The organism is Bacillus cereus group sp. MYBK222-1, from assembly GCF_051916425.1.
GTDB lineage: Bacteria > Bacillota > Bacilli > Bacillales > Bacillaceae_G > Bacillus_A > Bacillus_A paranthracis.
In genome coordinates this window covers 1-115,343 of sequence record NZ_JBQAGP010000001.1, presented here as the reverse complement: position 1 = coordinate 115,343, position 115,343 = coordinate 1, and the positions used below count along the sequence as shown (strand labels likewise).

Genomic DNA, 115,343 nt, shown 5'->3' with positions numbered 1-115,343 from the left:
AAAATCGCTAATAAAAACCATGCAATTTTCTCATTTTTAGTACGATTACTATAAAAAATTATTACATTATTTTTATACTTCGCAACTAGTGCTCCTAGTAAAAATAGCACCGTGTAATGTGGTGTTAACATATAGCTTGTTAATGTTAAACTCGAGCGAAATAAAAATAATATCGCAACAGAGCATATACTAAAACTAAACAATGTCAATAACGAATCCCTCAACGTTTTTCTTAAACAAACCATCAAAACTAACGGGAAAATGATTGATATTCGCATTTCATGAACAAGTGACCAAATTACGCCGTTATATGCATCTGTATTATATTTCCCAACCAATAATATATGCTGCACGATTAGGCTTAAAGAACTTTCAATCGTCCATGAGCGATTAAACCATTCACTTAAATGAGAAATTCCATATTCACTCATTGTAGTTTGGCATAAAATAGCTATAAGTATCGCTACGATATATGGAATATAAATTCTGCATATACGCTTTACAAGGAATGACCTATAGCTATCATAATTTTTTTGAATAGATTCATACAAAACAAATCCACTCAAAACAAAAAAGATAATAACAGATTCGTTACCACTACTAAAAACAAGACGAGCAGGTGTTTCTTTTAATAGATACATAACAAATGGTTTATTATCTTCATAACTGTAATTTTGAAATACTGAAAAAATCATTAAATGATGGCCAATCATTACTACTAATGAAGAAATCCCTCTAATTGAATCCAGTTCTTCATACCTATCCATCGCTTTATATCAACTCCTAATGAAATGATAATAATCATTTCAAAGCGACACCATTATTCATATTCCTCTCCTTTCTTTTCATTCCAATTTTTCATATTAAAATGATTTATAGCGTAATTTTTAATGTATTGTAACATTTTTTGTAATATTATGAATAGTTAATCCCTTTAATTGGTATATATCAATTTCAACCTCGAAAAATGAAAAAGATTGCTAGAAAAGCACTATAAAAATATCTTGTATATTTACAAGATTAAAGATAGGAATAGCATTTTTTCCAATATAAAATAAAAAAGATAGCCTTTATAGGCTATCTTTTTTATTTTATTTAATTACTAGCACCACTATATGCTACATGTCGTTTCTCAATTCGTTCCTCAATTTCTTTCATATTTTCTTTATTATTTAATAGTGATTGTTTATTTTCAATTAATAATTGTTTAAAAGATTTTCTCACTTTTTTTCTCATTTTCATTGTCCTCCTTGGGGGATGATTTATATAAAAGATAAAGAATTATCTGGTTGTTCTTATAATAATTGATTGTTGTGAATTCCATTTGAACTTCATATGAAAATTCCGTTTATTTTCTGACAACTTTGTGAACACTCAAAAAAGAGTCTCCTAAAACAATTTTATAGTCGTTTCATTCAATTACATAAATCGCCATTTGCATCATCTTATATCAATTTACCTTGTCGAAATATTTATATATTTTAAGCTGCATTCCATATACTTTCATCTACTAAAATTCTTTTTTTCAAAATAAAAAAGAAGGTGTCACCTAGTCTAAGTTCGACTTATGCAACATCCTTCTTTCCAAACTATTTACAGCATATTGATTAACATTTCAGGTCTTCCCCAATTCATTTCTTCACAAACGAATCGTAATTTTTCTTCATCTATTGTGTGTAATCCTTCTTCTAGTGAACAGGAAATAGGAACTTCACAATGAATTTGCGCTAATTGTAATGAAATATTTAAATTCTCTAAATCACTTTCGATCTTCGTACGTTGCGCTTTCGTTAATGATGCCACATTTTCTAGTACAGTTGCTACTGTACCATGTTCTTGAATAAGCTTATACGCTGTTTTTTCACCGATACCTTTTACACCTGGGTAATTATCGCTCGTATCTCCCATGAAAGCTTTCGCATGCACGATTTGCCACGGTTCTACACCTTTTTCTTCCATAATTTTCTCTGGTGTGTAATACTCGTAATTTCCAATTCCTTTGCGCAGAAGCATAACTGTAACGTTCTTATCAACAAGTTGAAGTAAATCTGTATCACCTGTTAAAATATAAACTTCCGCTTCATTGCAGTATTGTTTTGCTAGTGTACCGATACAATCATCCGCTTCATACCCTTTCATGCCGATAACTGGAACAGATAATTTCGCAGTCATTTCTTGCACTAGATCAAATTGCGGAATTAATTCTTCAGGTGGCGCTGCACGATTCGCTTTATAATTTGAGAACGACTCTGTTCTAAATGTCGTACTTCCCATATCCCAGCATGTTACGATGTGTGTCGGTTCAATTGCTTGCATTGCCGTTAATAAATGTTTCATATAACCATGAATCCCGTTTGTAGGGGTACCATCTTGTCGTTTCATAAATTGTCCGTAGACACTTGTTGCATAAAAAGCACGAAATAATAGTGCCATACCATCAACTAATAATACTTTTTTCATAATTCCTCTCCTACCAAAAAAAATAATAACCCCACGTCATCACGTAAGGTTATATAAATAGATTACCATTCTACGTTTTTCAACTTTGTCTATTATACATTGTTTTTGTATATTTAGCATCATTTACACATTAAGACGTTTTACTACAACAAGTATGAAGAATCCCTGTATACGTATTTTTCCCAGTTGAAACTACTACAGCTTTTGCATTTCCACTAACAATATACGTCCCTTTGAAACATACATTTTCAAGTTCAAGTGGATTATAGTCTTTCATTCTTTTCAAAGGAATAAATCGTTTACGTTCAAGATGATAGCAACTTTCAAATTTCTCAATACTCGCATCGTTTCCTGTTAGCACAGATTCATTTACTAATAGATCATTTGCATAAATGATACGTACATCTGCTGGTACTGTATCACCTTCTGAAAGGAAAATCATATCTCCTGGAACAAGCTCTTGTACTGGCAAATCCATCATTTTTAATTCACCGTTTAAACCTGTTACACTAGAACATTCTACTCGAGACACAGTAATCTTCTCACATTGTAATCCATCTCTCACATGTTGTTTTGAAAAACCTGGGATCATTCCACCTAGCTTCATCATCACTTCTGCAATACGAGCTCTTTTTGAAGTTAATTCATTTCGGCCGTATACTTGAATACGTTTTTGTGCCTCTTTCATAGATAATCCATCTCTTGTTGTTTTAAAATACGCAAATACAGATTTTACATCTCTCGTTGCGATTTCAATTAATAAATCTTTATTTTTTTGAAGCATCGTTTGTTCTTTCATTGATTTTTTGCTTAATTTATATGACGTGTTACCCACAGTTTTGTTTGCATATAACATATTATCGTCTCCTCCTTTACAACGTAGGAAGAAACGCTTTGTTTCTCAATTTATCCACTTTACGGTGAAAGTGTCTAGCGCCTAAACATACATATAAACGCTACATGATGATAAATATAGAGGGAGGAACAAGTCGTTTCCTGCCTACATCATATATTTTTGATTTGAAGTATATGGGTAACGGAACCGAGTCAGAATTTGACATGCTCCTCACCTCCTCGTTTTATTTTATAGTTTATACTATGAAATTACTCATAGCTTTGTAACAAAAAGACCCTTACTCCGAAAAGAGTAAAGGCCATGACATACACAAATAAACGATTCCTAATACAATTAGAAATCTACGGACCTCTCCCTCGCCGAGTTTTAGCACTGTATAGCATAGGTACATTACCAGCTACATTAAGAAAAACCTTAATTCGATCATTCCTGTTGACCCATTGGCGTCTCTCGACATTTTTGGGCAGTAGCATTTCTCTATACAGGAGCCTCACCTAACAGAGACTTATTTTTATTACATAGAAAATGTTACTCTTATTTAAAATAGATGTCAACACCTTGAATGGAATCTTTTCCTTATTACAACAACTCCCTCTCATATACATACTATTTCTCTTTCTACGTATCAAATGAATGAAGCACATATTTTAAAATTAGTAAAAATAAAAACCTTACGTTTAAACGTAAAGTTTTTAATAAGTTATACAACCAGCAATTACAATCCCAATTGAAAGCGATAAAAACATAAGAAAAAGACCGACCGCTTGATTATCTTCTTCAAGACTTTTATTTATATTAAAGCGTGGTGTAAGCCACTCAGCTAAATAAAAGACGATAATTTGAGCCAAAATCCCAACCGCTCCCCACGAAACCATATCAAGAAGTGAAATGGAATTAGCTGCTGTTGAATATAAAACAATAGCTAACCCAAGTAATCGCCCTCCAAGTACATAGCTTACTGCCTTATTCCCTTGGGCCATTAACTTAAATTCTTTTACTTTCGTTGTCACTTCCATCAGGAAAAGACCTATGCATAAAAGACCAAGTGTTACTGCTAAATATAATAAAAAATTAATCATATACTTCCTCCTTTTTTATACCTACTGGTAAATAGTACGATTCATTCCCCGTAATTTTTTCACCAGCACGAATACCGATACTACTTGCTTTTCCTGCAATTAAAAACGAACCAAACACATACGACAGTTTCTCCATCCCTTTCTCTGTTTCCAAAGATACGACTGGAAGTTCTGTATACTTTTGAAATATCGGCAGTGACGCTTTATACGTTTGGTGTGCATTTTGAATCATAATATTTTCGTCCTTATCACGAATGGTAATCGTGTCTCCCTCTCTACCAAATGAAGGTTTTTGAACGAAAGAACCTTTTCCTAAAAATAAATCTGGTTCTAAATATGTAGGTAACATATATTCTTTAATCCACTGTCGTTCCTCATTTGTATAAAAGACCTCTTCTTCTGCTAATCCCCAAATAAGACACTGAACTGATTTAGGCTGAAGTAAAAATGCTGACAAAGGATTTATAATAAACAGCTTTCCGGCTTTTACGAGTTGCAACAACTCCACACCTACCAAATCCCCTGTTTCAGGATCTTGATCCTCAATTAAATCTTCTATCGGATATGTTTGACGATATAAAACATCAATTTGCACTCCATCCCTATCCACTAAAGAATCTTTTGTAATTCTAAGTTCTGACATTGGCACGACTTTATTTTCAACACGGCATAACTGACTTAAATACATAGTCGTATTCCAATCCTCAATATGCTCATGATGCGCTGTAAAAACAACATTTGGGTTGTCTATTCCCTTTGTCGCTTCCATTACAGCTTTTGTAACACCAGAGGATAGCAATCGCTCTTGGCCTAAGTTTGGATCATCATAACCTAGCTTTTTACAAACTTCCCCATTCATTTGAAAGCATTCCATAATAAAGGTAGGTGTATCACTATTAAACTCAAGCATTTTCATTTGGTTATCGCCTGTTAAAACGAAATCAAATCGTGAAATAACAGATTCAGGATATAATCCTTTCATTCTAATGAACGATAAGCTTGCGGGGGGAAATCCAAGTTCAAGAAGCTGTTCGTCACTTAAATTACGCAAAAGTCTAGCAGTCTTAAAAAATATTTTCCCCATTCGTTCAGTTGCAACTTGTAATTGTTTCATAGTCTCATTTGTTATAGGAAAAACATGAAACAAACTATACTCACATTCATATAAATCCGACCAGAAATCCTGATATTTTGAATAAAACTCTTTTCGATCCCTTATGTATTGCGACATATGTTAGCCCCCAAATCCTCCCTTTGAACCGCTTCCAATTCCACCTTTAAATTCCGCAGACGATTGATACGATTTAAATGCCGATGAATTTTTAAAAGTGGATTTATTTTGATAGTATCTCCCGCCATAGAAATAATGTCCACGATAACCTGAACTACTATCATCACACTGCCATACCCCAAGTTCATCATCCCAATCCCAATCTGAACAACTTTTATCATTCGGTTTTGGGGGTAAATCTTGTGCGCAGCCAAATAAGGTGCCAGTCATTAAAGACGTTACGACACCACCTACTAGCCATTTCGTTTTTGTCACCTTCGCACTCCCCTTTATAAAATATATTTCTATTATATAAGAAGCCATGATAAAGTAGAAGAAAAAGGAAGAAGAGGGATGAAATGCGCTTAGAATATCGACTTAATGATGAAACAAAAGGGTATCCTGCTTTATGGAATTACACAAATATTTCTAATTCTGAAATTATCGCACGCATGACTTGTGAATATTTTATAAAAGATAAAAATACATATGTTGTTACTGCAACTTCAGTAGATCCAGATGGAACAGTAGTTATATATATTCAACAAGAAACTTTTTCTAACGACCCTTCAGATCCTACTTACTTCCACATCGGTTTTGAAATTAGAGAGCTAAAGGATACGAGTTCCAACTTGATTGAAAGTAAAGATGTATGGAACTATGAAGAAATTTTACCATCTCTTCATTCAGATATTATATATATTCAGCAGGACGGCATGCATATGGAGTTTACTTTAGATTCAAGAGAGATTGATGAAGACAGAAAGTGCTACATTTATTATGGAAACTTCACAGGTGAATCGAGATAACATGGATATATGTATACAACAAAAAAACCTTACGTATAAAACGTAAGGTTTTTATATAGCCCCACATATGCCGTTATCTCTAGATGTCCATAAACCTGCTCTCACAGGTGGATGCTCTCACAAATGTTTGTAACTTCCTTCTTAAAAAGATGGCATGTTAGCTACATTTAAATATTGAACTTCCATATTAAACTTATTGGTTTAAGACATGCATAAGCTACGTACACCGTAGGAATTTTATATAATGTTAGTTGAAATAAGACCCCCGCACGTGCCGCTCCTCGTAAATGTCCAAAAACCCGCTACTCGCAGGTGGATGCCCTCACAGTTACCGTACATCTTCCTCCACAAGGAAGGCTTGATGATGGTCACTAAATATTGAGCTTCCGTATAACTAACATCGGTTTTAGACATAAATAAGTTACGTACACCGCAGGATGTATTATTTACTTGTCGTTATATTATCACATTGTTTCCAATGTGTAAAATACAAAGTTTTTCGAGCAATCTCTTGCTTGTGACCTTATTTTAATACAAATTATTTTTGCATGCAAGTGATTAATCTTCTTCTTTTGCAATTTGATTTTCTGGATAAGAAATCCAATCACTCCAGCTACCTGCATACAATTTAACATTTTGGAATCCAGCTAATTTCAATGCAACGATATTTGGACATGCTGTAACACCAGAACCACAATATACAATTGTTTCCTTATCTTTCGAAAGATTTTGGAATCGTTCTTGTTGCTGAGCTTCATTCTTAAATTGTCCTGATTGCAGCATTCCATCCTTCCAAAAATAATTTACTGCTGTTGGAATGTGTCCTGCTTTCGGATCAACAAGTTCCTCTACACCAGCATAACGTTTTGGCTCTCTAGAATCAATTAACGTAACATCTGCACCTGCATAGATATTCTCTCTCACCGTTTCCATCGTTACAAGCATATGATTTTGTATATTTTCTTTGAATGCTTTTCGTTTAGCAACAGAAATTTCTGTTGTTACCGGTAGTCCATTCTCTTTCCATGCTGGAAATCCACCATCTAATATATATACTTTCTCATGTCCTACATAGTTTAATAACCACCAAAGACGAGAAGCATTTGCACCCGCTTCACTGTCATATGCAATCACTGTCGTATGTTCATCAATACCAGCTCGCGACAGCTTGTCTGCAAACTCCTCAATATTTGGTAACGGGTGGCGACCACCATGTTCTGCTATAGGACTTGATAAATCTACATTCAAATCAAAATATAATGCATGAGGAATATGTTCCTCCTCATACTTTTCTCTACCCCAATTAGGATTCGCTAAATCAAAACGACAATCGATTATACGGACGTTCTCATCTTCTATATGCTCACGTAACCATTCGACTGTAACTAACATCTTTAACGACCTTCTTTCTCTTTCAAACGACTTACATACTCCATAACCATTTCTTTTGTAACATATTTACGCTCTAGTGTAACACCATTTTTTGCAAGAGCATTAATTTGCTTCGTTACAACATTAATGACATCAACCGAAAATTCTTTCCCATTTGACGCAAGAGATACGGCTGCTTCAATAGCTGCTTCACGCTGCGCATCTAATTGTAAACATGCTTTTACACTTTCATTTTGTTTACGAGAATGTGCTGTAATTGCTTTATGTACTTCCATCTTCTCTTCCCCCTAAATAAGTTATACGTTCTGATTTAATTCCATTGCAAGCCGAAACATATCACGGCATACAATCCCATTTTCAATAATCTCTTCTTCATAATGCTTCGAAAAGTAATCAAAATCAATAGAAAAAATACGAAATCCACATTTTTGATAGAAAGCAAGTTGTGAAACACTAGAATTGCCTGTACCAACTTCAAGTTTTGACATACCATATCCTTTAGCAGTTTCTATAGCATGACTTATTAGCTTCTTTCCAATCCCTTTTCCTTGCAAATGCTCTACAACCGCAATATTCATAATTTCCATCGTCTTCGGCCTTGTTTCCAAAATTACATATACACCGATTACATTATCCTCTTGCTTAGCTACGTATGTTAATCCTCTTTGTACATATGCACCAATTTGCTGTTCACTTGGATCAGCAAGTAGTAATAAAGACTTCGGTATAGCTTCTTTTGAAATACGTTCTATTACAACAGTCATAAAAAATTCCCCCTTCTCTATTGTTCTAAACCCTCCTTGTCTACCATAAGTAATAGAAAGGAGGGATTCACCATGGACAACAATGAGAAAAAATGCAACGTCATCTCTATTGATGGAAAGAAGAAGAAGAGCGACACGTATTCCTATCCAAAATTAGTAGTAGAAAATAAAACATATGAATTTTCTTCGTTCGTCTTATGCGGTGAAACACCAGACGGCAGACGACTCGTTCTTACTCATATGATTTCTACCGATGAATTTGCTGGATTTGTCAAATCTTTAGATACGGTACTACAAAAGAAAATCGAACGAATCTTTTTCTCATAACGACTACATCACATACATTTCTTTTTCAATCTCTACTAATTGCTTTTGCAATTGTTCTTTACTTTGTTCATATAGTGATACATCAATCGTTTCAGCCAATGCAAATAATACACTTTCATAATAATTCATCACATCTTGCTGCATCACTTTTTGGAATAAGTTCCATTTCAAATCCCACTCTTGCTTATAATGATGAACAAATAAATCTTTTTCATCAGCTACATAGTTTGATACGAGAGGTTCTAATACAGATTTAGCGTCTTCTTGCATAAAGGCTTTGTCATTCTTTTCAAAAAAGCTTTTCTCGTTTTTAAAGTGTGCCAATGCTTTTTTGAAATCTTTTATTTCAACTGAAGGAAACGGTTCTTTATGTGTAATATCTTTATATTCATATTCCACTGTTCCATTCATAGAAATTGATTCATTTTCTACTTTACAGTTCACCACAATTTCATTCTTTGCACGCTTCATCGCTTCATCTATCCATCTTTCAAGGCGTAATGATGTCGCACGCATTTCTTGTAATAAATCATGCTGAATAAATGCTACTAATTCCATAACACACTGCTGCAACTGCACTTTCACATTTCCATCCGTTCGAAGCGATGCTGGATTAATAAATTCAGTAAACACATCGTTATAACGTAGGAATAGACGTTGTTGCACGTAATAAAGCAATTCTTTCACTTCATTTTGCATCGCCTGTTCTTCAGCAAGCACACTATATGATGAAATAATATGAAGTAGTTGATCACGCTCTGCTTCATATTTTTTCGTTTGCTTCTCTTTCTCTTCATTCCCCTGCTTTGCACCATTTATCATATTTACTAACAGCTGATCTGCCCCTTGCAATGCACCATATAAAGCATGAACAGATACGAGCATTAAATCTCTCATCATAAAGGATGTAAATGATTCCTCGAACTTAGCAATCCCAGAGTTTTGTAAAATACCGTACTTCTCTTTCTCAATATTTTTTCCTTGTTTCTCTTCAAGCGCACATAAACTTGAAATTGCAAATAAACGTGGATTTCTAATACCGTATTGTAGTAGCTGGTCTGCGATATAACCTTTTACCATTTCAAGTTCTTCTTCAGACTCTGCTAAATCGGCCGCATTAATTAAGAAGAACATTTTATCAAGAGCAAAAGTATCCTTTACACGACCAAGCTGAATTAAAAATTCACGGTCAGCACGAGAGAACACGTGATTATAATACGTGACAAACAAAATAGCATCTGCGTTTTTAATATACTGGAACGCAACGTCTGTATGGCGGGCGTTAATAGAATCCGCTCCAGGTGTATCTACAAGCGCTACTCCTTGCCTTGTTAATGCACAATCATAATAAAGCTCCATGTACTCAACAAAACAAGATTTTTCTTCATTCGCTACATAATCAGAAAACTCTTCTAATGTAACTTGTACTTTCTCGCCTAAATGTGCAGAAACTGTATCATACCCTTTTTGTACTGCTCGTAAAAAGCTAAATGTCGTTTTTTGCTTCCCAGTTGGTGAAGGGTATTTCATAACTTTATCAATCTGTGCTAACGCTTCATCTAACGTAGTAATCTCATAATGAAACAGCTTATAAACAGCTTTCATATCTTCTAATAAGGCTTGCTTTGATTTAAATTGAATCCTTACTGTTCCGTGTGGTTTTTCCTCTGTAACTGGCAAAATTTGATTAATCGTTGCCGTCGTCGGATTTGGTGACACTGGAAGTACTTTCTCACCAAGCAATGCATTGGCAAATGATGATTTCCCAGCACTAAAAGCTCCAAATAATGCTACTGTAAATTGTTTCGTTTCCACACGGCGCCTTTTTTCTATTACCTCTTGCTGTACATGTTTTAGCGCTGGCAATGGCTCTAATATCGTTTCAGCTTTCTTCACTTCCTCTAATATACGCTGAATATTTAAAGCTGCCGTTCCTTTTATCTCTTCCTCACGAGCCGCTACGTTATCATTTACAATTTCCTGCTCTTGTAGTGTGAATTTCTCACTAACAATTTGTTTTTTACTTTGCAATATCTCTTCTATTTGCAACCCTTCTGGTGTAGCAACACGATCATGCCAAACATTTTGTAAATAGCCTTCATATGCCTCCAAATTGTTACTGTATTGCAATTTCGTTTCTTTCGCCGTTTGCAACATCGTATATGTTTCAATCTCTTCTTCAATACGATCAACTGCTTCTTTTACCTTTTGCTTTAAAACGACTGCACTTTTATCAAAAATTTGCTGTGCTTTTGTAAAATAACGTTTCTTTAATTCATTCGCTACATCCGCTGTATAAAGAAGTAAGTAATCACCTGTGAAACCTGCACCTTGTTTAATTACTTCTGCTAACATTTCTGGTCCAAAAGCAATTTCTAAATCATATATGTCTTTCCCAATCTCTTCTGTAAACAACCCTTCTTCTTTTAAGAAGGCAACAATAAATTCTTTCACATGAAAATCAAGTTGCGTTTCGACAGTCTTTTGCAAAGCAGCATAAAAAGCATCTAAACGTCTCTGTTTTTCTTGCTCAGTCTTTCCTTTCGCAAATAGCAAACCAACTTTAAATTTTGTTAATTTCGTTTCTAAGTACGCATTTGCCAATTCTCTCATTTCAAATGGCATTAAATACGCGTTATCTAATATAGCTTGTAAGCCTTTTATAAATTCATTTCTCATTTGAGACTCTTTATTAGCCTCGCGATGTTTCATTTCCGTTAGCTCTTCTTTCTTTTCAACTATTTCTGAAATGGAAAGCGGTGATGCTAACTCTTCCTCATATTTCAAAAGAGCTTTTTCATTTTCAGAAAGAATAAACGAGAAATGTTCCCCCATTAAATATTCTGTTTCTCGCACCATTCCATCTCTTACATACTGCTCTTTTTCTTTCATAATAGAAGTAATTAACGTTTCTAGGTTTTCAATTTCATTATGTGGATGGTTCATCATTCGTAATGATGTATAATAAACTCCATCTACTTCAATATCCCAGTTAGAGAATGATTGTTTTACACTATCGCTATAATCTGCAAACGATAATTCATTTTCTTTATGTTTATCTATTTGATTTACAACTAGATACACCGTTTTATTACGTTGTTTCAATTCTTTAACAAATTGTAAATTCACTTCCGATTGGACGTGATTATAATCCATCATATAAAAAATTACGTCTGCTAGATGCAGCGTTGATTCTGTCGCTAGTTGATGGGCATCATCTGTTGAATCAATCCCTGGTGTATCAACTAACATAACACCTTCAGGAATTGGTGCATCATTCCGATAAATATGAACACCAATTACCTCATCGCCATCTTTACAAATTTGTTTTAATTCTTCTGCTGAATATGCACCGTCATATTCGTACTGCTCTCCAGATTTAATCGTTACAACAACACGATCAAATCCCTTTTCAATTTTAACGACGTTAGCGCTTGTCGGAATTGGACTTGTCGGTAACAACTGCGCTTTATATAGATGATTCATCATCGTTGATTTCCCTGCTGAGAAGTGACCGCAGAATGCTATCATAAGCTGCTCTCGTTTATATTTTTGAATTACTTCAAACAACTTTAAACTATTCTCTGCATCGCCGTGTTTTTGCCACTCTTCATAAAAACAAACAAGCTTTTTCATACCGTTTGTCTGTACTATGTTTGTCATCCCCTTGTTCCCCTTTATCCAAGATGTATATGCTATTTGCAAGCTAATAACCAATGAGAAATGCACCTACTCATTGATTACCTTTTCACTTTACTATCATACTAAATTTTCAGCATATTCTCATTAAAAATAAAAAATCCCTTTCATTCTTTTTACAAATGAAAGGGATTTTATGTAATATCACTCATTTTGCTGTTCCTACTCCATTTAAAACATACTTTGCAATAACTGCATATACAGCGACTGTACCTGCTACTAATGCATATACCATACTCATGCACCAACCTTTTTTTGATAATGATTATCACTTTTGAATACATTTTATCATTAAAGAGAATCATTATCAACACTTTTTCATAAAGAAAGCCCCTTATAAGAAGGAGCTTCACTGCCTGTTTTGAAGAAGATTAAAACTTGTTGTGCACTCTTATTATATCTCATCTTACATAACTTAATAGTTAAAAAAAATGGAAATCCACCCTATACCCTCCATCTTACATTTTGTATAATAAAAGGGAATTACTTAACAAGGAGGAAAATAATGACACAAAACATTTCACAAGGCGAGAGGATACACTCCATCGATATTATTAGAGGAATAGCTGTACTTGGTATTTTTCTTGTGAACTGGCCTGTTATCGCCGGGATTGACTCACGTGATATTACAGGAGTTTACGAGGGGCTAGATAGCTATATCCGTCTATTTTACGATATGTTTATTCAAACAAAGTTTTATACTATCTTTTCGTTTTTATTCGGCCTAGGATTTTACATTTTTATGACTCGTGCTGAAGCGAAAACAGATCGACCAAAAACTTTATTTGTTCGTCGCTTACTTATTTTATTATTATTTGGTTTCTTACATTACGTTCTTTTATGGGACGGAGACATTTTACATACTTATGCAATTACCGGGTTTTTCTTATTTTTATTTTACAAAAGAAAGCCACGTACTATTTTAATATGGTCAATTGTACTATTAAGTTTCATGCAATTGTTCACATTATTAGGTTCTCTTGTCATGTTAATCGTGCCAGTAGAGGAGTTAGGCCTTTCCACAGCAATTATGCCGTTAGAAAACTGGGGCTTACAAATCACAGACCGATTCTATTCTTTCTACTCTGAAGCAATAAGTAACAGTCTTATTATGCTTCCTGAAACACTAGGATTGTTTTTACTCGGATTATATGCCGGTAAAAAAGATATTTTCCGCCGTGCGAAAGAATTAGATCCAAAACTAAAGAAATGGCAAATTATTATGTTTGTTTTAACATTACCGATGTGGTTTATTATGGTTTACTTCTTTATGAACAATCAACCATACACACCATTTTCACTTATGGGTATTACGATGATAAGCGGAAAGACATTATTCATATTCTACATTTTCACGCTCATGCGTTTATTACAAAAAGAAAAATGGCAAAAGATATTACGTCCGTTCCAGTACGTTGGTCGAATGGCATTAACAAATTATATCTCGCATACAATTGTTACGTTGCTTGTATTCGGAATATTGTTCAAAAATGATTATCTTGCTCCATTATGGGTAGGACCACTATTTTGCATCGGTTTCTACACGCTGCAAATCTTTATTAGCCGCTGGTGGCTGTCACGTTACCAATACGGGCCACTTGAGTATATATGGCGCCTTGGTACGTACGGAAAGATGATGCCACTTAAAAAGAAAAGCAAGGTCTCGTAAACAACACAAAAATAAAAGGTTCAAATCGCATGCGATTTGAACCTTTTATCAATTTTACGCTTCTCTTACCGCACTTTGCATAGACACCGGCTCTTCTTTTACTTTCACTTTACGCTGTGGCACCATATTAAATACGATATTTAAAAGGACTGCTGACGCACTTCCTAGTACGATTCCGTTATCTGTTAAAATACGAATGCTTTCTGGAAGTTGTGAGAATAATGTAGGAACGACAGTAACTCCTAGTCCGATCCCAACAGAACATGCAACGATTAATAAGTTTTCTTGTCTTCCAAAATCAACGCTACTTAACATTTTAATACCATATGCCATTACCATACCGAACATCGCTAACATCGCACCGCCAAGTACTGATTTCGGAATGATTGTTGTAATAGCTGCGATTTTTGGAATGAATCCAAGAACGATTAACATACCACCACACGTGTAAATAATCACGCGATTTCTTACTCCAGTTAATTGAACAAGCCCTACGTTTTGTGAGTATGTTGTATACGGAAAGGCGTTGAAAATACCACCTAACACCATCGCTAATCCTTCTGCACGATACCCTTTTGTTAATTCTTTTTCACCAATCTTTTTATTGCAAATATCAGATAATGCAAAATAAACACCTGTCGCTTCTACAATCCCTACGCAAGCAACGAGAATCATCGTAATAATTGGCGTTAATTCAAACGTTGGTGTACCGAAATAAAATGGCTGGATACCATGGAACCAATCCGCTTCTCCAACCGCTTGCAAGCTTACTTTCCCCATAAATGCTGCAACGATTGTACCGAACAATAGACCTAGTAAAATAGAGATTGAACGAATAAATCCGTCAAAGAAACGATACATAATGATAATAAATAGTAACACACCAAATGCTAATGCTAAATTTTCAAGACTACCGAAATCCTTACTTCCTACTCCTCCAGCCATATCATTAATTGCTGCTGGAACAAGTGTAACTCCAATTACGGTAACGACAGATCCTGTTACAACAGGTGGAAACAGCTTTACAAGCTTTCCAAATAATTTCGCAAAAATAACAACGAATAACCCCGCAGCAATAATTGCTCCATAAATAGAGGATACGCCGTATTGTTTTCCGATTGCAATCATCGGCCCAACGGCTGTAAATGTACAACCTAGTACAACTGGGAGTCCAATACCGAAAAAGCGATTTGATAATGCTTGTAAAATTGTCGCAACGCCGCACATTAATAAATCAATTGAGACTAAATATGTTAACTCTTTTTGATTTAAACCAAGTCCGCCGCCCACAATAAGCGGAACGATAATTGCGCCAGCATACATAGCAAGCATATGCTGCATACCAAGCGATGCGATTTTAAATGGATGTTGCTTCATCGTTTATTTCACCTCCGCAGTTTCTTGCTGTACAAATGTAACTGCGTTATTATCAAGTGATGCAATTTCTGCTAGTGACTCAACACGAATTCCTTGTTCACGAAGCTTCTTTCCTCCATCTTGAAATGCTTTTTCAATAACAATACCAAGTCCTGCAATACTTGCTCCAGCTTGCTCTACTAGGCTCATTAAACCTAAAGCAGCCTGACCGTTTGCTAAAAAGTCATCAATAATTAAAACGCGATCACTTTCATCAATATGATTTCGAGATAACGAAATTTCATTCGTTTCTTGTTTTGTAAATGAATATACGTTTGCAACATACATATTATCTTGTAACGTTAACGATTTACGCTTTCTAGCAAAGATTACTTTTACACCAAGCTCTAATGCAGCCATAACTGCTGGTGCAATACCTGAAGATTCAATCGTCACGATTTTTGTAATGTTCTCTTCTTTAAAACGTTTAGCAAATTCTTTTCCGATTTCTTGCATAAGTACTGGATCAATTTGATGATTTAAAAATGCATCTACCTTTAATACATCACCAGATAAAACCTTTCCTTCGTTCAAAATCTTTTCTTGTAATACTTTCATGTTTGTTCCCCCTCTTATGCAATAAAAAAACTCCAAAAGCCGCCACCACTCGTTACAAGTGAGAGACGCGCTTTTGGAGTTTCGCAAAAAAGAATGCTAAACAAGCAAATATATTCGTCCTCACTCATAGTCAAAGTATTTACGGTACTTCGGTAGAAACTTGCAGGCCATATCCCCGCGATTATATGAGTGTAGCTAACTATTTATTTTATAGAAGGATTATAACGCACTTTTTATACTTTGAAAAGCTTTTATTCATAAAACACGTACAAATTTTATAAAAACATCATTTTCGTTCGAGTTTTGTAAACTCTTTCATTCCCAATTATAACTTCGTTAAAATGATTGGTCCATCTTCTGTAATCGCAATTGTATGCTCATATTGAGCTGATAATTTCCCGTCCATCGTTCTCGCAGTCCATCCATTTAAATCTACTTTCGAATATCGCATACCTACATTGACAATTGGCTCAATTGTAATTACCATTCCTTCTTGTAACTCAGGCCCTTGTCCTTGCTTCCCAAAATGAAAAATTGCTGGTTCTTCATGAATTTTTTTACCGATTCCATGTCCCGTAAAGTCTCTTGCGACAGAAAAACCTTCAGCAGCTACATAACTTTCAATCGCATAACCAATATCTCCTACATGATTACCGATTATCGCCTGCTCAATGCCTTTATACAAAGCATTCTCAGCTACTAGTAATAACTTTTCTGCTTCATCAGAAACTTTTCCAATTCTATACGTCCAAGCAGAATCTGAAAGACCACCATTTAAGTTTACTACCATGTCAATTGTTACAATATCACCCTCAGTCAAAGGAACATCGGCCGGAAATGCATGACACATTTCATCGTTTACAGATGCACATATCGCATATGGATATCCGTTGTACCCTTTCTGCTCAGACGTTGCACCATGTTTTTCTAAATACGCTTCCACAAACGTATTAATTTCTTTTGTTGTAATACCTGGTTTCATTATCTTCGCAATTTCTCTATGACATGAAGCAAGTAACTTTCCAGATTCATGCATTAAATCTATTTCATTTTTCGTTTTAATTGTAATCATGCTGTCTCTCCTTACTAAACTTGCTATTTACCATTAAACTTCAATCATACACATCCTCTTCCAAAATTACAAAACTTCCAATTACAAATAGTAAGATTTATTTCTGCATAAAAAAACAGAAGGAGATTCTTCTGTTTTTTTAATCATTTTTACATATATAATTCATTTTCAAAAACTCAAAATAACTACCATTCGTCTTCTGTATAAACGTCCCAACTGCTTCAAACCCTGCCCTTTTATACACTTTAATCGCTCTTTTATTAAATGTAGCTACTGATAGTGTTATATACTTGCATCCATATTTTTCTTTACTAAAAGCTAGTATAGCATTTATGAACTGTAAACCAAATCCATTCCCAGTTATATTAGGTCTCATTCCAAGACCTATATCAACCGTTCCATCATTTATTTTACAAACAGTAAAATAACCAATGAGAGTGCCATTTTCCTTCACAGAAAATGTATGATTCCCTCTACTCTTATCTTGTAAAAATTCGGCTAAATCTTCTTCATCTGCCTCTATATCGTAAAAGGAATATTTCCCTTCATAATGCCAGTTGTATGCAATTTCTTCTGCTTCTTCTTGCGTCATCACTGTATAAGTATACTCCATTTTTCTATCCCCTTAAAAAAAGAGCTGCAAGTAAGCAGCCCTTTTTTATAACTCGTAAATCTCTCTATACTTCGCTTCTAAATAATCTGCTAAGTAATTTGCATTCAATCCTTCACCTGTTACATCTGCTAAAATTTCAAGTGGCTTTTTCGTTTTACCGTATTGGTGAATGTTTTCTGTTAACCATTCACGAATTGGTGTTACGTTTCCTTCTTCTAATAATGCATCAAAGTTCGGAATGTCTTTTACCATTCTTTGCTTAAATTGCGCTGCATACATATAGCCAAGCGCATAAGATGGGAAGTATCCAAATGAACCACCAGCCCAGTGAACATCTTGTAATACGCCTTGTGCATCGTTAGCCGGACGAATTCCTAAATATGCTTCCATCTTATCATTCCAAGCCGCTGGTAAATCCTTCACTTGTAATGTGCCATCAAATAACTCTTTCTCAAGTTCATAACGAACCATGACGTGAAGGGGATATGTAAGCTCATCTGCTTCTATACGAATAAACGACGGCTTTGATTCGTTAATCGCATCATAAAACTCATCTACTGATATATCATTGAATTGACCATCGCTATACTCTTTTAATAAATCATAATTGTTCTTCCAGAATGATTTATTACGACCGATAAAGTTCTCAAAGAATAATGATTGTGACTCATGAATACCCATAGATGTTCCACTACATAGCGGTGTACCTTCAAATTTCTCTGCAATATTTTGTTCATATACGGCATGACCACATTCATGAATTGTTCCAAACACAGCCATACGGAAATCTTTTTCGTCATAGCGTGTTGTAATACGAACATCCCCTCTATTTAATGTAATCTCGAATGGATGTACCGTTTCATCAAGACGACCTGCTTCAAAGTCATAATTTAATTGCTTTAATAGCTCTAATGTAAAGCTTTTTTGTTTTTCTTTTGAAAAATGTTCTGATAAAGCACTTGTCTTTAATCTTTTTTGCGACTCTGATATTTCTTTTACGAGCGGAACGATACGCTCACGAAGTTGGCCAAATACGTGATCTAACACTTCTACCGTAATACCTGGCTCATACATATCTAATAATGTATTATATTTATATGTTTCGTAACCCCAATATGTAATAAATTTCTTTTTAAATTCAACGATTTGTTCTAAATACGGACGGAACATTTCGAAATCAGATTTTTCGCGAGCTTCTTCCCACACACTTTCTGCTTTCGCTTCTAATTTCACATACGCTTCATATTCCGCTTGTGGAATTTTCTTATTTCTATCATATTCTTTACGACACTCTTCCACCATTTTCTTCGTCGTTTCAGAAAGCTTGTCTTCACGTATTAAATCTTCAAGCTCTGTTAAATAATTTCCCATTTCATCTGAAGTCGACATAGCAAACACTTCTGATGAAAGCATGCCAATTACTTCTGAACGCTGGTCTACACCTTTTTTAGGCGCACCTGTTCTTAAGTCCCAAAACATTAAGCTTAACGCTTCTCCGTAATTTTGTATCTTCTTCACATATGTTAAAAATTGTTTTTCTACTTCATATGTAGCTACTGTCATTATATAAAAACCTCCTTTTTCTACCTCAAACTTAATTCGACATGAAAATCTAAATTCCTTTTATAATAGAAAAAAAGCTTGGCAAGCGCCAAGCTTTCTCCTTATAATTCTTTACCTTCTACTGGTAGTACGTTTTTCACTGCTTCTACCACTTTCTCATCTTCTGTATCAGATAAGAAGATTGATATAGCACCTTTATCTTCGCTCGTACGAATTAAACGGCCAATCCCTTGACGAAGACGTAAAATCATATATGGTACATCTACATCCCAGAATGGATCATTTACGTGCTTACGCTTCGCTTCAAACACAGGATCGTTTGGAGGGAATGGTAATGACCAAATAATAACATGTGATAATGATGAACCAGGAATATCTAAACCTTCCCATAAATGAACGGCACAAAGTACAGTCTCTTCTTCATTTTGGAAACGAGAAACAAGCTGACTAATTTCTTGGTCCCCTTCATATAGGAACGGAACTGACATTTGTTCTTTACTTACATATTCTTTAAACGCTGCAAGTTCTTGCGTTGTACGGAATAATACAAGTGTACGTCCATTTGTTTTTTGTATATTTTCAAGTGTATATTGACACTTTCTTTCCCATTCATTTTCTTTCGTATGAGATAGTAAGTTTACTGCCATTTGCTCTTCGTAATCAAACGGGGAGGCAACTGAGAATGATAAGTAATCTTTTACCCCTAAGCTATTTGCTGTAAATGCGAATGAATCGTTGTTAGATAATGTAGCAGAAGAGAAAATATACGGGATTTTCTTCGAGAATACTTTCTCTTGTAATACTTCTTCAACTGCACGCGGCATAATTACTAACGTGAAAGCTCCATCACCTTCTTCACCCCATGTAATTACATTTTTCTCGTGCATAAACAGACGAAGTGAATGCTCTAATACATCTAAATGTTCATCAACGATATTTAAATCATACGTGTTTACTGTATGCATTTCACTTTCAAATACTAATGCATCACCGACTTCACCAATTTTCGCATAAAGTCGCTTCGCTTCAGCCGTTACTTTTTCTGTCACAGTAATTTCTAAACGATCAGAACCAGCAATTTCTTTTTTATTCTCTTGTAACACATCAAAGAATCGCTCTGTTTGCCAAATTGTTTCTTCTACTAAATGCGCAAACTCCTCGCGAATATCATTTTGTAATAATCTCGTTAAAAGTTGCTCCATCATCGTTTGCTTTAAACGATATGTTAAAGCTTTTTGAGCTGCATATTCTACAAGATGTCCTTCATCAAATACAACACAACTACTTTCTGGTAATAACGGAATTTGTCCTTCACGCTTACGAGCATCATACGTCCAAATATGATCCATATAGAAATCTTGAGAGCAAATAATTAAATCTGCTGCTTTACGATAATGTTCACGTGATAGAGTCTGCCCGCAACGATGACGAGAATCACAAGTGAAGCAATCTTGGAAATAATCCCAATTTACTTTTGACCATTCCTCGTCATTTAAAAGCGGAAATTCTTTTCGGTCACCGTAGTGAGTAAAGTTTTGCATCGTACCATGATCGAATACAAACTGCGGTAATTCGTAGTATACATCTTCAATTACTTCTGGAGCTCGTCCACTCATAACATCTTCAAGTTTACGTAAACATAAATAATTATCCATTGATTTCGCAAGTCTTACATCTACCGATAAGCCTAATGCCTCAGATAATTTAGCAATGTCCCCTTCTTCTTTCACAAGCTGCTCAATTAACGTTTCATCTGCACAAGCGATAATCGCTGGCTTTCCAGTATAACGTGCATAACAAATTGCATATAGAAGATATACAATTGTTTTCCCGGTTCCTACACCAGCTTCTGCGAACATAACTTTCTTTTCTTGAAAAGCACGCTCTAATTGAAACGCCATAAAAATTTGTTCATCACGCTCTTCAAAGCCTTTTTCCGGAAGGATGTCGTAAAACACATCTCCAATCCACTCATTCAACTTATCATAAAAATTGTCTTGTTTCCCTACTTCAAATGGTAATCTCTTCTCAGTAAACATCCTTAGCCTCCAACCAAAAAGTTTTTCTATAAAAGATATAGCAACTGCTACTCATATGTGCGCAGCCACTTTCCCCTGTTGTAAAACATAGAAATACACGAAAAAAAATTTTCCTTTCGAAAAAGGAAAATTTTCTTCTATATTAATGACTTTAAATACCGTTTATCAATCGCTGTTTCATGTGAAAGAGCTGACAAATATTCTTCTTGTGCTTTTTGTATTTCATCTACAATCGCACCTTGGCTATCCACTTCTTTTCCGAGCTCATCATACGTACGGTGAATAGCTTTTTGAATCATTGATAATTGGAAACTATCCATATCAGTTCCTCCTTTACGCATTACATAATAGCCAGTATATGCGCGCTGGAGGAGTTTTATACTATGAATTACGAGGTGGACGTTTTCCGAAGTATTGGTAGTAATCTGTACGGATAAATCCGTTAAACAGTTTACGTTTCTTCGATGCATCTTTTCCGTAGCACTTCTCAAACGCTTCGTAACTTGTTAATACATACGCCGACCATGTGTCTAATGGACGGAATACTTGTCCCATTTCTTTATACAGTTGTTCAACAAGTGCTTTTTCACTTAAACGTTCTCCGTATGGAGGATTCGTTACAACATAGCCATAATCCTCTTTTGTTGTGAAATCTTTTACTTGCATTTGTTTAAATGTAATTAAATCGCCTAAACCTACTTCTTCTGCATTATCTTGAGCAACTCGAATCATACGATGATCGATATCTGATCCAATGATTTGCAATGGTTGATCATAGTTCGCTAAATCTTCAGCTTCTTGACGAGCTTCACGCCAGTTTTGTTTACCAACCCAGCCCCATTCATCCGATGCAAAACCACGGTTAAATCCTGGTGCAATATTTTGCCCAATTAATGCTGCTTCAATCGGAATTGTACCTGATCCGCAGAAAGGATCCACGAATGGACGATCTGGCTTCCAGTTTGTTAATTTAATTAAAGACGCAGCTAATGTTTCTTTTAAAGGAGCTTCCCCTTGATCCACACGATATCCACGTTTATGAAGTCCAACACCGCTCGCATCGATTGTTAATGTTGCGATATCTTTTAACATTGCAATCTCAATACGGAATAACGGTCCATCTTCTTCAAACCAAGTTGTACGTTTATATGTTGTTTTTAATTTTTCAACGACAGCCTTTTTAACGATACGTTGGCAATCCGAAACACTGAATAACTCAGATTTTAAAGATTTACCGATAACAGGGAACTCACCGTTTTCTGGAATATAATCTCCCCAGTTTAATGCTTTCGTTTTCTCAAACAGCTCATCAAATGTTGTCGCTTTAAATTCGCCAACTTTAATTTTCACACGGTCCGCAGTACGTAACCATAAATTCGTGCGACAAATCGCCTTTTCATCTGCTTCAAATGTTACTTTGCTGTTTTCTACTTGGCATTCATAACCAAGATCACGAACTTCTCGGGCAACTAAAGCTTCAATACCCATTGCCGCTGTTGCGATTAAAGTAACTTTTCCCATTTGCATTCACCTCTTATGTATATTCAAACAATAATTAATAGCCATTTATCCTATTAATTATTACATTTTACGAAGAATTTTCTCATTAACCATTTTAACTCATAATTTATAACTTCATACAAATAAAAAGCCCTCCTCTAACAAAGGAGAGCTGAGTTATTTCATAGTTGGTTCATAACGTTCTGTAAGCCATGTTCTGTTCCTTTGTACTGCAAACGGCCCACGCCTCGTACTCCGGTGGCAATCATCTATCTACAGGTTATACAACCTGTCCTTTCCCATCGTTCATTTCCTTGGAAAAGATTCCCCTACCATTATTTGGGTTTCTCGCTCGTGGGGTTTACCTCGTTCCACTCCTATCATTTCTTCAAGGACTTCGTCACTGTGGCACTTTAAAGGTAGTCAAACCATATCCGAAAGGACTTAGGTTTTTTCCCTGCCGTTAAACCAGCCTTACAGCCAGAATACCCTAGCTTATGAATTGGCTAGGCACGAACACTACAGCCATCTCAGGCCGTGCGAGCATGGACTTTCCTCTACAACGTTGGCGTTGCAGCGATTACCCAAACGTTATGACATCCATTAGTATAGTGGAAACAAAAAGATTTTGCAATGTTTTTTTCTATGTAAAATGCTGTAACCTTTTTATCACCAGAAATTATTCGTATAACTTACTTCCAAATACAGCTTTTTCTAAATTCGATAGACGTTTTAAAATGTCCGTATTCGTGTTGTTATATACTGGTTGTGCAACTGGTGTTTGTACAACTGGTTGTTGTGGAACTTGCGTTGCTGCTAGCTTTTGTTCTTCTAGTTCACGCTTTAAACGAGCATTTTGTTGCTTTAATTGCTCAAATTCCTTGTGAAAAGCTTCGTAATCTTTAATGATCATATCAAGAAACTTGTCTACTTCTTCTTGTTGATAACCTCTCATACCTGTTTTAAATTCTTTTTCTAAAATATCTTTTGCCGTTAATTTAATTTTATCCGAAATCATTTTCTTCACCTCAAATTTTTGCCAAAACTTTCATTAACTAAATTTTTTCAGAAACAATGCTTTTTGTCAATCATATATACGAGTACTATATTACATATTACTCAGCATTATTCCACTGTTCCTCTTCTATTATATCTTGTAAATCGGAAAAAAGAATGAAATAACTGTGATAATTTTCTATTTCTCCTTTTTTCTTTGCCGCTTCTACAATATATTTAGGACTCCCTGGTTTTTCTTCATCATATACAGCTAAAAGTGCATCACTTTTTTCAATAAAAAATTGATTTTTTAATTTAAATTGCTCTGGGCTTTCGTACTTTCGTTTTGTGATACTATCAACATGGTCTGCTTGAGAGAGAATAAATTCGTAATATTCACGGTTATCTTCCTTCCAACCTTCTTCTTGTTCTAAAAATGGAGTAAATACCGCTAATTTTAAATCTGGATATTCTACTTGTATTTCAAAAACAACTTCAGCAGCCCATAATTCTACACCTAACTGGCCACTTATTATAACCCACTCTAAACCATCTTCTACAAAAGCAATTAATTTACGACGCAACGCCTTTTTTATACATTCTACTCCTGGATGATCATTTTTAAATATTCCAAGTTCAAAGGGCTTATAGCCTGTTACTGCAATAACTTTCATATCAACACTCCAATTACAAAAAAAGAACTAGCATTTCGCTAGTTCTAACATATCATTTACTTTTTAAATATTCCACCAACGTTTGGTCCAATATTCGGACCTACTGGTGATACATTGTTTGGTAAAAATGGTGATACATTTGGTCCTGGTCCAAACGGCGATACATTCGGTCCTGGTCCGAATGGGGATATTTGATGACCGTGGTGGTGGTGATGATGACCATGGCCACATGGTCCACATCCGCCGAATCCTGGATCGATTGGGTCCACAACATTTACATTTGAATTTGTTTGCGGGAAGAAGTTTTGGTTTTTAATTTGTTGATGATGTACATGTGTTGTATGCGTCGGGAAAATGTGTGGCACCACCGTTGTTGAAAAAGAATGTGTTACGCATTGTTTCGTCGGATGAATGACAGGAGCAGTTGTACAAATAGGTCCTGTAGGCTTATGCCCTCCAAAGCAAGGATGACAATGATGCATAGTTTTTCTCTCCTCTCTCATAAAAAAAATCTGATTACACTTTACAGTATGAGAAAAGAGGGTAAGCCGCTTGTTATATATACCCATTTATTCTAAGGAAATTTGTCTAGTCTTTGATTTTCTATCCAATGCTTTTTATAGACAAACCTTCGACATTACTTACCAAAAAAGCCTCCCACTTGCTTTACAATACCTGTCACTTGATTCATCGCATTCATCATTTGTCCAGCTGTATTCATCATTTTATTTACATCATAGTTACCATCTGAATTTTTAAATTGGGAAACAAAACTAGAAAATTGACTTGGTTGCTGCTGTTGCTTTTGTTTATTTTGTGTCGGATACGGTTGTTTTGGTGGATAAAACATCGCTTGTTGATTGCCATAGGGAGATGGTGGTGGCATATAGTATTGTGAATTTATATAAGGTTGCGGTTGTTGATTCATATACGGTTGCTGCGGTTGATTCATAAACGATACTTCAAATGGCTGGTAATAATTTTGATTTCCATAATGAGGCTCGAAAGGATACATATTATAACGTAAATATGTATCCGTATTATATTGGTACATATTTTGCTGTGCATATGGATTAGATTGCTGATATACGTTAGATTGTTGAAACATGCATTCTCTCCTCCTTCACATAAGTTTCTACATATATAATATGTACTTGTAAAATAATTTGTGTGACGGAGTATCTGTCTATTTTTGTCGGAAGTTTAAATTTTTAAAAAATTATAAAAGAAAACCCTTCCATGCTATGATAAAAAAGAAGAAGATTCTCATGGGGGAGGAATCAACATGGTATTAGGGGATTTAAAACAAGCGTTTTCTCAAAAAAAGGGGTATTACACAGAGAATGTAAATGAATTGTTAGACTTTGCGAGACATTGGTATCTCGAAGGGAAAATATGTATTTCAGATTACCGAACAGTAATAAAAGAACTAGAAATAAACGGGGCAACAAAACCTACAACAGTGACAGAAGCATAAAAAACAAGAGGGTTTTCCCTCTTGTTACTTACATTGCTCAATTATATTTTGCAAAGTATACGAAATGGCTTGATGCGTTTCAAAGAATCGCTTACCTTTACCTTTATTTACAAAGCATTGCAACACATTTGTTTGTAAATTATCGTACACTTGATCAATTTGCTGTACATGTATATACTTCGGTTTTTCTTCCTTAATCCATTCATAAGCTAATTCTTTCCACACTTTTAATTCCTCATCTACCATATCTACAAACGGTTTCATATCCTTGTAAAAATCGTATTCAATCATTTCTCTTTTTTTCACATTCGCTTCATTATTATGTTGCATAAGTTTTTCCGAAGACTGTATTAATGCTTCATACTTCATTTTATTCCCACCTTATTATGCACTCACTACGACGTTTTGAAATGCCTTCACCCAATTCCCTTTTTCTTCGTGATGCACTAATTTATTTTCCATATGCTCAATATGCATTTCTGTTATTTCTATCTTGTTGCGTATTTTTTCACTCTTATCCTTTAATGCATGATTCATTCTAATCCCTATATTCATTTCCAGCAAATCGAGAGAACTTAACATTTGATCCATTGTTTTCATTACATCTTCCTTCTGAACCATCGCCATATACAAAACGCCTCCTTCTTTGCTTTTCCTTTGTCATGTAATTTCGCCGAATGATTCTTCACTCCTGCCCACATGACAAAACTAGTTGTTATTCGTCAAAGAAATCATTTTGTATGTCATTTATAGAAATGGTAACAATACAAAAAGGAGGTGCATGAAAATGGCAAAGAACAAAAACGAAAAAAAGAAAAAACAAAATAAACAAAATAAACCCGAAACTGGAAATCCAAAATTAGATGGTCCAAACTTCCCTGCTACATAAAGTGAAACTTCTTTAATCTCTTATATTCATTACGTTTTGAGATTAAATGTTTACCACGCATAGTAGGGTTACTTCACATTAAGAAGTCCCGTCTTCATTTATGAAGACGGGACTTCTTTTTTATTATATCACGAACTCATCCATCCTTTTAACAAAACGATTTACGGTGGAAGCAATATAGATTTGCTCCCTCTTTCTTTTATACCATTCTGTTATATCAACTTCACCCGTATACTCTTCTCGTAAAAATAGTTCATTTATTTCCGTATCTCTACAAAACCAATCTCTCATACTTATTTCATCATGTGCAACAGCAGGATAAACTTCTCTAAGAGCTGGTGTACAAGATTTTCTAGCTTCACTTACATAACATTCATAATCTGTTCTTGATCCTGTGTGTATCGTTTGCGATGCAAATCTATGGAATAAACTTTTGTAATTCGGATGGAACAGTAACGCTGCTAATTTCTTTCCTAGTTCTATACGCTTCTGTAACGTTTCAAATTGATAAACTGAAAAACCATACACCTTCCCTTCAACGGTTGGGAATATAACGGCACTAATATGAAGCATTTCTTGTAATTTAAAAAGGGCTGTATGGAATACATGTTTTTTAAAGTATGCATTCTCAATAACTGGTTTTTGAATTTTATTTTGTTCATTTATAATAAGCGCTGTCATAAGTCTATTTATATCTTTTTTCTCCCAAAAATATATCCATTCTTTTTCCATAAAAATGGATACGTTAAAATATTGTAACAAATGGAATAGTGGGATCTGCCTCCTCTTACTTTCTTCGTATAACAACAGCTGAGGAAATGCATCTAAAAAAATAATCCAATTTGCTTCTTCGTAAGTTAAAAACAAATGTTTTTTTACTGTTTGAGGTAAAACAGTAGCATAATATCTCCCTTCTAAATCAGTCATATTCCATCCTGCATTTCTTGAGACCATACTTGCTAAAAAAGCCCACCTAATCTCACTATTTCTTACATAATATTCTTGATAACACTCTGTTCGAGAAATGTTGTCCATATTAGCTATTTCTATTTCCCTCTTAATGTTGTAAACGATTGTTTTTTCCTCTTCTGTACAGACCATCATCTTTTTACGATATTGCTTGATTTTTTCATAATCATTCCATGTAAACATAAAGAAGTCCTCATACCTTTCTTGAAAAAGGTCACATCTTTTTTCATTTTTTGTTATAATCACCTTTGTAAGTAATTCTTAGCAAGTTGGGAGTGGACACACTATGACCATTCGTTACCCAAATGGAAAACGGTACAATCAAGCTTCACAACCTCATAAAACACCAATTAAAAAACATACTTACAGTAATAGAGGTATGTCCCTTGAAGAGGAATTGAATGAAACGAATGAATATTACTTAACCCATAATATTGCATGCGTACATAAAAAACCTACACCTCTTCAAATTGTAAAAGTGGATTACCCCGCTCGAAGTGCTGCAGTGGTAAAAGAAGCGTATTTTAAACAACCTTCTACAACAGATTACAACGGTGTATATAAAGGGAAATACATCGATTTTGAAGCGAAAGAAACAAAAAATAAAACCAGCTTTCCACTTCAAAACTTCCACCTTCATCAAATTGAACATATGAAGCAAGTAATCGCTCATAATGGAATTGCATTTGTTATTATTAAATTTACACTTTTTGATGAACTTTATTTATTAGATGCAAAACATATTATTGCATTTTGGAATCGTCAAAATACAGGTGGAAGAAAATCGATTACGAAAGAAGAAATAGAAGAGCATGGATCCTTATTATCATGCGGTTATCACCCTCGGATTGATTATATCCGTGTACTAGACACGGTTTATTTTTCGTGATAGAGTCATCACTAAGGCTCTTTTTTCGACTTTTGGGGAGAGAATGAAAGGTAGGAGAAAGTATAATGTCAGATAATTATCGTTCTCGTACAGAACGAAATCATGTAAAAAATCAAAAGCAAGAAACAAATACAGAGAAAAAACCAAAGAAAAAAGGCTCCTTTTTTAAAAAATTCCTTATAGGTTGTCTACTTCTTGGTATCGTTGGTCTTGTAGCTGGCGTGTCCGCTTTCTTTGTTATGGTGAAGGATGCTCCAAAATTAGACAAATCAAAACTTGTCAACCCTTTATCAACAAAGTTTCTTGATAAGAACGGGAACTTTTTCTATGAATACGGTGCTGAAAAACGAACCCACGTTACGTATGATCAAATTCCAAAAGTAGTTGAAAATGCATTCCTTGCAACTGAGGATTCACGTTTCTATGATCATAATGGAATTGATTTTAAACGAACTACAAAAGCAGTTATGGAAAATGTCACTGGGGGATTCGGATCTCAAGGTGGTAGTACGATTACACAACAAGTAGTCAAAAACTATTTTCTAACGATGGACAAAACTGCAAAGAGAAAAGTGCAAGAATGGTACCTATCTTACAAATTAGAGCAACAATACTCTAAACATGAAATTTTAGAAATGTATTTAAATAAGATTAACTTAGGTAACCGTTCGTACGGTATTGCAACAGCAGCAAAAAAATATTATGACAAAGATTTAAAAGACTTACAGTTACATGAAGCTGCAATGCTTGCAGGTTTACCCCAAGGTCCTAATATTTATGATCCTACAAAAAAAGACAACGTTGAAAGAGCTACACAACGTCGAAACGTCGTATTATCATTAATGAATCGACATGGTTATATAACAAAAGCTGAGATGGATAATGCAACGAAAATCCCTGTAACTGAAGGTCTTCAACCATCTTCAGAAGTAACGGAGATGAAGTATCAAGCATTTTTAGATGCTGTTGTAAAAGAAGTTGAAAAAGAATATCCCGATGTAAATATCGGTTCAGATGGTTTAACGATTCATACAACACTTGATCAAGATGCGCAAGATTATGCTGATAAAATTATGGATGGCAATCTTATTAAGTATCCGAACGATCAATTCCAAGGATCATTCGTATTTATGGATACACAATCTGGAGAAGTTCGAGCAATTGGAGCTGGGCGTAAAGAAAGTAAGTCTACTTTCAAAGGTCATAATATGGCCACTGATTTAAAACGCCAAGTTGGTTCAACAATGAAACCAATTTTCGACTACGGTCCAGCAATTGAGAATTTACAATGGTCTACATACCATCAATTAAATGACTCAGAATATACGTATTCCGATGGTAAAAAAATACGAAATGCAACAAATAGTTACAAAGGTGACGTTTCACTACGTGAAGCTTTAAAAAAATCATTAAACATTCCCGCTTTAAAGACAGCTCAAGCGGTTGGTCTTCCTAAGTCACAAGCGTTTGCTGAAGGTTTAGGTATGACATTTAAAGACGGCAAAACATATGAATCAACAGCAATTGGTAGTAACGATAGTTCTCCATTACAATTAGCGGGGGCATATGCAGCCTTTGGTAACGGTGGGAACTACAATAAACCGCACTTCGTAAAAGAAGTTATCTTCCCAGATGGGAAAAAGAAAAGTTTTAAACCGAAAGAACAACGTGCGATGCAAGACTACACAGCTTACATGGTGACTGACGTTCTTCGTGACGTAGTAAAACCTGGTTCTGGTGGTACGGGTCCAACAGCATACGTTCCAGGTATAGATGTAGCAGGTAAAACAGGAACTCAAAACTTTGATGCAGACGTGATTAAAAAATATGGTATTCCAGCTGATGCAAACAGAGATAGCTGGTTCGCTGGATATTCACCGCAATATACAATGGCTGTTTGGACTGGTTACGAAAAAGATGGTCCAGAAAATTACATTGGCGATCGCTCTACTAGAATTGCGCAACAAATGTTCCAAGTAATGATGAGTAAATTCGCTACAGATAAAACTCGTTTCGAACGCCCTTCTTCTGTACAAGAATTAAATGGTGAATTGTATGTAAAAGGAGCTAAAAAGGATGCAGTGAAACAAATTAAAGTAGATGCACCTAGTGGTCTTAATGTCACTTTCGATGGCGCTAGCACAGTTACACTAAACTGGTCTGGACCAGCAGAAGTTGATGCGTATGCCGCAAGCTATAAAGCGACTGACGGTTCAAGCGGTAGTTTATCAATAAAAGGTACGACAGCTACTCTTGGTGGTATTAAACCAGGTGTTACTTATAGCTTCTCTGTAGTAGCGAAAAAAGGTACTGGAACAAGCCCGGCCGTTGGTGCATCCTTCACTGCGCCTGGAGGAACTCCAGACGCGAAGAAAGCTGAAGATGAGGCTGCTAAGAAGAAGGCTGAAGAAGAAGCTAAGAAAAAAGCCGATGAGGAAGCTCAGAAAAAGGCTAATGAAGATAAACTAAAACAAGAAGAAGCTAAGAAAAAAGCTGAAGAAGAAACTAAGAAACAACAAGAGCAGCAGCTTAAACAGCAAGAAGAAGCTCAAAAGAAAGCTGAAGAGGAAGCTAGAAAAAAAGCTGAAGAAGAAGCTAAAAAACAACAAGAACAACAACGTAAACAGCAAGAAGAGGCTCAAAAGAAAGCTGAAGAGGAAGCTAGAAAAAAAGCTGAAGAAGAAGCTAAGAAACAACAAGAGCAACAACAACAACAAAATACCGGCGAAGATACACCTCACGCAGACGGAAATGTTGTTACAACAGAGTCTTAATACAAAAAAGAAGTCCTTTCTCTTAACGAGAATAGGACTTCTTTTTTGTTATCATTTTCTTTACATATAGTTTTTCTATTTCAATATACAACTGCGCTAACTGAATATAAGAATGATAATTATTCGGTTTCTTTATAATGAACGAATATCGCTCTATAAAATTAACTGGTTGCACTTCCAATTCACTCGTAAAATCTTCTATTTTATTCAAACTATGAACAGGTTGCTCATTTAGCCAATATACAATTGATAATAAATGTGCTGCAAAAAGAATCATCGGACCTTCAGCTTCTTGTTTCTTTCTGTTTCGAAATAAAGTAGCAATGTCCTCATGCTTATTTTTCCATACATTCAACATTACCGGAATACTGTTTTCAATTTCATTCCACGGCTCATATTGTCTTTCCATATCATATATAAAATAAGTCTTTTGTATTGTTTCTTCAAATGACTGTTCTGTATAATACGCAATCGAATTTATACTTTCTTTAAAAAATGGTAAGCACCGAAATTCTCTCGGTATTTCTATCACTCGCTCCATCCTTTATTTCCCCTTCATTCGCTTCTTTCCTTCTCGGCATACTTCTAGTAAAGGGCACTCTTCACATTGTGGTCGCTGCGCTTTACAGTGATAACGTCCAAAGAAAATCATACGGTGATGTGTAACGCTCCATTCATCCATCGGAATTTTCTTCATTAATGTCTTTTCTACTTCTAACACCGAATCTTTCCATCTACAAATCGCTAACCGTTTACTCACTCTCTCTACATGCGTATCAACAGCAATTGCCGGAATACCAAACGCTACCGAAACAACTACGTTTGCTGTTTTCCGACCTACACCTGGTAACTTCGTAAGCTCATCTCGATCTTTCGGCACTTCCCCATTGTAATCATCTAATAACATTCTGCACAATTTTTGAATGTTTTTTGCTTTATTTCTATACAAACCAATAGAACGTATATCTTGTTGTAATTCTTCTAGCGAAACACTTAAATAATCTTCTGGTGTTTTATATTTTTGAAATAAATTTTTCGTCACTTTATTTACAAGTGCATCTGTACATTGTGCAGATAATGCTACCGCGATTACTAGTTCAAATGGATTATCATGAATTAATTCACAATGTGCTTCTGGGTACATATCCGCCATTGTGTCTAAACAATAGCGAATTTGCGTTTTATTTAACATATACTTCCTCCTACATTACTGCTCCAACCAATTATAAAAAGGCACTTTTCCAGTAAATTTCGTCTCTTGTTTTGTCGTTTGCTGCGTTCGTTGTTGATTTGCTCTAAATTTCCGTCCTTGGTTTTGGGCTTGATCTACTGTTTTAATACCATTCTTTTTCCATTCAAATAAAATACGATCAATATATCGGAAATTAAGCTTACCACTCATTACAGCTTCCCTGAGGGCCGCTTGAATTAAATTCGGATGATGTTGATCTTGATCTTCCCACATTCCCAACGTTTCACATTCAAATGGAGAAAGTGGTCTTCCAAATTCTTTTTCAAATACTGTATATAAATTTACTTGCAATTGCTTTATTTCTTTTTGTTCTTCCTCTATTGATTCATTCATTAAGAAATGCAATATTTTTTCCCATAGCGGTTGTAAAGAATAACTTTCACACATCATCGCTTCTGATTTTTGTCCACCTTCTAGTGATAAAAAACCTTTTTGAATCAATGCCTGAATTACTTCCATACATTTCATTTCGGTAATCGTCATCCGTTCTGAAATCTCTGACGGAGTCGGAAATGAATTGCCCGATTCTAAAAATGTATGTACATGAAGTACAACCATAAATTCTGTTTCATTTAACCCTAATTTTTTATAATGCATCATAAGTAATTTTGGAATTGCAATGCTTCCCTGCTCAAACCACTGTAACATCATTTTCTTTTTCATCACCAAACACCTCGCTCTCTAGTATAACACACCTTTCGCTATTTCTTTTTGCCACAATTCGTCAAAAAAACCTCCCTATTATGTAGGAAGGTTTTTGTATTACATTAATAAAATATACAATTAAGCTTGCACTTTACTTTTCATAAACGTGTGAATACGTTCTAATGCTTTCTCCACTTGTTCAAGAGATGTCGCATATGATAAACGAACGTTATTTGGAGCACCAAATCCTGTACCTGGTACAAGAGCTACTTTTTCCTCTTCTAATAGAGCTTTTGCCCAATCATCAACAGTTTCGTATCCTGATAAAGCTACTGCTTCTTTTACATTAGGGAATAAGTAAAATGCACCTTGTGGTTTAATGCAAGTAAAGCCAGGGATTTGAATTAATTTATCATAAATAATGTTTAATCTCTCTTCAAATGCTTGACGCATTGTTTCTACAGGTTCTTGTGAGCCTGCATATGCCGCGATTGCGCCGTATTGAGCGATTGAAGTAGGGTTTGACGTACTATGACTCGCTAAGTTCGTCATCGCTTTAATAAGCTGCTTATTTCCTGCTGCATATCCAATACGCCATCCTGTCATAGAATGAGATTTAGATACACCATTAATAATAAGTGTTTGTTCTTTTAATGCATTAGAAAGCTGGGCAACCGAAGTATATTCTGCTCCACCATAAATTAATTTCTCATAAATTTCATCTGAAACGATTAAAATATTGTGTTCTAAACATACTTCTCCAAGCTGTTGTAATTCTTCTTTGCTGTAAATCATTCCTGTTGGATTGCTCGGTGAATTAATAATAACTGCTTTCGTTTTCTCTGTAATTGCCTCACGCAGCTGCTTCGCTGTAATTTTGTATTCATTATCTTCAAGGCCTTCTACATAAACTGGCTTACCACCAGCAAGCTTTACTTGTTCCGGATAACTTACCCAGTATGGCGTAGGGATGATAACTTCATCACCTTCATCAAGTAGTACTTGGAATAATGTATATAATGCATGCTTTGCGCCGTTACATACAATAATTTCAGACGGATCATACGCAATTCCTTGATCACGAGTAAACTTCTTCACAATTTCTTGTTTTAACGCTTGTAACCCACCTGTTGGTGTATATTTCGTATGTCCTTCTAACATCGCTTTATGTGCAGCATCCATAATATGTTCTGGCGTATTAAAGTCAGGTTCTCCTGCCCCTAATCCAATTACATCATGACCTTCTGCTTTTAATGCTTGTGCCTTTGCTGTAATTTCTAAAGTTGCAGATGGTGTTAAAGCAGCTACTCGCTTTGCTAATTTCATTTGTAGTTCCCCCTACATCTATTTTTCAATGCTGTATCGTCGTAAAAACTGCCCATCTTTAAATGCAAGATAGTAATAACTATAACGATTTTCATCATCAATATATGTAACTTCCCATAATGGTATATTGTTTTCAAAGCCTAATTTTATTTTTAAAATTTCTTTAGGCTTACTTTTGTGCTCTTTACTGTCATCTCCGACTTGTTCAATCGTTCTTTGTAAAGCCTCTTTTTCAGAAATACCTTCACTCTTTTTCCTTACTATAGTTTCCCCTTTTTTCTCAGGCACCCAAACGATAAGTTGTTCTCCTTTTTCATCTGTACCTTGTACGACAGTATATGAAGATTCTCCGTTATAATAATCCACAGATTTTACTTTTACAAGCTTTGCTTTTTCTTTTGCAATTTCTACAGATTTTGCCTCTTTAGGGATTTTCTTTTCCATTGCTTTATTATAAACATACGCCCCATATATTCCGCTAGCAACGATTACGATAACGATTGCAAAGATCCACTTTTTCATTGTATCACTACGTTCTGTAAATCGTAAATACAGCTGTTTCTTTATCTTTTTCGTCTAATGCTAATCCGAACATGAGGTCCTGCTCTTTTAACGTACGATTCAAACTATCAACGATTTTATACAAGTCAGACGAATATTTAATACGCGTCGTTGATAGGACTTCGATTTTCTTATCCATGAAAAAACTCCTCCGTTACACAAAAATTTCTAATTATAGAAGAACGCAATGCGGTTACAATAAGAGTACATTCTTTACAACCCCTGCTTCATCACCCATCTATTATAGCAGGACATGTACAGCAAAAAAAGGTTTCAAGTCGAAAACCGATACATTTTGTATACAAGAAGTAAGAAAAATAAAATTCCTCCTACCCACATTTTTTACGCCTGAAGTTTACATGCACTTCAGGCGTATTTTTCCTTCCAATTTTATTCAATTGGCCGTTCCTTTAATTGTTCTAACAATTCTTCTAGAGGGCCTTCATAAAGCGGAACAGTTGGAATTGATTGTAAAAAACGTTTTCCATAGGAAGCGCTTGTCAAACGACGATCTAGTACAAACACCGTTCCGGTATCTGTACTTGTTCTAATAAGACGACCAAATCCTTGTTTGAAACGCAGTATTGCTTGCGGGAGTGCTAACTTAGCGAATACGTCCTCTCCTTGATTTTTTAACCACTCTCCTTTTGCTTCCATCATCGGTTGATGAGGAGGCGTAAAGGGAAGACGGACAATAACAAGACAACTAAGGGCATCTCCAGGTATATCTATCCCTTCCCAAAAACTACTTGTTCCTAATAAAATTGATTTATCGAACTCTTGAAACTTACGAATGAGACGACTTCTGCTCTTATTATTCACACTTTGCGTTAATAATAAATAGCCTTCTAATTCCTCATCATTTTTCAAATTCGTATATGCTTCTTTCAACATTTCATACGAAGTGAACAAAACAAGCATTCTACCTTCTGTAGCTTTCGCTATTTTTGCAATATGAGCCGACACAGATTCAATATATTCTTCATTACTTGCTTGCTTAATAAAGGGCACATCCGTTGAAACCATTAATTTCATCTGTTCTTCAAAATGGAATGGTGATGGGACCTGTAATGTATTTGGAGCAAAATCATGTAAGCCTAGCTCTTCTTTTATATAGTCAAATGAATCGTTTACTGTTAGCGTTGCTGATGTGAAAATAACACTCTTTTTCTCTGTTAAAAATTCATCAGCAAATCTTTCACCAATATGAACAGGTTGCCCATATAAAACAGTTGAATGAATGGTTCCCTTCGTTTCAGTTTCCATCCATGTCACATATGAATTTTTTTCTAAAATGAGTACTTGTAAAGATTGCGCCATCTTTCTCAACAACTCAATTAAATGCATAAATTCACCTGTAACAACATGCATTTCCCATTCTAATTTACTTTGCAATATATCAACTTGCTTCTCAAGTGTAGAGAGTAATTTTCTTACATCATATACAAAGCGATTTGTTAACTCGGTAATACTATCCCATAACTTACCTTTCTCTACTTCCGTGTTATATCGATAAATGAGTGGCATATTGCTGATCCCTTGTTCCTGCTTTGTTTGTTTAAAGATGAATGCACGTAACATTTGGAATAGCTCATCCGCATCAAATTTCAATTCCTTCAAACTATGACTTACCATGCGAAAAGTAGAACGGGAGGCTTGCTCTGATTTTTTCATCATTTTATATACTTTAGAAAGTACATCATCTGTTTCTAGCGTACCAAGACGAGATAAAACTAGCTGGAAATACATACAGGAGAACTGTTCACCTAATGTTCTACTCGCTGCTTCCTCGATATGATGAGCCTCATCAAAAATAATATGCTCACATGAAGCAAACAGTGGTTCTTCACTTGAAAAATCTTGAAATAATAACGCATGATTTGTAATAACGATATCTGCAAATAATGCTCTATTCTTTGCTCGTTGATAAAAACAACGACTAAACCAGTTGCTTTGCATCCCACCCGGACTATGTACATCACTACAAATCCGGTTCCAAAGTAACTTTCCGCCCTCAGGAATATTTAATTCATCACGATCGCCCGTTTCCGTTTGCAATAACCACACTAAAATTTTTGCCTTCGTGAGCGCCATATCATAATTCTTCTCTTCTTCTTGCAAAGCATATTCAAATTTATGTAGACAAAGATAATGCTTTCTTCCTTTCAGAAGAGCTACTTCAAATGAAAATGGCATTATTTTCTGTAATAATGGAATTTCTTTTTCTAGTATTTGTTGCTGCAGTTGTACAGTTTGGGTACTTATGATGACAGGTTCTTCTTTTTTCTTTGCAAAATAAATACTTGGAAGCAAATATGCAAGAGTCTTTCCTGTTCCTGTTCCTGCTTCAATTAGTGAAAACCTAGAATCTCTTAGCGCTGTATATATTTCCTTCATCATACTCTGTTGGCTTTCTCTTTTTTCAAACTTTGGCATATTCGACTCAAGTTTATCAATTGTCTTATGCAAGAAAGCATCAAATTTAAATGCACATGTTTCACTTAAGTTTAAAGAATAATTCCGTTTTCGAAGGGCAATATTTCGATACACTTCATATCCCTCTGCTCCTTTTTTACCATGCATCATTTTCTTTAAAATATTTTCAGAAAGCACATCCGCTATATCACTTTGAAACACATCACTCAATTCATAAAGCGATTGCAAGGTGACAAGGGGTAACTTCTCAATTTCATTTAAAAATTGTAAAAACAATTCCGCTGTTGCAAGAGCATCACTATCCGCACGATGCGGTTGATCATGCTCTAATTCGTGTTGTTTAGCTAAATCACGTAATTTATAACTATCAGCCGTTGGCAAAAGAATTTGCGCCAACTCAACTGTATCAACTTTTGGACAATGTATTTCTGTATATCCAGCCTGCCTTAATTCTTCCGTTAAAAAATTCCAATCAAAGTGAACGTTATGTGCAACGAAAGCTGCACCTTGTAATAGCTCAACAACCATTGGGGCTACATCTTCAAATAACGGGGCTTGCTTAACCATACTCTCATCAATCCCTGTTAACTCTGTAATAAATGGTGGAATCTCTCTCTTCGGATTAATAAAAGATGAAAAAATCTCTAATATCTCTCCATCTTCCACTACAACAGCTGCAATTTGGGTAATTTTATCTTTCCCATCCTTCCAGGAGTTCCCTGTCGTCTCTAAATCCACAACGACATAACGCTTACTCATATATGTAACACCTCAATTTCTTACCTATCAAACAGAAAATTATATAATGTTACTATACCACGTTTTATCTCATCTTAATGAAAAGATGCACAAAAAAGGCTATCTCCATAATAGAGATAGCCTTCTTACTTATAATATCGTACCCGCTTTTTCAGCACCTAACATTTCAATAATTTGATTATCATCGTCTAATACTGCAATTTTCGGCTCTTGTTTATGAATATTTTCTTCTGCCACTAAACCGTAGCAAATAATAATAACTTTATCTCCTGGCTGTACAAGCCTTGCAGCTGCACCATTCAAACAAACAACACCGCTACCACGTTCTCCTTTAATAACATATGTCTCTAAGCGAGCACCATTATTATTATTTACAATTTGGACTTTTTCGTTTTCTACAATATTTACTGCATCCATTAAATCTTCATCAATTGTAATACTACCTACATAATTTAAATTTGCTTCTGTTACTGTTGCGCGATGTAGCTTCGCTCTCATCATTGTGCGAAACATAGATACTCCCCCTTATTTAACCGTTAATGTTATATTGTCAATTAATCGTACATTGTCAAATTTAACTGCAATTGCTAAAATGATTCGCCCTTCAATTTTATCCACTACTTGTAGTGAAGGATACGCATATAAATCAGCATAATCTACAGTGCCTTTCGTATATGTCTCAATATACTCCTTCACAAGAGTTGTAATGATTTCTGCATTACGTTCTCCTGTCTCAATTCTTTCTTTCGCTATACATAGACTGCGGTATAAATGAGGAGCCTCTTCACGCTCTTCTGGTGATAAATACACGTTACGAGAACTTTTGGCTAATCCATCTTCTTCCCTTACAATATCCACCGGTACGATTGTAACCGGAATATTAAAATCAGCGACAAATCCTTCAATGACAGCAACTTGCTGTGCATCTTTCATACCGAAATAAGCACGTGTTGGCAATGTAATATTAAATAGTTTCATTAGTACAATCGCAACACCAGCGAAATGACCAGGTCTTTGTTTTCCGCATAACACATCGGTACGCTTCACAACTTCTACTGTTGTCGTTTGTTCTGCTGGATACATTTCTTCTACGCTCGGATAAAATAAATAATCTACACCGTTTTCTTTTGCTACATTTTCATCTCTATCAATATCACGAGGGTATCGATCTAAATCTTCATTTGGTCCAAACTGTAGCGGATTAACAAACACGCTTAAAACTACAATTTCATTTTCTTCTCTTGCCTTACGTAATAAAGTCGCATGACCTTCATGTAAATAACCCATCGTTGGGACAAAACCAATACTTTTTCCACTTGCACGTAGTTCGTTTGTAATTTGCTGCATCTCTTGCACTGTATTTATGATTTTCATTATTGTTTTCCTCCGTATAACGCTAAACATTCTTCCTCTTTCATTGTGAATGAATGTTTTTCTTCCGGAAATTGACCTGTCTTTACTTCAGTTACGTATTGTGAAATCCCTCGCACAATCTCCTCTTGAACAGACGTATATTGCTTCACAAATTTCGGAACACGATTTACGCCATATGAGATAAGATCATGATAAACGAGTACTTGCCCATCCACTTTTTGTCCTGCTCCAATTCCAATCGTTGGAATTGTTAGTTGCTTCGAAATAAATTCTGCTAGCTGCATTGGCACACATTCTAATACAAGTGCTATCGCACCAGCTTCCTCACATCTCTTCGCATCTTCTATTAATTTTTTTGCACTTTCAGCATCTTTTCCTTGTACTTTATAGCCACCTAACACTCCTACAGATTGAGGAGTTAAGCCTAAGTGTGCCACGACAGGAATTCCCGCACTCGTCAAGTAATGAATAGTTGATATCACTTCTCCCGCACCTTCTACCTTCAGTGCATGAGCACCACTCTCTTGAACGATGCGGCGTGCATTCACCATCGTATCTTGAGGCGACACATGATACGACATAAATGGCATATCAGTTACAATAAACGTCTCTTTCGCTCCTCGGCGTACAGCTTTCGTATGATGAATCATATCCTCTACTGTTACAGGTACTGTTGAATCATAGCCGAGCACAACCATCCCAAGGGAATCTCCAACTAAAATCATATCAACTTCCGCTTCTTCTGCTAACTTAGCAGATGGATAATCATACGCCGTTAGCATTGTAATCGGCTCACCTTGCTCTTTCATTTTCAAAAAATCTGTTTTTGTTTTCAAAAACTACTCCTCCTTTATACAGGAGAGAGGAGATGGCCGAAATCATATAAAAAACCCCTCTGGCCATAAAAGGGCAGAAGGGTTGTGTGTTAGTCGGCATTATTCATCCCTCTGTCCCAGTCCGTTATTGGATCAAGGCAGAATCCAAGTTATTATTTTTCGTATTGCTTCGAATCATAGTGCAGTTCGCTCTGATACTGCCCACATTCGAACTAATTATAGCAAACTCCAAAAAGGAATTACTACATTTTTTTGAAAAAATAATTTTTATTCTTATTACGGTATGTGAAATTTATAAGTGAACGATTCAATCATAGAAAGATAAACTTTTTAAATACATGGTATAACTCATAAAATAATGATGCAGGTTAATTGAGGAGATATACTTACAAAAGGAGAATTGCGAATGTCTATAAACAAATGGTTATTTCGATTCATCGGTTTTCTTGTGATGCTTGTGGTAATAACAACTTTAAATTCCCTCAATGTATTTGCCTCAGTTAACAACTTGGCACAACCTATTGCGTCAGCGAAAGTGATTGAAGTTGAGCTAAACGATGATTACTTTAATCCAAACGTCATCACGATTCCAATTAACGAATCAACAACATTACTGTTGAAAAATAAAGGTAAGAGTGAGCATACCTTTACAATCAAAAAACTCGGTATTGATGTCGTCGTCGAGTCAGGAAAAGAAAAAAACATTACCGTGAAACCTAACAGTGCCGGTACATATGAATTAATATGTCGATACCATCTCCTCAAAGGAATGGAAGGTAAAGTAATCGTCAAATAAGAAGCAAACTCAACTGGACGATCTTTTAAAATAAAACTTAAATATTAAAAGATTTTATTAATATGGAAATAAAAAAGAAGTTCCAAAAGAGGAACTTCTTTTACTTAATTTCGATATCCGCAGAATGAATATGATGTACTTTTCCTTCATGGTCTTCTAGGAGCAATACACCATCCTCTGTAATTCCTTTTGCTATCCCTGTAATTGTCTCTCTCATCGTTCGAGCGTTAATTTCTTTCCCGATGCTTACAGCGTAACTTTCCCAAAGAATTTTAATGACAGAGAAACCATTTTGTAAATACTCTTCATATAGTTTTTCTAGTTGTAAAAAGATTTGTTGCATAAGCTCCGCACGAACAATTGGCTTACCAGATTCAATCGCTAAAGAAGTAGCAATATGCTGAATTTCCTCATCAAAATGTTCTTGCTTTTGATTCGCATTAATACCAATACCCATAATGACAGCATTAATTTTATCAGGATCGGCTTGCATTTCTGTTAATATTCCTACAGCCTTTTTCCCTTGAATTAAAATATCATTCGGCCATTTTATTCCTACGTTTACACCTGTGCACTTTTCAATTGCTTGCGCAACGCTAACAGCGGCTAACAAAGTAAGTTGTGGTGCATGTTGAACCGGGATTGATGGACGTAAAATAATACTCATCCAAATTCCTGTTCCTTTTGGTGAATGCCATTTTCTGCTTAAACGACCTCTACCCGCTGTTTGTTCTTCTGCCACAACAATTGTTCCTTCTTCTGCACCTTCATAAGCAAGCTTTGCTGCAATATGTTGCGTCGATTCAACGGACTCTTCAAAATACACTGTTCTACCAATATGTTTCGTTTGTAACCCTAACTGTATTTCATTCGCAGTCACTTTGTCTGGCTTACTTGCAATTCGATAACCTAATCGACGCACAGCTTCAAGTTCATATCCCTCATTCCGAAGGTCCTCCATATGTTTCCACACAGCAGTTCTTGAGCAACCAAGTTTATCACTAATCGTTTGACCAGATACAAACTCGCCATCCGCTTCCGAAAAAACTTGCAATAACTGCTTTCTTATAGTAGATTGCATTCTTGCAGCCACTCCCTTATACACTCTTTCTCATTTACTACGTTTCCTTGTACAATTGCTTCTTCAATTTTTTGAATCATTTCAGCAACCCACGGACCTGGCTTTTTATTTGCCCAGTTTAACAAATCATTCCCAGTCACATTCATCTCTTGTCGACTCTTAATTGGCAATGCTTGAAACAACGTTTGTACCCGGTTAACAGCTGTATGATCATAGCTTTCAATCATCGCTTCATATACTCTTTCTGCCATTTCAGCTATATGAATTCCCGTTTTATAAAGAAGAATTGTATCCCAATCCTTCTCCTTTCTCTTACGGATTGTTAATAAAACTGCGACGATATCTTTTATTTTTTTATTCGAAAACTTCCATTGACGTAAAAAGACAGCTGGATGTTCTTCTCCAATACAATATAAGAAAAACGCCCACGCCTCAATGTCTGCTTCAAAAGAATCCCATTTATACTGCGTAGCTTTTAACAATTTCTCTTCTGACATCTGTAAATATGGTAGATGAGAAAATAGTTTCGTTTCTACTAATTCTTTGAGAGCCTTCACACAATATGTGCCAGTTAACAGTTTTTCAAACTCCACTGTAATTCTCTCAATTGCTATATGTTCCAGCAAATGTCCATATGTTTCAATTGCTTGCTTCGTTTTCGTCTCTAAAGAAAAACCTAACGTACTTACGAACCGAATACCACGCATCATTCGCAGGGCATCTTCTTGAAACCGATCCGCAGCATTTCCCACTGTCACAATTTCTCTCTTTTGAATCGCTTCCTGTCCAGCAAATAAATCAACCATTTTTCCTTCTTCTGTCATTGCAATTGCATTCATTGTGAAATCACGACGTTTTAAATCCTCTTCTAATGAACGAACAAATTGAACACTACTAGGTCTTCGAAAGTCTTCATATTCACTCTCTGTTCGAAAAGTGGTTACCTCATAAGGCTCACCATTTTCTACGACAATTACAGTTCCATGTTCAAGACCAACAGGAACATGTCTTGGAAATATAGCCATCACTTCTTCTGGTAAAGCAGATGTCGCAATATCAATATCTCCAATCGGCCTATCGATAATAAGGTCTCTTACGCTTCCACCGACAAAGTAAGCCTCATGCCCTTGTTGCTTTAAAGTCTCAATAATAGAACTAGCTTTTTTAAATCTTTCCATTTTTGTCATCCCTTAGTACATCATAGTAAATCGTTTCATATTGTGAGACGATTTTTTCAGAGCGAAACTGCTCGTAAACACTTTCTCTTGCTCGCTCTCCCATATTACGGTGAAGTTCTTCATCCTTTAATAGCTGAATGGCTTGATCTGCCACTCCTGTTGTATCGCCAACTTCACATAAATATCCTGTATCACCATGTTGAATGACTTCTGGAATACCTCCAACCCTTGTTCCGATACAAGGTACACCACACGCCATCGCTTCTAATAAAACAAGACCAAAACTCTCCTTCTCTGATAAAAGCAACATTAAATCACTCATCGCAAGTAGTTCTGCAACATTATCTTGCTTCCCTAAGAATAAGACGCGATCTTCAATATGTAAATTTTTCACCAACTGTAAAATCGTGCAAAATTCTGGTCCATCTCCAACAAGAAGCAACTTCGCATCTACTTCTGTAACAATTTTAGCAAATGCCTGCACAACATCTTGCACACGTTTCACTTTACGGAAGTTTGAAATGTGAATGAGTATCTTTTCACTCTCACTTATACCGTATTCTTTCTTTAATTGGGTCATATCACGTTTGAAATATACACGTTCGTCTATAAAGTTATATACCGTTTGAATGTCTTTATTTGGTTTTACAAGCTCATGCGTTTCGTTAATTAATGAATGCGAGACAGCCGTCACAACATCAGATTGCTCAATACCAAAACGAATTAAATTATTTAGCGAAGGGTCGGATCCTAACACAGTAATATCTGTTCCATGCAAGGTTGTAACAATTTTAATACGCTCTCCAATCATTTGTTTTGCTAAATAAGCACAAATGGCATGTGGTATTGCGTAATGCACATGTAAAATGTCTAGGTTTTCTCTTTGTGCAACCTCTGCCATTTTACTCGCTAACGCTAAATCGTATGGTGGATATTGAAATACAGAGTATTGATTTACCGTCACTTCATGAAAATAAATGTTTGGATACACTTTATTTAACCGGAATGGTAAACCCGATGTAATAAAATGAATTTCATGCCCGCGTTCCGCTAATTGCTTTCCTAATTCTGTTCCAACAACTCCAGAACCACCTACAGAAGGATAACATGTAATACCTATTTTTAATTTCATTTACATCCCCCTATTAAATCAGCATGTAATAAAACCGGTTTCTTACTCATAAACCCTTCGGCATATAAAACTCCAACTTCTTTTCCAAACATTTTCTCACGAGCGACTACAGTTTCAACGTAACCTTCTGTTAACGGCGTTTTCACACCATCACTCCCTGTTGAAAACTGACTTTCATACGCTTCTAATGCTTCCACCTTTTGCGATACGTATTCACTAATATCTATACAAAAATTCGGTTTATGAAAACCATTAATCATATAATGATAAAAAGACTCCACACGATGTGGTGGGATTTCTGGCATATATTTACGAATTCCCGCTGAAAAAATAGCTTCTTCCACCAGTTTTGCACAATTTGCATGATCTGGATGACGATCTTCATAATACGGCGCAAAAACTAGTTTTGGTTTATATGTACGAATTACCTTTACAATTTCACGTATATACTCTTCTTTCATATACAAACCACGGTCTGGCATCGCTAAATTTAGTCTCGTTTTTACTCCCATTATACGAGCTGCCGCCTTCGCTTCTTCTTTTCTTAACTCTATCGTTCCGTTAGAAGAAAGATCAGCTTCTGTTAAATCACAAATACCTACTTCATACCCTTGCTTCGTATATTTAGCAATGGTACCCGCCATGCCGATTTCAACATCATCGGCATGGGCACCAAACGCTAATATATGTAATCCACTCATAATTGTTCCCCTCATTTTCTTAACTTGCGGTAATCTAAATCTCCTCGCTCTAATGCGTGCATTAACATTTCAGCACTTGCCATATTCGTCGCAAGTGGAATTGCATATACATCACATAAACGAAGCAATGCATTCACATCCGGTTCATGCGGTTGTGCTGTTAATGGATCGCGGAAGAAAATTACCATGTCTAAATCATTTTTTGCAATCATTGCACCAATTTCTTGATCGCCGCCAAGAGGACCAGATTGATATCTTGTTACAACTAAGCCGGTCGCTTCCATAATACGAAGTCCTGTCGTTCCTGTTGCAAATAATTCATGTTGTTCAAAAATTGGTTTATATGCGTATGCAAACGAAACCATGTCGTCTTTCTTTTTGTCATGTGCGATTAAGGCAATTTTCATCCGTTGTCTCCCCTTTAGTCGATAATATTTTCTAAACCGTACACAAGATGATCTAGATTCATTACTGTCTCAATTGATAGTTTTACACCAGACATAAATGATGCACGATTGAATGAATCATGACGAACTGTTAACATTTGTCCGTCTCCACCAAACATTACTTCTTGGTGTGCAATAAGTCCTGGTAAACGTACACTATGAATATGAATGCCGTCTACATTTGCACCACGAGCCCCTTCTAGTTGCTCTACTTCATTTGGATGACCTTGCTGCTTTGATTCACGATTTTGACGGATTAATTCTACTGTTTTTACCGCTGTACCAGATGGTGCATCTAGTTTTTGATCATGATGCAATTCAATTACTTCAACATCTTGGAAGTATTTCGCTGCCATTTGTGAGAATTTCATCATAAGAACTGCACCAATTGCAAAGTTTGGAGCGATAATTGTTCCTACTGCTTTTTCTTTCGCAGTCTCGGTTAATTGTTTTAGCTCTTCTTCTGTAAATCCAGTTGTACCAATAACAGAACGAAGTCCACGCTCAACTGCTAGTGTAACGTGTTGTTTCCCAACTTCTGGCGTTGTTAAATCTAACAACACATCTGCTTCTACTTCCTCTAAACAAGTATGTAAATCTGCGTAAATAGGTGCATCTAGCGCTGGCATTCCCGGTAAATCAGAGATTTTCTCTCCACCATGCTTATAATCCACTGCTGCTACTAAATTAAAATGTTCCGTTCTTTCCATAAGAAGAACTGCTTCATGTCCCATACGTCCTCTTGGTCCAGCGATAATTACTTTAATTTCTTTCATTATTCTTTCTCTCCCTCATCAATACGTGTCCAGCGATCTTTATCGCGAGTATTAAATTTATTCATTACAATGTTATGTGCTGTTTCTAAATCAATATTTAAACTATTTGCCATACAAATCATAACAAATAATACATCTCCAAGCTCTTCTTCAATACTACGTTCTTTTTCAGTTGTTTTCTTCGGTTTCTCACCATAATAATGATTCACCTCTCTTGCAAGCTCCCCCATTTCTTCCGTTAAACGAGCCATCATTGCAAGTGGACTGAAATAACCTTCTTTAAACTGACCAATATATGCATCAACTTCTTTCTGCATATCCTTCATCGTTTTCGCTTCCATACAATTCACCTCTAATCCTTCCTCTTTCATGTTAGCCAATTCATCGCGATTTGACAAATATTATTCCCCGCTAAACACCTATTTGCGACCCTTTTTGGGAAAGATTATAATAAAGTGAAACTTCTTTTGCGTTTTTGGCAAAAAATCAACCAGAACCAATCGATTTTTATAGCCTTCACTATTTTCACTAGCAACTAGAAATTACTTATCATTATGTTTTATCGTTTCAGCGGAGCAATGCCATTTACATAATTAGGGGGATTTCTATATGACATCAAATTTGAAGATTCGAAATATCATTTTTATTTTAATCGGTTCCGCTATTTTTTCTTTCGGTATTGTGAATATCAATATTGAAAATCACCTTGCAGAAGGTGGATTTACCGGTATTACACTATTATTGTATTTTCTATTTAAGTTTGACCCTTCTTATTCAAACTTAATTTTAAATATCCCTATATTTTTTATTGGTTGGAAGTTACTTGGAAGAGCGACATTTATATATACACTAATCGGCACCTTTAGCGTATCTTTATTTCTATGGATTTTTCAGCGTTACGAAGTTCTCAACTTACATGTAAACTTACAAAATGATATGACACTCGCAGCTTTATTTGCTGGGGCATTTATTGGTATCGGTCTTGGGATCATATTTAAATACGGCGGAACTACTGGCGGTGTAGATATTATTGCGAGACTCGCTCATAAATATGTTGGCTGGAGTATGGGGAAAACGATGTTTATGTTTGATGCTATCGTCATTATCGTCTCTATCCTTACCTATTTATCATATCGCGAGGGTATGTATACGTTAGTTGCTGTTTTTATCGGGGCGAAAGTCATTGATTTTATGCAAGAAGGAGCCTATGCAGCAAAAGGAGCAACTATTATCTCCGATAAAAACGATGAAATTGCTGCTAAAATTTTATCTGAGATGGAGCGCGGAGCGACCTTTTTAAAAGCTGTTGGATCGTATACAAAAGTGGAACGGAACGTATTGTATTGCGTTGTGGCTAAAAATGAAATCGTGAAATTAAAAAATATTATTACTTCTGTAGATCCTCATGCATTTGTTGCAGTAAGTGACGTACATGATGTAGTTGGTGAAGGTTTTACGTTGGATGAAAATAAAAACCCATTACATACATAAACACAACTAGAAAAGCTTTTTAGCTTTTCTAGTTTTTTATTACGTATTGCTTAAGTTTCTCTAAATCCTCATAAATAAGCTCCAATAAGCCCCGATTATAAAAAATGGAAGCAGGATGGAAGGTCGGAAAAATATGATATTCTTTCTCTGACCATGTAAATTCTGCACTTTGCATATCCTTTAATTTTTGAATGGGCTGTTTTAATAATTGTCCGTGCACATCTGTAATCTTTTTATCTTTTCCTGCTAAACGTTGAAGACCGATATTGCCAAGCGTGACGATAAGCTTCGGATTTATTTTCTCTAATTCATAATCTAACAACGGTGCATGGGCAACTATTTCTCCTTGATTTGGCGTTCTATTATACTTTTTTTGTATGATTTCACCATTTCGTTCTTTTTTCTCTCGCCACTTATAAGGTCTACTCCGAACAGCACTCGTAATATATACTTCTTCCCTTGTAACGTGAATACGTTCTAAAAAACCCATTAATTGTTTTCCGGCTCTCCCGCTAAACGGAATCCCATTATGAATTTCTGTTTCACCAGGCGCTTCTCCTAACAACATAAATTTCGGATTTTCAGGGCCTTGTCCACTTAAAAAACCTTCTAATTGATAAGGAGCACTACGCTCTTTCACCTGTTTTACTAAATGGTCTGGATATTTCATTTCCCCACCGCCTTTCCGCATTACTTCTATTATTTCTATTTGCAATACATTATATAATTCAATCCACAAAACAAAAAAGACTATCAAAATTGATAGTCTTTAGTCGTCGCTACGCTGCATACCAGTATAAATTAATACGAGACGTAATAATTCAAATACCGCTACGGCTGCAGCTGCTACATATGTTAATGCTGCCGCATTTAATACTTTACGAGCTTGGCCATATTCATCTGTTGATACGATTCCTAACGCTTCAATTTGTTGCATCGCACGCTTTGATGCATCAAACTCAACTGGTAATGTAACGAGTTGGAACACAACACCTGCTGCCATTAAAATGATACCTAAAAATATCATGTTGGCCATCGATGCAAAAATACCGATCATAATAAATATCCAAGAAATATTTGAACCAAAGTTCGCAACTGGCACTAACGAATGACGAATACGCATAAAGTTATAATCTTTTGCATCTTGAATTGCGTGTCCTACTTCGTGTGCTGCAACTGCTGTACCAGCAACTGAATGACCGTAATAGTTATCTGTTGATAATCGAACTGTTTTGGCAGTTGGATCATAATGGTCTGATAAATGACCTGGTGTTTCTTCTACAGCTACGTTGTATAATCCATTTTCATCTAAGATTTTCCGAGCCACTTCTGCTCCTGTCATACCTGATGTTGAATAAACTTGTGAATACTTGCTATAGGCACTACGTACTTTTGACTGTGCATACAACGGTATGATCAAAATGATCGCGAAGTAAATTAAATAAAACATCATGAACCTCCATTGAAGTTTTAATTATAGTACTTCTCATTCTATTTTCTTCTGCCACCATTGTCAATGAATAAACCTTACAATCCGAATCTTTATTTATTACATTATCTATTCTTAGAATGTACATTACTTTTTCTTTTTTCTCTCTCTCCTTTATACTTTCTCCACCCAACATAAGTTAATGTGAATAAAATAAGACCTCCAGTAATTGTCATAAACCAAATGAGAGAAGGTGCAATTTCATCTTTTTTTACTGTATGAAATATTTTTTGCAAATCTCCTTTAATGATTCCTAATTGCATTTGCCCACCTTTTGTTTTTAACATAACGTTACGAAATTCATCTAAATAAGATAAATGGGCATTTACACGCTGCACTTCATTTTCTGGCAAGGCAATCATTAAGCTTGGATAAATAATATTAAATTCATGTAAAAATGTGTTTAACGTTTGTTGAAACTGTCCCGTATCTTCTTTTTTCATCGCTTTTTCCATTTGATAAAAGGCATCCATTACTTTTCCTTCTCTTTCCATCCAAAGTGGTTGATATTTCGATACTTGCGCATCGACAGCGAGCTGCAGGGCTAACACATTATCAATTTTAACTTGTTTCCTTACATCTTCTTCCGCGAGAGATTGTTTCGCCTTGTCGTAAGCTAAAGAAATAACTCTAACTTGATCTGGCGTTACTTCCTGCTTCTTTTCATTCCCCTTTATTACAAACTGCTCCGAGAAATGTTGCAGTACTTGTACTGCTTTTTCATCTTCATTACGCTTCACTAATTGTAATGAGTCATCTAACAACCCTGTTAGTTCACTCCACTCCTCAGCATATATACGTAACGGAAACATGATAATTAGAAATGCAATCAGTCCAATTAATGTTCTCTTCATCACGGTCCCCCCTATAACTACTAGTACAAAATATGTTAATGTGGACAAGAATAGAACAGAACTGGACCGAAAAATATATTATCGTTTTACAAACAAAAAAAATTCTCTTTAAACAGAGAATTTTTCTTTTGAAATCCTTTTCTTTTTTACGAAATATTTATACAAGCTATAACAAATTATGCTACCACATAAAATAAATAATAAAATAGCACACGCTGCATGCATAAAAAACTCTTCTGGTAACATTAATATAATCGGATCCTTCTCAGGATCAAAAACCCAATAATCATTACTGAATAAAAGCTTATGGAATATCACAAAACTCTTTTCAAAATTAATAACAATCGGTAACATTAACGCTATTGGAAAAATGATTGTTAAAATAGATCCATGTAGTAAAAACTTTTCATTTTTCTTTTTTAACAAATACATGCCGCCTACTATTGCAATTATAATTGTCGCATACATTACATATTGAATCTTTACTAAAATGTTTTTCACATCTACAAAATGAACACGGCCATTTGTAGACATATCTAGTGTTGGCAAATGTAATGCTCCGTCATAAAATGGCGATAAATATGTGATAAGCACATCATAATTTCTTTTAATATCATCCTTCGTCATATCTGCTAAATCTGGAATGTTCAAAAAATCAATTTCAAAATAATATAGCCATTTTCCATATACAACCGCCGTTGTTGCGAGTGCAAATATAGAAAATGCTATGCTATATGAAACAATTATCGTAATCAATCGATCCAATATTTTTGTACCACTCGTATTTTTCTTCATTTTCTCCCCCTACATATTCTAACTATCATAAAGAAAACTGTTTTCGATTCTCACGTAAGCAATAATAATATGTCATACAAAGCACAGCAATGCTTAACCAGAACGTAAAATAACCAATTTCTCCTACAAACAAATGCATAATTCCGTATCTCGGCATTTGCCAGAACAAATAATCAATTGCATCATTATGTAATGTCCATATAGCGGCTACCGCAAAATGCCATTTTTTTATACGGTAAAACGGTGCATATAGCACTGCTTGTACTGCCATCGCAAAATGCGAAAGCATTAACATATACCCGATAAGGCCAATAGGACCTTTTACATAGATCATAACCCCATTTACAACAACAGCCCATATACCATATTTTATTAAAGTAACAATCGCTAGCGCCTCTATTAATCCCCAATTTCTCTTTATTAAAAAAGCGATTAAAACAAAGACAAAAAAAAGACTTGCCATAGGACTATCGGGTACAAACGGCCAAAATATAGGTAAAGTTTCTTTTAATTGATTTCCATACCATATGAATCCGTATATTGTACCTAATATGTTAACAACTAATAAAAATAATAATACGGAGCGTTGCCTTAACATTGCATACAAGTAAACCAAGCTGTATGTCCAACACCTTTCATTCTTTCATCAAACTCTACTCTATTATATAGTAAACTTTCTATCATCAAAATAAAAAGCTGACTACAAATTTTGTAGTCAGCTTTTTATTATTTTTTATTATACTTTGCAACGAATTCCGAAAGCTTCTTCAGTTCCTCATCTGTACCTTTAAATACACCTTTAGGCATGGAACCTTTTCCCTCTTTCGCAATTTTAGCAATTTCTTCTGGCTTCAAAGTTAAATTTTGCAGTGCTGGTGCTGCTGCGCCGCCCTGTAAATTGTCACCGTGACATGTTAAACAAGTATTTTTTTGCATTAATTTATAACCGTCATCATTTTTATCAACTGGTGCTGTTTTTACAATTGCTCCTTGTTTTTTTGCAGCTTCCCAGTCGTGGTGTGCTACAGATTCCCAAGTTAAAAAGATAATCGATGCAACTGCTAAAAGCATAAATCCCGTTGCTACAGGACGCTTCAATGGGCGTCTTTCTGGGCCTCGATCAAGAAATGGAGCTAACAGTAATGCGCCAAACGCAATCCCTGGCATAATGAACGCTCCAATTACAGTAAATGAGCCAGAAGCATAAGAATACTTTAATAACTGATACAAGAATAAGAAATACCAATCTGGAAGTGGTATATACCCAGCATCAGTTGGATCCGCCATTCTTTCAAGCGGTGACGGATGCGCCACTGTTAAACATAAATAACCGATTAAAAAAACTGCACCAACCATCCATTCTTTTAACAAGAAGTTCGGCCAAAATGCTTCTGTTTTCCCTGGGTATTCCGAATAGTCTTTTGGAATATTTGGTTTCCGAGCTACTGGTACCCGAGAATCTCCTACAAACTTCATCCCTTTGCCGCGATGCATAATCTCCCTCCTTTAGTTCTTTCCCCTTTAATTTAGCAATCTCTTATAGTGGACCGGAAATACCTTGTTTGCGAATCATGATGAAGTGGAAGGCCATTAAACCTAGAAGTGCTGCTGGTAAGAAGAAGACGTGAATAGCAAAGAAGCGAGTTAATGTTTGAGCGCCAACAATTTCGGAATGACCAGCGAGTAATGTTTTAATGTAAGGACCAATGAGCGGCGTTTGCTCTGCAATTTGAATCCCTACTTTCGTAGCAAATAACGCTTTCATATCCCACGGTAATAAATATCCGGTAAAACCAAGACCTAACATAACAAAGAAAATAAGAACACCAACAATCCAGTTTAGCTCACGAGGCTTTTTATACGCACCCTGGAAGAAAACTCTAAGTGTATGTAAAAACATCATTACAATGACGAGACTAGCACCCCAGTGGTGCATACCACGAACAATTTGCCCATATGCAACTTCATTTTGCAAATAATAAACCGATTCCCAAGCATTTTTAATATCAGGCACATAATACATCGTCAAAAACATTCCAGATAAAATTTGAATTACAGTAACGAAAAAGGTAAGTCCGCCAAAGCAATAAACGAATGCAGAAAAGTGATGTGCCGGGTTTACATGTTCAGGTACTTCATGATCAGCGATATCACGCCATATTGGTGTAATATCTAACCTTTCATCTACCCAATCATAAATTTTATTTAGCATCTACTTTGCACCCCCTCTTGGCTTCGCTTTTCCTAAGTACAGCGTTCCATCTTTCACTTTAGATTCGTATACATCAAGTGGAGCAAGGGGCGGCGTGCCTTTAATGTTTATCCCGTCTTTTGTGTAACGGCCCCCGTGACATGGACAAAAGAATTGATTCGGATGTGCTTTGTCCGAATTCCAGTTCACTGTACATCCTAAATGTTTACATACTGGAGAGAATGCAACAATGTCTCCGCTTTCATCTTTATGAACCCAAGCTGATTTTGGCTCTTCGGACTTGTACCAACCATCAACCTGCTTCACCTTAAAGTCGAAACGTTTCGGCTCTGTTGTAATATCCTTTACTTGTGCAACAGCAACCATATCCGTTCCCGCTTCTTTTCTTAACACCGGATCAAGCGCAAATCGCGTCATCGGCATTAAAATACCAGCTGCCATAAAGCCTCCTACCCCTGTAAGGGTGTAATTTAAAAACTGTCTTCTTGACACACGATGTTCTTTCTCGCTCACGAAAATTTCCCCCCTCTATCAGAAATTGTCCCCTCGTGATAAATTATATAAAAAATAAAAACTAGGACACTATCATGATATAATACGCTCATGCACAGGTCAATATCATACTACTCATAATAATAAGAACTTTCTGTTTATTATTATTTTCCCCATTTTTCTTCTAACATTACCATTATATTTTTTATATGTGCATGAATCACTTCTCTTTTCGCTTGATCACTAAATTGTTCTAACGCTAATGAAGGAAACCAAAATAAATCTCCCTGCAATTCTTGCATATCTTCTTTCCATGAAAAATCACTTGTAACATAAGCAATATGCTTAAAACCTTGCTTTTTCAAATGATTTGTCCATTCTTGCAAACGACCTTTTTCGTTTTTTTGACTTTCTACTAGATACGTAAATGCAGGTAATAAAAGCACTCTTCCTTTATATTCTCTTTCTAGCTCCATACTCAACAATTCGATAAATTCCCCTTGTTCTACTACCATTTTCATTTCTTTCGCTGCTGAAATTGATAAAAGTGGTATAACACCCGTATCTACATATTCTCTTGCTTGCTCAAACTGTTCCACATCTTTTACAATCCATTTCAAATGTCTTCCCTCCCCCGTCTATAAATGACAGAACTTTCACTTTATATATATTAAACCATACTAAAAGAGGTAAAAAAAGAAAAACTACCTATATTAAGGTAGTTTTTCTTGAAAAAGTCTGAAATTTGTAAAATTTTATGAATCCAAATGAATTCTATAACATCTTTAACTCCGCTGTTAACCTATGAAACGCTTCCTTATCTTGCTTATCCAGCGCTTCATCAATTTGTTTCAAAAGACGTTCTCTTCTAAAAGAAAATACACTTTCTTCTAAAAATCTTTCTGCAAGTAAACGATCTTTTTCATTTACTTCAATGTGCTTTGGTAAATACGGGTTTTCTTCTAATACAGCTACGTAATTGGCATTTTGAAACGATGATTTAAAATTGAGTTGAATATAAATATCCTCATCTCGATTTAAACGAATATCATGAAACGATTTTTCAGCATCTGTTGTCATAACATTTTGTTTAAAAAAGTGAAACGGTGTGTCTTTTACACAATTCGCGGACATTACTAAGCCACGCGGACAATATTTTGCATGCTCTACGAAGTGGACTTTATGCATCAATTGGTCGTGACTCATTAAATAATTCAAAATCCATACACATTCACGCTGTTTCAGTTGGTAATTATTCAAAAACCATTTTACAAAATCCTTCTTCTCGTTTACAGAAACAGGGGTATTCATAGCAATTAAGTCCCTCCTCTGTCTTTCTCTTTTCTTTTTAGATTCAAGAAGCGGTATTCAGTTTCCTTCCAACTTATGAAAAATCCTCTAAATTATATAACAATTCTTCAATATGAATTTGTGTCGGGTCTAGTTGTATTAACTGAGTAAATACTTCTTTCGCCTCTTTTCGCATACCTTCTTCCAATAAGAAATAACCGTACTCTTCCAAGAAGTCTGGATGATTCTTAAAAGAAGTATATGCACTTTCATAGTGTTTTAATGCATCCGAATACATTTCTAATTGTTTTTTTGCAAACGCAAGATCCCAAAGTAGTTGTGTATCTGGTTCTCCGCTATCGATAGCACGCTCTACAACGGCAATTAGCTCTTCATACTTTTCTTGTTCCTTTAAGATATATGCATATTTTAATGTTGCACCTAAATGTCCTGGATCTAACTCAAGCGCTTTTTGAAGCACTTCCTCTGCTTCCGCTATTTTCCCTAATTTCGCTGCAATGTTCGCTAATTCTACATAGAATGGTACAGAAAGTTCATCTACTTTAATTCCTTCATGAAGTGTTTCATAGCTTTCTTGAAGCATTCCTTCTTTTTCATAGCTTTTCGCTAAATACATGTAAAGGGATGCATACTCAGGATCTAATTCTTTCAGTTCTTGCCAAGCACCAATTGCTCTTTGGTATTCTTCACCTTGGTATAATGTGAAGGCATATCCAAACAATGAGTGAATATCTTTTTGTTCTTCTAAACCTGCTTCGTAGTAAGAAATCGCCTCTTCCCAATTTCCAATGGCACTTAACGTTTCTCCAAGGCGCAGTGCAATGACAACACCACCCATTACTTTATGCTCCGCTAATAGCGACTCATAATAAGTAATTGCCTTTTGTTCTTCACCTTTACTACTATATAACTCTGCTAATCCAAACGTAATGACAGGCTCGTCAGGCATCATTTCTTTCGCCTTTAATAGTTTTTGTTCTGCTACATCATCGAAACCTTGCATTTGGAATAAATCCGCTACAAGTAATAACGATTGAACATATAAATCATCATTTTCCGGAATATCATGAAGTACTTCAATCGCTTCATCTTCTTTATCTAGATCAATATATAATTCTGCTAAAAATACAGTGAATTCACTTTCCTCTGGATACAATAAACGCAAATCTTCTGTAATAGCTAACGCTTCATCCGTAAATCCAAGAGTATGATAATAGCGAGCAATATCATACTTCTCTTCATCATTCGCAATTTTTAATTGCTCTTTTAATAATTGTAATCCTTTTTCCGCTTCACCATTTTCAATATATGAAACAGCTTGTTCAAACTTTTGCATAAACGTCTCCTTTAATTCTAAAAAATATTCTTTTCTGTTCATTTACCCTGCTATTAACGGGCAGTAAGACCCCACCTCAAAATTCAGCTAGGGCAAAGAAGTTAGTTTTGGGGGCAACTGCCCGTAAAAGCCCGATTGGTGTGGGCTAATAATCAGCGGGGGATAAACATCCCCCCATTGATTAAAGTTTCACTTTATCATAAGCAACTCATTGTTAGAACGCAACCTTTAGAATGAGCATGCTTCTTCTTACAGAGTAGTTAATTGTTCAAAGGTTCGGATATGATACCGATACCTTCTTATCTTCTTCTATTGTACCGCTTTCTTTTATGACCGTGCAAATAACTTCTCCCACTAATTATCGAGCCATACCAATCTTGATTTACAGAACAACTTAATTACTAAACTTCAACTTTTTTAATGCGATAAAAAAGACTCCTCTAATAGGAGCCTTCACAATCTCTTAAGAATATGTTTCCTCTTTCTGTACTTGCTCATTTACAAGTTCTTTCAGTAACTCTATAATTTCATCATTTTCTTCTTTCAAACCGACAGTAATACGAATGCCATCATCGATACCAAATGCAGCACCAGAACGAACAATATATCCTTTTTTCATTAATCGTTCAAAAGCTTCATTACCAGGAATACCGAGTTTTAAGAAAATGAAATTTGTTTGAGATGGATAATAGAATACGTTATATTCCTTACAAAATGCGTAATATTGATGTAATCCTTCTTCATTCTTTTTCACACATTCTTGTAAAAATGCTTGATCTTCTAATGCAGCAAGTGCTACAGATTGCGCTACAGTCGATGTATTAAATGGTAACCTCGCTACTTCTAGCTGCCCGATTAACTCCGTATTACCAACTGCATATCCGATACGGAAAGCAGCTAGACCATATGCTTTTGAAAACGTACGCAATACCATAAGATTTTCATACTTTTCAAGAAGTGGTAATGTTTGCGGATAGTCTTCTGCTCCCGCATATTCATAATATGCTTCGTCCATAATAACAAGCGCTGACTTAGGAACTGATTCTAAAAATGAAAGTAATTTTTGTTTTTCTACATATGTACCTGTCGGATTATTCGGGTTACAAATCCATACAATCTTCGTTTGATCATCTACTTGCTGTAACATCGCATCTAAATCGTGAACGCCATCTTTAAGTGGTACTTCACGAACTTCTGCTCCTTCAATAACAGCATGGTGATGGTATTGTGAGAATGTTGGATTCGCCATTACAACATTTGTTCCTTCGTGTAGTAACGCACGACTAATCATTTGAATAACTTCATCTAATCCACTACCAAATAACAGTTGTTCCGTTTTAACACCTAAATGTTTTGCTACTTGTGTCCGAAGTTCAAAGGCATGTCCATCTGGATAAAGAGCGTATTGACTCGCTACAGAAGTTAATGCTTCTGTTACGCGTGCTGAGCACCCGAATGGATTTTCGTTCGATGCTAATTTCACAATTTTTGATAACCCATATTCCCTTTTTACTTCTTCAATATTTTTCCCAGGCACATATGCTCTCAAAGTTAACAATTGCTCTTTCACTCTCATTTTTCTTCCCCCAGTCATTTTATTCAACTCGATTACAATACGGTTATACTCCCTTACTATAATCGTTTATCATAACTGTCACTATTACGAAAATACTTCTAAATAGGCTCTCCATAGCTGTTATCTACTTCTTATACCCATATCCTTTTGAAATGCCTCTAACGCAATATGAACAGTCTCATCAGGAATAGATACGACATTCACTACCCCATATTCCTGCATAAGTACCATATGAATTGTTCCTGCATTCGCTTTCTTATCTTGTTTCATCAACCCGACGAGGCGTTCTACACTTAAATCACTTGGCATTTTTGGATAGCCGTACTTCAAGAACCACTGCTTCATCTCTTCATAAGCAAGATTAACCTTATACACCTGCTCACTTAAGAATATAGCAAATAACATTCCAACCGCTACTCCGTCACCGTGAGTAATATTTCCATATCCTAGTTCTTTTTCTAGAGCATGGCCTAACGTATGTCCAAAGTTCAAATGAGCACGTACACCTTTTTCTGTTTCATCTTGCGCTACAATGTTTGCCTTTACAGGAATTGCCTTCGTTAATATGTGGATTAATTTCTCATCACGAAGATCTGCTAATGTTTGCACTTCTTCTTTTAGCCAATGATATAGCTTTACATCACCAATTAGAGCATGTTTTATCACTTCTGCATAACCCGAGCGCCACTCTTTTTCAGGAAGAGACTGTAAAAACGGCGTATGATATACAACTGCTTCCGGTTGATGGAATGCACCTATCATATTTTTACCTAACGGATGATTGATTGCTACTTTCCCACCTACCGCGCTATCGTGAGCTAATAAAGTCGTCGGAACTTGAACAAAGCGAATTCCACGCATAAATGACGCAGCAACAAAACCAGCTAAGTCTCCAATCATCCCGCCTCCAAGTGCGATAATTAAAGAATTTCTATCTAATTTATTTTCAAGAGCTGACGTATGAGCCGCATAGAAATTTTCAAAGGACTTCTCTTTTTCACCACTCGGTACAACGAATGAAAATACTTTTTGATCTATTTGCAACGCATCTACAACTGTCTGTAAATGTAAAGGTGCAACAGCCTCATCTGAAATAATCATAATGTTTGATACAGATGGCTGCATGTTTTGAACGATTGTTGTCAAATGTGACAACGATTCTTTTCCTACATATACATCATATTCTTTTGATTTCGTTTGAATATGTATGTTTCCCATTAAAATCCCCTCGCATATTCATTATGTTTCTCAATATTTTCACGAATAAGGTCCATACGATCTAATCCAAATTGTTCTATTAAAGCTGTCGCTAATTCCCAAGCTACAACCGCTTCCGCAACGACACTAGCTGCTGGAACAGCACAACTATCTGAACGTTCAATACTTGCTGTAAAAGGCTCTTTCGTATCAATATCGACACTTTGAAGAGGTTTATATAGTGTAGGTATCGGTTTCATCACTCCGCGCACAACAATTGGCATTCCAGTCGTCATACCGCCTTCTAAACCACCCGCGTTATTTGTTCTTCTTGTATATCCATGCTCTTCATCCCACAAAATTTCATCATGAACTTCGCTACCCGGTCTATGTGCTGCTTCAAAACCAATTCCAATCTCGACCCCTTTAAAGGCATTAATGCTCATTATTGCGGCTGCTAATTTTGCATCTAGTTTTCGATCATAATGCACATAGCTGCCTACTCCAATCGGCATTCCTTCCACAATTACTTCCACGATGCCACCGATTGAATCACCATTTGATTTCGCATCATCAATTGCTTTTATCATTTGATTACCAGCTTCTTCATCTAAACAGCGTACAGGTGATGCTTCTGTAATACTTTTTAATTCTTCAATTGAACGATACGTAGTCTCTTTAGCCTGTACACCGCCAATTTCAATTACATGGCCTGCTACTGCAATACCAAGTTCCGCTAACACTTTTTTTGCAACCGCACCAGCAGCAACACGTACTGTCGTTTCGCGTGCCGAAGAGCGTTCCAGTACATTTCTCATATCTCTATGACCATATTTAATCGCACCATTTAAATCAGCATGTCCAGGTCTTGGTTTTGTTACTTTCCTTTTCATTTCTTTTTCTTCTTGTTCCGTTAACGGCTCTGCACCCATAATTTTTGTCCAATGTGCAAAATCACGGTTTTCAACAACAAGTGCAATTGGAGAACCTAATGTCTCTCCATGTCTAACACCACTTACAATTTGCACTTGATCTGTTTCAATTTGCATGCGTCTACCACGCCCATATCCCTTTTGCCTTCTAGCTAACTCTTCATTTATATCATCCGCTACTAATGGTAGTCCGGCTGGAACACCTTCTATAATCGTTGTAAGTTGTGGACCATGAGATTCACCAGCTGTAATATATCGCATACGTTATTCCTCTTTTCGTATATGTATTTATCTCGCTATATTAAGCAATAATTTTATCTTTCATTACTCTAAAAATATGAAAGAGTTATTCATACATCAGCCATTCGCTTATTCTCCGATAGGCCTTTACTTTACATATCAATATATCATAACAGCTCTAACTTCGTAACTAATAGAAATAAAAAAAGTGCAAGAAGAATACCCCTATTCTCCTTGCACTTTCTACTATTATCACAGTGATTAAAGCGTTTACAAATTATTTCAAAATAATTAGTAAATCCATTCATTCATTAATTTTGAGTAGTCAACTAATTCTTCTTCCTTAAAGAAAATACCAATCTCGCGCTCTGCACTTTCTAACGAATCAGAACCATGGATAATATTTTTGGCAACAGTTACACCGAAATCTCCACGAATTGTTCCAGGAGCTGCTTCATGTGGTCTTGTTTTACCCATCATGTTACGAGCTGTATCTACTACACCTTCACCTTGCCATACCATTGCGAATACAGGACCAGATGTAATAAAGTCTACTAATTCACCAAAGAAAGGTTTTTCTGTGTGCTCAGCATAGTGTTGTCCAGCGATTTCTGGAGTGACTTGCATTAATTTTGCACCAACTAATTGAAAGCCCTTCTTCTCAAAACGAGCTACAATTTCCCCAATGAAGGCACGTTGTACACCGTCTGGTTTAACCATTAGAAATGTTTTTTCCATAAAAAATCTCTCCACTTCTGAATTATGTATGTAATTGTATATCCCCACACACATATTAACACCCTTATCACAATTGTGCAATAGTTTTGAAATAGAGAGATTATTTTATTTTTTAGAAAAAACACTAAAATTTTCGTTTTCCAATATACTTTGCTACATTTTGTAATGCATACTTTGCTTGTCCACGTGGGAGTGGTTTTATCATTTCTAATGCTTTATGTAAATAACGTTCACTAAACGCAAATGCTTTATCAATAGCAGCACTATTCTTTACAGCTTCAATAATTTCTTTCATTTCGTCCGCTGTTGTATTTTCATGTACAGATCTGATTTTCTTACAAAGGATTGGATCTTCCATAGCATATAAGGCAGGAAGCGTAATGTTTCCTTGCAATAAATCGCCCCCAGCAGGTTTTCCAAGTTTCTCTTCTGTAGAAACGAAGTCTAAAATGTCATCAATAATTTGATACGACATCCCTACGAAATAGCCATACCAAAACAGACGGCTTACCGTATCACGATTAGCGCCAGCAGCAATCGCTCCTAGTTGGCAACTTGCAGCAATTAATAAAGCGGTTTTTCGCTTTATTCTTCTTAAATATGTTCTTAAATTTTGGTCATAGTTATACTTATCTTTAATTTGTTCGATTTCACCTTTACAAACTTCTAAAATGGTATGCGATAGCGCCTGATGCGCCTCTGGAATTTCAATATTCGTTATACATTCAAGAGACTTAGCGAATAAATAGTCCCCTGTATACATTGCAATACGATCTCCCCATTTCGCATTCACAGTTGCACTACCACGTCGTAAAAACGCAGCATCAATAACATCATCGTGAACAAGAGAAGCCATATGAATAAGTTCTAACGCAACAGCTACATGCTTAATTGCATCTAACTTATAATCTCCAAATTTCCCCGCAAGCAACACAAATACAGGACGAATTCGCTTCCCACCAGCTTCAATAAGTTGTAATGCCGCCTCTTCTACTAATGGCTGTTCAGAAGCAACTGTCTTTTTTAATTCTTTTTCTATCACATTAATATCCGATCGTAAAAAAGAGTACATAAGTTGTAACTTCATATTGTTCACCTTAACCTAAAACTTCTTTTTTCTATTTTGATTCTGGTTTCATGCCTAAATGCATCGCTGCTACCCCAAAAGTAAATGGCTTCACTTGCACACGTTCAAGTCCAGCTTTTTCGAACATATTAGCCAATTCTTTCATACCTGGGAATGTACTAGCAGATTCTTGTAGCCATGAATATTCTTTATAACTTTTCGCAAATAACTTTCCAAATAACGGCATGATATATTTAAAGTATAAAATATAACCTTGTCGAAAACCAATCATTGTTGGTTGAGATGTTTCTAAACAAATTACTTTTCCACCTGGTTTTACTACACGCGTCATTTCTTTTAATACGTGCATATAATCCGGTACATTACGTAAACCAAATCCAATCGTTACATAATCAAACGTGTTATCTTCAAATGGAAGTTCCATTGCATTCCCGTGCAGAAGTTCTACTTGTTTTAATTGTAACGCCTCTACCTTTTGCTTACCAACAGATAACATATTTTCGCTGAAGTCTAAACCAACAACCTTGCCCTGTTCACCCACTGCTCCAGCTAGCGCAATTGTCCAGTCCGCTGTTCCGCAACATACATCAAGCGCTTTACTACCTGGTTTTACATCCATAATGCGCATCGTCTCTTTGCGCCACGCTTTATGTCTTTGAAAACTAATTACAGAATTCATCACATCGTATTTATCAGAGATTTTCTCAAATACATCATGTACTCTTTCTTCTTTTGATTGTTGCATGCTCGTACCTTCTTCCAATGTAAAATTGCTTATGTCTTCGATGTATCTCTTAACACAGAGTTTATTTCGCTTATATCTGTGTGATTTTCTAAAAATTGATTTTCTTTCTTCCTAAGTTTCATCATCCATCCATTCATAACTGTTTCTGCATCTGCTTTATCGTTCACAATCCCTTGAACAGCTTGAAAAACAGGTGAATGTTGTTTATTAACATGTAGTTCACATTCTTTTTGGAGACGATTTTTCCCTAGTACATATGTTATAAACGGCTTCCAATGCGCTAAATGAAAATGATCACATGTTTTTTGCAACAGTGCAGACTCAATCATTACTACACTCTCCATTATGTCATCCACCGTTTTATGCGCTTTTTGATATAACATTATTTTGTGTTCATTAATTTCTTTAATTCCTTCAGCAAGCGCACGAATTAAAACAATATCACGATTCATAGACAATAAGTAATAATATAACCCGCTATAGTAATCACCAGCAAGCACTGTTAACTGGCGACGCTTATGCGATTCATTCGCTTCTTCCCCTGCTTTATTTGATACTCTTTCATGTGTATCAAGCGCAATTTGCACAAGCATAATCGTCACTACATAATGCTCAATTTGTTCTATATGTAAATTTGCACCTTTTAAAGCACCATATAACAATGCGATTTTCTCTTCGTCAATAAATGGTTCTTCAATATAGTTTATAAAATAAGGATGGCGTAATTTCACCATCAATTTCTCTCTTATACCCGCATACCCTCCGTAGATGTCACACACAAAAATCACCCTTGTTTTCTAATTCATAAAACTTATTATAACACATACACTCTATTTTCTATAACCAAAACTTGGCTACTCTTTCCAAACTTCTACCGAACTACATAACATCTTCTATTCTTTTAAGTAATCTTTCTATTCTCACTCTGCCTCGCTAAAACTATATCATTTATTTACAAAAAAAAAAAAAAAGAAAAGCAGTTTCCCACTTTTCTTTACTTCGTTTTAATAAAAGATAAAATTTCACTACGTGCTGCAGCATCATTTTCTAGCACACCACGTACTGCTGTTGTTACTGTTTTTGCACCTGGCTTTTTCACACCGCGCATCGTCATACACATATGTTCCGCTTCTACTACTACCATTACACCATGCGGCTCTAGTACTTCCATAATAGAGTTCGCTACCGTTGATGTAATACGTTCTTGCAGTTGTGGACGACGTGCAATTGTATCTACAGTACGAGCTAATTTACTTAACCCTGTCACTTTTCCGCCTTGCGGAATATATGCAACGTGAGCAACTCCATAGAATGGAACTAAATGATGCTCACACATCGAATAAAACGGTATATCTTTTACTAGTACAAGCTCCTCATGATCTTCTCCGAACACTTTGTGTAAATGTTCTTTCGGATCTTCATGCATACCTGAGAACACTTCTGCGTACATTTTTGCAACACGCTTTGGTGTATCAAGTACTCCCTCTCGATTAGGATCATCTCCAATTGCCTCTAAAATAAGGCGTACTGCATGTTCAATTTGTTCTAAATTAACTTTTGCCATCCGCTAGCCCTCCCGAAAACCTAAAAGTGATACGAACACATTCTAGCATATTTATGTTTTTAAAAGCAAAAAGAAGAGTTTCCAAAAAGGAAACTCTTCTTCCCTGTTAATATGTAAGGATTATTTAACCGCATCTTTTAACGCTTTACCAGGTTTGAATGCAGGTACTTTACTTGCAGCGATTTCAATCTCCTCACCTGTTTGTGGGTTACGACCTTTACGAGCCGCACGCTCACGAACTTCGAAGTTACCGAATCCGATCAGTTGTACTTTATCACCTTGTTTTAAAGCTTCTAAGATAGAATCAAAAACAGCGTCTACTGCTTTTGTTGCGTCCTTTTTAGAAAGGGAACTTGCTTCTGCAACAGCATTGATTAAATCTGTCTTGTTCATGCCATTCACCTCCTCCCAAAGATAAGACTGTATAATGATCATAAAATGAGTCTTACTTTCATTTGTAGGCAATTTTTGCAAATTCTATACTACAAAGATGTAGATAAATCATTATCAACGCCTATATTATACGATTCTCCTTTATAATTCAATATTTTTAAGGAAATTGTTACTCTTAAAATGTGAAAATCTGATGAAACTTGACAATTTACAACAATATATTAGATAATAGCTGTTTATTTTCCTATTCTATATGCGAAAATTAAAAAATCCCTCTACGATGAGAGGGATTTTTTCTTATAATATAATCGCAATTAATCCGCCAGATCCTTCATTAATAATTCTTTCTAGCGTTTCTTTTAATTTATATCTCGCATTTTCTGGCATTAAAGATAGTTTCGCTTGAATGCCTTCCCGAACAATAGAACTCAGTGAACGTCCAAATATATCAGAATTCCAAATTGATAATGGATCATCTTCAAAATCTTGCATTAAGTAACGAACTAGTTCTTCACTTTGTTTTTCCGTACCAATGATTGGCTCAAACGTAGACTCCACATCTACTTTAATCATATGAATAGATGGAGCTACAGCTTTTAATTTCACACCAAATCTTGAACCGTGACGAATAATTTCTGGTTCATCTAAACTCATGTCAGCTAACGCAGGCGCCGCTACACCATATCCTGTTTGTTTGACCATACGCAGAGCATCCGCCACTTGATCGTATTCTATTTTCGCATGAGATAAATCGAGCATAAGCTTCAATAAATGATCTTTCCCTCGAATTTCTACTCCTACTACTTCTTTTAAAATTTGATCATATAATTCATCTGGTGCATATAGATCAATCTCTGCTACGCCTTGCCCCATATCAATGCCAGCTAGGCTCGCTCGATCAATAAATTCATACTGACTAAACTGCCATACGACACGGTCTACATCACGAAGACGTTTTATATCCTTCACAGTCTCTTGAACGGCTTCTTGATAACTTTGGCGTAACCAATGCCCTTCATTTAGTACCATTACCCAGCTCGGAAGGTTCACATTCACTTCTAAAACAGGGAACTCGAATAACGCCTCTCGAAGTACATTGTATACATCTGTTTCCCTTAAACTTTCAACACTCATCGCAATGACTGGGATATCATATTCTTCAGATAAGCTTTGGCGCAATTGCTCTGTATCTGGATGATACGGCTGTACAGTGTTAATGATCATAATGAAAGGTTTTCCAACTTCTTTTAGCTCATTTACGACGCGTTCTTCTGCCTCTATATAATCTCTTCTTGGAATTTCACCAATCGTTCCATCTGTTGTAATGACAACACCAATTGTTGAATGTTCTTGAATTACTTTACGTGTTCCGATTTCTGCAGCTTCATGGAATGGAATAGGCTCTTCATACCAAGGAGTATTAATCATGCGCGGGCCATTCTCATCTTCATAACCTTTTGCTCCTGGAACAGTATATCCGACGCAATCTACTAATCGAATATTCACTTCAAGACCTTCATCTACTTCGATAGAAACCGCTTGGTTTGGAACAAATTTCGGTTCCGTCGTCATAATTGTACGACCAGCAGCACTTTGAGGTAGTTCATCCTGCGCTCTTTGACGGTCAGACTCATTTTCAATATTAGGAATAACTACAAGTTCCATAAATTTTTTAATGAATGTTGATTTCCCTGTTCGAACAGCTCCTACAACTCCAAAATAAATATCACCGCCTGTGCGTTCCGCAATATCTTTAAAAATATCTACCTTTTCCAAGTGATTCCCTCCCTCAATATTTTTGGGAATAATTCCACGTTTATAGTCAACTAATACCTTCTCTAACGTTGCCTATAATATCTGATATAATATAATGGTATTCTAGAAGTTCGGACAATATATCATATAATTTTGTCCAATTTCATATGACTATTAAAAAAATACCTTTTGTTTGCATCGCAAGTTGTGTAACATAAAAAACCTTTCTTCTAGAACTTATTCACTAAAAGAAAGGTTCATGACTTATGATTTTAAAAAAATTGGTTCTCCATTCTTTACCGTATACGGTAAAGAATACGCAGGTACAAACGGAGAATCTTTCGAAAGTATATTTCGAATATCTTCCCCCTCCTTAAATTGCCCTTCATTTTTTTTCAACGCTTCATATAAGTCGATTCTATAATCAACATAAATTTCTCCCTTCTCATTAATTACAAAAGGAAGGCCTTTACCAGAATATGGACTTGTCACTTGCGGTACATCTTTATATCCAAGTTTTTTGAAATCTAATTCATACACACCATCTGAAATTACCTTTTTAAAAGGTGGATATTGATGTTCATCTCGATACATCCTCAGCTTTAATGATAATTGCTGAATTTGTTCAGCCATCCTCACATCAATTAATTTTACTGTTGGGTTTGTTTCAACGTCTATTAATACGTATTGATATACTCCCCCGCTTTCATAGGCATTCCCTGGTGCTTCTTGTATGTAACGCGGAGAAATCTTTTGAAAATCGATTGGGTATTTTTGATAAATAGGCGTATTCATATCCCGCGTCTTAATTGGCAATATCCCGTCATTTTGCTCCTTAAATGTCGCAACAGCTTTTTGAACGACCTGCAACTGATCTTCATAAGGAACAGCATTTTGTTTCATATTTTCTTTTGGATACAGACACCCTGTTAAAATGCTCATACAACAAAATATTAAAATAATATGGACTTTTTTCACTAGTAATCACCTTTTCATACTAATATAACTCGCTCCGTACCATGCCCTTTACTGCTGTACAGGACCACTAAATACAACAAGAAAAATAACAATTCCTGACACAATCATGAGGGTGTACGCTACCAATGCTGTAATCCCTTTCAAAACTTTATTCTTTATTTTATATCTGCTTAGTAAAATAAAACTTACTGCAAAAAACATAAATCCAATTGCCCCTAAAGCAAACCACATTTTTATAAGCCCTTCCGACATATACACACCCCTTTTTATTAATCTATTTTTATACTATTTTAACAAATTAAAATCTTTAAACAAATACAAAAAAGAACATTTTACTACAAATCGAGAATATGTAGTTTTAATCAATAGGTTTTTCAGCATTTTCCACCAGTCTAGATAAAAATAAAACCGAAGCGAGCATATCTCTCGCTTCGGTTGACCAAATATGCCCAAAACAGCTCTATTCCCATACTTTCATGGCTATCATATGCAATTTACAAACTCTTTGTTTCTCATATTTTATTTTTTAAACATTTTGCTTAACGAGCCAAAATCTGTCGGCATATTATTGTTAATAATCGCTTTTACAATTTGATCCTCTTGTTCTTTCGGCACTTCACGTCCTGCCATAAGAGCCACTTGATGAATCAATTGACGAAGTACAGTCTCATCACGTAAATTCGCATTTTGTACAGATGATGCTAATTTAAAAATATCTTCTTTATTCACTTTCGCTTCTTTTTCAATGTTATTAAAAATGTTGTTATCCATTCTTTTCACCCTCTCCTCAAGTTACTCTTCATCCTATGCAAAAATAAAAAAATGGTGAAAAGACCCAAAAAATAAAAAGCGACAGAAGTACAAATGTACTTCTGTCGCTTTTCTTTAAAGTAAGTCAGGTATAGCTTCCACTTCGTGTTTTCGAACACGCCCCATTAATGAGCCTACTGCATCTTTTACATTATTCCCATTGAATAGCACATCATATAAAGCAGCTGTAATCGGCATTTCTACTTCCATTTTTTCTGCCAATTCATGAGCAGCTTTCGTTGTTCTTACACCTTCGACAACCATACCCATACTTTCTAACACTTCTTCTAAAGAGTGTCCTTTTCCAAGCATATTTCCAGCACGCCAATTTCGGCTATGAACACTTGTACAAGTTACAATTAAGTCACCCATACCAGTTAGTCCAGCAAACGTTAACGGATTTCCACCCATTTTTCTTCCTAAACGAGCAATCTCCGTTAAACCACGCGTCATTAATGCCGCTTTCGCATTATCCCCTAATCCAAGACCATCAGTTATCCCAGCAGCTAATGCGATAATATTTTTTAACGCACCACCAAGTTCAACTCCAACGATATCTGGATTTGTGTATACACGGAAGTAACTATTCATAAACAAATCTTGTACTTCCTCAGCCGCTTCCATACGCTTTGCTGCAGACGTAACAGTTGTCGCTTGACGCAACCCTACTTCTTCAGCATGACTCGGTCCAGACAGTACAACAACATCTTTAATCAAGTCCTCTGGAATTTCTTCCTCAATCACTTCCGAAATACGTTTTGACGTACCAGGTTCAATTCCTTTACTTGCATGAATCCAAGTAGTCGGGCCCGCTACATATTTCTTCATATCTTGCAGTACTTCTCTATACGCTTTCGTTGGTACTACAAGAAGTACTACATTTACATCTACTAATGCTTCTTCTAAAGAAGAGTAGGCTACGATTGTGCTTGGCAATGTAATTCCTGGGAGATATCGACTATTCTCATGTTTTGTATTAATCTCATCCATAAGTTCAGAACGATTTCCCCAAATACGTACATCATGCCCATTGTCAGCTAATACCATCGCTAACGCTGTTCCCCAGCTACCTGCTCCAACTACTGTGATTTTTGTCATAAAATCACATCCTCTCCATTAGTCTCTTGCTCTAGCGATAATGTGAATCGGTGTTCCTACAAAGCCGAATGATTCACGTAAACGATTCTTTAAGAAGCGCTCATATGAGAAGTGCAATAGTTCTGGATCGTTTACAAACACAACAAATGTTGGTGGTTTTACCGCAACTTGTGTTGCATAGAAAATCTTCAGACGACTACCATTATGCGTTGGCGTTGGATTCATCGCTACCGCATCCATAATTACATCATTTAATACGTTCGTTTGAATACGGATACTATGGCTTTCATTTACCTCATCGATAACCGGTATTAACGTTTGTGTACGTTTTCTCGTTTTTGCAGATAAGAATACAATCGGTGCGTACTCTAAAAATTGGAAATGAGCACGGATGTTTTCTTCAAATGCTTTCATTGTTTTCTCGTCTTTTTTCACTGCGTCCCATTTGTTTACAACGATCACGACAGCTCGCCCTGAATCATGAGCGTATCCAGCGATTTTTTTATCTTGTTCAATAATTCCTTCTTCACCGTCTAAAACGACTAAAACAACGTCAGAACGTTCAATCGCTCTTAGTGCACGAAGTACACTATACTTTTCTGTACTTTCATACACTTTCCCTTTTTTACGCATACCAGCTGTATCAATAATTACATAATCTTTTCCATCTTTACTATATGGTGTATCGACAGCATCACGAGTTGTTCCTGCTACATTACTAACAATTACACGCTCTTGACCAAGAAGAGCATTTACAAGTGATGATTTCCCTACGTTTGGACGTCCAATTAAAGAGAAACGAATTGTATCTTCATCATATCCGTCTTCTTCAATCTTTGGAAAATGCTGTGCAGCTTCGTCTAATAAGTCACCTAATCCTAATCCGTGTGTACCTGAAATTGGGAATGGCTCACCAAATCCTAATGCATAGAAATCATAAATGTCACTGCGCATTTCCGGATTGTCCACTTTATTTACTGCAAGTACAACCGGTTTATTTGAACGATATAATATTTTCGCAACTTCTTCATCAGCTGCTGTTACACCGTCACGACCATTTGTCATAAAAATGATAACATCCGCTTCATCAATTGCCACTTCAGCTTGTTGACGAATTTGTGTCAAAAATGGCTCGTCTCCAATATCAATTCCACCTGTATCAATAATGTTAAATTCATGATTTAACCATTCTCCAGCGCTATAAATACGATCGCGCGTTACACCTGGAATATCTTCTACAATTGAAACTCTCTCTCCAACAATTCTATTGAAAATAGTAGATTTCCCTACGTTCGGGCGGCCTACTATTGCTATTACTGGTTTCGGCATATACTTTCATCCTTTCAACTTGCTTCTGTTTATTATGTAAAAAACCCTTCTTTGTGCAAGAAGGGATTTGCATTCCAGAATATTTCTCAGCGTATCAAAACACCTCACATTATAACACACGTTGCTAATGTTTCACAATAATATATACATTCTCTTGTAAGCGATGCGCAATGCCATCTAAAATTGCCTCTAAATTATTTGCAACAAATTCTAACTCCTCTGTCGATTCACAAGTAAACAGAGGGGCACCACCAGCAAATTTCTCCGGAGTCGTTGTAATAACTGCAAGAATTACACTTTCTAACATCATCTCTTATCTCCCCTTCCTTTCGGGGCTTCCGATGACATATGAACAGCACTTTCTAACGTCGGCACGTTCCCTATGACACCTATTGCTTTCTCCACATCTTGATCTTGTGGTAAGACAAAGATTCCAACCCTGCCATCCTCTAAATCACGCTTTGCTAGCGGCGCAAGTGCCGGCGTACCAGAATCTCTATAAATCCCTAAAGCAACAGAAACATCATGTAAAATAGCTTGTCGTTGCCCTAAGTTTGAGATTGTCACCATCGCATCAATTGATTTCGGTCTTAAAATAAAGCCCATTCCATATTTCATAATTTCCTCTTGTCTTGCTGGCAATCCAATATTCATAATGTAAATATTATCAATATATAGCCCCGCCCCTTCAAAACGAAGTGGAACATGCTCGATATCAACAAGATCATGCAACCTCTTACCAGACATTAATGTTTTCGCGATAAAAAATGCGATGATAGCCATAACGACTCCAGCAATCCATGAACGGAACCCTATATAAGCAAACGTCGTTACAAACGACGTTAACATCGCCAAATAGTTGCGACTTTCAAAAACTAATGCAATTCCTTCAATATATGTATTCCCACGTGGTACAAGCTCATAACCATCTAATTGTTGAAGTGTATTTCTTTCCATATTACGCACATCACGAAACTGTGTTGCTGCTAACGTAAGAAACGTAATGGCAGAAAAATCTTTTTTCAATATAGACGGAATTGCAATCGCTCCTAAAGCCGCCGCAATTAACCCCATCGCAATATGAATAATTTTCCCGTGGAGCCTCGTCGGATATTGCCGGGTATCTGTCCGAAGCATGAGCACTCTCGTTACTGTCCCTGCTATTACGCCGCATAAAATGGCCGGTGTATATTCAATCATGTATTACCCTCGCCTTTCTTTTACGTGTTTTCCTCTTAAACTGTTCCATGTGTACGGAGACTTTCGCAATCCAAAATAAAATTGCCATGAATAATGTAGAAACAGCAACGATATCAAAAAACGCTAAACTACCGTAATCGTAAGGAAAATGCAGTTTCCGAAAAATAATTGTCACAAACAATTCTCCCTGTAACATTCCTATATAAAGAGAACATAGTCGTAATATGCGATCCTCATGTAATAAAACGGATGCATATACAAGAGCACTACTTAACAAAAACAACCTGTCCACCACAATCCAAATTGGATCATATACTTCTAACAAATGAAAACTTGTATATAACATTGCAATAATAAGTGCCGAAAGTAAGCTATATAATTTTTTCCAAATAGAATAGAGCGTGAGTCCTATAAAAGCTATACCAGAAAGTAAAAGTGCATTTACTGATACCGTAAATGAAGCAATCGTTACATGTAACGGAGAACAAATAATAAAAATCAATATACAGGCGCTTATCTTCCACCGAATAGAGTCCTTTTTCATAAAAAATGTTACGACAATCCACCCTATCCAAGCTACAAAATAAAAAGTACTCCCTTCCATCATTTCACCTCCTATGTTTTCCATTATGGGAACTTTTTATGAAAGTTAATCCACTTTCTTCGCGCATAGTTTTTTCATATAACAGCAACACTTTTAATAAGGAGGTGCTATTCATTATGGGTAAAGATCGTCAAGAACGAAAACTAAGAGAATCTCGCCGCGTTGAATCTGATCGTGACCAATCACTACAATATCCGGGTGCAACTGGACTTGATACACCTGAGCAAGCTCGAAAACAGAATCAGCACTAATGAATACAAAAAGACGGTTTCGATATTGTACGAAACCGTCTTTTACATATTTCTTCATAATTTCTATTCATATTGAAATAACATTTCACATACAAATCTTTCTAAACTTTATTTTTATCCATACCTATTTTTCTTAGAAAAATTAAACCTTCTGCAATAATTCAATGGCACATTATCTACATTTCTCAGTCGCAAATTTTACAAGATACTGTTTATATATAGGAATTATTTCATTTTTCTAGAATATCAATTCCATCCCTCGCTTTATATTACTAAAATGAATAGAAAACAAAAAAATCAACCAAACGGTCGATTTTTTATCTTCTACTATAATGCGTCGTATCAATGCCACGCTGCGTTAACCAATGATACGTTTCGCCCTTTACAACAAGAGGAACAGACTGTAACTCTTCTATCGTCTTCGCGCCAAGAGCTGTCATAATAAATTTCAAGTCTGCATGTAATAGATCAATTTCATCCACTAACTTCTCGATGCCATCTTGCATTAAAATGCGTAAAAAGTATCCAGCAAAAGCAGTTGTATTCGCCCCTAATGCGATTGCTTTCGCTACGTCAAGCGCTGTTTGTATACCCCCAGATGCAATAAAAGAGAGGTTATTATTTGTAGAGGTTGCTTCAATAATCGAGGTAGCTGTTTGTATGCCCCAGTTATTAAAATAAGAAAGCATTCGCTGTCTTCTTTCATTTTCAACAGCAGCAAAATTCGTACCACCTTGTCCACCAATATCAATTGCCGTTACACCTACGCTCGCTAACTGTTGCATTGTTTCCTTACTCATCCCAAATCCAACTTCTTTTACAATGACAGGAACTTTACTATTTAAAACAATTTTCTCAATACGCTGAAGTACACCAGTAAAGTCACGGTCTCCTTCTGGCATCGTTAACTCTTGTATGACATTTAAATGAATTTGCAATGCATTCGCTTCAACCATATCAACAGCACGCTCTGCCTGTTCAACAGTTGCCTCACTACCTAAATTAGCAAAGAAAATACCATTTGGATTTACCTTTCTAATAATCTTATAAGAAGCAGCCTCACTTTCATCTTTTAACGCTGCCATTTGCGATCCTACAGCCATAGCAAGGTTATGACGTTTCGCTACATATGCTAATTGCTCATTAATATGTAACGTTTTCTCTCCTCCACCACCAGTCATCGCATTGATAAAAATCGGCGAACTTAGTGAAAGTTCGCCGATTTTTGTTTCACATGTTATTGTGTCATAATTTGAATTTGGCAAGCTTTGATGCACAAAATCAATATCATGAAAGCCATGCGTACGAGACTGACCAGTAGAAAGAGCGTATTCAATATGATCTAATTTACGTTTTGCCCTTACCACTTGTACCCCTCTTTATTTTTTTAATTTTTTCAGTTGTTCACCAATAATGTCACTTAATTGGAAAGTAGCAGAATCAGCATTCGGTTCATACTGACTATAATCTTCAGTTACATTATTTTCCTCAAGCGCTTCTTTTATACTTAAAGAAATACGTTTCTCTGCTACATGCACTTCAAGCACTTTCACTTTTACTTCTTGTCCCATTTCCAATACTTCATTTGGATTTTTCACGTGACGATTTGCAATTTGAGATACATGCACAAGACCTTCAACGCCCGGTAAAATTTCAACGAATGCACCGAATGTAACAAGACGTTTTACTACTCCTTCACGAATATCTCCAGCTTTTACTTCGCCACCAACATTTTCCCAAGGTCCCGGTTGAGCTGCTTTAATTGATAAAGAAATACGTTGTGTGTCAGCATCAACAGATAATACCTTTACTTTTACCTTTTGACCTTGCTCTAATACTTCAGAAGGTTGCTCTACACGTTCGTGTGAAATTTGTGAAATATGAACTAAACCGTCCACACCGCCAACATTTACGAAAGCACCAAAATCCGTTAGTCGTTGTACTGTCCCTTCAACAACGTCGCCTTCTTTTAATGAAGAAATTGCTTCTTTCTTCTTAGAATCTAGTTCTAATTCTACTACCGCTTTATGCGAAAGGATTACACGATTTTTTTCACGGTCCAATTCAACAATTTTCACGGCTAATGTTTTGCCTTTATAGTCAGTAAAATCTTCTACATAATGTACTTCTACAAGTGAAGCTGGTATAAAGCCACGAACACCAAGGTCCACAACTAATCCACCATTCACGATATCTTTTACGGTAACATCAAATACGTGACCAGAAGTAAATTTCTCTTGTAATTCTACCCATGCTTTTTCTGCATCAACAGCACGTTTAGATAATACAAGATCATCCTCTTCTAACTTAATAACCTTTAATTCTAGTGTTTGATCTAATTCTACAACATCGCTTGCTTTTTCAATATGAACGTTAGCTAATTCACTAATTGGAATTACGCCATCTGTTTTGTATCCAACATTTACAAGCACTTGTTTCTCTTCAACTTTCGTTACAGTACCTGTAACAACGTCACCAACTTGTAATTCTTTTGAATCCATAACTTCTTCATTCATTTTCTCTACCATGGAAATACCTCCCTACAGAATTGACAAAGCATTTTTTATGTATATACGAAATGAAAACAATTGTTTTCATTTGCATGTTTAAGAATTTATCATCACATACGTAAGCTTCATACATTTCACTAGAAAATATATTAAACCTATATAAATAGTATACAGCAAAATCATGTTGAAGAAAGTATGTTTTGAAATATAATAGCGAATATATTCTGACAGTTTTATTCCTCTTTAACTAACTTCTTATAAATCCAGTCATTTGTCAAGGAAAGAGACTCACAATTCACGTATCCTTTACATTTTTATATAAACAAAAAAGAAAGAGGCTACCCCCTTTCTTTATTTCGCAAACACTCCCGAAACAATACCCATAATTTTTTGGACAACTTCTTCAATTGATAAAGAAGTTGTATCTAATTCCAATGCATCATCAGCTTTTTTTAGAGGAGAAACTTCGCGTTCTGAATCTAATTTATCACGCTGAGCAATTTCTTCTTTTAATTGCTCTAAATTAGAATCGAAACCTTTATTCATATTTTCTAAATGTCTTCTTTCTGCTCTTTCTTCAACAGAAGCAAGCATAAAGATCTTCACTTCAGCATCTGGTAACACATGTGTACCAATATCACGACCATCCATTACAACGCCGCCTTTTTCCGCTAACTCTTGTTGACGGCGTACCATTTCTTCACGAACAAGGCGATGTTTCGCCACAATCGATACTCGATTCGTTACCTCAGGTGTACGAATTACTTCAGAAACATCTTGTCCATTTAAAAATACAAGTTGTGTATTTTCTCCTTGCTGAAACTCGATTTTCACATTTTTTACAACTTCCATTAACTGCTCTTCATTTTCAATATCCACTTTTTGCTCAAGGGCTGCGTATGTAATCGTACGATACATTGCGCCTGTATCAATATAAACGTAAGAAAGCTTCTTCGCTACAACTTTCGCAACTGTACTTTTTCCAGCAGCTGCTGGACCATCTATAGCAATTGAAATTCGTTTATCCATTGTAACACCTCATTTTTTCACTTATAAAACAAAACGAAAAGCAGGTATTCTCCTGCTTCTTCTCATTTGCTTCACGTCATTAAATCCTCAATTATTGTAGCATAATCCTTCATAGAAGAAAATGAAAACTACCTATTCACCTGTAAGATTTCTGCTTTGTTTTTTACCATGACACCTTCATAATAAACAATTTTAGATAAATATTTCACTGATGACTTATGTATAAATAACAATTGCACAACAGAAAGACAAATGAATTGTATTATTAATATACGAATAAGCATTCTCTCCATCTTTTTCAACGTAATGGCTCCCTCCTATACTGTATTTGCACATTTCGTTTCGTAATTTTATACATCGTACATATAGCATTTCATTTTATTGTCATTTTCGAGGCATACTTTTATACATTTCCATTGTCGAATTTACTCAAAACATGTTATGTTCTAAATGTATTTTTTTACTTGAAAGGGGTATAAGCATTGAAAAGAATCCTAGTTTTACACACAGGTGGAACAATTGCAATGGAGGAAGATAAAGAAACTGGGGTCGTACAACCAGGTGAAAAAAATCCTCTTTTAAAATTCATTCCTGATTTAGAAGGCGATGTTGATTTAATCGTTGAAGATGTGTTTCATCTACCATCTCCTCATATGACACCGAGCGAAATGTTACAATTACAAGTCATCATTGATGAAAGAGTAAAACAAGACAACATTCATGGCGTAGTCATTACGCATGGTACGGATACATTAGAAGAAACGGCCTATTTCTTAGATTTAACAGTACAAGCAACTATTCCGATCGTTGTAACAGGCGCAATGCGCTCTAGCAATGAATTAGGTGCTGATGGTCTATATAACTTCTTATCAGCTGTAAAAGTCGCTAGCAGTAGTGAAGCTGCCGAAAAAGGCGTTTTAGTCGTATTAAACGACGAAATTCATTGCGCTACAAACGTAACGAAAACACATACAAGTAATGTAGCAACATTCCAAAGTCCACAGTATGGACCAATCGGTATGGTAACAAAACGTGGTGTTGTATTCCACCATGCTTTAGTACATCACGAAACATATTCAGTAAATAAGGTTTCTAAAAATGTAGTCGTTCTAAAAGCGTACGCTGGTATGGACGATACATTGTTAGCAGCAATTGAAAATCTTCCAGTAGACGGGATTGTTATTGAAGCGCTTGGACAAGGTAATTTACCTCCAAGAACACTTCCTAGTCTAGAACGGCTAATAAATAAAGGAATTCCTGTCGTATTAGTTTCTCGCTGTTTCAATGGGATCGTTCAAGATGTATATTCATATGAAGGTGGCGGCAAACAATTAAAAGATATGGGTATTGTATTCACATACGGTTTAAACGCTCAAAAAGCACGTATTAAATTATTAGTTGCATTAGAGAATACAACTTCTCATGAAGCAATCCAAAACATGTTTATGCACGATTAAAAAAGAAGCTGTCGAAGTTTATTCCGACAGCTTCTTTTTATATTTCTCTTGTTGCAATGGTTTGCGCAATCGCATCCCCATGAAATCGACCGTTCTCAATAAATATTTCATTTGCATTATTTCCAGCAGCAATTACACCTGCAATGAAAATATTTGCAGCGTTCGTTTCCATCGTATCCTCTGCATAAATTGGACGTCCTGTCGCTTCATCAATCCGAACACCCATCTTTGTTAAGAAACTATGATCAGGATGGTAACCAGTCATCGCAAATACAAAATCATTTTGGATTGTATATGCTTCGCCATCAACTGTATACGTTAATGTATGTTCAGTAATTTCTTTCACATGAGCCCCGAAATGCATGTGAATTGTACCATTTCGAACTAACGCCTCAAACTCTGGCAAAATCCAAGGCTTTATGCTTGGTGAATACTCACTTCCGCGATATAGTACCGTTACACGCGCACCAGCTTTCACAAGCTCTAACGCGGCATCTACACTCGAGTTTTTCCCACCTATAACTACTACATCTCGATCAAAATAAGGATGTCCTTCTTTAAAATAGTGAGCTACCTTCTTCAATTCCTCACCTGGAACGTTCATATAATTTGGATTGTCATAATATCCAGTTGCTACAACAATATATTTCGCTATATACATTTCTTTACTTCCGTCACGCTTTGTCGTTTCAACCTGAAAAACTTCTCCATCTTTTTGAACTTTCTCTACTCGTTCAAAAGCATTTACACGTACAGATTTACGCTTTACTACTTCACGATAATACGCAAGCGCTTGATTTCGAACAGGCTTACGATTTTCTGTAATAAAAGCTACATCACCAATTTCTAATTTTTCACTAGAAGAGAAAAATGTTTGATGGGTTGGATAATTATAAATCGCATTTACAATGTTTCCTTTTTCAATTACTAACGGATTTATCCCTACCTTTTGCAACGAAATTGCTGCTGCTAATCCGCACGGACCGCCTCCAATTATGATAGCTGTTTCTTTCTGCATACTCGGTTCACTCCTAGTCTTCTACCAATACACTATTTATAAAAACAAGAAAAAACCTACTTACAACAGTAGGCACCTATCTTTATTGTATTCATTTTTCATATATTTGTCATCTAAACGAAACGTACATCCGATAGACATCTGCTAAAAACTGCTGAAATTTAATACCTTGTTTCCCTAAAACATTTTCAGGATCAATCTTTCTGGCTGGATCAAGTGTTTTATGTGATACGATATCTTTTTTCGGATTCAAGCCGAAGTTTTGACATAAATACGCATGATACCACGTAAAACGGGTATATGCTTCCCAAAAATTAACATCACCGCCATAACAAAGCTCCACTCCAATGGCAGCCTTATTGGCATCATACCCATATAAGTCATTATCTGTCGGCACACCATATCGAACATGATAAGCAACTTCATTTATAGGAATAATTTCTAGTATTGTTTTGTCATCTATAAATGTATGTGCCGAAGCTTTCGGTTGTATTTCATTAAAATAATCCCGATTCCCAATCGCATTGCTACCAGGATTCCCCGTATCATGGCTTACAATAAACCTTACTTTAGAAAGAGGAATTCCCGGCCGTGAACTTCCATATCCAATATAGTTACGCTCTATAGGAAACATCGCCATTACTACCAACTCCCGCTTCAGAAGATTACCTTACTTCTTTATATATGTATTCGGTAGCAATGTCCTTATAGCATATTTCTTACGCGAAGAGAAAATCGAAAATATTTGATGTGAACACCATAAATAATAAAATACTTACAGCAACTCCATAAAAACCGTAAAACCAAACACAATCTTCTTTCGTATCTAAACCGAAAAATTTATTTACTGATTGTAATAATGTGCCGCGCTTACTTTGTTTGTTTCTTAATACTTCCACTCGTTCTACAACATCCGCTGGCATCATAAATCTTTGGTCTACTGTCATTTTCATCATTTATCTCTCCTTAAAATCATTTCCGTTTTGTTTATCTAAGGAGAGTATAGCACGTTTGTTCGCATAGAACAAGCGTTCTTTTCGTTTTTATTTTATTTTTCAGCAAATCCAGTAAGAATCGTGATTACAAAGGCGATAATTGGCCCTACTACAACCGCACCAAATATTAAAAACAGTAGCCCTTCCCCGAACACCCGAACAATACTTGTCTTTTTGGCTTTCGTCGTTCTTGCAAGTTCTCCCTCTAACCTCTTAACCTTTTCTTCTAATTGTTCTACCCGTTCCATCATTTCATTTCCCATTTACAACACCTCACTCTAATACTTCAACAAAAAAACGTGATTCCCTCGAAAGGAATCACGTTTTCTCACAATATAATATTATACCCAACCTCTGAAGCGACTTGCTTCAGCCATTTTACGAACACCGACCATATACGCTGCTAAGCGCATATTCACTTTACGAACTTGTGCTGTTTCATAAATAGAATCAAATGATCTTACCATTACTTTTTCTAAACGTTGTTCTACTTCTTCTTCAGTCCAGTAGTAACCTTGGTTATTTTGTACCCACTCAAAGTAAGATACTGTTACCCCACCAGCACTCGCTAATACGTCTGGAACAAGTAAAATTCCGCGATCTGTTAAAATTTTAGTTGCTTCTAATGTTGTTGGACCATTTGCAGCTTCAACAACGATTTTTGCTTTAATATCATTAGCATTTTCTTCTGTAATTTGGTTCTCAATTGCAGCTGGAACTAAAATGTCGCAATCAAGTTCTAACAATTCTTTGTTTGAAATTGTATTATTAAATAGTTTTGTTACTGTACCGAAGCTATCACGACGGTCTAATAAATAATCAATATCTAATCCGTTTGGATCATGTAATGCGCCGTAAGCATCTGAGATCGCAATAACTTTCGCACCTGCATCATGCATAAATTTAGCTAAGAAGCTACCAGCATTACCGAATCCTTGAACAACAACGCGTGCACCTTTAATATCAATGTCGCGTTTTTTTGCAGCTTCGCGAATACAAATTGTAACACCTTTCGCTGTTGCTGTTTCACGTCCATGTGATCCACCTAATACAAGTGGCTTACCTGTAATAAATCCTGGTGAATTAAATTCGTCAATACGGCTATACTCATCCATCATCCATGCCATAATTTGAGAGTTTGTGAATACATCTGGAGCTGGAATATCTTTCGTCGGTCCTACGATTTGGCTAATTGCTCGTACATAACCGCGGCTTAATCTTTCTAACTCACGGAATGACATTTCACGCGGGTCACAGATAATTCCACCTTTACCTCCGCCATATGGTAAATCAACAATACCACATTTTAAACTCATCCAAATTGAAAGTGCTTTCACTTCATTTTCTGTTACATTCGGATGGAAGCGAATTCCACCTTTCGTTGGACCAACAGCATCATTATGTTGTGCACGATATCCTGTAAATATTTTAACAGTCCCGTCATCCATACGAACTGGTATTTTCACTGTCATCATACGAACTGGTTCTTTTAATAATTCATATACTTCGTTTGGATAACCCAATTTTTCTAACGCTTCACTAATAACAATTTGTGTTGAATTCAATAGTTCAAAATGTTGTTCCCTTTGTTGTTGTGTTTTTGTTTGAGTTCCCTTTTCGGCTACCATAGTAAGTAAACCCCCTGTAATTTCACTTGTTTAGTAAACCTTCATTGCCTAGTATACACCGTTAAATTTGGAATGCAATAGAAAACGCTAACAAATATATACAAAGTATTTTCTTTTGCAAGCGTTTTCACTATCATTATAGTCCTTTTATCGCTTTTAGAAAAGTAAAATACTTAAATATTTAAATATTTTTTATTTTATTCATGTACAGTACTTTGAAAAAATACATTTAAGTAAGGTAAAAAACAAAACCTTAGCTATGTTACATTAGCTAAGGTTTTGTTTTTTCACAAAGTAATTGTGTATTTGTTCAATTGCTTGAGAAGCCATTAATTCTTTACCATACTCCATTAGACGATAAATAGTTGCTGTAGACGGATTACCATATTCCGCTAAAATAGCTATAAAATCTGCCTTCAGTAATTGTATTTGCTCCTCTTCTTCCATCCAAAGATAGAAACGCCCATCCCACGTATATAATTTTCCGCCAGTTACATCAAGGTTATATAAACGATTCGACAGGTTAATTACGTCATCTAGTGTAGCAAACTCATAAAGGATATGCTCGCTTTCATCTAGAGTCACTTGCATTTCAATAAACTCGTCACGGAACTCATCATCTGTATCCGCTTCTTGATGTTCTTTCGTTACAATTACGACCATTCCTTGCGCTTGTAGAGAAAATACTTCAACTGCAATCGGGCCATCCGCTTCAAATCCCAATTCTTTATTTGCTTCTTGCATCATATCACGAAATAATTGCTGTACTTTCGGTGCATTTCTCCACAAATCTTCTTTCGTTAATCCTCGTTCAGATAAATCATCAAATGTTAAGAAAATTTTTATCTTATTGTAATTTAATCGTTCCAGCCTCATCTCATACCCTCCCTACGCAACCAATGAATATAATTTTTATTATATGAAATAGAAAATAGATGGTTCTTTTCGAACAACTATTCTAACATTTTTAACCAATCATCCCATTCTTCTTTCGTGTCACCAATTAGGCTTGTTTGAATGTTCAACTGATTTCCAGCACCTATTTCTCCTATAACCCCAACAGAAAGGTTTTCACTTTTTTCTTGCAACAAATTCAAGTAGCTCGTTGCGTTCTTCAGTTCTCGTCCGTCATCAAAAGAGATTACTACATATTTAGGTCTTATTTGCTCAACAGCTAACGTAATACTATCTTCCGCTAAGCTTGCCCTAATATATATCACCTCATATCCTTTTAATCGTAAATACGTTGAGAAAACAAACCCTTTCAACATATTACTTTCTAACACAACAACTTTGTGTATAGAAGAAAACGATGATGCATTATGATATACCATCCCTAGACGCGTTTGTAAAAATGATACGACATATTGGAATTGCACCATTGTAACTTCATTATTATTTTTTAACGTTAACAATTTATTTGACACTTGAAGAACAATACTTGCGATAACTTTTTCTGTTGCATAAATACTAAAGGCCTCGTTTAACAATGCAGAAGTTGTAATTTCATCAAATTTTAACAAAGCTTGTAGTAAATCGTCCACTAAAACAACTTCTCTATCGTAATGTATTTCATTTTGAACACTATTCTGCAAACGATTCCCTTCTAATAATTGAACTGCTTGTCCAATCATCATGCCGGAAGAAACCTTGTCCATTAACCATTTCAAAATTTGAATATGCTCTTCTGTATATAATCGATGCCCCGCATGATTCCGCTTTGGGGCAATCATTTGATATCTTCTTTCCCATGCACGAAGCGTACTTGGTTGAACTCCAATTATTTTTGAAACAGCTTTTATGTTATATTTTCCGTTTAGAGTTGGCATCATTTCCCTCCGCATAACGTAATAATATGTGTTTGAGCAGGTGCTCGGAAGCGAAGTGGAATCAACGTTGTTCCATACCCATTACTAACAAAAAGAGTTATATTTGAATGCTTATATACGCCACCTTTTAAATATTTTTTAGATGGGAATAATCGAATCTGCCCTCCATGTGTATGTCCACTTAGCACAAGTGAAATTTGTTCTTTTCCAGACATTTTATTTATTATATCAGGGTTGTGGCTAATTAATATGCGAAAACCATCTTCTTTACAATCAGCCAACGCTAAATCTAAACGATCACGTTCCAAACCAACATCATCTACACCGAGCAAACAAATTTTCTCTCCTAATTCAGACTCAAATACAACTCTTGTATTATCTAAAACTTTTACATTATTTTCTAATAACAAAGCATCTAATTCATGATATTCAATTTCATAATCATTATTTCCCCATACAAAATATACAGGAGCTATCGCTCTTAGCTTTTGTATATTTGCAGAGATTTTCGATAAAGGGACACCTTTTTCCGCTAAATCACCACCAATAATTACAAGATCAACTCTTCCTTTTACTTGTTCCATTAACGAATTCGAAATGACCCTTCTATGAATATCAGATATAAAAAATACATTTACTTTTTGAAAACTTTTCGGAAATTCTTCAAATATTAAAGTATGTTCTAGCACCGTATTACGCATTGCTTCTGTATACATTACAAGAAGCATTATAATACCAATACAAACGAGAGTACTTAATAAGATAATCCATATCATATATTTTTACTCCCCTCCTCATAAAGATAATCCTCAGTTTTTATAGTAAGTATTTTACTAACTTTCTCGCTTTGTGGACTTATCTTTTATCGGAATTTTTAATTCTTGACCTACATTCACTTCATCTTTTTGTAAATCATTATACTTTTTAATCACTTCGATCCCAGTTTCATCTGAAAAATATTGCTTCGCTATACTTTCTAAAGTTTCTCCCTCTTTCACCGTATGCGTGACGACTTTCTCAGATGATGCCTCGGACTCAGATTTAGCTGAATCAAAAAAAATAACCTCAAATGCACTTTTTCCAGCGTTATTACTATCACTTTTCACCTGAATATATTTATCTGTATACCATAAGATGCTAATTGGTAGTAATATGAATAGAAATGTTAAAACTCGAACGAAAATATGATTCATTTTAAACTTTTGTTTTTTTTCTTTATTTCTATGAATTTCACTACGCGGCGGTAAACCTTCTTTTTCTTCCACTCGCTCAACTTCTAATTCCTCTTCAAAATCAGGAATTCGTCTTCTCATGTTGTTCACCACCACCTTCCATTTATTTTCTTAATTGGAGTCCCATTATAAAATCAACAAGAAAGTGTGCAAAGATTGTTATAAACAAATTTCCTGTCCATTCAAATACGTAACCAAAGACAAAACTAATGAAACAGACGAAACAAAACAAAAATGGCTTTTTTATATACCGAATATGTAACACTGCAAATACAAAACTCGCTATTACAATTCCAAAGTGTGTCTGCACTACACCTCTAAATAAAAATTCTTCTGCAAAGCCGATAATGAACGTAATAACGAGTAGATGCATAACTGACATCCCTTGAAACATCCTATCATTAATACCACCATCATCAAACCAAGACTCTGGAAATACTCGCATTGCAACATAATCTAATAACACAATACCAATCGCTAACAAGCCACCTATTATAAGTATAGACACCGGTTCCCATTTCCACAGACTATACACCGATTTTATATCTCGGAATAGTATATATGCTAGTAAACAACCGATACCGATAATAATGAACTGTGTGATATACAGATTCAGCCTTATTTCTTTCGGACTCATATCTTCAATATTATGCCTTTGAATGTTCATCATTCCCCCATCTTTTCTAGACCGAAAAGCTTTTGTAACTCTGTTTCCCAATTATAGTCGAAATCCGATTGTTGCGCTTGTCTTTTTTTATAATCTGTTTTTGTAATATGACAATAGTCGCAGCAATTCTTTAACTCGCCCTCTTTTCTGTAACCGAACTGTCGCAGCAAATATTCTCGTCTACATTCTTTCACTTGTATCCATGATTTCATGTTTTCTAGCTCACTATATTTATTACGTAACCTTATTTCTACTTCAGCTATTAATCTGTTCATAATTTCATCTGACAAGCTCTCTAATATTAGTTTTCGTTGTTGTATGATTCCAAGCTGTTCAAGATGATAGCGGATGAAACGCCAATATTGTTCATTAAATCTTGCTGCATTATAACAAATTTCTTCTACCTCTTCTATTGGTAATTCTTTCGTTTGAAACATTCTTTCCTGTAGTAAAGAAAATAAAAATTGTATTTGTGACTGGCTTGGCAATTCATCTTCAATTATTGAAATTGGTAAATCGTGATCTAACGGACTACATAGTAAAATAGCTATACTTGGTTCACCATCTCTTCCAGCTCTTCCGATTTCTTGTAAATAAGAAGCTATATTAGTCGGATAGTGAAAATGAATAATATATCTCGTGTTTGATTTATTTACTCCCATACCAAAAGCACTTGTACATATTACAAGCTGTAATTGGTCATTCATAAACTGCTGTTGAATTAACATACGCTCTTCATGTTCCATACCACCATGATAGAAAGCGACACCAGTAACGCCTTTTCCTCTTAAATATTCCGTTAAACGTTCTGTCCACGCTCTGCTTGAACAATATACAATCCCCGGCCCTTGTAAATACATCACCTGGTCCAAAAGCGCCTCTTTCTTCTCTTCTATCGTCTCTACAAATTGTACTTCCATTGCTATATTTGGACGATCAATAGAGTATACATGCTGCGTCACATTCTCTAAATTCAAACTCTCTGCTATATCTCGGAGTACATCTTTCGTCGCTGTTGCAGTTAATGCTAGCACTGTAGGAGACCCGATATTCTTAATAACTACATTTAGTTTTTTATAATCTGGTCTAAAATCATAACCCCATTGCGAAATACAATGAGCTTCATCCACAACAAATAATGAAATATGAACTTTCTTCAATTCTCTTATTAACAATTCCGACTGCAACATCTCTGGTGATACAAAAATAAATTTATAAGAAGCTAATCTTTTCATCGCTTCTCTTTTTTCCTGTAATGTCCGAAAACTATTAAATGCTATCACTCGGTTTTTCACAACATATTTTAATTGTGTAACCTGATCTTCCATCAAAGATAATAATGGTGATACAACAAGTACTGTCCCTTCTTGCATGAGCCCTGGAAGTTGATAGCACATAGACTTCCCTCTTCCGGTCGGAAGCATCGCTATAACATCTTTTCCTTCCAATAAATCTGTAATTACCCCTTTTTGACCTGGACGAAATTCAGAATATCCAAACCACCTATATAAATATTCCTCAAGTTTCATTTATACCCTCCATCCGCGCCAATACAAGACGAACTTCAAAATAAGAGATATCCTCTCCAACCGCTTGTTTCAACTCACGCAGCTTACGTGTTTGTAATGCATCAATTACTTCTGTTACTTTATCTATTTTTTCTTTTTCCATAAACATCTCGATTGAAAAATCTCTTTCTCGCAAAGCAATTTCAACAAAATGATCTTCTATCGTTGCAACCTTTAGATTTCTAATTGTCGCTATTTCTTCTAATGAGCGCCCTTGCCTCCAAAAATTATATGTTTTTTTTGTTGATAAACTAAATAATTCAGCTCTCTCATTTGGATAAGAAATAATTTCAGCTAATAACGGAAATTCATTTTCATAATCGCGAACTTCTTGTATAAGGAAATGAATTGTACCCCAAAATAAAAAGTACACCCTGAAAACATCTCGTTTCGTAATTTCTGCTAACTGCTGCAATGTACAACCGATACGTTCATATCCTGTTAATCTATATGTTACAATCGTTGCTTCTACCACATCACATTTCCTTAAAAGAGTATATATTTCTTTCCATAATCTTTTTGCCAATTCACTACGCCTATACGGCATACCTGTTAAAAAGCGTTTCACCCAAACCATTATTTCTGTATCTTGTTGAATAGGAATAAACTTCGTATTATTCTGTTGTAAATTAGATATAGTTTGAATAATTAAAGATAATCTTTTCCAAAATGTTTCACCTAATTCACCATAGTGCAAACCATGTAAATGCGCTGGAAAAGCATACCCTTCCTCCCATGTATGTAACTGCATTTTACCTTTAGGTGTTAACAAATATGTATTTTCATGTATTTCTTGAATCAAATCTGCTTGCAACAACTTTGCAACTTCACGATCATATTCAGCTCTATTTAGCGATTTATATATTCCAAACAAAAAAGAAATTCGGAACATATTTCCATCTTGTAACGTTTGCGAAGAACGTTTTCCCTTTAATAAATAATAAATAGAAGAAACGGTCCTTTCACCATTCAATTGTTTTAAACAATACAATACAGTATATTGTAGTTGCATTACCGCTTCCACCTTTCAATCTAACTTAGTTACTCATTAAACTTATCATATGGGCAATATGTACTTGTATATATTCTATTGTACCAAACGAAATAACATTTACGTATTTTGAAAATCTTATGACATAATGCAGAAATTAGTTGACACTCTAATTGATAAGGATTATCATTATAATTTTATGTTGAAAAGTTTTAAAAACCGTTTTACAATAAGGTTATAATTTTTATGGCGAGCTTTTCACATACATATTATCAGGAGGGAAAAAAGATGGCAAAATATACAATCGTTGATAAAGATACTTGTATCGCATGTGGTGCTTGTGGCGCTGCTGCACCAGACATTTATGACTATGATGATGAAGGTATTGCATTCGTAACATTAGACGATAACCAAGGTATTGTTGAAATTCCAGATGTATTACTTGAAGATATGATGGATGCATTTGAAGGTTGTCCAACTGACTCAATTAAAGTTGCTGACGAATCATTCGACGGCGATGCTTTAAAGTTCGAATAGTCTTTTATTAACTTCAAAAAATACCCCTCATTCCTTTGAGGGGTATTTTTTGTTTTCTATTTTCATTCTCCTTATTAAAAAACCATTAGTAGTTACATACTACTAATGGTTTTATTTTATATTTTATGCATTTTTCATTTTTGCAAACATCCATACTTTCAGGCGTGAGAATAACGCTACAAATACAATTGTCACAACAATTCCTTTAATCAAATTAAATGGTAAGATTGCCGTTACAACCGTTGTCTTTATCGCTTCGCTAGACATAGCTGGTGAATTTAAAAACCAAGTGTAAGCTGGGAATATGATGATGTAATTTAATACGCTCATAATAAGAGCCATTGTAATTGTCCCTAGCATTAATCCTGTCGTTAAACTCTTAACAGTACGATACTTTCTAAATAAGAAAGTTGCTGGTCCAATAAATAAACATCCTGCAATAAAGTTAGCAATTTCTCCAACTGGTACTCCCGTTAAACTCCCTTGAATCCCGTAATGTAAAATATTCTTTATCGCTTCTACAATTATCCCTGCAACCGGCCCGAAAATAATTGCAGCAATTAGAGCTGGTACATCACTAAAATCAATTTTTAAAAATGGCGGAAGCCCTGGGAATGGGAAATCCAACATCATCAGTAAATATGCAATACTACTTAGCATCGCTACACTCACCATCTGCACTACACTGTTTTTTTGTTTCATCTTTCTCTCTCCTTTTCCATCGATCATCTCATGGAAAGTGGAAAGGTTCTGCTATGCCTACTTTTTCATAGAACGAAAAAACCCTTTGTGTTTTACACAAAGGGAGAATTTAAGGCACATCAAACAGACGTTCAAATACTTATCTTTTTTGAACGCTTGAACCTCCATCTTCTCCCATCCAGACTGTACTGTCGGCTTTGGAATCACACCAAATCCTGCCTTAACGGCTCGCGGGCTTAGAACAAAATCACATATAGTTCATCACCGCCGGTCGGGATTTTCACCCTGCCCCGAAGATAGACCGATATTCTATTTTCCACTTCATTATACAACAACATGATCGTATTGTGAACAAAAAAATCGTAACTTATTAAAAATAAGTTGTTGATTTTACATAATCAAAATCATTCATTATATTTTACAATACACTCCATATTTTTTAGTATTCGGCATTTCTCCTATGAATCCCCTAGTCATATATAATTAAAAGTGATAAGATGTTGAATTGTTAAGATAAGAACATTTTCTGGATTATGGAGGAAATGTCATGAAGAAAGAGAAGAGACACTCTATTCGAGAAACAATGAAAAAAAACTTAAGGAAAGAATACTTTTACTTAAAAAAAGAATTACTTTTCTACTGTCCAATTGATTTAGGCACATTCTCAAGCGAGACATACTATGCTGCTTTCGATGAAGATGGCATCAGTATTTATCAGTATGATAAAAAGACAGAAAGTAAATTAAAATTATGTGAGCGTCATCCGTGGAAGAGTTGGAATAAAGTGAAGGTGGATCATTATTTAACAACTTCACAATTTATTTTTCAAGGTGAGCGAAACTGGATATTATCCCTTTTCCAAAAAGGAAAAGAAGCTCAAAAAATAATCGAAGAGCATACATCTTTACAAACTGAAGTTGTTTCCCGCTCTTTCTTAAAAAAACTTCCTGGTTTCCGTTCTAATGCACCGTTGAATAAATACATCGGCAGCATTTGCTATACTGCACTCATTGCATTTTTATTAAAATGGATGATTCCATTTCAAGGACCACAAATCGCCCTGTACTCTATTTCAATCGGTTGTATGCTTCTTGGTTTACTTTGTTTGACAATTGGTTTAATTGAACCGACTATTGTACTATTTCGAACAAACGAAAAAACAAGAGCGAAAGTATTTTACTTATATAGCTACTTAGCTATTTCTGGATTTATATGTGTCTTTATTTTTTGGTAAAAAAGAGCTAGTTAAACTAGCTCTTTTTTTTACTTTACATATAATTGTTGATTTGGATAAATGAGCTCTTGTTGCAACCCATTTTTTTCTTGAATTTCCTTAACGGACATTCTAAATTTCCGTGCAATGCTAACTAGAGTATCACCTTTTTGGACAACGTATAACGATGAAGAAACTGTTTCATTTCTTTGTTCATGTAAAACAAGCAATGGATTCATCGCATTCTTTTTTGCCATCGTCCATCTTCCTTGATGAACTTCTAAATGTAAGTGTGCACCTCGGGATTCTCCTGTATTTCCTACTTCTCCAATTATTTCTCCTTTTGAAATATAATCCCCTTGAACTACATATCTCTTATTTAAATGTGCATACACAGCCTCATATTCTCCATGTTTAATAAATATAACGTTTCCATAACTACTTGAATAATAAGACTTTGTTACCTTCCCTTCTTGAATAGCTGACACAGGCGTGCCGATCGGTGCCGCTATATCTATACCGTAGTGTTTTCCGTGCCTTGTTCCAAAATAATCACTTATCTGTCCTTCAACAGGCCATGCCCATTGATTTCCCTCTGCGTACACATGTAATTGAGATAAAAACAGTACTGTCAATAACATGACGCCGTATTTTAAAGCTTTCATATACATCCTCCGTTTTCTAATTACGACCATACCTTCTCTATTTTGGTATATTACAGAAAAAACTATACAAAAAAAGAAAGTGAATCACTCCACTTCCTTCTCTTTCTTATCACGAAAAACGATTGCACTGCGATTATACTCTACATCTTTTACTTGTAATCGAGCGTTTATTACTCTAGCTACTGCAAATAAATAATCAGATAATCTATTTACATACTTTAGAACAACTTCATTTATTTCTCCTTCTTTTTGCAGGGACACGATACATCGTTCTGCTCGCCTTACAACTGTACGTGCAATATGAATAGCAGCTGCCGACTCGCTTCCACCTGGTAAAATAAAGCGCTCTAGCGGCGGTGCTTCTTCTATATATGAATCAATTCTACCTTCTAAGTTTTCGACCATTTCAATTTTTACTTTATAAGGAATTTTCTCACCTACTATCGCCAAGTCTCCCCCGCAATCAAATAGTTCATGTTGAATCGTTTCAAGTTCATTGTAAATATCTCCGAAAACCCCGCCTTGTAGTTTAGTCATCGCATATCCAATATGAGAATTCGCCTCATCTATCGTGCCATATGCTTCCACTCGGATATTATCTTTATCCACTCTGTCACCTATTACACTTGTTGTTCCTTTATCTCCTGTTTTTGTATATAATTTCATCGCTTTACGACACCCCTCTCATTATTCTTCATTCGACTAAGTTAGAAAAAAAGTTCTACTATTATTTATTTAATTGATTTTACAAAAAAATAAAAAACAGTAGAACTTTATTCATTATCAACTTTAAAAACAAATATCTAAATTATACGATTCGGTAAATAGACAGAGAATGTAGTTCCCTCTCCAACAACACTTGAAACAGCAATTTTCCCATCATGGCCTTGCACAATATTTTTTGCAATCGCAAGCCCGAGTCCTGTTCCACCTTTTTTTCCACGTGTTCTTGCTTTATCAGCTTTATAGAAACGATCAAATAAAAATGGAATATCTTCTTCTGGAATACCGGCGCCTGAATCTTGCACTTCAAAAATAAGACCATTATTTTTCGTATCAATTACAAGCGTTACATGTCCGCCTGCGTTCGTATGACGTATTGCGTTATCAATTAAATTCGTCAATACTTGTTCCATACGATCTGCATCAAACGGGTACTGCTCAATTGGATCTTTGAAATCAACTGTTAACGCGACTTCTTTATCCTTCGCAATCCCTTGGAATTTACGACCTATTTTTTCAACGAAAGGATGAATATCAACTTCACCTATATGTAACTCTACATTACCACTTTCCATGCGCGCTAAATCTAATAATTCATTTACAAGTTTACCTAAACGAACGGATTCATCATAAATGATTTGAACAAACTCATTAATTTCTTCTTTCGTTTGTACAATATCATCTAAAATTGCTTCACTATACCCTTGGAGCATGACCATCGGTGTACGAAGTTCATGTGATACGTTCGCAATAAAGTCTTGACGCATCTTCTCAAGACGGCGTTCTTCCGTCATATCACGCAATACAGCTACAGCCCCGCGAATTTTCGTTTGATTGTAAAGCGGCGTCATAAGAACCACATAGTTACCTTTTTGTAAATTAATTTCAACCACTTGTTGTTGTTCGCTTTCTACAACGAGATGGAATAGTTCAACAAGTTCAGAAGGCAGTTTTTTACTGAGCTCTATCTCTTTTTCTTCTTGCCAAACTTGTAAGAAATGTTCAGCCGGCGGATTGATTACAACGACTTCACCTTCTTGATTTAATGTAATAACCCCATCTGCCATACTACTTAATATACTAGCTAACTGTTCTTTCTCTTGCTGCAGGGCATTCATATTAAACTTCAACTGTTTCCCCATTTGATTTAAGGCCGTTGCAAGCTCACCAATCTCGTCCTGGGATACCATAGGAGCTTTTGCATCAAACTTCCCACGCGACACCTCAAAAGCAACCTCACGCATTTTACGAAGTGGCGCTGTAATTCGAGTAGATAAAAAGAATGCAAAGAAAGTTGTTAATATAATCGCAATCCCTGCTGATAAGAATATAAAATCAGTCGTTCTTTCCATACCTTGTATCGGTACTTGTAAAGATTCGTATACAAACACTGCACTTTGATTTTTTGACTGCACTGGTTTTCCGACAATCATAATATCATTTTCAGTATTTTTATTCTTTCTACTATTAGAGGCTTTTCTAATGTTATTCTTAATTTCTTTTTTGTCTGTAAAAACAGCCGCTAATTCTTTATCTTCTTTCAAATCATCCATTGTAAGAGTGACTAATCCTTCTTGTTTCGGTGAAGAAGATATTTCTTTACCATCTTCTACAATAATGATCCTTGAAAGTGGGTCAGAGAATTTGTACGCGATATTCTCAATCGTTTTTACATCGGCACCTTCTTCAATTAACTCTGAAACACTTGTTGCAACTTTTTGAAGCCTAGCTTCACTCATATCTACATAATATGTTCTAAAAAACTGTGAAAGTAAAATCGCAACAAATCCAAGCACGAACGAAACGAGAAGTAATATGGTCATCCATAACTTCCCTACTACACTTCTCCAAAGCATCAGTCGTTCACAACCTCAAACTTGTAACCTACGCCCCAAACGGTAACAATCATCTTCGCAGCATCGGGTGATTTTTTACTTAACTTCTCACGTAAACGCTTTACATGCGTATCAACTGTACGTAAATCTCCGAAGAATTCATATTGCCATACTTCTTTTAGCAATTGCTCACGATCGAATACTTTATCAGGCGCTTTCGCTAAGAATAATAGTAATTCGTACTCTTTCGGTGTTAAGTTCACCTCATTACCATCTGCTGTAACACGGTGTGCATCATTATCAATTGTTAAATGAGGGAATACAGTAACATCTTTTGTCGTTGTATCTTGTGTAAAGAATGTTGTTGGTACAGAACGGCGTAAGACCGCTTTCACTCGAAGCACTACTTCACGTGGGCTAAATGGTTTCACAATATAATCATCGGTTCCTACCTCAAACCCTTGTACTCGATTTACTTCCTCACCTTTTGCTGTCAACATAATAATTGGCGTCGCTTTCTTCTCACGAACCCCTTTACATACTTCGATACCATCTTTACCAGGCATCATAAGATCTAATAAAATTAAATCATAATCATTTTGCAGCGCCATTTCTAAAGCTGTATCACCATTGTCTGCTTCTTCAATTGTGTATTGTTCTCTCTCTAAATACATTTTCAACAAACGACGAATACGATCCTCATCGTCTACAATTAAAATTCTTGATTCATTTTCCATTTCTACCCGTTGCGTACTTTTACCACAACGGTTCACACCTACCCTTCTATACTATTATGTTGCGCTATTCTCGTTTATTTAAGCAATCTTCTAAATGTTTCACTTCCCATATTATGCTTCACAAGAATAATAAAGTTTGTTCAATTTTTTTCCAAAACTATGTATTTTTTTTGAACAGTATATAATGTCCTCGACATCATTTTACAAAATCAACCGCTACTTTGTCATGTTTTTCTCAAAAAAGAAGAAAAGTTGACAAAAATAAAATAGGAAAGTGACATACACTCTCCTATTTTATTTCTCTATGCGTATGAATGTAAACCCGCGATAATTAAGTTTACTACAATAAAGTTAAACATAATGATTGCAAAACCAATTACCGCTAACCATGCTGACTTCTCTCCATGCCATCCTTTTGATAAACGTAAATGTAATACCGCCGCATAAAAGAGCCACGTTATAAGTGCCCAAACCTCTTTCGGATCCCAGCCCCAAAAACGTGTCCACGCTATTTGAGCCCAAATCATAGCGAAAATTAATGCACCCAATGTGAAAACTGGGAATCCAATTGCAATAGAACGATATCCTATTTCATCTAACAAATCGCTATTCGTATTTTTCACTAACGGCTGAAGTGCCGCTGATACTCGTTTACGTAAAATTAGCCTTAATACAATATAGAGTAACGTTCCGACTAACACTGACCAAATAACAGTATTTAATTTTTTCGCATTTACAATCGCCGGAACTTCAACTGTCGGCTCTAATTTATTTTCTGTCAGTAACTTCCCTTCATGCGGCCCCACTAAAGCCGGAAGATTGTATTTCATTTCCACTTGTTGTTCATTTTTATCAATCCATTGAAACTTTGCTTCATATTTCATACTAGAATATACCGTTGTTACTCCAATAAACCCAACTGTACAAACAAGTGTGAATACTACCGTCTCTAGCCAAAATGTACGTTTACTTTTCACTGATTGATCTACATTTTTCAATAAATACATAACGCCTGTAATAAAACTAATTGCTAAAATTGCTTGTCCTGCAGCCGCAGTCGTCACGTGAATATGTAACCAATTACTTTTTAAAGATGGAATAAGCGGTGATATTTCCCTCGGAAACATACTTGCATAAGCAATTAATAAAAGCGCAACTGGTAATGCAAATAGTCCGATTATACTTACGCGGTACATAAAGTACATGACAATAAATGCTCCGACAAGCATCATGCCGAAAAACGTACCAAATTCAAAAAAGTTACTAACTGGCGCATGACCTGATGCAATCCACCTTGTTACAAAATAAACTGTTTGTGCAATAAACCCTAAAATTGTAATCGTTATTCCTACATTTGCCCATTTATGACCCTTTTCTTTAATTGCTCCCCCAAAAAATAGAGTGGCAATTAAATATAAAATAAATGCGGTAAAGAGAAAGTTACTACTTATTTGCACCATATCGTTTCCCCACCTTAACTAATTTTTTTATCGACTACTTTATCATTTGGTTGCGGAATTGCTGTACCTTCTAGTACTCTTTCAATATCTTTCTTTAAACCGAACCAGTTTTTATTCGTATGTCCTGCAATCCACCATTCATCATTAACGCGTTGTATCCAAATACGGCGATGATTCCAATACATTCCTTGAATGACACCAACCATAAATATAAACCCTCCAATACCGAGAATCCAAAGCGTTAAATCTTTTCTTACAGTAAGTGCTGTTGCATTTTGCATTTCCACACCTGCAAAGGACATTTTATATTTGTTATTCCCATCAGGTTCTATATTTTGCTGAATACCAACAAAACTCACTTCACCATCTGGTGTTTCAGGTGTAAACATTTTAAATACAAATGCAGGGTTGTTTGGTAATTTTGTTTTTGTATTTGGTCTTCCATTCTCATCAAAATAAAAATCAGGGAAATAGCTTAATAGTTCTAAAGAATAACCATTTCCTAAATCATATTTTTCTGCAGGGTTTGTTAAATCAACTTTAATCGGTCCCCACTTTTGATTATTTTCTTTATTTTGCAAGTTAAAGGACATACTTTTAAATTCATTTTCTTTATAATCCACTTGATACACTGCAAACTTATCAAATTTCAGTGGTTCATTCACTCGAATTTCCGCTTCTTTTACTTTTTCCAATTTCGGCTTTTGTCCTGCTATATTTTCCCCTACTGCTTTATACAATACAGCATTCGTTTGGAAGTTTTTCGCAATCATTTTATCACCTACACGGTCAATTGCTTCATCAAAAACCTCCTTGTCCTTACTTTTATCATAAACTTCCTTTATAAACTTCTCGTTTTTTAAATAGTATTGACCATCTGTCCCTGGTATTTCTTTCATTTCTCCATCACGTAACCAAATCGCTTCGTCTACGTACATACTTGGTAAAAAACGGAGCATCGCACCGAATAAAAAGATGATGAGACCGATATGATTGACATATGGACCCCAGCGTGAAAACCGTCCCTTTTCCGCCAAAATATTTCCGTCTTCCACTTTTACGTTATAGTTTCTTTTCTTTAAATTCTTTTGAACTCTTTCAAAATCACCATCTTGCGGTGTACCAGTACCGTATAATCTTTGTCTCTTTAAAAAGCTAGGGTGTCTTTTCACCCCTTGCTTCTTTAAAGCTTTATAAAGTGGAATGACACGATCTAAACTGCATATCACAAGTGAAATACCAATTGAAGCAATTAAAATCATATACCACCACGAACCGTATAAATTATTAAAGCCTAATTGATAGTATAATTGCCCTAAAAATCCGTATTCTTGCTTATAATATTCAGCTGGTGCAATTCCTGGAGTTATGTACATTTCTTGCGGAAAAATAGTCCCTATCGCCGATGCAGCTAAAGTGATTACAATGAGCCATACACCGACTTTTACAGAAGAGAAAAAGCTCCAAATTTTATCAATAATCGTTTTTGTTTGCGTGAGAGATCTCCGAGCACTCCCCTCATAGCGCATATCCAATAGTTTTATATTTTCATTGCTTTCAAATGGTTTCCCGCAAGCTTCACAAAAAACAGTTCCTATCGGATTCACATGTCCACATTCACATTTAATTTCTTTCAACACTCTCACCGCCCCTGTATCTATATGTACTATTGTATATTCTAACCTCAAGTTACCGCAATACTCAGAATTTTTAAACCAAAGGCACTATAGGTAAGCGCCTTGTATGTAAAGGTTTTCTTTATTACGGAGTGATTTTCTTTAAATACTCCTCCAATTGTTCCTTCGTTTGTTCACCTTTAATCTCTTGAATCACCTTACCATCTTTATCAATCAAGAAGCTTGTTGGTAATGGTATTACTCCATACGTTTTTATAATTTCTCCACCTTTATCGATTGCAACGGGGAACTTAAGATCGTATTGTTTCACAAAATTCTTAACAGCAATATCCGTTTCATCTGCATCTAACGCAATGATTTCAACGCCTTTTTCTTTATACTTTGGATATAGTTCATTCATATAAGGCATTTCTTTCTCACAAGGTTTACACCACGTACCCCAAAAGTTTAAAAATACACCTTTTCCCTTAAAATCTTTTAGCTCAATTTTCTTTCCTTCTAAATCTGTCACAACAAAGTTAGGTGCTTCTTTTCCAATTTCCATTTTCTCTTCTTTAGAGAAATATCCTTGATAAAGTGTAAATCCTACAGCACCACATAAAATGAGCAGAATAATAACGCGAAATAATAAGCGATTTTTTTTCATATTGTCTCCCCTCTCTTCGACGAATGATGAATATATGTATTTTTTAATAAATCACCAGCGGAGCATTCCACTGGTGAAATTTTCACAATATCGATTAGCGAGGCTTTGTAGAAGCCAATGCACGTAATTGTTTTACCTCATGTGGTGTCAATTCTCTTGCATCACCAGGTCGCAGGCTTCCTACTTCTAAGAAAGCATAGCGTTCACGCTTTAGTTTCACTACTTTACAATCTAACGCTTCAAACATACGACGTACTTGACGGTTACGTCCTTCATGAATTGTTAATTGTACAATCGCCATTTCTTTACGCTTGTCCCAAGAAATAATCTTCACACGTGCTGGTGCTGTTTTTCCGTCTTCTAACATCACACCGCGTTCTAACATGCGGATTTTTTCACCTGTTAGAGGCCCTTTTATTTTTGCAACATATGTTTTTTCAACTTTATATCTAGGGTGCATTAATACGTTTGCGAAGTCCCCATCGTTTGTCATTAATAATACGCCAGACGTATCATAATCTAAACGTCCGATTGGGAATAAACGTTGTGTAATTTCCGGGAAAAAGTCTGTTACAACACTTCTTCCTTTATCATCTGATACACTTGAAATTACGCCAGTTGGTTTATATAGTAAAAAATAAACAGGTTCTTCTTTTTCAAGAGGGATGTTATTTACTTCTACTTTATCTTGAGGAGTTACTTTCGTTCCTAACTCCTTCACTATTTTTCCGTTAACTTTCACTTTTCCTTGCTGAATTAATTCCTCAGCCTTTCTTCTCGATGCAATACCTGCTTGCGCAATCACTTTTTGTAATCGTTCCATTTCTTTTTTTCACCTCGAATTTATCTTACCTTACATTAGAAAGACTTGGCAACCGCATACGCTTGACGGCTTTTTGCTCCATCTTACTTAAACAACATAGCGATGATAATAAACATATAAAGGTCAAATCATGTTTTTACCTTTTATTATTGTCCATATTTTTCATATTGCTCACAATAAAAGTTCATTATTTTGTCAAAAATACCGCATAAAAAAACCACTATTAAGCAACACCTTAATAGTGGTCGTATACGTATTATAAGCGAAATAGCATAAAAAATGAATAGCATTACTGAAACAATAGAGAAACAAATACAATCGAACAAATAATTCCGATTAAATCGGCAAAAAGTCCTACTTTTAATGCATCTCCCATTTTTCTAATTCCAACAGCTCCGAAGTATACTGTTAAAATATAAAAAGTTGTGTCTGTACTCCCTTGCATCGTAGAAGCCAATCGCCCAATGAACGAGTCCGGTCCATACGTCGCAATTAAATCGGTCGTAATACTTAAACCAGCAGAGCCCGAAATAGGACGTATAAGTGCTAGTGGAACAATTTCTGCTGGGACATGAATTAAATCTAACATCGGCTTCATTACTGATATCATTGCATCTAATGCACCTGAAGCTCGAAATATAGAAATAGATACGAGCATTCCAACCATAAACGGTAAAATAGAGATTGCAATTTGAATCCCTTCTTTTCCCCCCTCAACGAACGATTCATACGTCGGAACTTTCTTTATCGTGCCATATAGAAGGATAAAACCAATGACACAAGGGATTACCCATAATGATATCGTATTGACAATGCTCATTTTTTCCGCCCCTTCCTACTCCTTCTTCGGTAAAAATAGCGGTCAATCCAAATCGCTCCGATCATAGAGAGTACTTGTGCAATGAATGTTACCCCAACAATTTCAGTTGGATTTGCTGATTCATACGTCATTCGAATCGAAATGACGGTCGTAGGAATTAAAGTAATCGCTGATGTATTTAATGCCAAAAACGTTACCATAGAACGGCTCGCCGAATCCTTCCCTCCATTTAACTCTTTCAATTGTTCCATCGCTTTAATGCCAAGAGGGGTCGCTGCATTACCTAAACCAAAAAAGTTTGCCATCATATTTGATAAAATAAATCCCATTGACGGATGATCCTTCGGTATTTCTGGAAACAGCCTTTTTACTATCGGCATAAAAAGTGCCACTAACTTTTTTAACAATCCGGCTTCCTCTGCAATTTTCATTAAGCCGAGCCAAAATACTAAAACACTAATGAGTCCTATACAAATCGTTACCGCATCTTTCGCTCCATCAAATACAGCTTTATTTATTTCTTCCATTGTTCCATTTATCATCGCATACACAATCCCAATGACAGCCATCGCTACCCATACGAGATTAACCATCGTTCCCAACACCTATCATGTAAGAAAAAATTTCTTTCACATTATTCCAGTACATTCCCGTTGTAGCTACTAACTTTCGTTTACTATAAAATAAATTCCGTTCTCCAACTTTCTCATTGCCAACATAAACGTCTGTCTTTCCAACCTTTACTCCATCCACAAGCTTTGCACTTTTATCTAGTTCAACTTTTAATACTACGCTCTTTTTTTCTTCTTCAGTTAAAGGTACTGAAAAACTATTTTTCGTGTAAACATGATTGGCGTATTTCTTTTCGGTTATTTCAGCAAGTGCTCCTTGTCCTAAAACTTTTGTTTGTTCGAAACGATCAAAACCTTTATCAAATAAATTCATATGATCATCCCAATCACTAGAAGCGCTCAAAGTTACGACAATTAGATCTAGTCCATCTTTTGATGCCGTTGTAACAAGCGTTCTTCCTGCTTTCTTCGTAAAACCTGTTTTTCCCCCTGTTGCAAATTCATAATACGACGTCACAAGTTTATGTTTGTTTTTCCACGGATAATCCCACGAATCTGATTTATACGTTTTTGTTCCAAAAATTTTCTTAAAGGTTTCGTTCCCCATTGCATACCTTGTTAAAAGTGCCATATCATAGGCCGACGAATAATGGGATCCATCTCCATCCAAACCATGTGGGTTTGAAAAGTGAGTATCTTTCATTCCAATTTGTTTCGCCTTTTCATTCATTAAATATACAAACCCTTCTATACTCCCTCCTACATTTTCAGCAATTACTTGTGCTGCATCATTACCAGATCTAAGCATGAGTCCATATACTAAATCCTCTAATTTTACTTTCTGTCCAGGCTTTAAATAAATTGCTGAGCCTTCTACTCTCACTGCTTCATTACTAACCGAGACCATTTCTTTCATTTTTCCTGACTCAGCAGCTAACAAGGCAGTCATAATTTTTGTTATACTAGCAATCTTTTGCGGCTCATGTTCTGCTTTTCCGTATAATACGCGACCTGACTGTTGCTCCATTAATACAGCATTTCGAGCACTAACATTGCTGGTCATCTTTGCATATGTAGGAATTGGTATAACGCTTGCGTACATAATAAGAAGCGTAATGATTACACAAATTCGTCTCATATTTCCCCCCACGTCCTTTTGGCACTTTTTGTACAAGTGTATGCTTGGCCTTTTAAAATATGAACGAAATCTCCCTCTCCTTCCAATAAAAAAGACGCAGAGAACCTGCGTCTAATAAGGTGTCCATTCTATTTGTTTTGCACTTTCAAATCTTTTTTCTACATCCGGCCAATTTACAACATTCCACCAATTTTTAATATATTCATCTTTTCGATTTTGGTATTGTAAATAATACGCATGTTCCCACACGTCTAGTACAAGGAGGGGTATCGTATCCCATTGTGTAAATAATTGATGAAGTGTACTCTGTAAAATTTCTAATCTTCCCGATCGGGGAACCCAAACGAGAATTGCCCATCCTGAACCTTCCACTTTAGAGGCTGCTTCTGTAAAATGTTTTTGAAAACGCAAGAAACTTCCAAAATCTTGTTCAATCCGGTGTGAAAGAGCCCCTCTTGGACTTCCGCCGCCACCTTTTTTCATGTTATTCCAAAATATTGTGTGCAAGTAATGACCTGATCCATGAAAAGCAGCTTCTCTTTCCCAATGCTTAATTAAATCAAATTGATTTGTTTTTCTCGCTTCTTCCATCATCTTCTCTGCCTTATTTAATCCTTCCACGTAACTACGATGATGTTTATCATGGTGTAACATCATAATTTCTCTAGAAATATACGGTTCTAACGCATTATATGGATAAGGTAGTGGTGGGAGTGTATGCCCTCCAATTGGAACAGCTCGTTCACTATCCCCTCTTTCACATAGTTCATATTCCTCTTCCCCCTGCACGAATACTTCCTGCAAATGATGTTGAATATGTTCTACATCATCACTTATTTCATACATAAACTCTGCATCTGTATCATACTCATGCTCTTTCATACGGTCTAATAACGTTTGAATTTTATAAGCAAGCATATGGACATCATACACTTCCATTGCACGGCTATCTAATACGTGAAGAACACTTTCACACCAGCTTTCTACTTCATGAAAGTAATCTGTGAATACACCTTGCTGACTCATGTTACACCTCCTTAATGCTATCCCCTTAAATATATTCAAAGGAAATCTCTTATATAACTGTACAAAAGGAAAAGAAGCTAAGTCCCCTCAGCTTCTTTTTCGCAGTTAATATTTGTGTAACATCTTTGTTTGATAATCCGTCTCATAATATTCTAATTCTTCACGCATCAATTGGAATTTCCCCTCTAAGCTCTTCATTACTTCCTCTACAGATGCAGGTGGTGTTTGTTGAAAAACGATGGAGTTTTTCCCTGTATAAGCAGACCGACTATTTTCATACCAATGATCACTCTTTGGTGAAAAAAACTCTGCAATTACTTGATGATAAATTTTATATAAAATCTTTTCAGCTGCTGTCTTTCGAAATGGCTGGCTATTTAACAAAACAAAACACGCATCATGTCCTTCTTCACAAAAAACGAGAAGACGTCTTATTGACGCTAATAACCCTTTATAATATTGTTCGTTTCCTGCCGGTGTCTCTTCTAATAAAGAAGGCAACGTATGATAATTTACATAATTGGTTATCAAATGAATAACATCTTCTAAAAACATAGAAACTTGTTCTGTTTGATTTTCCACCATTAGATTAGACATTTTTCCCTCTCCTTTGCCAGTTCACTCTATTTCTACTCTTTTATTTTTATGTAATTCAGCCAATATTTCTTGTACTTTCACGACTATTTCCTCATCAAAATATTGTTGGAATTCTTCTATATTATTTAAATACAAACGTTTTTGCATGCGAAGCTCATTCTCTTTCAGTAAACAACAGATCGCTACAATATCCCGCAAATATATGTCTTGATTTTCTACTTTACATACCGGATTTCCTTCAAAAGGAGTAATTTCTTGTACAACTTCTTCAAAATACCGAACATATAAAACAGAAAAGGTTCTTTCTTTATCATTTAATATATATGTCACTTCAGATCTATTAAAAAAATCTTCTGACGTATTAGGTTTTGCTTTCTCTAGCTCATATCCCGCATAACCTATTATAATCATCTACTTCCCCTCTCTTCCTTCTTTCAATTTATTTTAACTTAATTTTCTGACAAACGAAATACTCTTTTAAATATAACCCTTATAAAAAATAGCTTCCTTATACAGGAATTTACCTTTTTATTTTTCTTGAAGTTTGTCATAATAATATTATTGTCTCAGTTTTCTTATACAAGGAGAGTTGTATTTATGTCGTTTTCATGGAAACGTTTCTTACAAATCGGGAAAATTATCTTCCCATTTGTTGTATTAACAATTGTATTCTTTCAAGCAAAAAAAGAATTAGCAGGCATTTCTTTTTTAGAAGCAATCAATACAATTAAAAACATTCCAACCGGAGGAGTCTTTTTAGCCATTACACTTGGTGCATTTGCCGTATCAACAATGTTCTTTTACGACTATGTTATGCTTCGTTATTTAAAAGCTGATATACCTGTCCAAAAGATTTTTCGTATCTCATGGATTGCTAATACCTTAAATGGATTTATTGGATTTGGTGGTCTCGTTGGAGCGGGTGTACGTACGATGCTTTATCGTCCATACATAAAAGAAAATGGCAAGCTGATTAAAAGTATCGCCTGGATGACAACTGCTTTTATTAACGGACTCGCTATTCTTTCATTCCTCGGCCTTATTGGAATATTAGACACAAGTTTTATTTTGCATGAAAAACCGTGGCTATGGCCTGTTTTGATCTTCTTCGCCCTTTTCGTCCCTATATACATTGGCTTTTCTAAACTAAAAAATAGAAAACCAAAGCAAACCGAAGGACAAGATGAACGAGAAGAAGAGAAAAATCCAACTGTTTTATACTCATTAGTTTCATTAGTTGAGTGGGTATCTGCTGGTATTGTTATGTACGTCATACTAATATTATTTGGCATTGATATCGAATTTCAAAAGTTTTTAGGTGTGTATGTAATCGCTGCTTTAGCTGGTGTTGTTAGTCTTGTACCTGGTGGACTTGGTTCATTTGACCTTGTCTTTTTAACTGGGCTCGGACAATATGGCATTGATACAGGCGTATTACTACCTGCTATGTTATTATATCGCCTCGTCTATTACATTTTACCATTCTGCCTTGGTCTTATTTTTGCAGCTTTTGAAATGACAGGCGTGGCCATTAAAAAGTTTGAAGATAAGCCTTTTATTGCGCCTGCATTAGAAACAACTGGTGTTATATGGACTTTGCAGCGTGATTTTCTAGGAAAACTAGGTTCGTGGGCCTCTGCTGCTTTAACAGTATTTGCTGGATTAATGGTTATTTTATCGACCATTCTACCGACAAGTATAAACAGAGCACACGCCTTACATATTCTAGCTCCAAAACATCTTATTCAATTTTCTTTTAGCTTATCACTAACATTCGGTATTCTCCTCCTGATCCTTTCACGAGGCATATATTATGGAACAAAGCGTTCTTACTATATGACGATTATTTCTTTAATCGGAGCAGCTATCTTTAATACGCTAAAAGGGATTGATATTGAAGAAACGTTTATTTTATTAATTGTACTCGCTGTATTATATATGCTTCGTAAAAGATTTGTACGCGAGAAAATGGAAGTCTCACTTTCTGATATCGTAAAAGTTTTTATATTCTTACTTATAACTTTATATTTATATAAAAACTTAGGTATTTTATTTGCAGGTGCAAAAGAAGCTTTTAAACCCGATTTTGTCGTTCGTAATATTACGCAAGTGAAACGAAGTGCATTAGCTGCTGCCTTTTTCGTTCCTACATTTTTATTGATTGGCTCACTCATTGCTAATCGTTATCGAAATGAATTTCCCGGGCAACCAGCTAATGATAAAAGATTGCAAAACTTTTTAGATGAACATGGCGGAAATGTACTTAGTCATTTAGGATTTTTAGGTGATAAACAATTCTTCTTCAGTAGCGATGGGAAAGCGCTCCTTCTCTTCTCTATAACTGGAAAACGTCTTGTTGTACTAGGTGATCCAATTGGAGATCCTTCCTCCTACCGTACTGTGTTACAAGAGTTTTTAGCTGAAGCTGACCGATTTGGATACATTTGTGTATTCTACCAAATCGAAAGTAAATGGATGAGTTTATATCATGATTTTGGTTACAACTTCTTTAAGCTTGGTGAAGAAGCTGTCGTTGATTTGAATACATTTACAATAACAGGAAAAAAACGCGCCGGTATGCGAGCAACTTTCAACCGTTTTGAACGAGAGGGCTATACATTCTCTATTCACCAGCCACCGTTCTCAAACGAATTATTTGAAGAATTACGAAAAGTTTCAGATGCGTGGCTCGGTGGAAAAAAAGAGAAAAGCTTCTCACTCGGATACTTTGATCATGAATATATTAGCCGAGCACCTATCGCTACATTATCTGATGCAGATGGAAAAATCATCGCATTTACAACTTTTATGCCAGTATATCAAGACGGATCATTGTCTGTTGATTTAATGCGGTATTATCCAGATGCACCTAGCGGCATTATGGATGCCATTTTCATCCACCTATTCCAGTGGGCAAAAGAAAATGAATACCACTCCTTTAATATTGGCATGGCGCCACTTTCGAATGTAGGTTTATCGACACAATCTTTCTGGTCTGAACGAGTTGCCGCTGCCATCTTTAATAATGTTCGTTACACATATAGTTTCAGCGGGTTACGACATTTTAAAGAAAAATATAAACCAACATGGAGCGGTAAATATTTAGCATTTAGAAAGAATCATTCTTTACCAATTACAATGCTCTCTGTAACAAAATTAATAGGAAAAAGAAAAAACAGCTAAATAGTTAGCTGTTTTTTCTTTTTTGAACTTGTACAATAAATTCTTTTTCATATTTCTTACCATTTATATAGAAATCTCCCCATATTTTGTACGTTCCTTCAACGGGAAATGTAATACGGTATTGTAATTGCCCCTCTGTATCAACAGGGATTGCATATAAAAAATTTTCTCTCGTTTCATCCACAATATAGAGCGCCTCCACTTCTCCTCTCTCTGCATGTAATTTCAATTTCTCACCCTTTTTCGCTTGAAATTGAAATGTTAACGTCACTGGCTCATTCGGATGCAGTGCACCGAATAAAAGAGAAACTTCATACTCCCCTATTTTTTTTGTAAGTACACTATCGATTGGAAATTTTACTTTTTTCTTATTTTTCTCGTCTATTTCTTTCCCAAAATCTTTCTTCGCAAATGATTGCACAGACTTATTTTTGTCTTCATATAAAAATATTGTATATCCTTCATCTTTCGCTATTTTAGAAGATACTTTATATGATCCATTTCCTGCGAATGTAGGTTTCATTTGTTGTACATGTTTTAATTGTCCGTCTACAATAACTGCCCGAATTTGATCGTTCACACCACGAACTTCGTTATTTTTATTATTTAATAATTGAAATGAAATATTTGCTTTCTCATTTCCTTTTCCATTTGATACATCCCATTTTACTTCCTGAACATCACCTACAGTCTCTGTAGTTTCTTGATACTTTTTTATGTAAAATCCACCTACCACAATAAATAACAAAGCAACAAGTCCAATGACAAGATTTTTCAAAACATCACCTACCATTTTTATAGTCTCTATTCATACAAAACTTCTTTCATATATATTCTAGATTATGATTTATGAAATCCTTCTGTTTTGCACATATTACAAAGGATAAAAAAGATTTTAATTGAAAGGATTCATAGTGTATAATGCAAATGATATTGATTTCTATCAATACATTATAAGGAGGACTTTTCATGAGTGTACATATTGAAGCAAAACAAGGTGAAATCGCTGAATCTATTCTATTACCTGGTGATCCATTGCGTGCAAAATATATTGCTGAAACATTTCTAGAGGACGTTACTTGCTATAATAACGTACGTGGTATGTTAGGTTTCACTGGAACTTATAAAGGAAAACGTGTATCTGTGCAAGGTACAGGTATGGGTGTTCCTTCTATTTCTATTTATGTAAACGAATTAATCCAAAGCTACGGAGTTAAAAATTTAATTCGCGTTGGAACTTGCGGTGCTATTCAAAAAGACGTAAAAGTACGTGACGTTATTATTGCAATGACAGCTTGTACGGATTCTAATATGAACCGTTTAACATTCCCAGGATTTGATTTTGCACCAGCTGCAAACTTCGACCTTCTAAAAAAAGCTTACGATGCTGGAACTGAAAAAGGCCTACACGTTCGTGTTGGTAACGTTTTAACAGCAGATGTATTTTACCGTGAGAGCATGGACATGGTGAAAAAGCTTGGAGATTACGGTGTACTAGCAGTAGAAATGGAAACAACTGCGCTTTACACATTAGCAGCGAAATACGGTGTAAATGCATTATCTGTCTTAACAGTAAGTGATCACATCTTCACTGGTGAAGAAACAACATCTGAAGAGCGTCAAACTACATTTAACGAAATGATTGAAATCGCTTTAGATGCAGCAATTCAACAATAATACATTAAAGAACTCGTCATACGTCTGTCGAGTTCTTTTTATGTGACTTTTTATTAAAAACTACTTTCAGAAGAGACAGATTTTCTCCTCTACTTTTTTGTACCATTTGTTATAATAAAGAAATCATTTACAGTATTTCTCACAAGAGGTGACGCAGTGAAAAACAGAAGTATCGTCTTTAAACTATTCTTATTAACATCGACATTATTTACAATCATATTCCTCCTATTTTTTCTAGGACAATCTCTATTTTTAGAGAAATTTTATATTAATAAAAAAGTAAAAACAGTTCAAACTGCTTTTGAGGATTTCGTAGATACGTACGAAAAAAGTGGGAAAAGTTATGAAGAAATTCGAAAACTAAAACAAGAATTTCATGATAAAACAAATGCTGATATGCAATTTCTATCTCCTGAAGGCATTATTAAAAGTGACAACAATTACTATATCGATGTAATTAATCCTAAAAATAGTGAAGCATATTCCATTCCGCTCAATAATCTTTTAACGCCCGAAGAATATAAAAAATTTGAAAACTTAGGATTGAAAAAAGATGACATGATCAACGTCGTCGGTTGGGTACGAGGGAAAATAATAACACCACTAGAATTGACAACAAGTTATAATCGATGGCAAAACGAACGTATCAATTCAGATTTTTCATCCATTAATGGCAATCCTTCTAAAAATAGAATTACAAGCCGATACAAACCTGTGACTCAAATTGAGTTTACTGGTATTGTTTCTAAGTTACAGCTTCCATCCAAAGCGGATGTTCGTCTTGCAAATGATTTTGAAACATTACAAGCCGTTCAATATTTTGCAGATATTATTAGAAATGGTACTGCTAACTCGCATCAATTAAGCTATTTTCTACTAGATAGTGAAGAGAATATAAAAAATAGCATCTTTGTAAAGCCTATTATGGAAAATGGAAAGATTACAGAATATGCTTTTGCGATAGCATCCTTGCAACCTGTTAATGAAGCGATGCTCGTTTTGAAAGATTATTATGTCTATGCCTTAATCATCGTATTTCTCGTAATTATTTTGTTATCCTTCTACTACTCAAAAATTATTGTGAAACCATTAATTAAAATGAATCGTGTTACAAAAAAAATGGCCAATTTTGATTTTAGCGAGAAATTACCTGTAACAGCAGATGATGAAATTGGCGGACTTTCCGGTAGTATTAATACGTTATCTGTAAACTTAAAAGACCGAATTGATCGATTAAATGTTGCCAATACAAAATTACAACAAGATATTGAACGTGAACGTCAATTAGAAAAAACGCGGAAAGAATTCATCTCTGGTGTATCACACGAATTAAAAACACCGCTCAGTGTAATTAGAAGTTTTGCAGAAGGAATTAAAGATGGCGTTAGTAAAGATACGACGTATTACACAGATGTTATTTTAGAAGAAACAGAAAACATGAACAGACTTATTGTTGAAATGTTAGAGTTAGCAAAATTAGAATCAGGTACGTACAAACTAGATATGACGACATTCTCAATCGGTGAATTAATTCAACAAGTCTATACAAAATTATTATTTAGCATGGAGGAAAAACATTTACAAGTGAATATAGATGTAGACCCTTCTATATTTGTGAAAGCGAATCGTAGTCGAATTGAACAAGTAGTTGTGAACTTACTTAGCAATGCAATTCGCTATACGCCAGATGGAGAAAAAATACAAGTCTCCGTTATAGAAATGGAAGATACAGTAAAAGTTGAAATCGAAAACACAGGAAACCCTATTCCAGAAGACAGTCTTGAAAAAATTTGGGATCGTTTCTACCGTTTAGATGCATCGCGTAGCCGTCATACTGGTGGTACTGGTCTTGGATTATCTATTGTTAAAAATATTTTAGACCTACACCATGCCGAGTACGGTGTATATAATACGACTAATAGTGTTGTATTCTACTTTAATTTACAAAAAGTAAAAGAAGTCAAATAATTTGTCTTAATTTCACTAGGAGTTCACATGAAATTCACACTCTCCCTTTATAGTAAGAAACAAGTTAATCCTTTCCTTTACACATATAAAAGAGGAGAGTGCGTGAAATGAAACAAGCAGGACAACCTATTCAAAATGAAAAACAATTAGAAACTATCAAAAATATACTTTTACAATCTTCGAAACGTGATGGCTTATTATTCGTATTAGCTGTAAATTCTGGCTTAAAAGTAAGTGAAATCTTACAATTAAAAGTTAGTGATGTAATCGATGAAAATGAAAATGTTCGCCATTCCATTTTATTTTACAATGAAAAAGTAAAGAAACATAAATGGTTCGCTGTAAATGAAGACTTACAGCACGCGATCGAAGACTACATGAAAGAACGTAAAACTTGGAAACGTAATGAACCATTGTTAAAGTCTCAAAAAGGAACAAAATCTATTACGAGACAACATGCGTGGTACATTTTAAACAAAGCTGCAAAAGAAGTTGGATTAGAAGGGATTAGCTCACATACACTTCGAAAAACTTGGGGATATTGCGCATACAAATCAGGTGTTGATATCGCATTTTTACAACACTTCTTTGATCATAGTACTCCATCAAAAACTTTAAAGTATATCGGTATTGCTTAATAACTCTTATACATAAAAAAGGTTACCATTTATAAATGGTAACCTTTTTTATGTTTCACATTCTCTTTTCTTGTCTCTCCTATATTGTAGTGGTACTCTAATAGTAAGGGGGAGAAATTATGAACACTTTAACAATTGAATTACCGAAAGAAACGGCTGAAAAACTTGATTTATTGAAACAAGCTTATGAAAAGAAAACAGGTGCTTCTATTTCTGAGAGTACTCTTGTTCAAACACTTATCTCAAAAGAATTTATCCAAGCGATAACTCCTTTTGATTTACAACAATTCATCACTAGCAAAGAACAGCATTAATTGCTGTTCTTTTTTTATACGTTATCAGGAGTTTGCTAGAAATTTACCTCGAAACAACTCATTACTTCAGCCAAACTTCTATTAGAGATCTCCCTATCGCTCCTATCTCCTAAAAAGTTTTTTATTTATTTTTAGGAAAACTATTGACAATGATAATGATAACCATTATCATTTATTACGAAGCCAACAATTGATGAATCAACCAAACGCTCAGTAACATTGTTACCCCTCTTTTTCATATAGAAAGGCACTGTACATTCCCCCTGTTTGTACAGTGCCTTTCTTGTTTATTATCACTCAAACAAATTTAATTGCTCAGGCTTTGGCTCACCATATGTAATGTTCATCATTTTCATAAGCTGTTTCGCATTATCAGCTGCATCTCCGCCTGAATTATTGTTAAATAATACGTATATGTCCTTTGTCTTCTTTTTTAATTGTTCTAGTCTTTCTACCCATTCTTCTAATTCTTTATTGTTGTAGCGATATAAGCAACGAACCGCTCTCCAATTTTCCCCTTTATCAAGCCAGCCATGAACATTTCGGCCATGAAAGCGTATTAACACCATCTCTGCATTCGTTACTTCTAATACGAGCGGTACTGACCCCATCCCTGCCTGTGGCTCATCACAAATTGTATGAATCCATTTCTCCTGCTCTAGAAACTGTAACGTCTTATCTTTCATTTCTGGATAAAACCATGTTTGATTTCGAAATTCTATCGCACACGGCAAACCTTCCATTTTTTCTTTCGTATATCGGAGAAAATCTACATTCTTCTTTTTACAATCAAACCATGGTGGATATTGAAATAAAATCATTTTTAATTTACTAGCTTCAATTAAAGGAAGAATAGATTGTTTATATACATCAAACATCTCATCGAACGTAGAAAAAGGAATCTCTCCTTTCATATGTCCTGTCATTCCTTGATATGCTTTTACGATAAAAGAAAAATCTTTCGGTGTTTCCATTGCCCATTTTGTATAATTTCGTTCAGGTTGCATCGCATAAAATGAACTGTCCACTTCTACTATAGGAAAATACTCACTATATGTTCGTAATTTATTTCTATTTTCATAGGGGTCTATATATAAAGAATCATGATCTCCCCACCCTGTTACTCCAATGAAAAGCAAATATATTCCTCCCTTTTTCACTTCACTTTCTATCCATTCTACCCACTTTCTGAACACTTTGACCAATCAATTTCATTAAGTAGTCCCATCTTTAAGAGTATTCATATAAAAATATGATATACTAAATGGAAGAATTTTTAAATTGAGGGGTTATTTATTTATGCTTCCAAACGATGATATTATATCTCATGAAAAACGAATAGAAGAACTAGAGAATAAAGTACGTTTTTATGAAGAACTTGTAAATCAATTACCACATCATTTCACATATAAAAATCCACATATTGGTTTACAAATAAAGAAAACGAGATCGAATCATTCCATTCAAAACATACAAAAAGAGAATAAAGAGGCTGACTTTCAACTTACTTGCGATTCATTATTTTTATTTAAACAACTTGAAACATACTTTATTCATATTTTTGATGCTTTTTCACATCATGTAACCTTTGTTGATAATAAAGGAAATATAACTTTATGTAATCAGGCTGCAGCAGATGATTTTGGTGTAGTACGAAATGATATAATTGGAAAACCAATTCAACAATTACTAAAATTGCCTGAAGAAAAAATTAAAGCTCTAGAAACATTAAGAACAGGCACAGAAATATATAATGAAGAAGTTTTAGACAAAAACTATGGCATTTTAAATAACCGAATTATTCGTGATTATAACGGAGAGATTTTTAGGGTTATTAGTGTTTTTCATTATTTAAACACAGAACGTGATGCAGAAAAATTTTCGTTAGCAGGGCGAATCGCGGCTGGTATTGCGCATGAAGTACGTAATCCTCTTACAACCGTACGAGGATATTTACAATTTTTACAAGAAAATGTTTCTCCATCTAATAAAGAACTATTTAAAAACTTACTTATTCCTGAATTAGATCGCGCAAATAGTATCATTACAAAATTTTTATCTATTTCAAAAACACGGGAATTTACAAGAGAACCCTTTCCCATTAATACGTTTTTACGTGAGTATATTCAACAGTTACTAGCTAGTGAAGTCTTTTTACATAACATTTCAATTGATTATAATTTTTCTACCGAATTAGATGATATTTTAGTTCATATTGATCGTCATGAACTTGTGCAAGTTTTTTTAAACTTATTCCAGAACGCTGTCGATGCTCAAGGAGAAAAAAAACTTTCTATACAAATTACTAGTTACCGCCTTGATAATTTTGTTCGTATTACTTTCACTGATAATGGGACTGGTATTCCACCAGCGATTCAAGAATATATCTTTGATCCATTCTTCTCAACAAAAGATTCCGGTACAGGACTCGGCTTGGCAGTAACGAAAAAAATTATTCAAAATCATAATGGTACATTAAAAATGACTAGCAATGAAGATGGTACTACTTTTACTATTTCAATTCCAATCTTACCTAAAACAGCCCTTGAAAGATTAAATCAAGACAAATAAAATCCAATCCACGAACTGCATGTGAATTGTTAAATCCCTTAACAATCGACATGCAGTTTTTTATGTTGAACTTTTCTTCTTTACATTATATGAAACCTTCTCTATATCTTACTTATTTGTTTGCCAAGCGGGCCAATTTCTTATTTTTTTAGAAATGGTAGTTTGTCCATCACGAATTCAGTATAAATTTCATTTTAATATATAGTAATGACTATTGATTCTATGAAAGAAAGGAATGAAAAGATGAACAATAAAAATAAAGGAAAAGTATTTTATGGTAATGACTGTTGCGAAGTCAGAGCTTGTAGTCATATTAACATCTCTAAGTCCGAACTTACAGAATTTGTTAGACTCCTTCAAGTTCTTGGCCAAGCTATTCAAGCTGTCTTTCAGAACCCTTCTCAAACTAATATCGATAACTTGATAGCTGCGCTCAATAACTTACAAAAGTTCCTCAATTGCTTAGATTTATCCCCAGCACAAAAACAAATTGGAAATTCTATCATTGCTAATCTATTAACTATTTTAAGAACAACACCTTTCTCATGCGGAGCATTATACGTTGAACTACAAAGTCTGCTTAATTATTTATTGTATATCGCTAAGTTATTCAAAGTAGATTGTTGTACGACCGACAAACTAGTTAAACTCATAACAGAGATCCAAGCTATCCTAGTTCAATACGGATCAGGTTGTCTTGGAGGCGGAGGCGCTACGGGTGCTACGGGTGCTACCGGTGCTACTGGCGCTACTGGGCCTCAAGGACCGGCGGGGGCTACTGGGCCTCAAGGACCAGCGGGGGCTCAAGGTGCCACTGGACCTCAAGGACCTCAAGGCGCTCAAGGACCTGCAGGTGTTCAAGGCGCTACTGGACCTCAAGGGCCTCAAGGTATTCAAGGGCCAGCAGGGGCTACTGGCGCTACTGGTGCTCAAGGACCTCAAGGCGTTCAAGGACCTGCAGGGGCTACTGGCGCTACTGGACCTCAAGGCGTTCAAGGACCAGCGGGGGCTACTGGCGCTACTGGGCCTCAAGGTGTTCAAGGGCCAGCAGGGGCTACCGGTGCTACTGGTGCTCAAGGTGTTCAAGGACCTGCAGGGGCTACTGGCGCTACTGGACCTCAAGGGCCTCAAGGTATTCAAGGGCCAGCAGGGGCTACCGGTGCTACTGGACCTCAAGGCGTTCAAGGACCAGCGGGGGCTACTGGCGCTACTGGTGCTCAAGGACCTCAAGGCGTTCAAGGGCCAGCAGGGGCTACTGGCGCTACTGGTGCTCAAGGACCTCAAGGCGTTCAAGGGCCAGCGGGGGCTACTGGCGCTACTGGTGCTCAAGGACCTCAAGGCGTTCAAGGGCCAGCAGGGGCTACTGGCGCTACTGGTGCTCAAGGACCTCAAGGCGTTCAAGGGCCA

The 115,343-nt window shown here is 35.6% G+C and carries 125 protein-coding genes, 3 other RNA genes and 3 riboswitches (1 of these 131 running past the window's edge); of the genes, 20 read left to right on the top strand and 108 right to left on the bottom strand.

The window, feature by feature from the left end:
* The 7 genes from ACTFR9_RS00640 to ACTFR9_RS00610 all read right to left on the bottom strand — a co-directional run.
* Positions 1 to 767: the 5' portion of an acyltransferase family protein gene (locus ACTFR9_RS00640; RefSeq protein ID WP_073536429.1), read on the bottom strand. It extends 427 nt beyond the left edge of the window; the window shows 767 of its 1,194 coding nt (coding positions 1-767); its start codon is at positions 765 to 767; its stop codon lies off the left edge, out of view.
* 328 nt (positions 768 to 1,095) lie between these two features.
* A complete protein-coding gene (locus tag ACTFR9_RS00635; protein ID WP_001228048.1) occupies positions 1,096 to 1,236 on the bottom strand; it encodes an FbpB family small basic protein in 141 nt (46 codons plus the stop codon).
* Positions 1,237 to 1,593: 357 nt separating this feature from the next.
* Positions 1,594 to 2,460 (bottom strand): 5'-3' exonuclease, encoded by an 867-nt coding sequence (locus ACTFR9_RS00630; protein ID WP_000757054.1) that lies wholly within the window; start codon positions 2,458 to 2,460, stop codon positions 1,594 to 1,596.
* A gap of 130 nt (positions 2,461 to 2,590) precedes the next feature.
* Positions 2,591 to 3,316 (bottom strand): P-type ATPase, encoded by a 726-nt coding sequence (locus tag ACTFR9_RS00625; RefSeq protein WP_000964968.1) that lies wholly within the window; start codon positions 3,314 to 3,316, stop codon positions 2,591 to 2,593.
* Positions 3,317 to 3,659: 343 nt separating this feature from the next.
* Positions 3,660 to 3,825: riboswitch (M-box (ykoK) riboswitch) on the bottom strand.
* Positions 3,826 to 4,008: 183 nt separating this feature from the next.
* Positions 4,009 to 4,395 (bottom strand): DUF350 domain-containing protein, encoded by a 387-nt coding sequence (locus ACTFR9_RS00620; RefSeq protein ID WP_000606860.1) that lies wholly within the window; start codon positions 4,393 to 4,395, stop codon positions 4,009 to 4,011.
* Entirely contained in the window at positions 4,388 to 5,626 is a 1,239-nt protein-coding gene (locus ACTFR9_RS00615) for a glutathionylspermidine synthase family protein (protein WP_000084961.1), read from the bottom strand. The genes ACTFR9_RS00620 and ACTFR9_RS00615 overlap by 8 nt, the downstream gene beginning before the upstream one ends.
* Positions 5,627 to 5,629: 3 nt before the next feature.
* A complete protein-coding gene (locus ACTFR9_RS00610; protein WP_000169021.1) occupies positions 5,630 to 5,941 on the bottom strand; it encodes a hypothetical protein in 312 nt (103 codons plus the stop codon).
* Between the two features lie 83 nt (positions 5,942 to 6,024).
* On the opposite strand from ACTFR9_RS00610, the gene ACTFR9_RS00605 reads away from it, so the two are divergent.
* Positions 6,025 to 6,474: a hypothetical protein gene (locus ACTFR9_RS00605; RefSeq protein WP_001235530.1), complete on the top strand. Its 450-nt coding sequence runs from the start codon at positions 6,025 to 6,027 to the stop codon at positions 6,472 to 6,474.
* A gap of 54 nt (positions 6,475 to 6,528) precedes the next feature.
* On the opposite strand, the gene ssrS (ACTFR9_RS00600) is transcribed toward ACTFR9_RS00605, so the two are convergent.
* From ssrS (ACTFR9_RS00600) to ACTFR9_RS00580, 5 genes are all read right to left on the bottom strand, one after another.
* Positions 6,529 to 6,712, bottom strand: a non-coding RNA gene (gene ssrS, locus ACTFR9_RS00600) — 6S RNA.
* A 21-nt stretch (positions 6,713 to 6,733) separates the two neighbouring features.
* A non-coding RNA gene (gene ssrS / locus ACTFR9_RS00595) (6S RNA) lies at positions 6,734 to 6,916 on the bottom strand.
* 116 nt (positions 6,917 to 7,032) lie between these two features.
* Positions 7,033 to 7,866 (bottom strand): sulfurtransferase, encoded by an 834-nt coding sequence (locus ACTFR9_RS00590; RefSeq protein WP_073536404.1) that lies wholly within the window; start codon positions 7,864 to 7,866, stop codon positions 7,033 to 7,035.
* 2 nt (positions 7,867 to 7,868) lie between these two features.
* Positions 7,869 to 8,141 (bottom strand): YpbS family protein, encoded by a 273-nt coding sequence (locus tag ACTFR9_RS00585; protein WP_000451811.1) that lies wholly within the window; start codon positions 8,139 to 8,141, stop codon positions 7,869 to 7,871.
* Positions 8,142 to 8,162: 21 nt separating this feature from the next.
* Positions 8,163 to 8,630, bottom strand: a complete 468-nt coding sequence (locus ACTFR9_RS00580) for a GNAT family N-acetyltransferase (protein ID WP_000219273.1) — start codon at positions 8,628 to 8,630, stop codon at positions 8,163 to 8,165.
* Between the two features lie 72 nt (positions 8,631 to 8,702).
* On the opposite strand from ACTFR9_RS00580, the gene ACTFR9_RS00575 reads away from it, so the two are divergent.
* The gene (locus ACTFR9_RS00575; RefSeq protein WP_000369740.1) at positions 8,703 to 8,957 is read left to right on the top strand and encodes a DUF3931 domain-containing protein; all 255 of its coding nucleotides are present in this window, start codon (positions 8,703 to 8,705) and stop codon (positions 8,955 to 8,957) included.
* A gap of 3 nt (positions 8,958 to 8,960) precedes the next feature.
* On the opposite strand, the gene ACTFR9_RS00570 is transcribed toward ACTFR9_RS00575, so the two are convergent.
* Positions 8,961 to 12,620 (bottom strand): dynamin family GTPase, encoded by a 3,660-nt coding sequence (locus tag ACTFR9_RS00570; RefSeq protein WP_163262685.1) that lies wholly within the window; start codon positions 12,618 to 12,620, stop codon positions 8,961 to 8,963.
* A 541-nt stretch (positions 12,621 to 13,161) separates the two neighbouring features.
* Between ACTFR9_RS00570 and ACTFR9_RS00565 the strand changes: the two genes are divergently transcribed.
* On the top strand, positions 13,162 to 14,325 hold the full coding sequence (locus ACTFR9_RS00565) for a DUF418 domain-containing protein (RefSeq protein ID WP_000193095.1): 1,164 nt from the start codon (positions 13,162 to 13,164) through the stop codon (positions 14,323 to 14,325).
* A 54-nt stretch (positions 14,326 to 14,379) separates the two neighbouring features.
* On the opposite strand, the gene pbuX is transcribed toward ACTFR9_RS00565, so the two are convergent.
* From pbuX to ACTFR9_RS00500, 13 genes are all read right to left on the bottom strand, one after another.
* Positions 14,380 to 15,702 (bottom strand): xanthine permease PbuX, encoded by a 1,323-nt coding sequence (pbuX, locus tag ACTFR9_RS00560; RefSeq protein ID WP_000809227.1) that lies wholly within the window; start codon positions 15,700 to 15,702, stop codon positions 14,380 to 14,382.
* Positions 15,703 to 15,705: 3 nt separating this feature from the next.
* On the bottom strand, positions 15,706 to 16,299 hold the full coding sequence (locus ACTFR9_RS00555; RefSeq protein WP_000866489.1) for a xanthine phosphoribosyltransferase: 594 nt from the start codon (positions 16,297 to 16,299) through the stop codon (positions 15,706 to 15,708).
* 107 nt (positions 16,300 to 16,406) lie between these two features.
* Positions 16,407 to 16,508, bottom strand: a riboswitch (purine riboswitch).
* A gap of 116 nt (positions 16,509 to 16,624) precedes the next feature.
* Positions 16,625 to 17,371: a type I methionyl aminopeptidase gene (locus ACTFR9_RS00550; protein ID WP_000628427.1), complete on the bottom strand. Its 747-nt coding sequence runs from the start codon at positions 17,369 to 17,371 to the stop codon at positions 16,625 to 16,627.
* A 139-nt stretch (positions 17,372 to 17,510) separates the two neighbouring features.
* A complete protein-coding gene (locus ACTFR9_RS00545; protein WP_000456878.1) occupies positions 17,511 to 17,984 on the bottom strand; it encodes a GNAT family N-acetyltransferase in 474 nt (157 codons plus the stop codon).
* A 45-nt stretch (positions 17,985 to 18,029) separates the two neighbouring features.
* Positions 18,030 to 19,547 (bottom strand): carboxypeptidase, encoded by a 1,518-nt coding sequence (gene ypwA / locus ACTFR9_RS00540; RefSeq protein WP_193635121.1) that lies wholly within the window; start codon positions 19,545 to 19,547, stop codon positions 18,030 to 18,032.
* A gap of 101 nt (positions 19,548 to 19,648) precedes the next feature.
* A complete protein-coding gene (locus tag ACTFR9_RS00535) occupies positions 19,649 to 21,586 on the bottom strand; it encodes an ATP-dependent DNA helicase (RefSeq protein WP_000493701.1) in 1,938 nt (645 codons plus the stop codon).
* 137 nt (positions 21,587 to 21,723) lie between these two features.
* Positions 21,724 to 21,906: a DUF3921 domain-containing protein gene (locus tag ACTFR9_RS00530; protein ID WP_000376895.1), complete on the bottom strand. Its 183-nt coding sequence runs from the start codon at positions 21,904 to 21,906 to the stop codon at positions 21,724 to 21,726.
* A 61-nt stretch (positions 21,907 to 21,967) separates the two neighbouring features.
* On the bottom strand, positions 21,968 to 23,107 hold the full coding sequence (locus tag ACTFR9_RS00525; protein WP_000521234.1) for a THUMP domain-containing class I SAM-dependent RNA methyltransferase: 1,140 nt from the start codon (positions 23,105 to 23,107) through the stop codon (positions 21,968 to 21,970).
* A gap of 180 nt (positions 23,108 to 23,287) precedes the next feature.
* An RNA gene (gene rnpB / locus ACTFR9_RS00520) (RNase P RNA component class B) lies at positions 23,288 to 23,678 on the bottom strand.
* Between the two features lie 87 nt (positions 23,679 to 23,765).
* The gene (gene gpsB, locus ACTFR9_RS00515) at positions 23,766 to 24,104 is read right to left on the bottom strand and encodes a cell division regulator GpsB (RefSeq protein WP_000622430.1); all 339 of its coding nucleotides are present in this window, start codon (positions 24,102 to 24,104) and stop codon (positions 23,766 to 23,768) included.
* Between the two features lie 97 nt (positions 24,105 to 24,201).
* A complete protein-coding gene (locus ACTFR9_RS00510) occupies positions 24,202 to 24,756 on the bottom strand; it encodes a DUF1273 domain-containing protein (protein WP_000862920.1) in 555 nt (184 codons plus the stop codon).
* A gap of 56 nt (positions 24,757 to 24,812) precedes the next feature.
* Positions 24,813 to 25,238 carry a CotD family spore coat protein gene (locus ACTFR9_RS00505; RefSeq protein WP_000546265.1) on the bottom strand — a complete coding sequence of 142 codons (426 nt, stop codon included), beginning with the start codon at positions 25,236 to 25,238 and terminating at the stop codon, positions 24,813 to 24,815.
* A 155-nt stretch (positions 25,239 to 25,393) separates the two neighbouring features.
* Positions 25,394 to 25,864, bottom strand: a complete 471-nt coding sequence (locus ACTFR9_RS00500) for a YppG family protein (RefSeq protein ID WP_000487707.1) — start codon at positions 25,862 to 25,864, stop codon at positions 25,394 to 25,396.
* Positions 25,865 to 26,041: 177 nt separating this feature from the next.
* Between ACTFR9_RS00500 and ACTFR9_RS00495 the strand changes: the two genes are divergently transcribed.
* Positions 26,042 to 26,233, top strand: coding sequence for a YppF family protein (locus ACTFR9_RS00495; RefSeq protein WP_000242664.1), 192 nt, complete (start codon positions 26,042 to 26,044; stop codon positions 26,231 to 26,233).
* A gap of 24 nt (positions 26,234 to 26,257) precedes the next feature.
* Here ACTFR9_RS00495 and ACTFR9_RS00490 read toward each other — a convergent pair whose 3' ends face one another.
* Both ACTFR9_RS00490 and ACTFR9_RS00485 read right to left on the bottom strand, forming a co-directional pair.
* A complete protein-coding gene (locus tag ACTFR9_RS00490) occupies positions 26,258 to 26,602 on the bottom strand; it encodes a YppE family protein (RefSeq protein ID WP_000872959.1) in 345 nt (114 codons plus the stop codon).
* 15 nt (positions 26,603 to 26,617) lie between these two features.
* A complete protein-coding gene (locus ACTFR9_RS00485) occupies positions 26,618 to 26,860 on the bottom strand; it encodes a hypothetical protein (protein ID WP_001252040.1) in 243 nt (80 codons plus the stop codon).
* An 85-nt stretch (positions 26,861 to 26,945) separates the two neighbouring features.
* On the opposite strand from ACTFR9_RS00485, the gene ACTFR9_RS00480 reads away from it, so the two are divergent.
* A complete protein-coding gene (locus ACTFR9_RS00480) occupies positions 26,946 to 27,122 on the top strand; it encodes a hypothetical protein (protein WP_001982922.1) in 177 nt (58 codons plus the stop codon).
* Positions 27,123 to 27,245: 123 nt separating this feature from the next.
* Here the strand turns inward: ACTFR9_RS00480 and ACTFR9_RS00475 are convergent, their stop codons facing one another.
* Positions 27,246 to 28,274, bottom strand: a complete 1,029-nt coding sequence (locus tag ACTFR9_RS00475) for a DUF2515 domain-containing protein (protein WP_000495633.1) — start codon at positions 28,272 to 28,274, stop codon at positions 27,246 to 27,248.
* A gap of 103 nt (positions 28,275 to 28,377) precedes the next feature.
* On the opposite strand from ACTFR9_RS00475, the gene recU reads away from it, so the two are divergent.
* Both recU and ACTFR9_RS00465 read left to right on the top strand, forming a co-directional pair.
* Positions 28,378 to 28,980, top strand: coding sequence for a Holliday junction resolvase RecU (gene recU, locus ACTFR9_RS00470; RefSeq protein ID WP_000155592.1), 603 nt, complete (start codon positions 28,378 to 28,380; stop codon positions 28,978 to 28,980).
* Positions 28,981 to 29,045: 65 nt separating this feature from the next.
* Positions 29,046 to 31,754, top strand: a complete 2,709-nt coding sequence (locus ACTFR9_RS00465; RefSeq protein WP_163262689.1) for a PBP1A family penicillin-binding protein — start codon at positions 29,046 to 29,048, stop codon at positions 31,752 to 31,754.
* A gap of 22 nt (positions 31,755 to 31,776) precedes the next feature.
* Here the strand turns inward: ACTFR9_RS00465 and ACTFR9_RS00460 are convergent, their stop codons facing one another.
* The 10 genes from ACTFR9_RS00460 to panB form a co-directional block, all read right to left on the bottom strand.
* On the bottom strand, positions 31,777 to 32,295 hold the full coding sequence (locus tag ACTFR9_RS00460) for a YpoC family protein (protein WP_000442682.1): 519 nt from the start codon (positions 32,293 to 32,295) through the stop codon (positions 31,777 to 31,779).
* Positions 32,296 to 32,298: 3 nt separating this feature from the next.
* Entirely contained in the window at positions 32,299 to 32,946 is a 648-nt protein-coding gene (gene nth, locus ACTFR9_RS00455; protein WP_000933025.1) for an endonuclease III, read from the bottom strand.
* Positions 32,947 to 32,961: 15 nt separating this feature from the next.
* Positions 32,962 to 33,669 carry a DNA replication protein DnaD gene (gene dnaD / locus ACTFR9_RS00450; protein WP_000728540.1) on the bottom strand — a complete coding sequence of 236 codons (708 nt, stop codon included), beginning with the start codon at positions 33,667 to 33,669 and terminating at the stop codon, positions 32,962 to 32,964.
* A gap of 120 nt (positions 33,670 to 33,789) precedes the next feature.
* On the bottom strand, positions 33,790 to 34,977 hold the full coding sequence (gene aspB, locus ACTFR9_RS00445) for an aspartate transaminase AspB (protein ID WP_000761548.1): 1,188 nt from the start codon (positions 34,975 to 34,977) through the stop codon (positions 33,790 to 33,792).
* Between the two features lie 18 nt (positions 34,978 to 34,995).
* Positions 34,996 to 35,499 carry a cell wall elongation regulator TseB-like domain-containing protein gene (locus tag ACTFR9_RS00440; protein ID WP_000758749.1) on the bottom strand — a complete coding sequence of 168 codons (504 nt, stop codon included), beginning with the start codon at positions 35,497 to 35,499 and terminating at the stop codon, positions 34,996 to 34,998.
* A 7-nt stretch (positions 35,500 to 35,506) separates the two neighbouring features.
* Positions 35,507 to 35,677: a YpmA family protein gene (locus ACTFR9_RS00435; protein ID WP_000358352.1), complete on the bottom strand. Its 171-nt coding sequence runs from the start codon at positions 35,675 to 35,677 to the stop codon at positions 35,507 to 35,509.
* A gap of 251 nt (positions 35,678 to 35,928) precedes the next feature.
* The gene (gene dinG, locus ACTFR9_RS00430; RefSeq protein WP_000044928.1) at positions 35,929 to 38,733 is read right to left on the bottom strand and encodes an ATP-dependent DNA helicase DinG; all 2,805 of its coding nucleotides are present in this window, start codon (positions 38,731 to 38,733) and stop codon (positions 35,929 to 35,931) included.
* Positions 38,734 to 38,862: 129 nt separating this feature from the next.
* A complete protein-coding gene (gene panD, locus ACTFR9_RS00425) occupies positions 38,863 to 39,246 on the bottom strand; it encodes an aspartate 1-decarboxylase (RefSeq protein WP_000490176.1) in 384 nt (127 codons plus the stop codon).
* A gap of 12 nt (positions 39,247 to 39,258) precedes the next feature.
* Entirely contained in the window at positions 39,259 to 40,107 is an 849-nt protein-coding gene (gene panC, locus ACTFR9_RS00420; RefSeq protein ID WP_000691778.1) for a pantoate--beta-alanine ligase, read from the bottom strand.
* Positions 40,107 to 40,943, bottom strand: coding sequence for a 3-methyl-2-oxobutanoate hydroxymethyltransferase (gene panB / locus ACTFR9_RS00415; RefSeq protein ID WP_000853114.1), 837 nt, complete (start codon positions 40,941 to 40,943; stop codon positions 40,107 to 40,109). Before panB ends, panC begins: the two co-directional genes overlap by 1 nt.
* A 406-nt stretch (positions 40,944 to 41,349) precedes the next feature.
* On the opposite strand from panB, the gene ACTFR9_RS00410 reads away from it, so the two are divergent.
* Positions 41,350 to 41,739 carry a cupredoxin domain-containing protein gene (locus ACTFR9_RS00410; protein ID WP_000026412.1) on the top strand — a complete coding sequence of 130 codons (390 nt, stop codon included), beginning with the start codon at positions 41,350 to 41,352 and terminating at the stop codon, positions 41,737 to 41,739.
* A gap of 100 nt (positions 41,740 to 41,839) precedes the next feature.
* Here the strand turns inward: ACTFR9_RS00410 and ACTFR9_RS00405 are convergent, their stop codons facing one another.
* From ACTFR9_RS00405 to ACTFR9_RS00375, 7 genes are read right to left on the bottom strand one after another with little or no spacing between them, the layout of a single operon-like run.
* A complete protein-coding gene (locus ACTFR9_RS00405; protein ID WP_001192048.1) occupies positions 41,840 to 42,820 on the bottom strand; it encodes a biotin--[acetyl-CoA-carboxylase] ligase in 981 nt (326 codons plus the stop codon).
* Positions 42,805 to 43,998: a CCA tRNA nucleotidyltransferase gene (locus ACTFR9_RS00400; RefSeq protein WP_440048931.1), complete on the bottom strand. Its 1,194-nt coding sequence runs from the start codon at positions 43,996 to 43,998 to the stop codon at positions 42,805 to 42,807. The genes ACTFR9_RS00405 and ACTFR9_RS00400 overlap by 16 nt, the downstream gene beginning before the upstream one ends.
* The gene (gene bshA, locus ACTFR9_RS00395) at positions 43,985 to 45,130 is read right to left on the bottom strand and encodes an N-acetyl-alpha-D-glucosaminyl L-malate synthase BshA (RefSeq protein WP_000768296.1); all 1,146 of its coding nucleotides are present in this window, start codon (positions 45,128 to 45,130) and stop codon (positions 43,985 to 43,987) included. Before bshA ends, ACTFR9_RS00400 begins: the two co-directional genes overlap by 14 nt.
* Positions 45,127 to 45,831 (bottom strand): bacillithiol biosynthesis deacetylase BshB1, encoded by a 705-nt coding sequence (gene bshB1 / locus ACTFR9_RS00390; protein ID WP_070805624.1) that lies wholly within the window; start codon positions 45,829 to 45,831, stop codon positions 45,127 to 45,129. The genes bshA and bshB1 overlap by 4 nt, the downstream gene beginning before the upstream one ends.
* A gap of 11 nt (positions 45,832 to 45,842) precedes the next feature.
* Positions 45,843 to 46,238, bottom strand: a complete 396-nt coding sequence (gene mgsA, locus ACTFR9_RS00385) for a methylglyoxal synthase (RefSeq protein WP_000684755.1) — start codon at positions 46,236 to 46,238, stop codon at positions 45,843 to 45,845.
* A 14-nt stretch (positions 46,239 to 46,252) separates the two neighbouring features.
* A complete protein-coding gene (gene dapB, locus ACTFR9_RS00380; protein WP_000658802.1) occupies positions 46,253 to 47,053 on the bottom strand; it encodes a dihydrodipicolinate reductase in 801 nt (266 codons plus the stop codon).
* Positions 47,053 to 47,394, bottom strand: a complete 342-nt coding sequence (locus tag ACTFR9_RS00375; RefSeq protein ID WP_002108639.1) for a nucleotide pyrophosphohydrolase — start codon at positions 47,392 to 47,394, stop codon at positions 47,053 to 47,055. The genes dapB and ACTFR9_RS00375 overlap by 1 nt, the downstream gene beginning before the upstream one ends.
* Positions 47,395 to 47,662: 268 nt before the next feature.
* On the opposite strand from ACTFR9_RS00375, the gene ACTFR9_RS00370 reads away from it, so the two are divergent.
* Positions 47,663 to 48,544 (top strand): YitT family protein, encoded by an 882-nt coding sequence (locus tag ACTFR9_RS00370; protein WP_000203301.1) that lies wholly within the window; start codon positions 47,663 to 47,665, stop codon positions 48,542 to 48,544.
* Positions 48,545 to 48,572: 28 nt separating this feature from the next.
* Here the strand turns inward: ACTFR9_RS00370 and ACTFR9_RS00365 are convergent, their stop codons facing one another.
* The 29 genes from ACTFR9_RS00365 to ACTFR9_RS00225 form a co-directional block, all read right to left on the bottom strand.
* On the bottom strand, positions 48,573 to 49,214 hold the full coding sequence (locus ACTFR9_RS00365; RefSeq protein ID WP_000876851.1) for a uracil-DNA glycosylase: 642 nt from the start codon (positions 49,212 to 49,214) through the stop codon (positions 48,573 to 48,575).
* 99 nt (positions 49,215 to 49,313) lie between these two features.
* Complete coding sequence (locus ACTFR9_RS00360; RefSeq protein ID WP_000499536.1) at positions 49,314 to 49,994, bottom strand: zinc metallopeptidase; 681 nt, start codon at positions 49,992 to 49,994, stop codon at positions 49,314 to 49,316.
* Between the two features lie 104 nt (positions 49,995 to 50,098).
* The gene (ypjB, locus tag ACTFR9_RS00355; RefSeq protein ID WP_073536398.1) at positions 50,099 to 50,887 is read right to left on the bottom strand and encodes a sporulation protein YpjB; all 789 of its coding nucleotides are present in this window, start codon (positions 50,885 to 50,887) and stop codon (positions 50,099 to 50,101) included.
* Positions 50,888 to 50,995: 108 nt separating this feature from the next.
* Positions 50,996 to 51,682 (bottom strand): lipoprotein intramolecular transacylase Lit, encoded by a 687-nt coding sequence (lit, locus tag ACTFR9_RS00350; RefSeq protein WP_000742533.1) that lies wholly within the window; start codon positions 51,680 to 51,682, stop codon positions 50,996 to 50,998.
* Between the two features lie 25 nt (positions 51,683 to 51,707).
* Positions 51,708 to 52,298, bottom strand: a complete 591-nt coding sequence (locus tag ACTFR9_RS00345) for a DUF1405 domain-containing protein (RefSeq protein WP_000262820.1) — start codon at positions 52,296 to 52,298, stop codon at positions 51,708 to 51,710.
* 110 nt (positions 52,299 to 52,408) lie between these two features.
* Entirely contained in the window at positions 52,409 to 53,176 is a 768-nt protein-coding gene (gene qcrC / locus ACTFR9_RS00340; protein ID WP_000554606.1) for a menaquinol-cytochrome c reductase cytochrome b/c subunit, read from the bottom strand.
* A gap of 43 nt (positions 53,177 to 53,219) precedes the next feature.
* Entirely contained in the window at positions 53,220 to 53,894 is a 675-nt protein-coding gene (gene qcrB / locus ACTFR9_RS00335; protein ID WP_000932700.1) for a menaquinol-cytochrome c reductase cytochrome b subunit, read from the bottom strand.
* Positions 53,895 to 54,407: a menaquinol-cytochrome c reductase iron-sulfur subunit gene (qcrA, locus tag ACTFR9_RS00330; protein WP_001290418.1), complete on the bottom strand. Its 513-nt coding sequence runs from the start codon at positions 54,405 to 54,407 to the stop codon at positions 53,895 to 53,897.
* 143 nt (positions 54,408 to 54,550) lie between these two features.
* Positions 54,551 to 55,006 (bottom strand): YpiF family protein, encoded by a 456-nt coding sequence (locus tag ACTFR9_RS00325; protein WP_000871307.1) that lies wholly within the window; start codon positions 55,004 to 55,006, stop codon positions 54,551 to 54,553.
* Between the two features lie 154 nt (positions 55,007 to 55,160).
* Positions 55,161 to 55,697 carry a ReoY family proteolytic degradation factor gene (locus tag ACTFR9_RS00320; RefSeq protein WP_001095923.1) on the bottom strand — a complete coding sequence of 179 codons (537 nt, stop codon included), beginning with the start codon at positions 55,695 to 55,697 and terminating at the stop codon, positions 55,161 to 55,163.
* 73 nt (positions 55,698 to 55,770) lie between these two features.
* A complete protein-coding gene (locus tag ACTFR9_RS00315; RefSeq protein ID WP_001168676.1) occupies positions 55,771 to 57,033 on the bottom strand; it encodes a tetratricopeptide repeat protein in 1,263 nt (420 codons plus the stop codon).
* 463 nt (positions 57,034 to 57,496) lie between these two features.
* Positions 57,497 to 58,609, bottom strand: a complete 1,113-nt coding sequence (hisC, locus tag ACTFR9_RS00310) for a histidinol-phosphate transaminase (protein ID WP_001264036.1) — start codon at positions 58,607 to 58,609, stop codon at positions 57,497 to 57,499.
* Positions 58,610 to 58,729: 120 nt separating this feature from the next.
* On the bottom strand, positions 58,730 to 59,827 hold the full coding sequence (gene aroB / locus ACTFR9_RS00305) for a 3-dehydroquinate synthase (protein ID WP_000526830.1): 1,098 nt from the start codon (positions 59,825 to 59,827) through the stop codon (positions 58,730 to 58,732).
* A complete protein-coding gene (aroC, locus tag ACTFR9_RS00300) occupies positions 59,827 to 60,999 on the bottom strand; it encodes a chorismate synthase (protein WP_001269362.1) in 1,173 nt (390 codons plus the stop codon). Before aroC ends, aroB begins: the two co-directional genes overlap by 1 nt.
* A gap of 270 nt (positions 61,000 to 61,269) precedes the next feature.
* Entirely contained in the window at positions 61,270 to 61,716 is a 447-nt protein-coding gene (gene ndk, locus ACTFR9_RS00295; RefSeq protein ID WP_000415887.1) for a nucleoside-diphosphate kinase, read from the bottom strand.
* A 124-nt stretch (positions 61,717 to 61,840) separates the two neighbouring features.
* Positions 61,841 to 62,803 (bottom strand): heptaprenyl diphosphate synthase component II, encoded by a 963-nt coding sequence (gene hepT / locus ACTFR9_RS00290; RefSeq protein ID WP_000776082.1) that lies wholly within the window; start codon positions 62,801 to 62,803, stop codon positions 61,841 to 61,843.
* A 31-nt stretch (positions 62,804 to 62,834) separates the two neighbouring features.
* Entirely contained in the window at positions 62,835 to 63,548 is a 714-nt protein-coding gene (menG, locus tag ACTFR9_RS00285; RefSeq protein ID WP_001187667.1) for a 2-heptaprenyl-1,4-naphthoquinone methyltransferase, read from the bottom strand.
* A gap of 29 nt (positions 63,549 to 63,577) precedes the next feature.
* The gene (locus tag ACTFR9_RS00280; RefSeq protein WP_002163716.1) at positions 63,578 to 64,327 is read right to left on the bottom strand and encodes a heptaprenyl diphosphate synthase component 1; all 750 of its coding nucleotides are present in this window, start codon (positions 64,325 to 64,327) and stop codon (positions 63,578 to 63,580) included.
* 215 nt (positions 64,328 to 64,542) lie between these two features.
* Positions 64,543 to 65,112 (bottom strand): GTP cyclohydrolase I FolE, encoded by a 570-nt coding sequence (folE, locus tag ACTFR9_RS00275; protein WP_001151482.1) that lies wholly within the window; start codon positions 65,110 to 65,112, stop codon positions 64,543 to 64,545.
* A gap of 120 nt (positions 65,113 to 65,232) precedes the next feature.
* Entirely contained in the window at positions 65,233 to 65,505 is a 273-nt protein-coding gene (locus ACTFR9_RS00270; protein WP_001043860.1) for an HU family DNA-binding protein, read from the bottom strand.
* A gap of 297 nt (positions 65,506 to 65,802) precedes the next feature.
* On the bottom strand, positions 65,803 to 67,281 hold the full coding sequence (gene spoIVA / locus ACTFR9_RS00265) for a stage IV sporulation protein A (protein ID WP_000416519.1): 1,479 nt from the start codon (positions 67,279 to 67,281) through the stop codon (positions 65,803 to 65,805).
* A 243-nt stretch (positions 67,282 to 67,524) separates the two neighbouring features.
* A complete protein-coding gene (locus tag ACTFR9_RS00260) occupies positions 67,525 to 68,238 on the bottom strand; it encodes a hypothetical protein (RefSeq protein WP_049113550.1) in 714 nt (237 codons plus the stop codon).
* A 48-nt stretch (positions 68,239 to 68,286) separates the two neighbouring features.
* Positions 68,287 to 68,490 (bottom strand): DUF2768 domain-containing protein, encoded by a 204-nt coding sequence (locus ACTFR9_RS00255; protein ID WP_001288998.1) that lies wholly within the window; start codon positions 68,488 to 68,490, stop codon positions 68,287 to 68,289.
* A gap of 267 nt (positions 68,491 to 68,757) precedes the next feature.
* Positions 68,758 to 69,009 carry a stage VI sporulation protein F gene (locus tag ACTFR9_RS00250; protein ID WP_000369754.1) on the bottom strand — a complete coding sequence of 84 codons (252 nt, stop codon included), beginning with the start codon at positions 69,007 to 69,009 and terminating at the stop codon, positions 68,758 to 68,760.
* Between the two features lie 114 nt (positions 69,010 to 69,123).
* Entirely contained in the window at positions 69,124 to 70,146 is a 1,023-nt protein-coding gene (locus ACTFR9_RS00245) for an NAD(P)H-dependent glycerol-3-phosphate dehydrogenase (protein WP_000161776.1), read from the bottom strand.
* An 18-nt stretch (positions 70,147 to 70,164) separates the two neighbouring features.
* On the bottom strand, positions 70,165 to 71,475 hold the full coding sequence (der, locus tag ACTFR9_RS00240; protein ID WP_001125893.1) for a ribosome biogenesis GTPase Der: 1,311 nt from the start codon (positions 71,473 to 71,475) through the stop codon (positions 70,165 to 70,167).
* Between the two features lie 124 nt (positions 71,476 to 71,599).
* The gene (locus ACTFR9_RS00235) at positions 71,600 to 71,785 is read right to left on the bottom strand and encodes a capping complex subunit for YIEGIA (protein WP_000979054.1); all 186 of its coding nucleotides are present in this window, start codon (positions 71,783 to 71,785) and stop codon (positions 71,600 to 71,602) included.
* Positions 71,782 to 72,675: a YIEGIA family protein gene (locus ACTFR9_RS00230; RefSeq protein ID WP_000575282.1), complete on the bottom strand. Its 894-nt coding sequence runs from the start codon at positions 72,673 to 72,675 to the stop codon at positions 71,782 to 71,784. Before ACTFR9_RS00230 ends, ACTFR9_RS00235 begins: the two co-directional genes overlap by 4 nt.
* Positions 72,668 to 73,279 carry a YphA family membrane protein gene (locus ACTFR9_RS00225; protein ID WP_000399224.1) on the bottom strand — a complete coding sequence of 204 codons (612 nt, stop codon included), beginning with the start codon at positions 73,277 to 73,279 and terminating at the stop codon, positions 72,668 to 72,670. Before ACTFR9_RS00225 ends, ACTFR9_RS00230 begins: the two co-directional genes overlap by 8 nt.
* A gap of 116 nt (positions 73,280 to 73,395) precedes the next feature.
* On the opposite strand from ACTFR9_RS00225, the gene ACTFR9_RS00220 reads away from it, so the two are divergent.
* On the top strand, positions 73,396 to 73,530 hold the full coding sequence (locus tag ACTFR9_RS00220) for a YpzI family protein (RefSeq protein ID WP_000513900.1): 135 nt from the start codon (positions 73,396 to 73,398) through the stop codon (positions 73,528 to 73,530).
* A gap of 317 nt (positions 73,531 to 73,847) precedes the next feature.
* On the opposite strand, the gene ACTFR9_RS00215 is transcribed toward ACTFR9_RS00220, so the two are convergent.
* The 4 genes from ACTFR9_RS00215 to ACTFR9_RS00200 all read right to left on the bottom strand — a co-directional run bounded on the left by ACTFR9_RS00215 (position 73,848) and on the right by ACTFR9_RS00200 (position 77,371).
* Complete coding sequence (locus tag ACTFR9_RS00215) at positions 73,848 to 74,897, bottom strand: type 2 isopentenyl-diphosphate Delta-isomerase (RefSeq protein WP_000251042.1); 1,050 nt, start codon at positions 74,895 to 74,897, stop codon at positions 73,848 to 73,850.
* A 12-nt stretch (positions 74,898 to 74,909) separates the two neighbouring features.
* Positions 74,910 to 76,058 (bottom strand): 30S ribosomal protein S1, encoded by a 1,149-nt coding sequence (gene rpsA / locus ACTFR9_RS00210; RefSeq protein WP_000229577.1) that lies wholly within the window; start codon positions 76,056 to 76,058, stop codon positions 74,910 to 74,912.
* 333 nt (positions 76,059 to 76,391) lie between these two features.
* Positions 76,392 to 77,069, bottom strand: coding sequence for a (d)CMP kinase (cmk, locus tag ACTFR9_RS00205; protein WP_000361264.1), 678 nt, complete (start codon positions 77,067 to 77,069; stop codon positions 76,392 to 76,394).
* 128 nt (positions 77,070 to 77,197) lie between these two features.
* Entirely contained in the window at positions 77,198 to 77,371 is a 174-nt protein-coding gene (locus ACTFR9_RS00200; protein ID WP_000738061.1) for a YpfB family protein, read from the bottom strand.
* A 180-nt stretch (positions 77,372 to 77,551) separates the two neighbouring features.
* On the opposite strand from ACTFR9_RS00200, the gene ansA reads away from it, so the two are divergent.
* The gene (ansA, locus tag ACTFR9_RS00195; protein WP_000822020.1) at positions 77,552 to 78,526 is read left to right on the top strand and encodes an asparaginase; all 975 of its coding nucleotides are present in this window, start codon (positions 77,552 to 77,554) and stop codon (positions 78,524 to 78,526) included.
* A 37-nt stretch (positions 78,527 to 78,563) separates the two neighbouring features.
* Here the strand turns inward: ansA and ACTFR9_RS00190 are convergent, their stop codons facing one another.
* The 12 genes from ACTFR9_RS00190 to ACTFR9_RS00135 form a co-directional block, all read right to left on the bottom strand.
* Positions 78,564 to 79,544 (bottom strand): YpdA family putative bacillithiol disulfide reductase, encoded by a 981-nt coding sequence (locus ACTFR9_RS00190; RefSeq protein WP_001168493.1) that lies wholly within the window; start codon positions 79,542 to 79,544, stop codon positions 78,564 to 78,566.
* Positions 79,545 to 79,653: 109 nt separating this feature from the next.
* The gene (locus tag ACTFR9_RS00185) at positions 79,654 to 80,184 is read right to left on the bottom strand and encodes a peptidoglycan recognition protein family protein (protein ID WP_001240643.1); all 531 of its coding nucleotides are present in this window, start codon (positions 80,182 to 80,184) and stop codon (positions 79,654 to 79,656) included.
* 79 nt (positions 80,185 to 80,263) lie between these two features.
* Positions 80,264 to 80,500 carry a DUF3961 domain-containing protein gene (locus ACTFR9_RS00180; protein ID WP_001983018.1) on the bottom strand — a complete coding sequence of 79 codons (237 nt, stop codon included), beginning with the start codon at positions 80,498 to 80,500 and terminating at the stop codon, positions 80,264 to 80,266.
* Between the two features lie 92 nt (positions 80,501 to 80,592).
* Entirely contained in the window at positions 80,593 to 80,802 is a 210-nt protein-coding gene (locus ACTFR9_RS00175) for a hypothetical protein (RefSeq protein ID WP_000526181.1), read from the bottom strand.
* Between the two features lie 78 nt (positions 80,803 to 80,880).
* Positions 80,881 to 82,167: an NAD-specific glutamate dehydrogenase gene (gene gudB, locus ACTFR9_RS00170; RefSeq protein ID WP_000225176.1), complete on the bottom strand. Its 1,287-nt coding sequence runs from the start codon at positions 82,165 to 82,167 to the stop codon at positions 80,881 to 80,883.
* A 267-nt stretch (positions 82,168 to 82,434) separates the two neighbouring features.
* A complete protein-coding gene (locus tag ACTFR9_RS00165) occupies positions 82,435 to 83,043 on the bottom strand; it encodes a genetic competence negative regulator (RefSeq protein WP_001235392.1) in 609 nt (202 codons plus the stop codon).
* Positions 83,044 to 83,120: 77 nt separating this feature from the next.
* The gene (locus ACTFR9_RS00160; RefSeq protein ID WP_139264488.1) at positions 83,121 to 83,996 is read right to left on the bottom strand and encodes a MerR family transcriptional regulator; all 876 of its coding nucleotides are present in this window, start codon (positions 83,994 to 83,996) and stop codon (positions 83,121 to 83,123) included.
* The gene (locus tag ACTFR9_RS00155; RefSeq protein WP_073536396.1) at positions 83,996 to 84,772 is read right to left on the bottom strand and encodes a metallophosphoesterase; all 777 of its coding nucleotides are present in this window, start codon (positions 84,770 to 84,772) and stop codon (positions 83,996 to 83,998) included. The genes ACTFR9_RS00160 and ACTFR9_RS00155 overlap by 1 nt, the downstream gene beginning before the upstream one ends.
* Positions 84,773 to 84,829: 57 nt before the next feature.
* Positions 84,830 to 85,309 carry a LysM peptidoglycan-binding domain-containing protein gene (locus tag ACTFR9_RS00150; RefSeq protein ID WP_001254345.1) on the bottom strand — a complete coding sequence of 160 codons (480 nt, stop codon included), beginning with the start codon at positions 85,307 to 85,309 and terminating at the stop codon, positions 84,830 to 84,832.
* 22 nt (positions 85,310 to 85,331) lie between these two features.
* The gene (locus tag ACTFR9_RS00145; protein ID WP_001025765.1) at positions 85,332 to 85,895 is read right to left on the bottom strand and encodes a CPBP family intramembrane glutamic endopeptidase; all 564 of its coding nucleotides are present in this window, start codon (positions 85,893 to 85,895) and stop codon (positions 85,332 to 85,334) included.
* Positions 85,895 to 87,424, bottom strand: coding sequence for a RecQ family ATP-dependent DNA helicase (locus tag ACTFR9_RS00140; RefSeq protein WP_000762996.1), 1,530 nt, complete (start codon positions 87,422 to 87,424; stop codon positions 85,895 to 85,897). Before ACTFR9_RS00140 ends, ACTFR9_RS00145 begins: the two co-directional genes overlap by 1 nt.
* Positions 87,414 to 88,475, bottom strand: coding sequence for a helix-turn-helix domain-containing protein (locus tag ACTFR9_RS00135; RefSeq protein WP_001176997.1), 1,062 nt, complete (start codon positions 88,473 to 88,475; stop codon positions 87,414 to 87,416). The genes ACTFR9_RS00140 and ACTFR9_RS00135 overlap by 11 nt, the downstream gene beginning before the upstream one ends.
* A gap of 267 nt (positions 88,476 to 88,742) precedes the next feature.
* Here ACTFR9_RS00135 and ACTFR9_RS00130 point away from each other — a divergent pair, with 267 nt between their 5' ends.
* Entirely contained in the window at positions 88,743 to 88,991 is a 249-nt protein-coding gene (locus tag ACTFR9_RS00130) for a ferredoxin (RefSeq protein ID WP_001151996.1), read from the top strand.
* Positions 88,992 to 89,114: 123 nt separating this feature from the next.
* On the opposite strand, the gene ACTFR9_RS00125 is transcribed toward ACTFR9_RS00130, so the two are convergent.
* Positions 89,115 to 89,693, bottom strand: coding sequence for an ECF transporter S component (locus ACTFR9_RS00125; RefSeq protein WP_073536395.1), 579 nt, complete (start codon positions 89,691 to 89,693; stop codon positions 89,115 to 89,117).
* A gap of 162 nt (positions 89,694 to 89,855) precedes the next feature.
* Positions 89,856 to 89,995, bottom strand: a riboswitch (FMN riboswitch).
* Between the two features lie 245 nt (positions 89,996 to 90,240).
* Between ACTFR9_RS00125 and ACTFR9_RS00120 the strand changes: the two genes are divergently transcribed.
* On the top strand, positions 90,241 to 90,927 hold the full coding sequence (locus ACTFR9_RS00120; RefSeq protein WP_000711807.1) for a hypothetical protein: 687 nt from the start codon (positions 90,241 to 90,243) through the stop codon (positions 90,925 to 90,927).
* Positions 90,928 to 90,956: 29 nt separating this feature from the next.
* Here ACTFR9_RS00120 and ACTFR9_RS00115 read toward each other — a convergent pair whose 3' ends face one another.
* From ACTFR9_RS00115 to ACTFR9_RS00050, 14 genes are all read right to left on the bottom strand, one after another.
* Positions 90,957 to 91,571 carry a peptidoglycan DD-metalloendopeptidase family protein gene (locus ACTFR9_RS00115; protein WP_000645703.1) on the bottom strand — a complete coding sequence of 205 codons (615 nt, stop codon included), beginning with the start codon at positions 91,569 to 91,571 and terminating at the stop codon, positions 90,957 to 90,959.
* An 84-nt stretch (positions 91,572 to 91,655) separates the two neighbouring features.
* The gene (locus tag ACTFR9_RS00110) at positions 91,656 to 92,237 is read right to left on the bottom strand and encodes a cob(I)yrinic acid a,c-diamide adenosyltransferase (protein ID WP_000781263.1); all 582 of its coding nucleotides are present in this window, start codon (positions 92,235 to 92,237) and stop codon (positions 91,656 to 91,658) included.
* A gap of 137 nt (positions 92,238 to 92,374) precedes the next feature.
* Positions 92,375 to 94,150 (bottom strand): sensor histidine kinase ResE, encoded by a 1,776-nt coding sequence (resE, locus tag ACTFR9_RS00105; protein ID WP_000964679.1) that lies wholly within the window; start codon positions 94,148 to 94,150, stop codon positions 92,375 to 92,377.
* Positions 94,150 to 94,866 carry a DNA-binding response regulator ResD gene (gene resD / locus ACTFR9_RS00100; RefSeq protein WP_000426862.1) on the bottom strand — a complete coding sequence of 239 codons (717 nt, stop codon included), beginning with the start codon at positions 94,864 to 94,866 and terminating at the stop codon, positions 94,150 to 94,152. The genes resE and resD overlap by 1 nt, the downstream gene beginning before the upstream one ends.
* Before the next feature lie 302 nt (positions 94,867 to 95,168).
* The gene (gene resC / locus ACTFR9_RS00095) at positions 95,169 to 96,326 is read right to left on the bottom strand and encodes a cytochrome c biogenesis protein ResC (protein WP_000250096.1); all 1,158 of its coding nucleotides are present in this window, start codon (positions 96,324 to 96,326) and stop codon (positions 95,169 to 95,171) included.
* Positions 96,327 to 96,340: 14 nt separating this feature from the next.
* Positions 96,341 to 97,966, bottom strand: coding sequence for a cytochrome c biogenesis protein ResB (gene resB / locus ACTFR9_RS00090; protein ID WP_000910527.1), 1,626 nt, complete (start codon positions 97,964 to 97,966; stop codon positions 96,341 to 96,343).
* Between the two features lie 121 nt (positions 97,967 to 98,087).
* Positions 98,088 to 98,609 carry a thiol-disulfide oxidoreductase ResA gene (resA, locus tag ACTFR9_RS00085; protein ID WP_000742198.1) on the bottom strand — a complete coding sequence of 174 codons (522 nt, stop codon included), beginning with the start codon at positions 98,607 to 98,609 and terminating at the stop codon, positions 98,088 to 98,090.
* 94 nt (positions 98,610 to 98,703) lie between these two features.
* Positions 98,704 to 99,432, bottom strand: a complete 729-nt coding sequence (rluB, locus tag ACTFR9_RS00080) for a 23S rRNA pseudouridine(2605) synthase RluB (RefSeq protein ID WP_000440555.1) — start codon at positions 99,430 to 99,432, stop codon at positions 98,704 to 98,706.
* Between the two features lie 289 nt (positions 99,433 to 99,721).
* On the bottom strand, positions 99,722 to 100,252 hold the full coding sequence (gene spmB / locus ACTFR9_RS00075) for a spore maturation protein SpmB (RefSeq protein ID WP_000029510.1): 531 nt from the start codon (positions 100,250 to 100,252) through the stop codon (positions 99,722 to 99,724).
* A complete protein-coding gene (gene spmA / locus ACTFR9_RS00070; RefSeq protein ID WP_000247808.1) occupies positions 100,249 to 100,845 on the bottom strand; it encodes a spore maturation protein SpmA in 597 nt (198 codons plus the stop codon). Before spmA ends, spmB begins: the two co-directional genes overlap by 4 nt.
* A complete protein-coding gene (gene dacB, locus ACTFR9_RS00065; protein WP_001252622.1) occupies positions 100,838 to 101,962 on the bottom strand; it encodes a D-alanyl-D-alanine carboxypeptidase DacB in 1,125 nt (374 codons plus the stop codon). The genes spmA and dacB overlap by 8 nt, the downstream gene beginning before the upstream one ends.
* Positions 101,963 to 102,073: 111 nt before the next feature.
* The gene (locus tag ACTFR9_RS00060) at positions 102,074 to 102,988 is read right to left on the bottom strand and encodes a superoxide dismutase (protein ID WP_000082669.1); all 915 of its coding nucleotides are present in this window, start codon (positions 102,986 to 102,988) and stop codon (positions 102,074 to 102,076) included.
* Between the two features lie 105 nt (positions 102,989 to 103,093).
* Positions 103,094 to 103,585 carry a YpuI family protein gene (locus ACTFR9_RS00055; RefSeq protein ID WP_000067567.1) on the bottom strand — a complete coding sequence of 164 codons (492 nt, stop codon included), beginning with the start codon at positions 103,583 to 103,585 and terminating at the stop codon, positions 103,094 to 103,096.
* Positions 103,586 to 103,606: 21 nt separating this feature from the next.
* Complete coding sequence (locus ACTFR9_RS00050; protein ID WP_000583786.1) at positions 103,607 to 103,996, bottom strand: hypothetical protein; 390 nt, start codon at positions 103,994 to 103,996, stop codon at positions 103,607 to 103,609.
* Positions 103,997 to 104,182: 186 nt separating this feature from the next.
* On the opposite strand from ACTFR9_RS00050, the gene mprF reads away from it, so the two are divergent.
* Positions 104,183 to 106,768 (top strand): bifunctional lysylphosphatidylglycerol flippase/synthetase MprF, encoded by a 2,586-nt coding sequence (gene mprF / locus ACTFR9_RS00045; RefSeq protein ID WP_073536391.1) that lies wholly within the window; start codon positions 104,183 to 104,185, stop codon positions 106,766 to 106,768.
* Between the two features lie 4 nt (positions 106,769 to 106,772).
* On the opposite strand, the gene ACTFR9_RS00040 is transcribed toward mprF, so the two are convergent.
* A complete protein-coding gene (locus tag ACTFR9_RS00040; RefSeq protein ID WP_073536390.1) occupies positions 106,773 to 107,561 on the bottom strand; it encodes a hypothetical protein in 789 nt (262 codons plus the stop codon).
* A 176-nt stretch (positions 107,562 to 107,737) separates the two neighbouring features.
* Here ACTFR9_RS00040 and deoD point away from each other — a divergent pair, with 176 nt between their 5' ends.
* From deoD to ACTFR9_RS00020, 4 genes are all read left to right on the top strand, one after another.
* A complete protein-coding gene (gene deoD, locus ACTFR9_RS00035; protein ID WP_000110707.1) occupies positions 107,738 to 108,445 on the top strand; it encodes a purine-nucleoside phosphorylase in 708 nt (235 codons plus the stop codon).
* Between the two features lie 156 nt (positions 108,446 to 108,601).
* On the top strand, positions 108,602 to 110,413 hold the full coding sequence (locus ACTFR9_RS00030; RefSeq protein ID WP_000797491.1) for a sensor histidine kinase: 1,812 nt from the start codon (positions 108,602 to 108,604) through the stop codon (positions 110,411 to 110,413).
* Between the two features lie 107 nt (positions 110,414 to 110,520).
* Entirely contained in the window at positions 110,521 to 111,051 is a 531-nt protein-coding gene (locus ACTFR9_RS00025; RefSeq protein WP_000806236.1) for a tyrosine-type recombinase/integrase, read from the top strand.
* Between the two features lie 119 nt (positions 111,052 to 111,170).
* Positions 111,171 to 111,365: a DUF3924 family protein gene (locus ACTFR9_RS00020; RefSeq protein WP_001094859.1), complete on the top strand. Its 195-nt coding sequence runs from the start codon at positions 111,171 to 111,173 to the stop codon at positions 111,363 to 111,365.
* A gap of 293 nt (positions 111,366 to 111,658) precedes the next feature.
* Here the strand turns inward: ACTFR9_RS00020 and ACTFR9_RS00015 are convergent, their stop codons facing one another.
* On the bottom strand, positions 111,659 to 112,504 hold the full coding sequence (locus tag ACTFR9_RS00015) for a DUF72 domain-containing protein (protein ID WP_073536389.1): 846 nt from the start codon (positions 112,502 to 112,504) through the stop codon (positions 111,659 to 111,661).
* A 160-nt stretch (positions 112,505 to 112,664) separates the two neighbouring features.
* On the opposite strand from ACTFR9_RS00015, the gene ACTFR9_RS00010 reads away from it, so the two are divergent.
* Positions 112,665 to 113,936 (top strand): ATP-binding protein, encoded by a 1,272-nt coding sequence (locus ACTFR9_RS00010; protein ID WP_000937251.1) that lies wholly within the window; start codon positions 112,665 to 112,667, stop codon positions 113,934 to 113,936.
* Between the two features lie 243 nt (positions 113,937 to 114,179).
* A partial coding sequence (locus tag ACTFR9_RS00005; protein ID WP_440048930.1) for a collagen-like repeat preface domain-containing protein occupies positions 114,180 to 115,343 on the top strand: 1,164 nt, incomplete at its 3' end.

Bases quoted from the DNA above. Each gene is read 5' to 3' on its own strand.
- ACTFR9_RS00635 (WP_001228048.1), bottom strand. From the start codon at position 1,236: ATGAGAAAAAAAGTGAGAAAATCTTTTAAACAATTATTAATTGAAAAT.
- ACTFR9_RS00630 (WP_000757054.1), bottom strand. From the start codon at position 2,460: ATGAAAAAAGTATTATTAGTTGATGGTATGGCACTATTATTTCGTGCT.
- ACTFR9_RS00625 (WP_000964968.1), bottom strand. From the start codon at position 3,316: ATGTTATATGCAAACAAAACTGTGGGTAACACGTCATATAAATTAAGC.
- ACTFR9_RS00620 (WP_000606860.1), bottom strand. From the start codon at position 4,395: ATGATTAATTTTTTATTATATTTAGCAGTAACACTTGGTCTTTTATGC.
- ACTFR9_RS00615 (WP_000084961.1), bottom strand. From the start codon at position 5,626: ATGTCGCAATACATAAGGGATCGAAAAGAGTTTTATTCAAAATATCAG.
- ACTFR9_RS00605 (WP_001235530.1), top strand. From the start codon at position 6,025: ATGCGCTTAGAATATCGACTTAATGATGAAACAAAAGGGTATCCTGCT.
- ACTFR9_RS00590 (WP_073536404.1), bottom strand. From the start codon at position 7,866: ATGTTAGTTACAGTCGAATGGTTACGTGAGCATATAGAAGATGAGAAC.
- ACTFR9_RS00585 (WP_000451811.1), bottom strand. From the start codon at position 8,141: ATGGAAGTACATAAAGCAATTACAGCACATTCTCGTAAACAAAATGAA.
- ACTFR9_RS00580 (WP_000219273.1), bottom strand. From the start codon at position 8,630: ATGACTGTTGTAATAGAACGTATTTCAAAAGAAGCTATACCGAAGTCT.
- ACTFR9_RS00575 (WP_000369740.1), top strand. From the start codon at position 8,703: ATGGACAACAATGAGAAAAAATGCAACGTCATCTCTATTGATGGAAAG.
- ACTFR9_RS00570 (WP_163262685.1), bottom strand. From the start codon at position 12,620: ATGACAAACATAGTACAGACAAACGGTATGAAAAAGCTTGTTTGTTTT.
- ACTFR9_RS00565 (WP_000193095.1), top strand. From the start codon at position 13,162: ATGACACAAAACATTTCACAAGGCGAGAGGATACACTCCATCGATATT.
- pbuX (WP_000809227.1), bottom strand. From the start codon at position 15,702: ATGAAGCAACATCCATTTAAAATCGCATCGCTTGGTATGCAGCATATG.
- ACTFR9_RS00555 (WP_000866489.1), bottom strand. From the start codon at position 16,299: ATGAAAGTATTACAAGAAAAGATTTTGAACGAAGGAAAGGTTTTATCT.
- ACTFR9_RS00550 (WP_000628427.1), bottom strand. From the start codon at position 17,371: ATGATTACAATTAAAACGAAAAATGAAATAGATTTAATGCATGAATCT.
- ACTFR9_RS00545 (WP_000456878.1), bottom strand. From the start codon at position 17,984: ATGGAGTATACTTATACAGTGATGACGCAAGAAGAAGCAGAAGAAATT.
- ypwA (WP_193635121.1), bottom strand. From the start codon at position 19,547: ATGACAGTAGCTACATATGAAGTAGAAAAACAATTTTTAACATATGTG.
- ACTFR9_RS00535 (WP_000493701.1), bottom strand. From the start codon at position 21,586: ATGTTTACTGAGAAGAGATTACCATTTGAAGTAGGGAAACAAGACAAT.
- ACTFR9_RS00530 (WP_000376895.1), bottom strand. From the start codon at position 21,906: ATGGATAGTTTCCAATTATCAATGATTCAAAAAGCTATTCACCGTACG.
- ACTFR9_RS00525 (WP_000521234.1), bottom strand. From the start codon at position 23,107: ATGGGAAAAGTTACTTTAATCGCAACAGCGGCAATGGGTATTGAAGCT.
- gpsB (WP_000622430.1), bottom strand. From the start codon at position 24,104: ATGATTTCGGATAAAATTAAATTAACGGCAAAAGATATTTTAGAAAAA.
- ACTFR9_RS00510 (WP_000862920.1), bottom strand. From the start codon at position 24,756: ATGAAAGTTATTGCAGTAACAGGCTATAAGCCCTTTGAACTTGGAATA.
- ACTFR9_RS00505 (WP_000546265.1), bottom strand. From the start codon at position 25,238: ATGCATCATTGTCATCCTTGCTTTGGAGGGCATAAGCCTACAGGACCT.
- ACTFR9_RS00500 (WP_000487707.1), bottom strand. From the start codon at position 25,864: ATGTTTCAACAATCTAACGTATATCAGCAATCTAATCCATATGCACAG.
- ACTFR9_RS00495 (WP_000242664.1), top strand. From the start codon at position 26,042: ATGGTATTAGGGGATTTAAAACAAGCGTTTTCTCAAAAAAAGGGGTAT.
- ACTFR9_RS00490 (WP_000872959.1), bottom strand. From the start codon at position 26,602: ATGAAGTATGAAGCATTAATACAGTCTTCGGAAAAACTTATGCAACAT.
- ACTFR9_RS00485 (WP_001252040.1), bottom strand. From the start codon at position 26,860: ATGGCGATGGTTCAGAAGGAAGATGTAATGAAAACAATGGATCAAATG.
- ACTFR9_RS00475 (WP_000495633.1), bottom strand. From the start codon at position 28,274: ATGTTTACATGGAATGATTATGAAAAAATCAAGCAATATCGTAAAAAG.
- recU (WP_000155592.1), top strand. From the start codon at position 28,378: ATGACCATTCGTTACCCAAATGGAAAACGGTACAATCAAGCTTCACAA.
- ACTFR9_RS00465 (WP_163262689.1), top strand. From the start codon at position 29,046: ATGTCAGATAATTATCGTTCTCGTACAGAACGAAATCATGTAAAAAAT.
- ACTFR9_RS00460 (WP_000442682.1), bottom strand. From the start codon at position 32,295: ATGGAGCGAGTGATAGAAATACCGAGAGAATTTCGGTGCTTACCATTT.
- nth (WP_000933025.1), bottom strand. From the start codon at position 32,946: ATGTTAAATAAAACGCAAATTCGCTATTGTTTAGACACAATGGCGGAT.
- dnaD (WP_000728540.1), bottom strand. From the start codon at position 33,669: ATGAAAAAGAAAATGATGTTACAGTGGTTTGAGCAGGGAAGCATTGCA.
- aspB (WP_000761548.1), bottom strand. From the start codon at position 34,977: ATGAAATTAGCAAAGCGAGTAGCTGCTTTAACACCATCTGCAACTTTA.
- ACTFR9_RS00440 (WP_000758749.1), bottom strand. From the start codon at position 35,499: ATGAAAAAGTGGATCTTTGCAATCGTTATCGTAATCGTTGCTAGCGGA.
- ACTFR9_RS00435 (WP_000358352.1), bottom strand. From the start codon at position 35,677: ATGGATAAGAAAATCGAAGTCCTATCAACGACGCGTATTAAATATTCG.
- dinG (WP_000044928.1), bottom strand. From the start codon at position 38,733: ATGAGTAAGCGTTATGTCGTTGTGGATTTAGAGACGACAGGGAACTCC.
- panD (WP_000490176.1), bottom strand. From the start codon at position 39,246: ATGTTTCGCACAATGATGAGAGCGAAGCTACATCGCGCAACAGTAACA.
- panC (WP_000691778.1), bottom strand. From the start codon at position 40,107: ATGAAAATCATAAATACAGTGCAAGAGATGCAGCAAATTACAAACGAA.
- ACTFR9_RS00410 (WP_000026412.1), top strand. From the start codon at position 41,350: ATGTCTATAAACAAATGGTTATTTCGATTCATCGGTTTTCTTGTGATG.
- ACTFR9_RS00405 (WP_001192048.1), bottom strand. From the start codon at position 42,820: ATGCAATCTACTATAAGAAAGCAGTTATTGCAAGTTTTTTCGGAAGCG.
- ACTFR9_RS00400 (WP_440048931.1), bottom strand. From the start codon at position 43,998: ATGGAAAGATTTAAAAAAGCTAGTTCTATTATTGAGACTTTAAAGCAA.
- bshA (WP_000768296.1), bottom strand. From the start codon at position 45,130: ATGAAATTAAAAATAGGTATTACATGTTATCCTTCTGTAGGTGGTTCT.
- bshB1 (WP_070805624.1), bottom strand. From the start codon at position 45,831: ATGAGTGGATTACATATATTAGCGTTTGGTGCCCATGCCGATGATGTT.
- mgsA (WP_000684755.1), bottom strand. From the start codon at position 46,238: ATGAAAATTGCCTTAATCGCACATGACAAAAAGAAAGACGACATGGTT.
- dapB (WP_000658802.1), bottom strand. From the start codon at position 47,053: ATGAAAGAAATTAAAGTAATTATCGCTGGACCAAGAGGACGTATGGGA.
- ACTFR9_RS00375 (WP_002108639.1), bottom strand. From the start codon at position 47,394: ATGGAAGCGAAAACGATGAAGGATATGCAGAAAGAAGTTGATGCATAT.
- ACTFR9_RS00370 (WP_000203301.1), top strand. From the start codon at position 47,663: ATGACATCAAATTTGAAGATTCGAAATATCATTTTTATTTTAATCGGT.
- ACTFR9_RS00365 (WP_000876851.1), bottom strand. From the start codon at position 49,214: ATGAAATATCCAGACCATTTAGTAAAACAGGTGAAAGAGCGTAGTGCT.
- ACTFR9_RS00360 (WP_000499536.1), bottom strand. From the start codon at position 49,994: ATGTTTTATTTAATTTACTTCGCGATCATTTTGATCATACCGTTGTAT.
- ypjB (WP_073536398.1), bottom strand. From the start codon at position 50,887: ATGAAGAGAACATTAATTGGACTGATTGCATTTCTAATTATCATGTTT.
- lit (WP_000742533.1), bottom strand. From the start codon at position 51,682: ATGAAGAAAAATACGAGTGGTACAAAAATATTGGATCGATTGATTACG.
- qcrC (WP_000554606.1), bottom strand. From the start codon at position 53,176: ATGCATCGCGGCAAAGGGATGAAGTTTGTAGGAGATTCTCGGGTACCA.
- qcrB (WP_000932700.1), bottom strand. From the start codon at position 53,894: ATGCTAAATAAAATTTATGATTGGGTAGATGAAAGGTTAGATATTACA.
- ACTFR9_RS00320 (WP_001095923.1), bottom strand. From the start codon at position 55,697: ATGAATACCCCTGTTTCTGTAAACGAGAAGAAGGATTTTGTAAAATGG.
- ACTFR9_RS00315 (WP_001168676.1), bottom strand. From the start codon at position 57,033: ATGCAAAAGTTTGAACAAGCTGTTTCATATATTGAAAATGGTGAAGCG.
- hisC (WP_001264036.1), bottom strand. From the start codon at position 58,609: ATGAGAGTGAAAGAGCAATTGTTAACTTTGAGAGCATATGTGCCTGGG.
- aroB (WP_000526830.1), bottom strand. From the start codon at position 59,827: ATGGGAAACATACATATTCAAACGAAATCAAAAGAATATGATGTATAT.
- aroC (WP_001269362.1), bottom strand. From the start codon at position 60,999: ATGCGATATATTACAGCTGGTGAATCTCATGGTCCACAACTTACAACG.
- ndk (WP_000415887.1), bottom strand. From the start codon at position 61,716: ATGGAAAAAACATTTCTAATGGTTAAACCAGACGGTGTACAACGTGCC.
- hepT (WP_000776082.1), bottom strand. From the start codon at position 62,803: ATGAAGTTACAACTTATGTACTCTTTTTTACGATCGGATATTAATGTG.
- menG (WP_001187667.1), bottom strand. From the start codon at position 63,548: ATGCAACAATCAAAAGAAGAAAGAGTACATGATGTATTTGAGAAAATC.
- folE (WP_001151482.1), bottom strand. From the start codon at position 65,112: ATGGCAAAAGTTAATTTAGAACAAATTGAACATGCAGTACGCCTTATT.
- ACTFR9_RS00270 (WP_001043860.1), bottom strand. From the start codon at position 65,505: ATGAACAAGACAGATTTAATCAATGCTGTTGCAGAAGCAAGTTCCCTT.
- ACTFR9_RS00255 (WP_001288998.1), bottom strand. From the start codon at position 68,490: ATGTCGGAAGGGCTTATAAAAATGTGGTTTGCTTTAGGGGCAATTGGA.
- ACTFR9_RS00250 (WP_000369754.1), bottom strand. From the start codon at position 69,009: ATGGATAACAACATTTTTAATAACATTGAAAAAGAAGCGAAAGTGAAT.
- ACTFR9_RS00245 (WP_000161776.1), bottom strand. From the start codon at position 70,146: ATGACAAAAATCACAGTAGTTGGAGCAGGTAGCTGGGGAACAGCGTTA.
- der (WP_001125893.1), bottom strand. From the start codon at position 71,475: ATGCCGAAACCAGTAATAGCAATAGTAGGCCGCCCGAACGTAGGGAAA.
- ACTFR9_RS00235 (WP_000979054.1), bottom strand. From the start codon at position 71,785: ATGATGTTAGAAAGTGTAATTCTTGCAGTTATTACAACGACTCCGGAG.
- ACTFR9_RS00230 (WP_000575282.1), bottom strand. From the start codon at position 72,675: ATGATTGAATATACACCGGCCATTTTATGCGGCGTAATAGCAGGGACA.
- ACTFR9_RS00225 (WP_000399224.1), bottom strand. From the start codon at position 73,279: ATGGAAGGGAGTACTTTTTATTTTGTAGCTTGGATAGGGTGGATTGTC.
- ACTFR9_RS00220 (WP_000513900.1), top strand. From the start codon at position 73,396: ATGGGTAAAGATCGTCAAGAACGAAAACTAAGAGAATCTCGCCGCGTT.
- rpsA (WP_000229577.1), bottom strand. From the start codon at position 76,058: ATGGTAGAGAAAATGAATGAAGAAGTTATGGATTCAAAAGAATTACAA.
- cmk (WP_000361264.1), bottom strand. From the start codon at position 77,069: ATGGATAAACGAATTTCAATTGCTATAGATGGTCCAGCAGCTGCTGGA.
- ACTFR9_RS00190 (WP_001168493.1), bottom strand. From the start codon at position 79,544: ATGCAGAAAGAAACAGCTATCATAATTGGAGGCGGTCCGTGCGGATTA.
- ACTFR9_RS00185 (WP_001240643.1), bottom strand. From the start codon at position 80,184: ATGGCGATGTTTCCTATAGAGCGTAACTATATTGGATATGGAAGTTCA.
- ACTFR9_RS00180 (WP_001983018.1), bottom strand. From the start codon at position 80,500: ATGATGAAAATGACAGTAGACCAAAGATTTATGATGCCAGCGGATGTT.
- ACTFR9_RS00175 (WP_000526181.1), bottom strand. From the start codon at position 80,802: ATGGGAAATGAAATGATGGAACGGGTAGAACAATTAGAAGAAAAGGTT.
- gudB (WP_000225176.1), bottom strand. From the start codon at position 82,167: ATGGTAGCCGAAAAGGGAACTCAAACAAAAACACAACAACAAAGGGAA.
- ACTFR9_RS00165 (WP_001235392.1), bottom strand. From the start codon at position 83,043: ATGAGGCTGGAACGATTAAATTACAATAAGATAAAAATTTTCTTAACA.
- ACTFR9_RS00160 (WP_139264488.1), bottom strand. From the start codon at position 83,996: ATGCCAACTCTAAACGGAAAATATAACATAAAAGCTGTTTCAAAAATA.
- ACTFR9_RS00155 (WP_073536396.1), bottom strand. From the start codon at position 84,772: ATGATATGGATTATCTTATTAAGTACTCTCGTTTGTATTGGTATTATA.
- ACTFR9_RS00150 (WP_001254345.1), bottom strand. From the start codon at position 85,309: ATGAGAAGACGAATTCCTGATTTTGAAGAGGAATTAGAAGTTGAGCGA.
- ACTFR9_RS00145 (WP_001025765.1), bottom strand. From the start codon at position 85,895: ATGAACATTCAAAGGCATAATATTGAAGATATGAGTCCGAAAGAAATA.
- ACTFR9_RS00140 (WP_000762996.1), bottom strand. From the start codon at position 87,424: ATGAAACTTGAGGAATATTTATATAGGTGGTTTGGATATTCTGAATTT.
- ACTFR9_RS00135 (WP_001176997.1), bottom strand. From the start codon at position 88,475: ATGCAACTACAATATACTGTATTGTATTGTTTAAAACAATTGAATGGT.
- ACTFR9_RS00130 (WP_001151996.1), top strand. From the start codon at position 88,743: ATGGCAAAATATACAATCGTTGATAAAGATACTTGTATCGCATGTGGT.
- ACTFR9_RS00125 (WP_073536395.1), bottom strand. From the start codon at position 89,693: ATGAAACAAAAAAACAGTGTAGTGCAGATGGTGAGTGTAGCGATGCTA.
- ACTFR9_RS00120 (WP_000711807.1), top strand. From the start codon at position 90,241: ATGAAGAAAGAGAAGAGACACTCTATTCGAGAAACAATGAAAAAAAAC.
- ACTFR9_RS00115 (WP_000645703.1), bottom strand. From the start codon at position 91,571: ATGAAAGCTTTAAAATACGGCGTCATGTTATTGACAGTACTGTTTTTA.
- ACTFR9_RS00110 (WP_000781263.1), bottom strand. From the start codon at position 92,237: ATGAAATTATATACAAAAACAGGAGATAAAGGAACAACAAGTGTAATA.
- resE (WP_000964679.1), bottom strand. From the start codon at position 94,150: ATGCTTTGGAGAAGTGTAGTAGGGAAGTTATGGATGACCATATTACTT.
- resD (WP_000426862.1), bottom strand. From the start codon at position 94,866: ATGGAAAATGAATCAAGAATTTTAATTGTAGACGATGAGGATCGTATT.
- resC (WP_000250096.1), bottom strand. From the start codon at position 96,326: ATGGTGCAAATAAGTAGTAACTTTCTCTTTACCGCATTTATTTTATAT.
- resA (WP_000742198.1), bottom strand. From the start codon at position 98,609: ATGAAAAAAAATCGCTTATTATTTCGCGTTATTATTCTGCTCATTTTA.
- rluB (WP_000440555.1), bottom strand. From the start codon at position 99,432: ATGGAACGATTACAAAAAGTGATTGCGCAAGCAGGTATTGCATCGAGA.
- spmB (WP_000029510.1), bottom strand. From the start codon at position 100,252: ATGAGCATTGTCAATACGATATCATTATGGGTAATCCCTTGTGTCATT.
- spmA (WP_000247808.1), bottom strand. From the start codon at position 100,845: ATGGTTAATCTCGTATGGGTAGCGATGGCTGTCATTGGGATTGTGTAT.
- dacB (WP_001252622.1), bottom strand. From the start codon at position 101,962: ATGAGACGAATTTGTGTAATCATTACGCTTCTTATTATGTACGCAAGC.
- ACTFR9_RS00060 (WP_000082669.1), bottom strand. From the start codon at position 102,988: ATGAGTCAGCAAGGTGTATTCACAGATTACTTTCATGAAGTAGAAAGC.
- ACTFR9_RS00055 (WP_000067567.1), bottom strand. From the start codon at position 103,585: ATGTCTAATCTAATGGTGGAAAATCAAACAGAACAAGTTTCTATGTTT.
- ACTFR9_RS00050 (WP_000583786.1), bottom strand. From the start codon at position 103,996: ATGATTATAATAGGTTATGCGGGATATGAGCTAGAGAAAGCAAAACCT.
- mprF (WP_073536391.1), top strand. From the start codon at position 104,183: ATGTCGTTTTCATGGAAACGTTTCTTACAAATCGGGAAAATTATCTTC.
- ACTFR9_RS00040 (WP_073536390.1), bottom strand. From the start codon at position 107,561: ATGGTAGGTGATGTTTTGAAAAATCTTGTCATTGGACTTGTTGCTTTG.
- deoD (WP_000110707.1), top strand. From the start codon at position 107,738: ATGAGTGTACATATTGAAGCAAAACAAGGTGAAATCGCTGAATCTATT.
- ACTFR9_RS00025 (WP_000806236.1), top strand. From the start codon at position 110,521: ATGAAACAAGCAGGACAACCTATTCAAAATGAAAAACAATTAGAAACT.
- ACTFR9_RS00020 (WP_001094859.1), top strand. From the start codon at position 111,171: ATGAACACTTTAACAATTGAATTACCGAAAGAAACGGCTGAAAAACTT.
- ACTFR9_RS00010 (WP_000937251.1), top strand. From the start codon at position 112,665: ATGCTTCCAAACGATGATATTATATCTCATGAAAAACGAATAGAAGAA.